Origin of the sequence: Streptomyces sp. ICC4, assembly GCF_003287915.1 — a bacterium.
GTDB lineage: Bacteria > Actinomycetota > Actinomycetes > Streptomycetales > Streptomycetaceae > Streptomyces > Streptomyces tritrimontium.
In genome coordinates this window covers 5,451,916-5,567,258 of the sequence record NZ_CP030286.1, presented here as the reverse complement: position 1 = coordinate 5,567,258, position 115,343 = coordinate 5,451,916, and the positions used below count along the sequence as shown (strand labels likewise).

Here is a 115,343-nt window from a genome sequence, read left to right as displayed (position 1 = left end):
AGTCGGCCTCGTAGTTGCGGCGCGTGTTCTTGTCGTAGCCCTTGCGGGCTTCGATCATCGCGTTGTTGAGCTCGCGCTCGGCCACCGCCTGCACCCGGGAGTCGATCGAGGTGACGATGTTCGCGCCGGGCTGCGCCTTGTCGCTCACGCCCTCGCCGAGGACGCGGCCGAGGTTGTCCACCTCGTAGCGGGTGATGCCCGCCTTGCCGCGCAGCTCCTTGTCGTAGGTGCGCTCCAGGCCGCTGCGGCCCACCTGGTCGGAGCGCAGGTACGGGGAGTCGGAGCTCTTCGCCCTGGTGATCTCCTCGTCGGTCACCGGCGAGAGGTAGCCGAGCACCTGGGAGGTGTTCGCGCCGTCGGGCCCGGCGTAGCGGCGCAGGGCGGTGGGCTCGGCGGTGATGCCGGGGAACCGCTCGGCATGCTCCCGTATCTCCAGGACCTGGTCGGTCGTCGCCTCGTCGGTGATGGGGATCGGCTGGTACGGGGAGCCGTTCCAGCAGGGCTTGGGGGTCTTGGCGTCGCACAGCCGGACGCCGTCGATCACGCTCTGCGGGTCGAGGCCCAGGACCCCGGCGAGCTCGGTCAGGGTCTGCTTGCCGCGGTCCTTCGTCTTGGAGAGCTCGGTGCGGCTGGCGGAGACCACCATGCGCGTCTCGTTGTCGGCGAGCGGGATCCCGCGGGAGTCGAGGATGGCGCCGCGCACGGCGGGCTGGACGACCTGCTGGGTGTGGTTGTTCTTCGCCTCGTCCGTGTATTCCTGGCCGTTGCGTATCTGGAGGTACCACAGGCGCCCGCCGAGGGTCAGCAGCAGCGAGAACACCACGATCTGGATCATGACGAGCCGGTTGAGGACCCGTGGCGTGCGCCCGGTCTCCGGTATGTTGCTCAACTCGGCTCTCCCCCGGACGGTGCTGGCCTGACCCGCCCGAGTCTAGGACGCCCGCGCCGCTAGAACGGGAACCGGGTCCGGCCGTGCTGAACCGAGATCCATTTCTGGGTGGTGAAGGCCTCGATGGTGGCCTCGCCGTTCAGCCGTCCCATGCCGGAGGCCTTCTCCCCGCCGAACGCGGCCAGCGGCTCGTCGCCGATGGTGGAGTCGTTCACGTGGATCATCCCGGTCTCGATGCGCTTCGCGAAGCGGACCCCGCGCTCGACGTCGCGGGTGTGGACGGCGCCGCTGAGCCCGTAGGGGGTCGCGTTGGTGAGGCGGACCGCCTCGTCCTCGCCGTCGAACACGACCAGCAGCGCGACGGGGCCGAAGATCTCCTGGGCCAGCAGCGGCGAGTCCTCGGGAAGGCCGGCCAGCACGGTGGGTTCGACCAGGTTGCCGCGCGTAGAGCCGCGTACGAGGGCGCTCGCCCCGGCCTCAACGGCGCGGTCGACGAGCGCGGTGAGGGCGTCGGCCTGGAAGGAGTTGATCAGGGGGCCGATGTGGGTGTCGGCGTCGTGCGGGTCGCCGGTCTTCAGGGCGCGCACGCGGGCGGTGAACTTCTCGGTGAACTCCTCGGCGACGGAGGCGTCGACCAGGATGCGGTTGGCGGCCATGCAGACCTGGCCCTGGTAGACGAAGCGGCTGAAGACGGCCGCGTCCACCGCGTAGTCGAGGTCGGCGTCGTCGAGGACGACGAGCGCGCTGTTGCCGCTGAGCTCCAGGACGGTGCGCTTGAAGTGGCGGGCGGCGACCGCGCCGACGTGCCGGCCGACCCGGTCCGAGCCGGCGAAGGAGATCACCTTGGGGACGGCATGGGTCAGGAGCGCGTCGCCTATCTCGGCGATGTCGGTGACCAGGATGTTGAGGAGGCCGGCCGGGAGGCCCGCCTCCTCGAATATCTTGGCGATGACCCCGCCGCCGACGACGGGCGCGTTCTGGTTGGGCTTGACGACCACCGCGTTGCCCAGCGCCAGGGCCGGGGCGACCGACTTCATGGTGACCAGGAAGGGGAAGTTGAAGGGGCTGATCACGGCGATGACCCCGACGGGCAGCCGCTGGATCCGGTTCTCCTTGCCCTCGACGGGCGAGGGCAGGATGCGGCCTTCGGGGCGGACGGCGAGCTGCATGGCCTCGCGGAGGAACTCCTTGGCGAGGTGGACCTCGTACTCGGCCTTGGGACGGGTCCCGCCGAGCTCGTCGATCATCGCCTCGACGATCTCCTTCTCGCGCTCCTCGGTGATCCGCAGGGCGCGTTCCAGGACGGCTCGTCTGGTGTAGGGGCTGGTGTCGGCCCATTCCTTCTGGGCGCGCTCGGCCGCCCGGTACGCCTGGTCGACCTGCTCGACGGTGGCCACGGTGATGGCCGCGAGCTTCTCCCCGTTGTACGGGTTGACGTCGATGATGTCCCACGAACCGTTGCCGGCCAGCCATTCGCCGTCGATGTACTGGTGGGCCAGGTCGTCGAATATGGACATGCCATCCCTTACTGCGAGCGCGCGTCCTTGCGCTGCACCGGAGACCCAACGGTCATCGTCATGCACTGATCAGACGTCATACTACGTGCGAATCAAGACAGTTGGAGGAGACCGCGGAGGAGATCCCGGGTCCGGTCGGGGTCGGGGCAGTCCGCCTGGAGGCGCAGCATCGCCCGTTCGTACTGCGCCACTTCCTCGTCTTTGTCCAGGTAGAGGGCACTGGTGAGCTGTTCCAGATAGACGACGTCCTGCAGGTCGGACTCGGGGAAGCGCAGCAGGGTGAAGGCGCCGCTCTCGCCGGAGTGTCCGCCGAAGGAGAACGGCATGACCTGGAGCTGTACGTTCGGCCGCTGTGAGACCTCGATGAGGTGCTCCAGCTGACCGCGCATCACGTCGCGGTCGCCGTACGGGCGGCGCAGCGCGGCCTCGTCGAGCACGGCGTGGAAGACGGGCGCGTTCTCGGAGACGAGGACCTTCTGGCGCTCCAGGCGCAGGGCGACGCGGCGGTCGATCTCGGCGCGGCCGGCGCCGGGCATGCCGCGGCTGACGACGGCCTGGGCGTAGGCCTCGGTCTGCAACAGGCCGTGCACGAACTGGACTTCGTAGATGCGGATGAGGGAGGCGGCGCCTTCCAGTCCGACGTACGTCTGGAACCAGCCCGGCAGGACGTCGCCGTAGCTGTGCCACCAGCCGGCCACATTGGCCTCGCGGACCAGCCCCAGGAGGGACTCCCGCTCCGCGCCGTCCGTGACTCCGTAGAGCGTGAGGAGGTCCTCGACGTCTCTGGACTTGAAGCTCACCCTTCCCAACTCCAAGCGGCTGATCTTCGATTCGGATGCGCGGATCGAGTAGCCGGCCGCCTCACGGGTGATGCCGCGGGATTCTCGGAGTCGCCTGAGTTGCGAACCCAGGAGGATGCGGCGCACCACAGAACCACTGGCTTCTGCGGTCACTAGTCCTGCCCTCCCCACGTCTCGGTTACGGCGCTTGATGACTGCACCGTTTGATGGCTGCGTCGCAGAGGCCCCCGTGCCCCTCAGGGCCCGCAGTCTGCCACCAAAACGCATCGGACCGTACTCGTTCTGTAACGGAATCCGCCCCGCCGTAAAAGAAGTCCGTAAGTACGCGTAGGAAGAAATGAGCAAGAATCGGCACGGGAGTGGACAGGTCCGGCGCGTGCACGTGCATCTGCCCTTGCATCCGGCTTCCGCATTCGGAAGCATGGTCCCGCGCACCTGCGTGCCCCGCAGTTCTTTCGAATCCCGGGAGTGCCTCGCATGGGGACGAATGGATCGACCATGCTCGAGCCGTTACGGCAGGGGCTTCCCCCGGTCGACCCCACGGCTGTCTCCGGGTCCGCTTCATGCGCTCTGCCCGCCCGCTACGAGGCGGTGCGCGGAGCACGCACCTTCACCCGTTCCACCCTCGCGCAGTGGGGCCTCGACGAACGCTTCGACGACGTGGCACTGGTCGTCTCCGAACTCGTCACCAACGCGCTGCGCCATGCCCTGCCCGAGGATTCCGGGTCGGCGGCGGGCGAGGGCGAGCCGCCGGTGCGGCTGCACCTGATGCGGTGGAGCACCCGGCTGGTGTGTGCGGTGCGCGACCCCAGCGAGGACCGGCCCGGCGGGAACTTCCAGCCCGAGGCCGCGCAGCGCAACTGCGACCTGGAGTCGGGGCGCGGGCTCTTCCTCGTCGACTCCTACAGCGACAGCTGGGGCTGGCACCCGCTCGCGGGACGGCTGACCGGCAAGGTCGTCTGGGCGCTGTTCACGCTCCAGGACTGAACCGCCACAAATACGGCAACCGGCCGGGATTGATCATTGCGATCGGTCCCGGCCAGTGCACGTGCATGGCTTGAATCCAGGCGGTCTTCCGGTTCTGTCAGCTGATCAGGTGATCGAACTCGCCGTCCTTGACGCCCAGCAGCAGTGCTTCTATCTCGGCCGGCGTGTACACGAGCGCCGGCCCGTCCGGGAACCGGGAATTGCGCATGGCGACATCGCCGCCCGGCAGTTTGGCGAACTCCACACAGGAACCTTGGGAGTTGCTGTGCCTGCTCTTCTGCCAGGTCACCCCGTCAAGCTCTGCAGCTGCCATCCCGTTGTACGCGTGGTCCACAGGAAGCCCCCGATAGTGCAGATGTCAACTGCACGGGATCATAGCTGTGTTCAAGACGGCATGCATGGGCAGATGCACGTGCATGAGCGGAGGCACAGGCGCCGCTAGGGACACGGCCCCGGACCCGGCCCGGTTCACGGCGCTGACTCGGGCGCTGTTCCCGGCGCTGTTCCCTGTCCGGGCGGGGGTCCGGGCCGGGGTCCGGGCCGGGGTCCGCCGCGCAGCGCGTCGGAGACCTCGTCCAGTGATTCCAGCAGTTGCCCGGCCGCCCCGCGCAGCACGCCCGGCGCCCCGGCGCCCCAGTCGGCCGGCACCGCGCGGACCCCGTCCCACTCGGGCACCCGGCGTTCGCGCACCGCCTTCGCGCCCGCCTCCGTCGCCGTGCTCAGCGCCCTGGCCAGGTCCGCCGCGCCGGGGACCGGAGCCTGCCCGCGGTCCGGGAAGTGGGCCTCCAGCAGCATCGCGTGCCGGCCCATCGCCGCCAGGGCGCGGCCCGCGTCGTCGGCCGCCGCCCGGGAGATCCCGCGGTGGCGCACGGGCTCCCCCTCGGCCCTGGCCACCGCGTCCTGCCAGGCGACCCGGGCGTCGCGGACCGCCAGCAGCGCCTCCCGGACCTCGCCGCGCCGGGCCCCGGCCGGGTCGGCGTACTGCCCGAGCACGGCCGCCGCGTACCGCCCGTTGGCCGCCACCCAGTCCGCCAGCCGGGTCCGCAGCCGCGGGGTCTCCCAGGCCGGGTAGACGGCGTAGGCGACCATCGCGAGGATCCCGCCGAGCAGGGTGAGGGCGACCCGGTCGGGCACGGTCTGCTCCCAGCGGACGCCGCCCATGCCGAGCAGGAAGACGACGTACGCGGAGACGAAGACCATCGAGACGGCGTATCCGGTGCGCATCAGCGTGTACATCAGGCCCGCGCTGATCACGGCCAGGAGCCCGGACAGCCACATCCCCGGATGCGCGAGCTGGACCACGGCGGTCGCGAAGGCCACCCCGACCAGGGTGCCGCCGAAGCGGGCGACGGCCCGGGTGTAGGTCTGCGTGAAATCGGGGCGCATCACCATGACGGAGGTCATCGGAGCCCAGTAGGCGTGGCCGAACGGCAGCGCGTGGCCGATGAGGTAGCCCGCGCAGGCGACGACGGTGACGCGCAGCGCGTGCCGCAGGATCGGCGATCCGGGGCGCAGCTCGGCCCGTACGGCGGCCAGCACCATCGGCACGAGCGCCGGCAGGCTGGGCCGCAGCATCGACTCCCCGGGGTCGGCGGTGCGCCCGGAACCCGGTTCGGCGGTCTCCAGCACGTCGTCCAGCAGGGCCGCGAGCCGGCGCGCGGCCCGCAGCGGCGCGCCCCGCAGCAGGTCCTCGGTGTCGGGCGCCTTCAGCACCGCGAGGGCCGGCGCGGGCAGCCGTACGGGTTCCCCGCGGCGGATCGCCAGCGCGGCGGCGTCCAGCACCGACCCGGCCGCGGCGAGCAGCTCGCGCACCCGGTCCCGCGCGGGGCCCTCGGCGGGGGCGCCGACCGCCGGGTCCGCCAGCGAGGCCAGCACGGGCCGGATCCGCTCCGCGAGCCCGCGCGCGCCGTGCAGCTCGGCGGGGCGCCGGCGGGCCTGGCGGGAGGTGACGGTCGCGGCGTCGCGCGCCCTCATCAGCGGCTGCGGGTCGAAGGAGGCGACGGGGTCGTGGCGCAGGCGGCGCGCGTAGTCGGCCTCGGCGGCGAGCGCGTCGGCCAGGGCCTCGCGCTGGGCGCCCCAGCGGCCGATGGGGAAGAGCACGATCAGCAGGGCCTGGACCACCCCGCCGGCGGCGATCAGCGCGGCGTGCCCGGCGGCCTGCGGCACGGAGGTGGGCAGGGTGACCGTGACCAGCATGATCGCGACGTTGCCGGAGGCGATCATGCCGGCGGTGGGCCCGGCCGCCCACATCAGGCCCGCCGCGAAGCACCACACGGCGAGCAGCAGCATGAAGGCGAAGACGTGCGAGGACCCGACGAGGTAGCCGATGAAGGTGGAGACGGCCAGCGTCAGTCCGGCGGCCAGCGCCAGGACGGGGCGCGGCCGCCAGCTCTTCTGGAAGGTGGCGATGGCCGCCATGTAGGCACCGAAGGCGGAGCTGGCGGCGGATCCGGGCCCGAGGAAGGCCAGGCTCAGGCCGACCACGATCGCGAGGCCGGCGGCGGCGCGGACGGCGACGAGGGGCTGGAGACGGGTCCGCTCGATCCTCAGCCCGGATCGGGCGGTGTCCTTCAGCGCCCGGACCCAGCTCATGGCACGAAGGGTAACGCCCGGGTCGGCTTTCAGGTCTTCTTCAGACATGCCCCGATCCATGGTGTTTTCGCCCGGAAGCGCCGATCATCGGCCCGTCGGCACCGCGCCGGCGGCCTCCGGAAGACGGGAACACACATGCTCAGGAACGCCGTGGAACCCTGGCACCTCGCCATCCTCGTACTCGTCTGCCTGATGCTCTTCGGCTCGAAGAAGCTGCCCGAGATGGCGCGCGGGCTGGGCAGGTCGGCGCGGATCCTGAAGGCGGAGGCGCGGGCGCTCCGGGAGGAGCCGGAGGCGACGGCACCAGCCACGGAACGCTGAGCGCCGAGCGAGCGGGGCGCCGAGCACCGAGTGCCAAGCACCAAGCGCCGAGCGAGGGGGCCCGGGACCCCGGATCCCGGGCCCCCTCGGTCAGTTGCGCAGGGACGGGCGCCCGCCGTCCGCCATGTGCGCGCGGTCGGCGGCCGCCGTGCCGTCCTCCCAGCCCGCGAGGTCGGTGGCCCCGCGCAGCCGGGTCGTGGTGGTCCGGGGGAACATCTCCTCGGCCCGCGAGGTGACGGCCACGTCCCGGGCGACCAGGGCGGGCAGGTTGTCGGGGGCCTCGGCCACCGTGTGCTCGGCGGTCTCGGCGAGGCGCTGGCCCAGCCGGCTCGCGTAGGCGAGGAGGAAGGACTGCCGGAAGGTCTTGGTCCGCTTGCGCCCGCCCGCCCGCTGCCCGGCCTCGGCGCGGGTCATGGCGGCGGTGCCCTGCACGAGCAGCGAGGTGTAGAGGAGTTCGACGGCCTCCAGGTCGCTTTCGAAGCCGACGACGGTGGAGAACTCGTACGCGCTGTTCCAGACGGCCCGGCAGCGGTTCGCGCCGGCCACGGCGTCCAGCAGGACCGCCTTGGCCTCCTCGTACGGGGCCTCGACGCCGATCCGGCAGGCTCCGGGCATCTGCTTGACGCCCGTCCGCACGGCGAGCAGGGCCTCGTCGACGGTGTGCCGGGCCATGAGTTCCTGCGCCTTGGCGCTGAGGGCCTCCGCCTCCTCCGGGAAGTTCGTCGCCTCGGCCTTCGCCAGGAGCGCCCGGATGCGGCCGAGCATGCGGGGCTCGATGTGCGCGTGTTCGAGCAGGCCGGCCGCGTCGCCCGGCAGGGGTCCGACCGGTTCTATGGACGGCAGCCGGATCAGCAGCCGGAAGACCTCCAGCACGGCCCCGGCCAGGGTGAACCGGTCGGTCCGCTCCCGCCCCGCGAGCGCTTCCCCGTACCGCGTGTCGTCCCCCCACCACGGCTCGGCGTCCGTCCACCGCTCGGGCAGCCGCGCGTACCGCCGCGCCTCGGCGGCGACCAGGTCCTCGCAGATCCGCACGTGCACCGGCGCCAGGTCCCGCCGCACCAGGCGCAGCACGTCCTGCGGCCGCCACCCCCGCTCCCAGGCCTGGCGCACGTACTCCTCGCCGCGCGCGAGCAGCGCCTGGCCGACCCCGGCCCACCGCTCGCCCTCGGCCACGAGCACCGAGGCCCCGGCGTCCAGCCCGGCGTCATCCTGCCCGTACAGCGCGGCCTCGCAGGCCCGGTCGACGATGTCTCTCACCCCTCCAGCTTGGCACGCACCGGGGACACCCCGGCTCAGGGGTGCGGGGCCCCGGCGTGCGGGGCGCGAGGCCCCGGGGTACGGGGGCGCGGAGCCCCGGGGTACGGGGGCGCGGAGCCCCGGGGGAGCCGCCCGCGCGGGGCCCCGCGGGGAGCCGCCCGCGCGGCGCGGAGCGGGCCTGTCAGCCCCCGGTGGGACACTCGCACTCATGACCGAGCACACCCCGAGGTGGGTCCTCGCCGAAGACGGCGACGGCCGGTGGCAGGCCATGCCCCTGGACCCCGCGTCGGGCGGAGCCCGCATCACCGCAGCCGACCCCGCCGAGGCGATCCGCGCCGCGCCCGCCGGCACCCGCTGGATCTGGCGGTCCACCGCCGCCGTCTACCCCCGGCTCCTCGCCTCCGGCACCCGCGTCGAGCGCTGCCACGACATCGAGGACGCCGAGCTCCTCCTCCTCGCCCACGAGGGCCGCCTCGGCGAGCCCCGCTCCGCGGCCGCCGCCTGGGCCCGCCTCACGAACGCGCCCGTCCCCGCCGACCCCCCCCCCGTCTCTTCTACCCCTCCCACGCTGCACCTAGCTCTACACAGCGTAGCTCGTCGTCAGCCTAAGTTTTTCATAAGCGACAGTCTGTATCCACTAGACACAGTTTACGGAGGACACAGTGATCGCCACCGCCATCGCCGCTCTCACCGCCGCCGCCCTCGCCACCCCCGCCGCCGGACTCTTCGCCCACCGCGCGCTGCGCCGCGCGCAGGCCGCCAAGGCCCTGCGGATCGATTCCCCGCAGGGCATCGACGAGCGGGGCTTCGTCCGCATCGGCGGCATCGACCAGTGGATCTCGGTGCGCGGCGAGGACCGCGCCAACCCGGTCGTCGTAGAGATCCACGGCGGCCCCGGCGCCGCCAACTCCATCTACACGGCCCGCACCCGCTCCTGGGAGCGCCACTTCACGCTTCTCCGCTGGGACATGCGCGGCGCCGGCAAGACCTTCGGCCGGGGCGGCCCGGAGGGCCAGGGCGAGGCCACTTTCGAGCGGCTCTACGAGGACGTCCTGGAGGTCACGCACCACGCCCGGCGCCTGCTGGGCGCCGAGCGGGTGGTGCTCCTCGCCAACTCCTACGGCAGCGCCTTCGGGCTACGGCTGGCCCGCGCGCACCCCGAGCTCTACTCCGCCTACGTCGGCACCGACCAGAACATCCACACCGGCGGCCGCGACACCTCCGCCTACGACGCCCTGCTGGAGCGGCTGCGCGCCGCCGGGAAGCACAAGCAGGTCGCGCGGGTCGAGGAGATCGGCCCGGACCCGTACGCGTGGACGCCGCGGCAGCAGGCGACGTACGCCAAGCTCTGCGCGCAGAGCGACCCGCTGACGCTCGACACGATCAAGAAGGTGGTGCTGGGCTCGATGTGGCTGTCGCCGCTGCACTCGCTGCGCGACCTGCGGGACTTCTTCAAGGGGCAGTCGTTCTCGGAGCGGATCACCGGGGGAACGGCCGGGTTCGACGACCGGGCCGAGGGGACGCGCTTCGAGATCCCCTTCTTCGTCTTCCAGGGCGAGTACGACGTGCTCACCCCGACGGCCTCCGCCCATGCGTACTTCGAGGAGGTCGAGGCCCCGGTCAAACACTTCGCGGTGATCGAGGGCTGCAGCCACTTCGCGTCGTTCCGCCGCCCGGACCGCTTCCTGGACCTCCTCCTGACCCACGTCCGCCCCCTCCTGACGACCACTCCGGCCCCGTCGGCCGCCCCGGCCACCCCGGCCACGGACCGGCCGGCGTAGCACTGGGGGCGGGCGCCGGAGCACCGTAGGCTGACCGGATGATCCGCACCGTCGTCCTGGACGTAGGCGAGACCCTGACCCGCGATGACCGCTACTGGGGGGCCTGGGCCGACTGGCTCGGCGTGCCACGGCACACGCTGTCCGCGCTCGTCGGCGCGGTCGTCATCGACGGCCGCGACAACTCCGACGCGCTCCGCCTGCTCCGGCCGGACATCGACATCCAGGCCGAGTACGCCGCCCGCGAGGCGGCAGGACGCGGCGAGCAACTCGACGATACGGACCTGTACGACGACGTGCGCCCCTCCCTCTCCGCCCTCCGGGCGGCCGGGGTCCGTGTCGTCGTCGCGGGAAACCAGAGCCCGAAGGCCGGCACACTGCTGCGCGCGCTCGACTTGCCGGCGGACCTGGTCGCGACGTCCGGAGAATGGGGCGTCGCCAAGCCCGAACCCGCCTTCTTCCAGAAGGTGTTGGAGGTGTCCGGCGCGCCCGCGGCGCAGACCCTCTACGTCGGCGACCACCCGGCCAACGACCTGGCCCCGGCGCGAGCGGCCGGCCTGCTGACCGCGCACGTACGGCGCGGCCCGTGGGGGCACTGGTGGGCCGACGAGATCCGCGAGCGGCGGACGGCGGACTACTCGATCGACACGCTGGCAGAACTGGTCAGGCTGGTCGCCATCGCCAAGGCGTAGCGGGCGCCGACCGGTTCGCGGACCAGTACCGTGCCTGCATGGCCGATCACATCGGGCAGCGCATCGCAGCACGGCGCCACGTCCGCCGCATGACCCAAGCCGACCTCGCACGCGAGTCCCATGTCTCCCTCGCCATGGTCAAGTCGATCGAGCGCGGCGCCCGTACCCCGTCCGCGGTCCTTCTCGAAGCCCTCGCGTCAGCGCTCGGCGTGGGCCCCTCACGGCTGGACCGTTCGTACACGGGCACCAGTCGCAGGGTCCACACGGCACTGCCCTCGATCTCGGCTGTGATCGCGGGGTACGACGTCCCGCTCGACCCTCCTACGAGACCTCGCGCCGAGGTGGCATGCGCCGTCGACGAGGCGACCGGATGGCGGCTGGCTGCCCAGTACGGGCGGATCGCCGCCGCGGCACCCGGCCTCCTGACGGACTCGCTGGCGCATCTGCACGCCGCGTCGGGTACGCATCGGGCCGCGGCGGCCCGTCTGGTGGTGGCGGCCGCTCGTGCGGCCGACGCGGTGGCCTACAAGGTCGGCGCGCACGACCTGTCCGCGCGCCTGATCGACGTGATGCGATGGGCGGCCGTGCAGACCGAGGACCCCGACATCGGCGCGGTCGCCGCGTACGTCCACGCGGAGACGTTCTTCGCGGCCCGTGCCCACCGCGCGGGACAGATCACTCTGGAACGGGCACTCGACGCCGGACCCGGCCCGGGAACCACCCAGGCTGCCGCTCTCCGTGGGGCACTGCACATGCGGACGGCCGTGGTGGCCGCTCGCGCCGGCGCGCCGGACGCGGCGCACGCCCACCTACGCGAGGCCGGAAGGTTCGCGGAGCACCTAGAAGAGGGCGTCTACCTCGGTACGGCTTTCGGACCGTCCAGCGTTCGCATCCACGAGGTGGCGGTCGCCGTCAGTCTCGGCGGCGACCACATCGGCCGGGCTCTGGAAATGGCCGGGGGTTGGAAGCCGGGAGATGAGATCCCCGCCGAACGCCGGAGCGGGTTCTACGTCGACATCGGCCGCGCCCAACTCTGGGCCGGTCGGCCGGACGCCGCATTCGAGTCGTTGAAGGTCGCCCGGCGGCTGGCGCCGCAGCACGTCCGCGAACACCCCTGGGCGCGGGAGGACATCGAGACGATCCGTCGGATCAAGCGTGCCGACACCGGGTCGCTGAGCTCGTTCGCGGAGTGGATCGGCGCGGTCTAGGCAACCTCTCCTAGGGATACGACGTGTATCCCTTGCTGCCCTTTCCCCGGCCCATCATCTGTCTGACCGCACTGAACGAGCAGATGGGAGGGGCGATGGCCGATCTGGTCGTAGCCGACATCGCGGACGTGAGCGTAGCGCGCCTGCACGGACACGCCTGCTGGGATTGCGGCGCCGTCGACGACGAACTGATCTCGGCGGGCGAGGCGATCGTCGCGGGTTTCAGCGTGCCCTGGCCGATCGTGAAGTGCTCGCGGCACGCCGAGAGCGGATCGGGCCGGTGACCACCGCCCGGGCGGTGGCCTGCCACCTGATGCCCCTGCCCACCTCGGTCTCCCGCCTCACCCACGCCCAGGCCCTGGGCCGTGCTTGCGTTTCCTGCAGCGCCCTCCTCACTGCGGGCGCCATCGAGCGCGGAACCATCCACGGCGCGCAGGGTGTCCACGTCACCTCCACCGAAGTCTGGTCGTGCCCGGCACCGGAGCGTTCGTGATGCTCATCTGCTGCCGTTGTGACCGCGTGATCCACGGCGAGGCCGAAACGATCCAAGTGGATTCGGCGTCCGGCACCCGCCCGGACCAGCACGCACACCGGCCGGGCGACCCGGAGTGCCGACCTCTCCGGCCGGGTGAACGCTGACCGGGCGCGCGCGGCACGTCCTGCACGGAAGCCGCGTCTGCGACATCCGGCTGCTCTAGGGCCTGTGGGACTGGATCAACGGGCCCCAGGTCCGGCGCCGAGGTTCCGCCGGGCCGTAGCCGAGCCGGACTCCGCGCGCGGGACGGACTGCTGGGGAATCTCCTCGGCGGCCCGCTCCGCCGCCGTACGGCCGCGGGCGGTACGCGCGGCCTGGTCGTCGTCGAGGGGGATCGGTCCATGCCCGAGTGGGCGGCGCGTGGTGCTCACCGCCGAAGTCTCGCAGCACGACTGACAGCCCGTCCGGGGCGGGGCGATCTGTCGCCGGATACCCGAACAGGTTCCGCATGATCGCTGCTCAGGGGTTGTCCAGTTTTTCGAGGTCGGTTCTCCGGACCGGCACAGCATGGATTCATCCGGACCTGGGCGAGACAGTTGTCGAGTGAAGATTCCACGCCACTACATCTTGGGCGCCGCCGTGGTCGGCCTCGTCGCCGCGCTGATCTCGATGGTCCTCTCCCAGGCCGGTCACGAGCCCCTCGTCAGCGCGGTCCGTACGGCCGCAAGCACGTTCGGCGTCACCACGACGCTCGCCCTCCTGATCGCTGGGCTCTGGCCCAGCAGGAGTGCGTCGTGAACCCGTACTGGACAGGAGGTATGTGCGTCGAGCCGTCGCATCACGACGGTGACGAGCCCTGGTACCAGGAGACCCTGGTACCCGTCGCGGGCCGGCTCTTTCCTCCCCGGTTCCGCATCAGTCTGTGGTGCGCGGTCACGGAGGTGGAGATGTGTATCGCGGTGACCATCGATCAGGGGGGTGTCACCGAGCCGGACAACGCCATCTCCGTCACCGGTCTCTCCTCCGGGGTGGAGAAGGATCAGGTCCGAGCCTCCGCCCGCAAGCTCGCGCTTCCCCTCGCGCTGGCGACGATGCCAGACGTCGCCTTCGAAGAGACACCACACGGCTGGAAGTGGGTCGTCGACGGCTGGTCACCAGGCAGCAGCATGCGCACAGGCTTGATGGACAGGGACGAAATCTTGCTGTTGGAGGAGCTACGGCGCCGCTGCGGACCGAAGTGGTGGTCGATCTACCTACCCCGGATCGAGAAGACTGCGGAGATTGTGTGGGAGGCACCCAACGACTGGTCCACGCGAAGCGTGATCACAAAGTTGGTCTGTCCAGCGACACACGTGGGACGGACACAGGCCTACGCCGACATGAAGGCCGCCCGCGAAATTGGACTGCTACCGCCAGCCGAAGACATGAAAGCACAGTGACCAGGGCTGTTACGTCTATACCTATTTCTGTGTGCGGCCGGCCGCATGAGCGCCCCTCAGAATCCGCGCCGCGCCCGGCTCCGGCTCGTCATGGTCGCCGGGTCTCGACCATCGGCCAGGCAATCGACGGCCACGGCCTCAACGCCCAGCAGGCCGACTGTCGCCGCTGGAACGCGGCCGCCGGCCACCGGATCGTCCACACCGTGGTCGACGGCGGCTTCGTAGAGGAGAGCAACTCGCCGACAAAGCCAAGGCCAGCCGCCGCGCGTTCATGGGCCCACAGGCTGGGCTGTTACACCAGAGCGATGCAGGAACTGCCGGACCCCGCGCAGTGTGGTGCGCAGATCGCGCTGGGTCGCCTGGCTGTCGAGGCGTACGTCGAGGGCGCCGGGGAGCGCGCTGTCGACCCGTAGGCCGGTGGGGAGCCGGGAGGCATCGAGCCCGTCCCGCTTGGCGATGAGGGTGCCCAGTTCGTGTCGGCTCACGGCGTCGCGGCCTGCGAGGTGGTGGACGCCGGTCGCGTCGGCGGCCGCCAGCTCCAGGAGGGCGGCGGCCAGGTCGGTGACGTGCACAGGGCAGCGGATGTCGTCGGTGAACAGGACGCCGTCGCGCGTGCCGGCGACGAGTTCGTGCACGGCCTTCTCGTGTACCGACCGCCCGTGGCCGATGATCAGCGATGTCCGGGCGACCGCGGCCTTCGGGTGCACGGCGAGGACGCCGGTCTCTGCCGCGGCCTTGGCCGCGCCGTAGGGGGTGACGGGGTCGGGGAGGCTGGACTCGTCGTAGCGGACTCGCGCGCCGGAGAACACCGCGTCACTGGACACGTGGACCATGCGGGTTCCGTACCTCGCCGCCGCCATCGCGAGGCGGATGGGGCCCTCTGCCGTAGTCGCCCAGTCGGCCGAGCCGCTCGACGCGTTGAGGACGAGCTGCGGGCGCACCTCGGACATGACGGCGTCCAGGGTTCCCGCGTCCCGTAGATCAAGGTGGCGCCACGTGGTTGGGGAGGCGGAGCCGGGCTTGGTCGCGTACGTCGCGACGGTCGTGTGCCCTGCTGTTCTCGCCTGCCGGACCAGCTCGGTCCCGAGGAAGCCGCTGCCGCCGACGATCAGAACTGTCATTGCGACACCGTAGACCGGCCCTACAACGTTGAAGGCGGTCACCCTGGAGTTCGGGTGACCGCCTTCAACGTCAGCGCGGGGGTCGGGGCTGCCAGAGGTATCGGACGTCCGGCTCGCGCTCGTCGTTGCGCAGACCGTCCGTTCGCTCGACGGCGATGAAGCCGTGTCGCTCGTAGAACCGGTGCGCCGATTCGTTGACCTGGAACGTCCACAGCGCCAGCCCGTCCGGCTGCCGCTGCTTCGCCAGGTACATGAACCGGTCACCGAGGCGCCGACCGCGCCACGCGGGGTCGAGGTAGAGCTGCTTCAGCTCTCCGCCGCCCAGCACCATGAGCCCGACCACGCTGTCGCCGGTGACCGCGACCCAGGTCTCGTATTGGGGCACGAGCACGCGTGCGAACCAGTCGCGTACGTCGGCCTCGTCATGGGCGCAGCGCACGGCGGGCAGCGCGGCGGCGAAGGAACGCAGCCAGACGTCGGCCGCGGGACGCGCGTCGCGGTCGTCGGCGCGACGGAGTAGAACGTCGTCACTGGTCATGGCGAGGCACCTCCGGATTTCCAGGGCGAGGGGGAACTGGTGCGGGCCTTCTCGCTGGGGACCGGCTCTACTTCCCGGGGCGTCCGAGCTGGTGGACGGTCCAGCCGGCCGTGCGCCAGGGCTCGGGGTCCAGGGTGGTGCGGCAGTCGACGAGCAGGGGGTTGGCCGTTCGGGCCGCGAGGGCGCGGGGGTCGGTCTGCCGGTACTCCGGCCACTCGGTGGCCAGGACGACGAGGTCGGCTCCGTCGACGGATTCGGCGAGGTCGTCGGTGTAGTCCAGCTCGGGGTTGCGGGTCATGGCGGAGGCCACGGCCTGCGGGTCGTGAACGGTGACGTTGCCGCCGGCCTGCTGGAGGGCATGGGCGAGCGCGAGCGCGGGGCTTTCGCGGACGTCGTTGGTGCCGGGCTTGAAGGCGGCGCCCCACACGGTGATCTTGGCGTTCTTGACCGTGCGGTCACCCAGGGCCTCGCGGATGAGGTCCATGGCGACGTCGGTGCGGCTCTCGTTGATCTTCTCGGCGGCGAGCAGGAGCGTGGCGGCCTGCTCGGCGCCGAGCTGGCGGGCGGAGGCGGTGAAGGCGCGGACGTCCTTGGGGAGGCAGCCGCCGCCGTAGCCGATGCCCGGCCGCATCCCGCCGCTGCCGATCCGTGGGTCGATGCCGAGGATGTCCACAATCTGGGAAACATCGCCCCCGGCGGCCTGACACATGTCGGCGACCGCGTTGATGTAGCTGATCTTCAAACCGAGGAAGCTGTTCGCCGCGCCCTTGGCGAGTTCAGCGGTCTGCGGATCCGTGATGAAGATCGGGACACCGGCGTCGAGGATGGGGGCGTAGACGGCGCGGATCGCCTTCTCGCCCTCGGCAGTGGTGACGCCTGCGATGAGACGGTCCGGTCGGAGCGTGTCCTCCACGGCATGGCCTTCACGGAGGAACTCCGGGTTCCACACGACCTCGACGGCCTCGCCGGCGGGAGCCAGCCGCTGGGCGAGGGTGGTGACCTGAACGGTGGTGCCCACAGTGACCGTGGACTTCCCGACGATCGTGCACGGCCGGTCCAAGTGGGGGGCGAGCTGGCGGATAGCGCCGAAGACCTGTGCGGTGTCGTAGGAGCGGCCGTCCGCGTCGATCGGCGTGCCAACGCCGATGAAGTGCAACTCGCCGAAGGCCGCGGCCTCGCGGATGTCGGTGGTGAACCGCAGGCGCCCGCTCGCGGTGTGGCGGGCGAGCAGCTCGGGAAGTCCGATCTCGTAGATGGGGCACTGGCCGGAGTTCAGGCTGTCGACCTTGGCCTGGTCGACGTCCACGCCGATGACTTCGTGACCCAGTTCGGCCATCGCCGCCGCGTGCGGGATGCCGAGGTGTCCGCAGCCGATTACTGAAATGCGCATTCCTTGACTCTCATCCTGGGAGGGGCCCGTGGCGGGGCCGGGGAACGAGCCCAGAGGCTAGCGCCGTTCCCCGGCCCCACATTTCACGCGCTGGTCGCGTTGGGGTTCAGCAGTTGCTCCAGCTCGCTGATCGCGACGGCGGCCGTCTGCCGTACGACGACGTCACCGGTCTGCGGGGCCTCCAGCGGGTACTCGAACCAGGTTCCGTCCGGACGGGGGAAGCCCTCCGGGTCGACGAGGAACACCTTGAGGCCGGCCGCGCGGGCCCGCTTGGCCACCCACCGGCGGTCGGCGTGCAGCCCGAGAACGACCAGGGCCTTCGCCTCGGGGTGGAAGGTGACCGGCGGAATCCGCTGGTCGTAGCGGCGCATGAACTGCTCCTCGAACCCGGCGCGGGCGCCGAGCGCGTCGAAGTTGTTCGTGATGAACGGGCCGACCATGTGCCCGGCCTCCTCCATCCGCCTCAGGGTGCGCAACGCCGGGGTGACCTCGGCGTCGAAGCAGGCCCGGTACATGTCTGACAGCTCCGCCACCTTGTCCTCGGTGTCGAGGAACATCTCCGCGAGCAGCGGGTCCCTCCCTGGGGCGAGGACGAACGTGAAGCCCTTGCGCAGCTGCTCGTCTTCGATCTCGTTGACGTGGTACATCTCGTGGAGCCGGTGCAGTGGCGGAATCCCGGCCTCGTAGGAGACGCCGCAGCCGACCTCGACCTGGAACGGCAGGAAGTCCGTGAGCTGCGCCAGGTCGTCGGCGTAGACCGGCTGTCCGGGGGTGTCCTTGACCCGGACCCCATGGGTCAGGACCTCCCACGGCCGGCGCCGGATCGCCCTGGGCGGGAACGTGTTGACGGAGGTGAACGTAGTGTCGATGACCTCATAGTCCGCCGGAAGCCAGCGGCCTGCCCGCAGGTCCTCCGGGTGCTCTTCGACGCGGATCATGTGGACGCGCAGATCACCCAGCTCGAACCGGCCCGGCCCGACCTTCTTCCAGCCGCCCTCGGCCAGCATGGCGTGGTTCTCCTCCCACGCCACCTCGATCTCGGCCAGCGGCGCGGCCACCGAGTGGTAGAGGTACATCTGCGTCATGGCGAGGGCCGGCGCGGCCGTGGTGTCCACGAGCCCGTACTGGTGCCAGTAGTGGACGATGCGACGCCGCGCGTCGCCCTCGCCCGACCAGCCGGAGTTCGCGGCCGTCTCCTCCTGCTGGGTGCGCCTCCAGATGCCCTCCTCCTCGAAGCGGGGCCGGTCCGCGGTCACCCCGTAGAAGTCGTGCCACTTGCGGAGCTGGGCCTCATCGAGCTGGTCGATGACCGTGATGGGAAACTGCATGTCGTGTCCTCGGATTCTGATGCGAGACGGTCCGTCCCCAAGGGCGGGACGCGGCGGGTGTGGTCTAGCTGAGGGAGGCCACCGCGTCGGTGAGCGCGGCCGTCAGGAAGTCGATGTCCTCGTCGCTGGAGTTCAGCGGGGGCGCGACGACCAGGCCCTCGCTGCGCGGGTCACCGGCTCCGGTGAACGGGTAGAAGAAGACGCCGCGCCGCTCGCACTCCTCCATCAGGGGCCAGAGCAGGCCAGGGGCGACCTCCACCCCGTACAGGTGGCCGACGCCCCGGACCTCTCGCACCGGCGCCCAGCCGGTCAGGGACCGCAGAGCCGTTCCGAGGCGCTCTCCGCGAGTGGCGAAGGCTCTGAAGTCCATCGCTTCGAGCTCGTCCAGGACTCCGAGGCAGGCCGCGGCCTGGAGGGGATGGGTGGCCATGGTGCCCATCGCGGGCAGCGGGTCCACGTCCTTGTGGCGCAGCAGCGGCGCGATCTCGGGCGACACCAGTACGGCGCCCACGCCGACGTAGCCGGCGCCCAAGCCCTTGGACAGGATGACCAGGTCGGGCTCGCAGCCATCCCAGTGATGACTCGCCAGGGGCGTGCCGGTGCGCCACAAACCGGTCAGGACTTCGTCGTGGATGACCAGGACGCTGCGCTCTCGGCAGACTTCCGACACCCGCCGCAGGTATCCGTCCGGGGGCACGAACGCGCCGCCCGTGGTCCCGTTGATGGGCTCGATCAGGACTGCGGCGACGTTCTCCGCGTCCCTGCTGTCGATCGCCCGCGCCACCTCCTCGACGCACGAGGCGTCACACCCGTGCCCTTCGTGGGCGTGGCTGTGCGTCGGCGGGTAGGGGGCAGGGAAGGCGGGGCCGAGACCGTAGCGGTCTTCGGGACGGGGGTTGCGGATCTGGTTGCCCGCGACCCCGAGGGTGAACATGGAATTGCCGTGGTACGACAGGCTGGAGGTCAGGATGTCCCCGCGCCGCTTCCCGTCGCGGACCCGCACGATGTTCCGGGCCAGGCCCACCGCGACCTCCACGCCGAGAGTCCCGCACGTGGTCAGCGCGACGGAGTCCTCCGGTCGGCCCACCACGCGGCACAGGCGGTCCATCAGCTCCATCTGGATGTGGGGCTGGACGACAGCGGCGCCGCCGAACGAGTAGCGGGAGAACTGCCTCTCGATGCGGGAGAAGACCGCGGGACTGCTCTGCCCGACGTTCGCGCAGAGGAGGCCGCTCGATCCGTCGAGGACCCGGTGGCCGTCGGCGCGGTGCAGCCAGGGCCCGTTCGATCCCACGGCTTCGAAGTCCGGTAGAGGCCTGGACGACGTCAGCAGACGTTCCCGATGCTGCAAGTACCGATCCACGGAGAAGTCCCTTCTTGGGCGTGCTCACTGGGTGGGGGAGTGCGCGGTGCTGGTGGACCGCGGCAAGTCCAAGACCACCGCACCAGGACGCGGTACAACAGTGCGTAGCTATAGGGCTGCAAGGAGTTTGCATCTCGTGCAAGTACGGACGGCCGCGTGCCGAGCCCCTGCTCTGCGGGGCCCACGCAGCCTCGGCTACACCGGGACGGGGTTATGGATGCAGTTCGGAAGCCGCAGGTGACACCCATGGCGACACCCGGCGAGGTGGTCCGCAGGACGCGTAGAACCCAGGGCATGACCCTGGCCGAGCTCGGGTCGCTGACCGGCTACTCGGCCGCCCAGGTATCCCGCCTGGAGCGCGGGAAGTCCGCCATGACGGACGTCTCCGTGCTCCAGAGGTTTGCCCGGGTGCTCGGCATCCCACCGCAGGCTCTCGGCCTCGCACCGGCCACGAGTGCAGATCCGGATCCACTCAGTGAGCGAACCGGGCCGTATCCCAGCCTGCCCGCCCCTACTCTGGGAAGCCCAGGGCGCGAAGACGGAGAGGACCCGGTGCGCACGCGAAGGCAGCTGCTCGCGAACCTGGCGGTCACCGCGGCGGCCGCCATGGGCGCCCCTGTCGCCGGCGCCACCCCGGCCAAGACCGAAGAGGCACGGCTCGGCGAGACGCTCGTCGCCGGTCTGCGCGACGCGATGCTGGGACTGGACCGCACCGCCCCCGACACGCCCCTGGACCGCCTCGCGGCAGAACTGCACCGCGCCTCGGCCGACTTCAACGACTGCCAGTACTCCAGCCTCGCCCTTCGGCTCCCACGCCTGATTTCCGCCGGGCACCGGTCTGCTGGCGACAGTGACAACTTCCCCGTGCTGGCGCAGGCCTACCTCCTGGCGACGCGCATCCTCATCAAGCTCGACGAGCCGCAACTCGGCTGGATGGCAGCCGACCGCGCCCGGCAGTTCGCCGCCGTCGGCGGGGCGCACGTCGCGGTCGCGGAAGCGGCCCGCCAGCAGGCCGTCCTCGCCCGCAAAGCGGGCTGGCACGATCAGGCCCTGGCCCTTGCCCTGAACGCCGCAGACGACCCGGCCCTGCGCGAACTCGGAAACGCCGGGACCGCTCAGCGAGGTCTGCTGGTCCAGTGCGCCGCCTACACCGTCGCCCACCAACGCGATCAAGCCGGAATGCGCGAGCTGACCAGCGAAGCCACCGCCATCGCCAAGAGCCTGGGCGCCGTCACCCACCTCCGGGACACCAACGGCGGGTTCAGCTGGGCCACCGTCCAGCTCCACCTGATCTCGGCGGAGAACACCGCCGGAGATCCCTCAGCCGCCATCGCCGCAGCAGATGCTCTCGCCCCCCAAGCTCTCCCCACCACGGAACGGCGCGCGCTCTACTTCACCGACCGCGCGAAGGCCTTCGCACAATGGGGCCGGCGAGACGAGTGCATCCGCGCTCTCCTCCAGGCCGAGTACTGGGCCCCCCAGGAAACGCACGCCCGCCCAGCTGTGAAATCCCTCGTCTCCGGCCTGCTGCTCTCCGGGCGCACCACACCCGAACTCCGAGGCATCGCCGCCCGCACCGGCGTCCTGCACAACTAGCTGATGAGGCCCGGCCGGCCGACGCGGGACGCCGAAGAGGGTGGGGGCCGGAGCGGCTCGGCGGGGGCTCGGCGCGTGCGTGAAAGCGCCCGCACCAGCGCGGGAGGCCGCGCTGCGCCGCGTGCTGGACGCGCTGAACCGAGGTACCGGCGCGGCGAGAGACGGTCCGGTCGCCGTGGAACGCAGTTGGCCATCGCAGCTGGACCTCCGCCGAAGGCGAAGCGCGGTACTACGGGCCGCCCATGGCCCGGATCCACGAGGTCGTCGAGGAGCACCTCGGCGACGGGTCCACCGTCCACCTCTGCGACATCCGGCTGCTCTAGCACCCCGGCGGTACGCGACAGCCCCGACCGGCCGCCTTGGCCGGTCGGGGCGCTCCTGCGTGCGGTTGGGCCGGGGGCTGCCGGTCGGGGTGCGGCCCAACAGAGCGCGGGCGGCCCGGATGCGGCCGGATCCGGTGCGGGGCGACCCGGGTCACGCGCCCGGCCAGAGGCCCTCCGGGGTCAGGCCCAGCAGGTCGATCGCGTTGCCGCGGACGATGCGGTCCACCACGTCCGGCGCCAGGTGGCCCATCTGTGACTCGCCGACCTCCCTCGACTTGGGCCACGTGGAGTCCGAGTGGGGGTAGTCCGTCTCGTAGAGGACGTTGCCGACCCCGATCGAGTCCAGATTCTTCAGGCCGAAGGCGTCGTCGAAGAAGCAGCCGAAGACGTGCTCGGCGAAGAGCTCGGACGGCGGGCGCAGCACCTTGTCGGCGACGCCGCCCCAGCCGCGGTTCTCCTCCCAGACCACGTTCGCGCGCTCCAGGATGTACGGGATCCAGCCGATCTGACCCTCCGCGTACATGATCTTGAGGTTCGGGAAGCGCTCGAACTTGCCGCTCATCAGCCAGTCCACCATCGAGAAGCAGCAGTTGGCGAAGGTGATCGTGGAGCCGACGGCCGGCGGGGCGTCCGCCGAGGTGGACGGCATGCGCGAGGAGGAGCCGATGTGCATGGCGATGACCGTGCCGGTCTCGTTGCACGCCTCCAGGAAGGGGTCCCAGTCGTCCGTGTGGATGGAGGGGAGCCCGAGGTGGGGCGGGATCTCCGAGAAGGCGACCGCGCGGACCCCGCGCGCCGCGTTGCGGCGGACCTCGGCGGCGGCGAGGCGGGCGTCCCAGAGCGGGACGAGGGTGAGCGGGATGAGGCGGCCGCGCGCGTCGGGGCCGCACCACTCCTCCACCATCCAGTCGTTGTACGCGCGCACGCCGAGCAGGCCGAGCTCGCGGTCCTTGGCCTCGGTGAAGGTCTGGCCGCAGAAGCGCGGGAAGGTCGGGAAGCAGAGGGCGGACTGGACGTGGTTGACGTCCATGTCGGCGAGCCGGTCGGGAACCGAGAAGGAGCCCGGGCGCATCTGCTCGTACGTGATGACTTCGAGCTTGATCTCGTCGCGGTCGTAGCCGACGGCCGTGTCGAGGCGGGTGAGGGGTCGGTGCAGGTCCTCGTACACCCACCAGTCGCCTATCGGTCCGTCGTCGCCCTTGGCCCCCATGACGGGGGCGAACTTGCCTCCGAGGAAGGTCATTTCCTTCAAGGGCGCGCGGACGACGCGGGGGCCGACGTCGTGGTACTTGGACGGGAGCCGGTCCCGCCAGACGTGAGGGGGCTCAACCGTGTGGTCGTCCACCGAGATGATCTTCGGGAAGGTCTCCATGTCCTCACGGTAGCGCCAATCTGACGAACCGTCAGCTAGTTGGGAGGGGCCGGGTTCTGGATCCGGTAGGACTGGGTCCGCCACGGACTGACGTGTACGCGCAACACAGGGCAGACTGACCCTTACACCTACGGAAGGCAGGGGGGACACCAGATGGACGGCACACCGGCCATCCCGCACCAGCGGAACCACCCCGAGACCGGTGACGCCGCCGCGGGAACCGGAGTCGAAACCGAGGCCGAGACCGAGGCCGAGACCGAGGCCGAAACCGGCACCGAGGCCGGAGCCAGTGGCGGCGCCAGTGCCGGAGCCAGTGCCGGCACCGATGCCAGTGCCGCTGCCCGTGCCCACGTCGGCGCCAGTGCCAGTGCCCACGCCGGCGCCGCTGCCAGCGCCCACGCCGGCGCCAGTGCCCGCGCCGCTGCCAGCGCCCACGCCCGCGCCAGTGCCAGAGCCGGTGCCGGAGTGGTCGAGAACGGGACCGCCGGCGGCAACCGCTTCGCCGTCCTCGGCCCCATCCGCGCCTGGCGCGGCGCCGAGTCGCTGCCCTCCGGAACCCCGCAGCAGCGCGCCCTGCTCGCCGTGCTCCTGCTCCGCGACGGCCGCACCGCCACCGCGCCCGAGCTCATCGACTCCATCTGGGGCGAAGACCCGCCGCAGCAGGCCCTCGCGACCATCCGTACGTACGCCTCCCGCCTGCGCAAGATCCTCGCCCCCGGGCTCCTCGTCAGCGAGTCCGGCGGCTACGCGATCCGCCTGCCCCACCCCGAGGCCCTCGACCTCGGCATCGCCCGCACCCTCGCCGCCGACGCCGAGAACGCGCGCACCGAGAAGGGCGACCGCGCCCTCGCCCGTACGCTGCTGGCCCGCGCCCTGAACCTGTGGGACGGCGAGCCGCTGGCCGGCGTACCCGGACCGCACGCCGACACCGAGCGCACCCGGCTCGCCGAGTGGCGCCTCCAACTGCTGGAGACCCGCCTCGACCTCGACCTGGAGCTCGGCCACCACGCCGAGGCCGTCTCCGAGCTCACCGCCCTCACCGCCGCGCACCCCCTGCGCGAGCGGCTGCGCGAGCTGCTGATGCTCGCCCTCTACCGCAGCGGGCGCCAGGCCGAGGCCCTCGCCGTCTACGCCGACACCCGCCGGCTCCTCGCCGACGAACTCGGAGTCGACCCGCGCCCCGAACTCGCCGAGCTCCAGCAGCGGATCCTGCGCGCCGACGCCGAACTCGCCCGCGCCGAAGACCCGGCGCCGGCCGCCGCGCCCGTCCACGTGAGGCCCGCCCAATTGCCAGCCACCGTCTCCGACTTCACGGGCCGCGCCAGCTTCGTCGGTGAACTCGGTGCGATCCTCGCCGGCGCCGAGGGCCAGGTCATGGCCGTCTCCGCGCTCGCCGGCATCGGCGGCGTCGGCAAGACCACCCTCGCCGTGCACGTCGCCCACGCCGCCCGCCCGCACTTCCCCGACGGGCAGCTCTACGTCGACCTCCAGGGCACCGAGGCCCGCCCCGCCGAGCCCGAGGCCGTCCTCGGCTCCTTCCTGCGCGCGCTCGGCACCCCCGACGCCTCGATCCCCGACTCCCCCGCCGAACGGGCCGCGCTCTACCGCTCGACCCTCGACGGCCGCCGCGTCCTCGTCCTCCTCGACAACGCCCGCGACGCCGCCCAGGTCCGCCCGCTGCTCCCGGGCACCGCGGGCTGCGCCGCCCTCGTCACCAGCCGGGTCCGCATGGCGGGCCTCGCCGGGGCGCACCTCGTCGACCTCGACGTGATGAGCCCCGAGGAGGCCCTGCAGCTGTTCACCCGGATCGTCGGCGCCGAGCGGGTCGGCGCGGAGCGCCAGGCCGCGCTCGACGTGGTCGGCGCCTGCGGGTTCCTGCCGCTCGCCATCCGCATCGCCGCCTCGCGGCTCGCCGCCCGCCGCACCTGGACCGTCTCCGTCCTCGCCGCCAAGCTCGCCGACGAGCGCCGCCGCCTGGACGAGCTCCAGGCCGGCGACCTCGCCGTCAAGGCCACCTTCGAGCTCGGCTACGGCCAGCTCGAACCCCAGCAGCAGCGCGCCTTCCGCCTCCTCGGCCTCGCCGACGGGCCGGACATCTCGCTCGCCGCGGCAGCCGCCGTACTGGACCACCCGGAGCACGCCACCGAGGACCTCCTGGAGGCCCTGGTCGACTGCTCCCTCCTCGAATCGGCCGCGCCCGGCCGCTACCGCTTCCACGACCTCGTACGCCTCTACGCGCGTGCCTGCGCCGAGCGCGACGAGCAGCCGCCCAGCGAGCGCGACGCGGCCCTCGACCGGCTGCTCGACTTCTACCTCGCCACCGCCGCCGGGGTCTACGGCCTGGAGCGGCCCGGCGACCGGCTGATCGCCCACCTCTCCGCCACCCGCCACCCCGGGCTGGTCTTCACCGAGCCGCGCTCCGCCCAGGACTGGCTGTACGCGGAGGCCGACCCGCTGCTCGCGTGCGTGCGGCAGGCCGCCGTACGCACGACCGGGCGCCACGACCTGCTGCGCCGGGCCGTGGACCTGCTGTGGGCGGCCAAGGACCTCGCCGAGTCGGGCGCCAACTCCAAGCAGTACGAGTCCGCCGCCATCGCGCTGCGCGACGCCGCGGAGGCCGCGCGGGACCCGTACGCCGAGGGGCGCGCCCGCACCACCCTCACCAACACCCACCTGGTCGCGGGCCGCTTCGCCGAGGCCGATGCCGAGGCCAGCCGGGCCATGGTGCTCGCCCGTACCGCCGGGGACCTGCTGCCCAGCTGCTGGGCGCCCAACGACCGGGGCATCATCGCCATCTACGAGGGCCGCTACGGCGACGGCGAGCGGTACCTGCTGGAGGCCATCTCGAACTTCCGGGCCGACGCCAACTACGTCGGCGAGGCCAGCGCCCTGTGCAACCTCTCCCGCATCCACGTGGAGCAGGGCCGGCTGTCCAGCGCCATAGAGCTGGCGCAGCAGGGCATCGCCATCTACGACCGGATGGGGCTCACCCTGCGCCTGGCCAACGGCCGCTACGCGCTGGGCATCGCCCTCACCAAGGCGGACCGGCTCTCCGAGGCGCACTCGCAGCTCAGCAAGGCGCTCTCGCTGTTCCACGAGAACCGGCAGCCCCTGTGGGAGGGCGTGACGCACTTCCGGCTGGCCAAGGTCCACCTGGCCGCGCGCCGGCCGACGCTGGCCGCCTCGCACGCGGAGCAGGCCATCGCGCTGCGGGGCATCGGCGGCGAGTGGCGCCGGGCCACGGTCCTGACCGTGCTGGGCCGGGCGCTGCGGCAGTTGGGGCAGCGGGACCGGGCCCGGGTGTGCTGGCGGGACGCCGAGGTGGTGTTCACGCAGCTCAAGTCTCCGGAACTGGCCGAGGTGCGGGCGCTGTTGGCGGCGGAGATCGCCGCCTGAGCGGGTCCGTACGGGGCTGCCCGGGGTCCGGTTGGGGCTGCCCGGGGTCCGTTCGGGCCTGCGCGGGGCGCTGAACGAGACGTTCATCGTTCGTTTATCGCGGTCCGACAGGATGGGGTTCATCGACTCGACGTGTCGGGGGGCACCCGGGTCGGCTGAAGGACCACCCGTTCGGCGGTCCTCGGGGGAATCGCCGAGCGGGCCCGACCCACCCATCAGGAGATCCGATGACGACGAACGAGAACATCCTGCCGACCGATGGCGACATCAGACCGCTCGACAACCACGTCTCGGATGTCGACGTCAAGCCGTTGGGCGATCAAGCGTCGGGCGCGGAGGTCAAGCCGCTCGGCAAGCCGTCGGACAAGCCGAACGACAACCACGTATCGGACCAGGACATCGTGGCGATGGACAACCACGTGTCCGGGCCGGGCCTTTAGTCACAGGTCCGGCAGACGCGTACGGCCCGGACCACGGGGGAAACGGGGGGCCGGGCCGTACGGCACGGAAGCTGTGTCTTATACACCTCTGTCGCGTCCGGCGGACTACCCCGGTTGCAGATGTTTTGTAACGGGAGCGGGCACCCCCGGAAATAAGACAGGGGAGAGCGGCGGCAGCGTCAGATGGGGAGAAGGGACAGGAGTTACGCGAGGACCTGGACCGCCGCGTCGCCGTCGCGGCGCAGCGGCTCGCCGACCGGATGCCGACCGAGGAACCCGCCTACGCCGCCCTGCTCGGGCGGGCCGAACTGCGCGACCGGATCCATCACGTCCTGCGCCAGGCCGTCGAGGGCCTGGCCCGCGGCTCCCGCGGGCTCGCGCCCGATCTCGCCGACGCCCGGGCCGACGGCGCGCTCCGCGCCGGGCAGGGGCTGCCGCTCGAATCCCTGCTGCGCGTGTACCGGCTCGGCGGCCGGCTGGTGTGGCAGACCCTGACCGAGGCCGTGGCCGCGCACGACCCGGCGGCGCTGCCCCGGCTGCTGCCGGCGGCGCCCGCGCTGTGGGAGGTGGTGGACCGGCTGGCGGACGCGGCGGCCGGCTCGTACCGCCGGGCCGAGACCGGGCGCGGCGAGCGCGAGCGGGAGCTGCGGGCTTCCCTGCTCGACACCCTCTTCGACGGCACCGCTCCGCCGGAGACGGCCGCGGAGTCGGCGCACCGGCTCGGGCTGGCGGAGCCCGGCCGTTTCGCGGTCGTGGTCCTCGGCCCCGGCGAGAGCGCGGACGCGCACCCCGCCGCCGGCCTTCCGCGGGTGCTGTGGCGGGTCCGCGCCGATGGGGAGACCGGGCTCGTGGACCTGGGCCACCTCCCGCTGGAGTCCGTACGGGAGGCGCTCGCCCCGCTCGGCGTGCGCGCCGGGGTGAGCCCGGTGGTGGCGGCGCCGGGCGAGCTGGCGGCCGCCCGCCGGCTGGCCGTCCTCGCGCTGCGCGCGGCTCCCGCCGGCGAGGGCCCCGGTACCGTCCTGCTGGACGAGCGGCTCCCGGCGGCCCTGGTCGCGGCCGAGTCCGAACTGGCGGACCGGCTGCGCCGGGTGGTGCTGGGTCCGGTCCTGGCGCTGGCGCCGCAGGACCGCCGGGTGCTGCTGAACACCCTGGGGACCTGGCTGGCCTGCCAGGGCTCGACGACGTACGCGGCGCAGCGGCTGTACTGCCACCGCAACACCGTCTCGAACCGGCTGCGCCGCCTGGAGCAGCTCACGGGCCGCTCCCTGTCCGATCCGTCTCACGTGGTGGAACTGGCGCTGGCCCACACGGCGGTCACCCAGCGCCCGGTCAGCCGGCACCCGGTCACCCCCACGCCCGCTCCGCCTCCGGTGCCTCCGGCGCAGCGGACTTCGCGGACTCCAGGAGATACGGCACGTCGATGACCGCGACCCCGGGGGTGAACAGCAGCCGGGCCTTGAGCCGCAGCGCGTTCTGGTTGTGCAGGGGCTGCTCCCACCAGTGCCCGACCACGTACTCCGGGATCACCACCGACAGCATGTCCGTCCCCTCGTCGGCCGCCTGCTCCTGCACGTAGGCGAGCACCGGCCCGACGACTTCCCGGTACGGGGAGTGCAGCACCTTGAGCGGGATCCCCGGGTCGTGCTCCGCCCAGGCCTGCCGCAGCCGGTCCGCGTCCTCCTCGTCGGCGGCGACGGAGACGGCCGTCAGGGTGTCGGGCCGCAGCCCCATCGCGAAGCCGAGGGCCTTGAGCGTCGGCGCGTGGACCGCGGCGACGAGGACGACGACGTGGTGGCGTGCTGGCTTGCGCGGTTTGACCCCGGGGGCGACGGCGACCTCCCGCGCCACGGTGTCGTAGTGGCGGCGCACGCCCTTCATGCCGAGGAAGAGCAGCGGCATGGCGATGACCACGAGCCAGGCGCCGTGGGTGAACTTGGTGAGCAGGACGATGATCAGGACCACGGAGGTCATCACGGCGCCGACGGCGTTGATGGCGCGCCGGCGGTGGATGTGGATCCGCTCCTCCTGCCGGGTGTCGGGCGAGGCCAGTTCCTGCTTCCAGTGCCGGACCATGCCTGCCTGGGAGAGGGTGAAGGAGACGAAGACGCCGATGATGTAGAGCTGGATGAGGCGGGTCAGCTGGGCGTCGAAGGCGATGATGAGGGCGATGGCGGCGAAGGCCAGCAGGACGACGCCGTTGGAGTAGACGAGCCGGTCGCCCCGGTTGTAGAGCTGGCGGGGCACGTACCGGTCCTTGGCCAGGATCGAGGCGAGCATCGGGAAGCCGTTGAAGGCGGTGTTCGCGGCGAGGACGAGCACGCCCGCCGTGACGGCCTGGAGCAGGTAGAACATGACGTGCCAGTCGCCGAAGGTGGCGCGGCCGATCTGCGCGAGCGCGGTGGACATCGGGGTTCCCGGAGCCAGTCCCAGCTCGGTCGGGTCCGCCGCCACGTGCACCTTGTAGGCCATGGCGAGGACGGTGATCCCGGCGAACATGGTGACGGCGAGCGCGCCCATCGCGGCGAGCGTGGTCGCCGCGTTCTTGCTCTTGGGCTTCTGGAAGGCGGGGACGCCGTTGCTGATCGCCTCGACGCCCGTCAGCGCGGTACAGCCGGAGGCGAAGGCCCGCAGGGCGAGCAGTACCACGGCGAGGCCGACGTAGTTGCCCTCCGCGTGGATCGGCAGTTCGGCGGACTCGGCGCGGATGGTGTCGCCGGTCGCGAGGCGGTAGGCGGCCACGCCGAACATGACGTAGATGACGAGCACGAAGCCGTAGGTGGGGATGGCGAAGACCCGTCCCGACTCCCGGACGCCGCGCAGGTTCATCAGGGTCAGCAGGACCACGAATCCCACTGACAGGACGACTTCGTGGTCGGTGAGGGAGGGGATGGCGGAGGTGATGGCGGAGACGCCGGAGACCACGGAGACGGCGACCGTCATGACGTAGTCGACGAGCAGGGCGCTCGCGGCGGTGAGGGCGGCGGTCTCGCCGAGGTTCTTGGAGCTGACGATGTACGCGCCGCCGCCGCCCGGGTAGGCGTGGCAGGTCTGCCGGTAGGAGGCGACGACGACGACCAGCAGGAAGCAGATGGCGGCGGCCGCGTACCAGGTGAGGTGGAGCAGCGCGACGCCGCCGAGGGCGAGGATCAGCAGGATCTCCTCCGTGGCGTAGGCCACGGAGGAGAGCGGGTCGCTGCAGAAGATCGGGAGCGCCAGCCGTTTGGGCAGCAGGGTCTCGCCCAGGCGTGCGGTGTCGAGCGGTTCGCCGACCAGCACGCGTTTCGCATTGATACGCCTCATTCAGGCATGATCAGCCAAAACTGTATTGTTTTGTCCTTTATCGGGCCTGTGTCACGGGGTGAACCGGCTACATCTTCGCGGCCGCGCTGCGGATCGCCTCCCGGATGCGGAAGTAGGTGCCGCAGCGGCAGATGTTGGCGATCGCGTCGATGTCCTCGTCCGTGGGCGTGGCCGTCCGCTTCAGCAGGGCCACGGCCGCCATGATCTGGCCGGGCTGGCAGAAACCGCACTGGGCGACGTCCTGTTCGAGCCAGGCCTCCTGCACGGGGTGCAGCTCGTCGCCGTCCGCCAGTCCCTCGATCGTGGTGACCGACTTCCCCGCGCAGGCGGAGACCGGCACCACGCAGGGGCGGACGTCCGCACCGTCGAGGTGGCTGGTGCAGGCCTTGCAGACGTCCACGCCGCAGCCGTATTTGGGGCCGCGCACGCCGAGCATGTCGCGCAGCACCCACAGCAGGGGCAGATCGTCGGGCGCGTCCACGGTGACGCTCTGCCCGTTGACGGTGAAGGTGTGCGAGGGCACGGCTCGGCTCCTGGACTAGCGGGGGTAGGGGGTGAAGTCGACGTCGAAGTCGAGGGGGAAGCTGCGCGGCTTGGTCCCGGTGGCCCGGGCGTAGGCGTTGGCGATCGCGCCGACGGCGGCGGGCAGGCCCAGCTCGCCGGCGCCGCCCGGCTCGGTGCCGGTCGCCGGCAGCACGAAGACCCGTACGTCCTGCGGGGTGTCGCGCTGCTGCGCCCAGTGGAACTGGCTGTAACTGCCCTCCAGCGGGAGGCCCTTGTCGAGGTGCAGGCCGGCCCTCAGCGTGGTCGAGATGGCGTCCGTCAGGCCGCCGATCATCTGGGCCTCCAGACCGCGCGGATTGACGGGCAGGCCCACGTCGACGGCGATGACCGCCTTGGTGACGCGGATGTGCTCCGGATCCCGGGTGTCGATCTCCACCAGGCAGGCGGTACGGGACTTGTACTCCTCGTGGAAGGCGATGCCCTGGGCGCACCCGGCCGGCATCGCGCGGCCCCAGCCCCCTTCGGAGGCGGCCTTGTCGAGCACGGCGCGCTGGGCGGCCGTCTTCAGGAAGGTCCGGCGGAACTGGTACGGGTCCCGGCCGGTCGCGCGGGCCAGCTCGTCGACCACGATCTCCTCGGCGCCCCGGGTGTTCGCCGAGTACACCGAGCGCCAGGAACCGGTGGGCACCCCGGTCGGGACCTCGGTGAGCGCCTGGGTGGTGAGCCCGAAGTGGTACGGGGACTTGATCGTGGTGAGGAACAGCGTCTGGGCGAGGGTGGCGTTGCCGATGCCGAGCGGGAGGCTCGCGGCGGTGGCGGTGATGATCTCGCCGAGGCCGTGCCGGAAGTCGGTCTCGGCGGCGGCGACCCGGTGTTCGAAGCTGAGCACCTCGCCGAGCAGGTGGGTGGCGCGGATCCTGTGGTGGGTGGCGGGGCGCATCCGGCCGTGCCGGGTGTCGTCGACGCGGGTCCACATCAGGCGGACCGGGCGGCGGCAGGCCTTGGAGATCCGGGCCGCCTCCAGGGCGGCGTCGAAGAACAGCCTGCGGCCGAAGGAGCCGCCGGCCTGGACCACGTGGACGGTGACCTTGTCGAGCGGCAGCCCGAGATCGGCGGCGATCGTCTCGCGGGCCACGATCGGGGACTTGAGCCCGGACCAGATCTCCGCGCGGTCGTCGCGCACGTCCGCGACGGCGGAGTTGGTCTCCATCGGGGCGTGGCTGACGAAGGCGAAGTCGAACTCGGCGTCCACGTACGGGGTCAGCAGCGGCGGCACCAGCAGCGGCGGCGTGGCGGCGCGCAGCTTCGTACGGACCTGCGCGTCGGAGAGCTGGTCCGCGGGCCCCGGGCCCCAGGTGACCTGGAGGGCGGCCTTGGCGTCGAGGGCCTGGCCGAAGGTCTCGGCGACGACCGCCACGCCGGTGGCGACGGTGACCACGTGCAGCACGCCCGGCATGGCCTTGACCGCGGTGAGGTTGGCGACGCCGCGGACGCTGCCGCCGAGGGTCGGCGGACGGCGCACCACACAGGGCTTGGCGCCGGGCACGTCGAGGTCGACGGTGTAGCGCAGGGCGCCGGTGACCATGGCGCGGGCGTCGATCCGGCTGGTGGGCTTGCCCACGAGCGCGTGCTTCGCCGGCGGCTTGGGGGCGGCGCCGAGGACGATCAGGGCGGGGTCCGCGGCGGCCACGGCGAGCGAGCCGTAGCCGGCGGTGCGGCCGTCGGGGGCGCGGACGGCGCCGTTCGCGGTGGTGAGGGAGGACACCGGCAGGCTCCAGCGCCGGGCGGCGGCCGCGACGAGGCGGGCCCGGGCGGTGGCGGCGCACTGGCGGACCGGTCCGTAGAGGGAGCGGATGGAGTTGGAGGAGCCGGTGAGCTGGTTGAAGAGCAGCTCGGGACGGGCGTCGTCGAGTTCGATCCGTACGCCGGCCAGGGGCGCGTCGAGTTCCTCGGCGACGAGCATCGCCACCGCGGTGGTCAGGCCCTGGCCGACCTCCTCGCGCGGCAGCCGGAAGCGGATGGTCCCGTCGGCGTCGACGGCGAGCGCGAGCAGCGCGGAGGTGGGGGCGCCCGCCAGGATGAACAGGTCGCCGAGGTCCAGCAGGTCGGCGATGGCGGGCAGCGTCGGGATCACGGCGTGGGCGGGCTGCGGGGCCAGCACGTCGGCCCCGGCGCGGGTGACGAGGGCGAGCGTCGGCGCCGCGACGAGGTACGTGAGGAAGGACCGCCGACTGTGGCCTTCCGGCCCGTCGGCGCGGCTGTGGCCCTCGGTCGGCACGTGGCTCTGCCCGGTCATGTCGTCGTGTCCCCACCCTGCGCGCGGCCCGCCGGAGCGGACCTCCCCGGCTCGTTACCGACACGTAGGGTAGCGATCAAGGGGTGAGGTGGGAAGCCCTGGTCAGACCCCGGACGCGGAAGGCGCGAAGCCGCCGGGGCGCGGGGGTCCTCCGTTCGGGGGTTGCCCGCCCGTTCGTGTTGATCCGGGTCCGTACGGCTTTCCGCGGGGCCGGCGGGCAACCCCCCTCGCACAGATCGGCCGTACGATCGACCGCCCCTGTCCGATGGGCCGGTTTCCGGCCGCGGGCGGACGATGGAGGGAGCAGGCCGAGGAGCCTGCCCGTGCACCCCCGCACACCCGACGGACAGAGGAGGTGTCGGCAGTGGCGAAGTTCATGGACGTCCACTACGGCATGGACGGCATCACCGAGGAGCAGTTGCTGGCCGCCCACAAGGCCGACCTGGACATCGAATCGCAGGAGAGCGTGCACTTCGAGCGGGCCTGGGCGGACCCGGCTTCCGGCACGGTCTACTGCCTCTCCGAGGCCCCCTCGGCGGAGGCGGTCCAGCGGATCCACGAGCGCACCGGACACCCGGCCAGCGAGATCCACCCGGTGCCGATCTCCGTGTAACGGCCCAGACGCCGCAAGGGGCCCGAGGCCTCCCGTTCCGGTCCACCGGCAGGACTGACCGGATTCGTTCGCACACCCGGGGACGGTCGAGAGGCCTCAGGCATATGCCTTAAGCAAGCCCGCCACAGATGTTGCCAAACGCCTTACAGGCCGTCGCCGCCTGTGCAAGAGTCGTTACAGGCCCTTCCACAGAACCGGTCCCTCCTCAGACTTGGCCGTGCCGCGCCTGTATCGGAGTTCTCATGCCGTCCCACCTGTTCGCGGACCGTCCCGCGCAGCCCCCCGAGCCAGGGTCGGTGGACGCGCTGATCTCCCAGACCCGAAGGCTCCGCGGGGAAGTCGACGCCGTCCGCCGCGACACCGTCGTCGACGACGACGACGCACAGGGCCGCTGGCAGCGCGCACTGTGCGATCTCGCGGTGCACCACCTCGACGACCTCCGCGCCCACCTCGGCCAGCTCAAGGAGGGCCTGCCGCCCGCGGCCGAGTTCGCCGCGGTCCCGCAGGCCGCCCCCGAGACCGGGCCGGAGGCCCAGCAGACCCGGGTCGGCAGCGCCGAGTGGAACCTGCTGACCGACGAGGTCAGCTGGTCCGACGAGCTCTTCCAGATCTTCGGCCGCTCCCCGGAAGCCGGCGCACTGCCGCTCGACGAGCTGGGCTCCACCCTGTTCTCCGATGACCAGCCGCTGCTCACCGCGATGGTGACGGCCTGTCTGGTGGACGGCAAGCCGATAGACGGCGAGTTCCGCATCGTCCGGACCGACGGCCGCGTCCGGACGCTGCACATGAGGGGCGAGCCGGTACTCGACTCCGACGGCTGCACGGCCTCCATGTGGGCCGTGCTGCGCGATGTGAGTGAACTGCGCCGGAGCCAGCGGGCGGTGCGCGAGTCACGTGACTCGCTGCAGCGCCGGCAGGAGATCGCGCAGACCGAGCGCCGGCTGGCGGTCGAGCTGCAGGAAGCCGTGCTCCCCCCGTGGCGCGGCTCCCTGCGGTTCCCGCACGACAGCACCCGGGCACTGGACGTGGCCGCGCACTACCTGCCCTCCGCGACCAGCGCGCTGATCGGCGGCGACTGGTACGACGCGCTCGAACTGCCCGACGGTCACTCCATGCTGACGGTCGGAGATCTGACCGGCCACGGGGTGACCGCCACGTCCGGCATGGCGATGATGCTCGGCGCCCTGCGCGGGATGGCCATGGCGGGCATCGAGCCGGGCCCCCTGATGGGCTGGCTCAACCAGCTCCTGGAGACCTCCGTACAGCCCGCGCTGGGGTCGGCGGTGTGCTGCCGCTACGACCCGGCGCGCCGGGTGCTGTCCTGGGCGCAGGCCGGTCACCCCGCCCCGCTGCTGTTCCGGCGCGGCCAGGGGCGCTCGCTGCTGCCGCCCGAGGGCGTGCTGCTGGGAGCGACCTCCGGAGCCTCGTACGGGCAGGCGGAGGAGCGGCTCGAGCCCGGCGACGTGCTCGTCCTGCACACCGACGGACTGACCCCGCGCAGCATCGAGTTCAGCAAGGCCGACGGGACCGAGCGGCTGCTGGCGCTGGCCCCGCACTTCTCGGCCGCGCGGTCGGCGCAGGAGTGCGTGCGCATGGTGATCGGGGAGTTCGGCGAGGGCGAGCGCGAGGACGACGCCTGCGTGCTGGTGGCCCGGATCGGCCCGTAGCCGGCGGACCGCCCGCGTCAGCGGATGTGCGGGGTTTCAGGGCCGCGCCGGAAGGCGCGGCCTTTCGGCGCGCTCGGGCTGCCACCGGCCCTCAGACCGTACGGGCCACTGGGCTGTTCGGGAGGGCCAGTTTGATCTCCGCGCGGAGCTCCTCGATGCCGGCGAAGCCCGAGTACTGGCCGGTCAGCCGGTACATCTCGCGCAGCCGGTCCCACGTGCGGTGCGAGGAGGTCTCGTTCATCGACACGAGCGCGAGGCGGGCGTAGCGGTCGGCCTGCTCCGGGTCGTCGGCGATGAAGCAGGCCGAGGCCATCGAGATGTAGTCGAAGATCTTCGACCGCTGGTGGCCGTCGGCCCGCAGGCGCAGGGCCTCCTTGGCGTGCTTCTGCGCGATCGGCGCCGCCGAGGGGTCGTGGTCGGCGAGGGTCCGGAAGGCCAGCGCCTGCATGCCGTGCAGGTCGGCCTCGTCGAAGTGCTGCATCCAGGACGGCGGCGGCACGTCGCCGGGGGTGGACACGAACAGGTCCTCGGCTTCGCCCAGGGTCCGGCGCATGGCCTGCCCCTTGCCCAGCGCGGCCTGCGCCCAGGCCTCGATCGTGTGCAGCATGGCCCGGGTGCGGGGCAGGGTCTGCTCGCCGGAGCCGGACTGCGCCAGCTTCATCAGGTCGAGGGCCTCGTTCGGCTTGCCCAGGTGGACCATCTGGCGGGCGGCCCGGGAGAGCGCCTCCCCCGCGCGCGGCCGGTCGCCGCCCTCGCGGGCGGCGTGGGCCGCGATGACGAAGTACTTCTGCGCGGTCGGCTCCAGGCCGACGTCGTGGGACATCCAGCCCGCCAGCACCGCCAGGTTGGCGGCCACCCCCCACAACCGTCGCTGGAGGTGGTCGGGGTGGTGGTAGGCGAGCATGCCGCCCACCTCGTTGAGCTGCCCGACCACGGCCTTGCGCTGGAGGCCGCCGCCTCTGGAGGCGTCCCAGGCGCGGAAGACCTCCACGGAGCGCTCCAGCGCCTCGATCTCCTGGGAGCCGATGGGCGCGGCCTCGTAGCGGTCGTAACCCGCCGAGTCGGCCTGGAAGGGGTCGTCGTGGCGCTGCGCGCCCTTCGCGCGGGCGGGGTCGGTGTGGAGCCAGTCGTACATGGCGTTGCTGAGGGCTGAGCCGGCGGTGAGCGCGGCACCCGCGCTCATCAGACCGCGACGGTTGAGCATGAGGTCCATTCCCGTGAATTCGGTGAGGACCGCGGCTGTGCGTTCGGGCGCCCAGGGCATTCCGTCGGGGTTCTCCTTCTCCCCTTCGGGCTGCCGCTTTCCGGTGCGCCGTTGCCGTACGAACCCGAGGTCCTCGATGGTCACGACACGACCGAGCCGCTCGGTGAACAGGGCTGCCAGTACCGTGGGCACCGGTTCGCGCGGGGTCTCCCCCATGTCGATCCAGCGCCGCACCCGCGAGGTGTCGGTCGCCAGCTGGTGGTGGCCCATGGAAGCCGCCTGCCGGTTGACCATCCTCGCCAGTTCACCCTTCGACCAGCCGGCCAGGCCGAACAAGTCGTTCAGACGGGTGTTTGGTCCTTTGCTCACGTCAAGCCCCCAGGTTCTCGGCTGAGTTGACAGTAACCCCGTGTCAGGTGCCGAGCGACTATTCGCCAGGGTTCGCCAGGGCACGCAAGGTGGTCCGCCACCCACGGGCGGGTGTCAGGTAGGAATGCGCCTCCCCGACCCGGTCACCGGCGGAACTCCCCAGGGTGATGCACGGGATCCGGCGGGGCGGCGTACGCAACTCGTCGGCGCACGAAGGGATCCGTAACGCCATGTACGCAGCAACGACCTCCGTGTCCGCCCCTCTCCGGCCGCACCGCACGCTCCCCGCGGGCGGCGGCCCCTACCTCGAACCCGGCCGCACCACCGCACAGGCGCAGGGCGCCGTACGGACGCGGCGGATGCCGGGGACCGGATCGCAGCCGCTCAGCGGGAGAATCGACCTCTCGGGCCCGCAGGGAGCCCAGTTGCGCACGGCGCTCGCCTCGGTCCAGCGGATCTGTCCGGAGTTCGCTCCGGTCCAGGTGCTGCGGCGCAGCGGCCGCTCGGTCCTGCTGGTGGGGACCACCGGAAGGATGACGGCCGTCGCGAAGGTCTTACTGGATCACTCGCCAGAGTGGCGCGAGCGGTACCGGCACGAAATAGCGACGTACCGGACCTTCGTCCGCCACCGCCCGCAGGTCCGGGTGCCGCGGCTGATCGCCGCCGATCCGGAGAACTGCGTACTGATCGTCGAGCGGATGGCGGGCCGGGTCGCGGCGCTGCAGCGGCATCCGGTGGAGGCCCCGCCCAGGGCCGACCTGCGGGCGGCACTGGGAGCGGTGCGCCAGGTGAACGGCTGGCGGCCCGCCGAGGAGCTGTTCGGGCGGCCGCTGAACTACGGCCGGCGCATCGCCAGGGACTACGAGCTGGGCCTGCTGACCGACCGGGACCTCGGTGACCTGCAGAAGCTGCTGCACGGGGTGAAACTGTCCGGCACCCCCTGGCAGTTCAACCACGGCGACGCGCTCCTGTCGAACCTGCTGCTGTCCCCGGCGGGTCCCGTGCTCCTCGACTGGGAGCACGCGGGCTGGTACCTCCCGGGCTACGACATGGCCACCCTGTGGACGGTACTGGGCGACGCCCCGGCCGCACGGGCCCAGATCAGCCGCATGGCCCAGGCGGCGGGACCGGCGGCGCGGGACGCGTTCCTGGTCAACCTGATGCTCGTGCTGACCCGGGAGATCCGGATGTCGGAGACGGCGGTGCAGCGCTCGATGCTGGCGGCCGCCCCGGCCCAGCCCCTGCCGGCGGGCGCCCTGTCCTCCGGCGAGGAGCAGCGGCTGCTGCTGCGCCGCCTGCACGACGACGCGGGCATGGCCCGCAGGGCGGTCCGCGCGGCGGTGGGCACGCGCTGAGACCGAACGGGAGAAGCCCGGCCCTTCCGGAATCCGGAAGGGCCGGGCTTCGTCACACCCGCGCATCGCGTGGCGCGGGCCTCACCAAGGGCTGCGGACCTTGATGCCCAGGCCGCGGACCCGGTCCTGGGCCCGCGGGTCGAGCTTCAGCAGCAGGTCCTCGCCGACGACCCCGTCCCGCCGCCACATGGTGCAGAGGGTTTCCAGGGCCGCTTCGGCCACCTCCGGCTCCTTGTCGGCCGCGACGCCCACCAGGGCTTCCACGGCCGGCCGGGAGCGGAACCCCGCCACCGACCGTGCCGTCCCGGCCCGGTCCGCGGCGGGAACCGCCGGGTCGGCGAGCGAGCGCAGCCTCTCCGCCGTGTCGCGGGCGTCCGTGCAGGGCAGCACCCAGAGCAGGTAGACGATCTGGGCTCCCAGCACGATCAGGTACTGCAGCGGCACGGTCAGCGCCGCCACCGGCAGCGGCAGGAGCAGCGGGAGCACGATCAGCCAGCCCCCCCGGATCCGCTGGGCCCCGCCGGTCGGCGGTTCGAACCGCCGACCGGCCAGCAGGGCGAGCACGGCCAGGGTCACGACCGTCAGGAGGGGCACCATCAGCAGCCCCACCTTCATGCCCAGGCCGAACGAGTCCCAGAAGGGGTCAGTGCCCATGGCCGGCTGCACCACCGCCGCGGCCGTCCACCCGAGGAGGGCGGTCAGGACGTACCGCTGCAGGGAGATGCGCAGCCACCTCTTCGTGCTCATCACGGTCTCCTCACTTGCAGCTCTTCGTGCAGTCGCCGTTGACCCACGTGCGCTGGTCGATGTCCTTGAGGAAGATCCCGCCGAACGCGTCCAGTGCGTCGTAGCCGCTTTCGTGCGCCATCCTGTCCTGCCCGATCCAGCGCGCGTCCTGCCCCTGCCGGTACTGCACGGCTTCCATGTCCGGGTACGCGTTGCCCGAGCGGGTCACCGACACCGAGTCCTTGTCGGCCTTGACCTTCAGATAGTTGTCGACCGCCCCGATCGTGATGAGCGGCTGGACCCCGTGCACTCCCAGGAAGAGCCCGTCCGAGTTGGAGCCGAGGTCGTCGTCGATGATGTTATAGCCGTCGACCGTCCTGTTCTTGGGCAGGTCGGTCCTGATGGGAAGGGCCGGGAGGAGCTTGGAGCCCACGTCGACGACCTGCGGCTCGCCGCCCGTCGCGTACGAGGCCACGGTCCGCTTGCCCGGCATGGTGTGGGACGGTGCCACGTTGAAGACGACTTCACCGGTGGCCGTGTCCCAGAAGAGCACCATCCGGTAGGCCGCGGTCGGGTCGAGGGTGTCTTCCCGGTTGTCGCCCAGCAGGAGGGGCTTGCCCGGAATGATGGACATCGCACCGTAGGTGTGGATGTAGTACCGCACCATGATGATCCCGCGGTTCAGCCCACCGCCGACGTTCATGCGCAGACTCTTGCCGCCCTTCTCCGGAGGGCTGTGCATCTCGTCGTCGACCTTGTCGTAACTGCCGTCCCCGTCGTCGGGGGGCTCGTGGCCCGGCGTCGTGTTGTTGCACGAAGGGCAAGGCCGTGTCGGGCAGTCGATTTCCGCGCACATGCCGGTCGGGTCGGCGCTGGTGACGGGGTTGTTGCTCGCGTACGAGTAGCCGTTGAGGGACTGTGCGGCGTCCGGTGCGAGGACGGGGTCGACGCTGAGGAACTGGCCGAGGGCCGCGTCGTATTCACGTGCGCCGATGTGGGTCAGGCCCGTGCCGGTGTCCTCCGGCTTGTCCAGGAACCGCTTGTCCTCGGGCCAGTTGGCCGCCGCCGGTCCGCGTGCGGAGCCGAACGGGGTGGTGTAGCGCTTGGACACCGCCTGGGCGTCGTCCGCGGAAACCATGAGCGAGGACGTGCCGTGGGCGTCGCCGGCCACGAACGACAGCTTGGCGCTGCCGGATTCGCTGGTCAGGACCGCGACCTTGGTGCTGGCGACGGTGTAGGTGCGCGTGGCCCACTTCTTGGCGCCCTTGAGGTGGACCTCGTTGGAGCCCGCGTAGAGGACCGTCTCGCCCGCCGGGTCGCGGCGGATCAGAAGTTCACCTTCCGCGTCGTAGACGTAGTCGGTGGCGGTGGCGCCTTCGGTCGTCTTGGCGAGCTTGCCTTCCGGCCCCCAGTTCAGAGTTTGAGAGGTCGCGCTGCCGGGGGTTTCGGCGCGCTTGGTGGTGTTTCCGATGGAGTCGTAGGCGTACTGCGGGGTGAGGCCGGTGCAGGTGGCGCCGGTGGTGGTGGCCGCCAGGGCGTGCGGGCGGGCCGGGTCGTAGCAGTAGGTACGGGTCTGCGGGGTCCCGGTGTTGGTCTTCTCCGTGGCCCGCTGGCCGCCCGCCGTGTACGTGTAGCTGTTCCAGTACGGAGCCGCGCCGTCGAGGTTGGCGGCGGTGCGCCCGGTCGGGTTGCAGTCGGCGGTCTTCGGGGTCCAGGCCTCCGTCATCCGGCGCTGCGCGTCGTAGGAGAAGCACTGGTTGTCGGCCTTGGTGAACCCGCTCAGCGGAGCCGAGTCGAAGATCGACAGGACATTGCCCGCCTGGTCGTATTGGTAGGTCAGCTCCTGCAGCATGCCGTTGTGCGTCTGGTCGTTGACCGTGGACCGCAGCAGGCGGCGGGTGCCTTCCTCGTAGGTGTTGCCGATGAACGTCTTGCGCACACCAGCGGCGGCCGAACGGGCCAGGGTGAGCTGGTCGATGTCGCCCAGCGGGGAGTACGACACGTTCTGCACGTAGTCGGTGGTTCCGGAGAGCCCCTTCGCCAGACCGAAGTCGTCGTAGCTCACCTGGAGGATCTCGGCGGGGAGACCAGCGGCCGCGGGCGCGGACGTGGAGTTGAGCGCGCCGTCGAGCCGGTAGTTGACCGTGGTGTCGGTGGTGGCGGCGATGGCGCCCGAGGTGACGAGCGGGTCGTCGGCGGGCAGGGTCAGGCGGGTCGTCGAGGGACGGCCCAGGACGTCGTACGCGGTCACGGACTTGGTGTACGCCTTGCCGGTCAGGCCGCCTTCGTAGCGCGTCGCGGCGGAAGGGGAACCCTTGCGGACCGTGTCGTACGTCCACGCCGCGAGCTTGTTGGCGTCGGACTTCGGCGACTTCCACAGGCCGGTCTTGCGGCCGGCCTCGTCGTACGCGTACTCCAGGACCGTGTTGCGGGCGTCCTTGGACGTCGCGATCTGGTCCAGGACCGTGAAGGTCGTGGTGGAAAGCCCCTTGTCCGGGTCGGTGGTGCTGCTGCTCCGGCCGAAGAGGTCGTAGCCGTACGTCCACTTCGAGCTGTCGGGCCCGGTGATCGTCGACGCCTTGCCGTCGACGGTGTAGGTGTTGCTCACGCTGGTGTAGGGCGTGCCGGGTGCGGTTCCTCCGTAGGCGGGGTCGTTCGGCGTGGTCCCGCCGTAGGTGCGGGTCTCGGTGGTCCGGCCCAGCGCGTCGGTGATCGTGCGGGTCGCGTTGCCGCCCTGGACGGCCGTCGTCGCGGTCGAGTCACCGGTGTAGCTGGTGGTCGTGGACTGCTTCTGCACGCCGTAGACGAGCAGGGTGCTGGTCGTGGGGCGGCCCAGGCCGTCGAAGACGGTCTGCGACTGGGCGGGGGTGCTGCCGTACTCGGCGCGGGCGTAGACGCCTTCCGGCGCCTTGTCCTTGTCCCAGATGTCCGTGTAGGACTCGTAGGCCAGGCCACGGGAGTCGTAGCGGGTGTCGGTCAGGACCCGGCCGCCGTTCGGCGACGCGGCCTGCGTCTGGAGCGGGCGGAGCAGTGCGTCGGCGATCGTGTAGACCGTCTTGTAGCTGCCGTCGGCTGCGAGGCTGGCGACCGAGGTCCAGGGCTGCTTGCCGCGCTCCAGCAGGTAGTCGTACTTGACGTTCGGAGTCAGGGACTGGCCCCGGTTGGGCAGCCAGGTGGCGGTCACACGGCCGAGGCCGTCGTAGGTGTTGAAGGTCGAGGCCATGTTCGCCTCGATGGACCGCACGACGGAGCCGCGCAGGTCCATGTAGGTGTACGTCTTGTGCTGCTGGCCGGTGGCGGCCAGCTTCGGCGCGGTGACCACGGTGACTTCCAGCGGGCCGGCGGCGGCGGGCGTGTAGCTGGTCGTGGTCGTGTTCCCGGCCGCGTCGGTGCTGGTCAGCGGGCGGCCGAGCTTGGCCGTCGCCGTGTCGTAGGTGGTCTTCGCGGTGGTCTGCCAGCCGGCGGCGCCGACCGGGTTGCGGTCCGCGGTACCGCTCGCCACCGGGTAGGACTGAGGGCGCCCGGCCCAGGTCGCCAGGCCCAGGGTCGGGGTCTGGTTCGCGGTCCAGCCGGTGGCGGCCGTGTCGTCGTAGACCATGGCCGTGTCGGTCAGGACGTCGCCGCGGGTCGCGGAGTTGGCGGGGAGGGTCAGCTTGTCGTCCGTGACGGAGCACAGGGCTCCGACGGTGCGGGTGCGTGACGTGAGGTTGGTGATGCCCTTGGCGTCGTTGCGTGCGTACCAGGTGCGGGTGCAGGTCTCGTCGCCCGGCTTGGCCGTGTCACCGGAGGAAGAGGACAGCGTCTTCATTCCGTAGACGTCGTCGTACGTGGTGTCGCTCCGGGTGGTGCGCCAGGTGTTGGACGCCGTGAGGAAGGTGTGGGCGTATTCGGTCTGCGGTCGGACGTAGTGGGCCTTGGCGTTGCCGTAGGACGCCTGCCGGCTCGCGGTCTCCTTGCTCCACGGGTCGGTCACCGACACGGAGACCGGGGTGGTTCCGTCGTAGGTGATCTCCTGGCGCTTGAAACCGGAGTACTGCTCGTCGTCGTTGATCGCGGGGATCGTCAGGCCGGACACCGGGACGGCCGCGACCGTGGTGGTGCGGGTGGCGGTGCTGTCCTTGCGCTTGTCGCCGTGCATGCCCTGCATGAAGACCTTCACGGCCTTGGAGCGGGTCTTGCCGAGGGCGCCGGTGTGGGTGGTGACCTTGCCGTAGCCGCGCCAGTCGGACCAGGTCCGCTCCTTCTCCGGCGTCAGCGGGTCGTCGTTGTGGTGCCAGCCCGGGTTCGCGTACTCGTAGGAGTTCTCGACGAGGTCGTTCTGGCCGGCCGGGTCGGCGATGGTGACGGCCGCGACGTTGTACTTGTGGAACCAGTCGAGCTTCGGGTCACCGCCGTTGATCGGCCAGTACACCGGATAGCAGGACAGCGCGTTGTCGTCCTCGGCCACCGGCATCTTCGAACCGCGCACGCACTCCGGGTTCGAGAGGGTGACCGTGGTGATCGCGCCCGTCTCCGAGGTGATCGTGTTGATGCGCGGACGGTTCAGCGGGACCACGTCATCGCCGTCCACGTCCACCCGGTTCGGGCGCATGTGGTAGGTGAAGTCCACGGGTGGGACGTTCACCGTCCCGCCGTTCTTGCCGGTGCGCTTGATGGACTTCAGGACCAGGGTCTGGTCACTGGTGTCGCCCAGGTCGCCCGGGTCCAGGTACTCCTGGGCGAGGTCGAAGGTGTCCACGTTCGCGTAGTTGTCCGGCTCGAGAGCCGTGGACCACGCGTGGGTGTTGACGGCCGTCATGCGCTTGCGGGTGAAGAAATCCGGTGCGAGAGCACGGCAGTCGGTCTCGCTCGCCGAGCACACCGCCTCGAAGGGGACGTCGGGCCAGTTGTCCGAGGTGTCCTTGGTCAGGTCGTCGCACTTCGTCGCGAAGCAGCGCTCCGCATAGCCGAAGGTGACCTTGTGGGAGGCGGTCCCGGTGAAGAGCGTGTCGGCGCGCTGGCCGTAGCGGATCTCGTTCAGGTAGCCGCCCCGGTTGTAGGCCGCGAGCTTGGTCTTGTCGCCGTTCTTGGCGTAGTTGTTGGACTCGGCCGTGTACCAGTAGGTGGCCGCGTTGCCGTGGACGTCCTGGACCAGATCCACGTTCCAGCGCCAGGCCTGCGTCTCGGAGCGGCCCGCGAAGGTGGAGCCCTTGGCGTAGCCGGGCTCGCCCGAGTCGTCGCCGAACACCGGTGCGGACCAAGTCGAGTTGGTGCGCTCGGCGCCTGCGCCCGGGAGCTTGTTCAGGCCGAAGGTGTAGGTCGTGCCGTCACCGGTGACCACCTTCCAGTACTCGCCGTCGTTGTCGCCGTTGTCGGCGCCGGTGGACCAGGTGACCTGGGAGGCGTCGTCGTCCTTCAGTCGCCACTTGCCCGTCGTGTCGTCCTTGACGAGCTCGCTGGACTTGCCGTTCAGGACGAGCGAGGCGTTCTCGTACTTCCAGCAGAGGTCGTGCTTGTCCTCCTGGCCGTCGTCGTCACAGGAGCCGTACTTGCGCTCGATGTAGGAGGAGGTCAGGTCGAAGCCCTCGCCGACCTGGGAGCCCTGGTTGTTGGAGTTCGCGGTCCGGCCGTCGATGCTACCCGAGCTGTACGAGAACGACAGCGACGGCGTGGGGCCGGAGACCGCGGCCGGGACCGCCACCGGATAGGACCAGGTGAAGGCGCCCGAGGAGGACCCGGACTCCCAGCTGGACGACGCGGAGAGCGGGGTCGCCGCGAAGTCGCCGCCGCCCTTCGGCGAGGCCGTCTCCGACGCCATGACGGCGAAGACCGCCGGAGCCTGCGCCGGGGCCTTGGACTTGGCCGCGGTCGGGGTTCCGGCGGAGAGCGAGGTGACGTCGGCCGTCACCGTGCGGTTCTTCAGGCTGTTCGCCGAGGGCAGCGGGGTCGTCTTGCGGCACTCCGCCTTGTCGGGGGTGGTCAGCGCACACGCGGGCAGGCTGACCAGACCCAGGCGCGTGGCCCAGCCACCACCCACCGCCGAGGCGAAGGAGCCGTAGTCCACGGTCAACTGCGCCGGACCGTCAGCCGTGTTGGTCGCGGTGAACAGGACACCGGTGATCCCGGCCTTCTCCGCCGCCTTCTGGTCCGTCGGGGGAGGCGGGGGCGCGGACCGTCTTCCTGCTCGCGCACACCGGGCGGCCGGCGGCCATCCGCAGCGCCGAGCTGGTCGTACAGGGGCTGCTGCGCAGCGGTCTGGGCGTACGGGTGCTGCGGCACGAGGCGGTGGACCTGCCGCTGCCGCCCGAGGTGGAGCTGGTGGCCGAGTGCACGCCGGAGGTGCTCGACGGGTGCGAGCTGCTGATCGTGCTGGGCGGTGACGGGACCCTGCTGCGCGGCGCGGAGTTCGCGCGGGGCTCGGGCGTGCCGATGCTCGGCGTCAACCTGGGCCGGGTGGGGTTCCTCGCGGAGGCCGAGCGGGACGATCTGGACAAGGTCGTGGACCGGGTCGTGACGCGGGAGTACGAGGTCGAGGAGCGGATGACCCTCGATGTGGTCGTGCGGACCAACGGTGACGTCCTGCACCGGGACTGGGCGCTGAACGAGGCGGCCGTCCAGAAGGTGTCCCCGGAGCGGATGCTCGAGGTGGTCCTGGAGATCGACGGGCGCCCGGTGTCCGGCTTCGGGTGTGACGGGATCGTCTGCGCGACGCCGACGGGCTCGACGGCGTACGCCTTCTCGGCCGGCGGGCCGGTGGTCTGGCCGGAGGTCGAGGCGCTGCTGATGGTGCCGATCAGCGCGCACGCGCTGTTCGCGAAGCCGCTGGTGACCTCGCCGGACTCGGTGCTGGCGGTGGAGGTGCAGACCGGGACCCCGCACGGGGTGCTGTGGTGCGACGGGCGCCGGACGGTGGAACTGCCCGCCGGGGCCCGGGTGGAGGTCCGGCGGGGGACGGTGCCGGTCCGGCTCGCGCGGCTGCACCACGCCTCGTTCACGGACCGGCTCGTCGCGAAGTTCGCGCTGCCGGTGTCCGGGTGGCGCGGGGCGCCGCACTAGGGCCGTGGAGCGGGAGGGCGCCGGGCGTCGCACCGGCTCCGTACCTCGGGTGTACGTAAATAGCATGATTGTTCGACCGGGTCTGGGCGGGTGACGTCACATGGCACCCGTGAAACCTCGGTATCGTCGTCCCGTGCTTGAGGAGATGCGGATACGGTCGCTCGGGGTCATCGACGACGCGGTGGTCGAGCTGTCGCCCGGTTTCACCGCGGTGACCGGCGAGACCGGCGCGGGCAAGACCATGGTCGTCACCAGCCTCGGGCTGCTGCTCGGCGGGCGGGCCGACCCCGCGCTGGTGCGGATCGGGGCCAAGGCGGCGGTCGTCGAAGGACGCATCGTCATGCGCCCGGACGCCCCCGCCGCGCTGCGCGCCGAGGAAGCCGGCGCCGAGCTCGACGACGGCGCCCTGCTGATCAGCCGGACCGTCTCCGCCGAGGGCCGCTCGCGCGCCCACGTCGGCGGCCGCTCCGTACCCGTCGGCCTGCTCGCCGAACTCGCCGAAGACCTCGTCGCCGTCCACGGCCAGACCGACCAGCAGGGCCTGCTCCGGCCGGCCCGGCAGCGCCAGGCCCTCGACCGGTACGCGGGCGACGCGGTCGCCGTCCCGCTGGAGAAGTACGCCGCCGCCCACCGGCGGCTGCGCGCGGTCGCCGGAGAGCTGGAGGAGATCACCACCCGGGCCAGGGAACGCGCCCAGGAGGCCGATCTGCTGCGCTTCGGGCTCGACGAGATCAACGCCGTCGAGCCGGTCGCCGGCGAGGACGTCGAGCTGGCCGCGGAGGCGGAACGCCTCGGCCACGCCGAATCCCTGTCCTCGGCGGCCCAGGTCGCGCACGCGGCCCTCGCCGGCAACGTGGAGGACCCCGAGGGCGTCGACGCGGGCGCGCTCGTCGCCGGGGCGCACCGCGCACTGGAATCCGTACGCTCCCACGACCCGGCGCTCGGCGCGCTCGCCGAGCGGATCGGGGAGCTGGGCATCCTGCTCGGGGACGTGGCCGGGGAACTGGCCGGCTACGCGGACGACCTGGACGCCGACCCGCTGCGGCTGGCGGCCGTGGAGGAGCGGCGCGCGGCGCTGACCCAGCTGACCCGCAAGTACGGCTCCGCGCGGAACGGCTCCGCGCAGCACACGGTGGACTCCGTACTGGAGTGGGCCGAGCGGGGATCCGTACGGCTGCTGGAGCTGGACGGCGACGACGGGCGGATCGGCGAACTGACCGCGGAACGCGACGGGCTGCGGATGGAACTCTCCTCCCTGGCCCAGGCGTTGACCGATGCCCGGAGCGAGGCGGCGACCCGCTTCGCGTCGGCGGTCACCGAGGAGCTGGCCTCGCTGGCGATGCCGCACGCACGGGTCACCATCGACATCCGGCAGACCGAGGACCCCGACGGGGTCGAGGTCGGCGGGCGGCTCGTCGCCTACGGGCCCTCGGGCACCGACGAGGTCGAACTGCTGCTGGCCCCGCACCCCGGGGCCCAGCCGCGGCCGATCGCCAAGGGCGCGTCGGGCGGTGAGCTGTCGCGGGTGATGCTGGCCGTCGAGGTCGTCTTCGCGGGCTCCGACCCGGTGCCGACCTACCTCTTCGACGAGGTCGACGCGGGCGTCGGCGGCAAGGCGGCCATCGAGGTCGGGCGGCGGCTCGCGAAACTGGCCAAGTCGGCGCAGGTCGTGGTCGTCACCCACCTGCCGCAGGTGGCGGCCTTCGCGGACCGCCAACTGCTGGTCGAGAAGACCAGCGACGGCTCCGTGACGAGGAGCGGCGTCACCGTCCTGGAGGGCGAGGACCGCATCCGCGAGCTGTCGCGGATGCTGGCCGGCCACGAGGACTCGGCGTCGGCGCGGGCGCACGCGGAGGAACTGCTCGCGGCCGCGCAGGGCTCGGCGTAGCGCCCGCCCGGGCGTCCGGCTGACGCCCCGCTAGCCCGTGTGGGTGAGGATCAGGGGTGCCGAGCGGTATCTCCTACGGGATCCGCACCCGAATGGTCCCGGAACGCGCGTGCGGACTGGCATTCTGGGCGACGTCTCTGCCTCCCTCACCCTGGAGCTTCGGCCCGTGAGCAGCTCCCCGGTATCGGTATCGGTCCCCGTCCTTCGCACCGTCCAGGTGCTCGGCGGCGCGAGCGGCGGTGCGCACGTGCGGTCGCTGGCCACCGGGCTCGCCGCGCGGGGCGTACGGGTCACCGTGTGCGCACCCGTCGAAGCCGAGGGGGAGTACGACTTCACCAGCGCCGGGGCGCGGTTCACCCCGGACGCGGTGAGCGCGCTGCGGGCCGCGTGCGTCGAGGCCGACGTCGTGCACGCGCACGGCGTACGGGCCGGCATGCGGGCGGCGCTGGCCCTGCGCGGGCGCCGGGTCCCGCTGGTCGTCAGCTGGCACGGCGGCGGCCCCGGAGCCGGCCGGCTGAGCCTGCTCCTGGAACGGCACGTGGCCCGCGCCGCGGCGGTCGTCCTCGGCGCCTCCCCGGCGCAGGTCGACCTGGCCCGGCTGCGCGGGGCGCGGGACGCACGGCTGGCGGCGGTGGCGGTGCCGACCGGGCCGCCGGCCGTGGATCCGGGCAAGGTGCGGGCGGAACTCGGCGTCGTGGAGCGGCCGTTGCTGATCGCGGTCGGGAGCCTGGTGCCGAGGCGCGGCTACTCCCTGCTGCTGGACGCGGCGAGGGCGTGGCGGACGCTGGACCCGGTGCCGCTGCTGGTGATCGCGGGGGAGGGCCCGATGCGGGCGGAACTCGCGCGGCGCATCCACGAGGAGGGCCTGCCGGTACGGCTCCTCGGGCGCCGGAGCGATGCCGTGCGGCTGCTCGCGGCGGCGGACGTCGCGGTGCTCCCGAGCCGGTGGGAGGCGCGGTCGCCGCTGGCGCAGGAGGCTCTGCGGGTGGGCGTGCCGTTGGTGGCGACGGCGGTGGGCGGTGTCCCCGAGCTGGTGGGCGAGGCGGGCGTGCTGGTGCCGTACGGCGACGCGGGGGCGCTGGCCGGCGCGGTCTCGGCGCTGCTGGCGGATCCCGCGCGGCGGGCGGAGCTGGCGGCGGCGGGGCGGGCGCAGGCGGCGACGTGGCCGTCGGAGGACGACACGGTGGCGCAGGTCCTGTCGGTGTACGACGAACTGACGGCCCGCCCCCGCTAGCCCGTATCCGGGCCTGCCCTGCCCGGGCCCTGCCCGGGTCTTGTCCGGGTCTTGCCGCAGCCGTTTGGCGTCGGCCGTGCCGTTTCCCGGGGCCGGGCCGCGGGGTGTGCCGCGCGCGGGGCGAAGTCCCCTACCCGCCCTTCCACCGTTCCCCGGAGCTCCGCCCCGGACCCGTTGCCGCGTGCGGCGCCGCTGCCGGGGTCCGGGCGGAGCCCGGGGAACGGTGGAAGGGCGGGTGGGGGACAGCCCCGCAGGGCCAACCGCCGCCCACCGGCCAGGCGACCGGCGGCGGTGGCAGGGGCCCCGCCCCGCCCTCGCCGGACGGAGTCCGGCGCAGCGGCGCGAAGCCGATGAGGCCCGCCAGGGGCGAGGCGTGCGAGGGGTGCGTCAAGGAGGAGTGGCCCGCCAGGGGCGAGGCGTGCGAGCGGCGCGTCAAGAAGCAGCGGGGGCCACGTGGCGGCGTGCGCGGAGGGCCAGGCTCAGGGAGAGGACCGTCTCCGGGTCGTCCAGGTCCGCACCCAGGAGCTCCGAGATGCGGGCCAGCCGGTTGTACAGCGTCTGCCGGTTCAGGTGCAGCTCGCGCGCCGTCTCCGCCTTGCGGCCCGCGTGGGCCAGGTACGTCTCCAGGGTGGGGAGCAGCGGGGGGCGCGAGACCGTGTCGTGGACCCGTAGGGCCCCGATCGCACGGTCCACGAAGGCCGCCAGGTCGGGGTGTTCGCGCAGCCGCCACAGGAGGAGGTCGATGTCCAGGCGGCGGGCGTCGTACCAGGGCCGGGCGGGCAGCCCGTGCGCGGCCGTGGCCGTCTCCGCGGCGTGCCGCAGGCCCGCCGAGGCCGCCGCCCAGCTGCCGCAGACGCCGACGACGACCGCCGCCGGAGCCCCCGCCCGCTCCAGGCCCGCCCGCTCGACGCCGGCCCGCAGGGCCGCCGCGACCCGATCGGCCACCGTCGTGCGTTCGGCGTCGGAGCGCAGGGACACCAGCAGCGGGACGCGGCCCTCCACCGGGCGGACCCCGAGGAGGACCGGGACGCCGACCGAGGAGAGCTCCTCGAGGACCGCCCGGGCCAGGACCGCCCAGTTCCCCGACGGGCCCAGCTCCGAGGACAGCCGCATGACGACGGGCAGGAGCGGGCCGGTGCCGGGTTTGAAGCCGAGGACGCGGGCTTGCGCGGGGGCGTCCTCGGCCGAGATCCGGCCCTCGGCGAGGTCGGTCAGGAAGTCACCGCGGCCGCGCGCCGCCAGCTCGTCCTCCTGGCGGGCCTGCATCAGGACGACGGCCAGTACGCCCGCCGTCCGCTCCGCCGCCATCCGGTGCACGGGCAGCAGCGGGGAGGACACGCCCAGCAGGACCAGCCGGGCCCGGACCGATCCCGTGCCGTGGCCGCCCCCGGGGACGTCGACCACCACGGAGTTGCCGGAGGGCTCGGCCGGGCGCTGGCCCCGCATGCCCTCCCACACCTGGAGCGGATCCGCGGCTGCCTCCCCGGAGCCGGGTCCGGCGGCGTAGAGCAGCTGTCCGTCGGGGGTCTCCAGGAAGACCGGGTTCGAGGTGAAGTCGGCAAGGATGTGCAGGACCTGGGGGATCCCGCCGCCGCCGAGCAGGGCCTCCGTGCAGCGCCGGTGGACTTCCTCGGCCCGCTGGAGCAGGGCGTAGTGGTGGTTGACGATCTCGGTGTGCACCTCCTCCGTGACGGTCACGAAGGGGACTTCCCGGTGCAGTTGGACGAGGGGGAGCCCGGCGGCCCGCGCGGTCTCCACGAGCGTCGCCGGGAGCCGGGTGAAGCGCGGGCCCAGCTCGACGACCAGCGCCGCGATGCCGCGGTCCGCGAGGCGGCGCACGAAGGCGCGCTGCTCGGCGGGCCGGGTGCCGAGGCCGAGGCCGGTGGTCAGCAGCAGCTCGCCGCCCTTGAGCAGGGACGCGATGTTGGGGACCTCGCCGGCGTGTACCCAGCGCACGGTCCGGCCCAGCCGGTCGGCGCAGGCCATGACCTCCGGAAGCCCGCTGCGCAGCCCCGGCAGCTCCAGCGCCCGCTGAACCGTGATCCCGCCCTGGTTGTCCATATCGCGGACCGTACCGGCCGTCCGGTTCCCGGGGCTACCCGGGCCTGATGTTGTGGTTGAAGCGGAAGACGTTGTCCGGGTCGTACTCCCGCTTCACCGCGCCCAGCCGGGCCAGGTTCGCCTCGCCGAGCCCGGCCACCACCCGTTCCGGGCCCTCGTCGCCGGTGAAGTTGAGGTAGACCGCGCCGGTGCTCCAGGGCAGCACGTCGGCGCGCACGTCCTTGACCCACCGGCGGCACCGGTCGTCCTCGGCCGGGTCCTCCCAGATGCCGAAGGGGTGCACGGCCCACGGGGCGTCGCGGTACGGGACCGGGAACTCCGGGGGGCCGGTGGCGATGGCGCCGCCCAGCGGGAACATGACGTGCTGGGTGCCGGTCGGCACCGGCATCGAGGAGGCGCGGCCGCAGAACACGTCCACCAGCTCGTCGGGCAGGCCGGTCAGGTACTCGGCCGACCAGTAGTTCCGCAGGCCGGGCGGATCGTCCATCATGCACTGGAGGTCCGCGTACGGGAGGGCGGTCAGCACCTCGGCGACGTGCGGAAGCGCGAGCAGCGGCGCGACGAGCGCCCGCAGGGCCTCCTCACCGCCCGCGTAGGTCACCAGCGCCCCCGCCAGCAGTGTCCCGACCAGGTGCTCCGGTACGAAGGGCTCCGGCGGGCCGGTCATGTAGATCATGCCGCCGCCGACCTCGGGTCCGGCGGCCTCGAGGAGGTCCCGGTACGCGCGCAGCACCTCGGGGCCCGACTCCGGGGGGTACAGGAGCAGGCACATCGCGAACTCCGGCAGGTCGTGCAGGCGCAGCGTCAGTGAGGTCGCCACGCCGAAGTTCCCGCCGCCGCCGTGCAGGGCCCAGAACAGCTCGGGGTGGTCCTCGGCGGTCACGGTGAGCGTCCTCCCGTCCGCGGTGACCAGGTCCGCGCCGAGCAGGTTGTCCACGGCCAGGCCGAAGTTGCGGTCCAGCCAGCCGGAGCCGCCGCCCAGGACGAAGCCGGCGACGCCGGTGGTGGAGACGCGGCCGCCCGTGGTGGCGAGCGCGTACGGCTGGCAGGCACGGTCCAGGTGGCTCATGACGGCGCCGCCGCCGACCCGTACGGCCTTCGCGCCGGGGTGCACGGTGACCTCGTTCATCCGGCGCATGTCGATGACGACCCCGCCGTCGTTGAGGGACATCCCGGCCACGCTGTGGCCGCCGCCGCGGACCGCCACGGGCAGGTCCAGCTCGCGGGCGAAGCGGACGGCGGTGACCACGTCCGCCTCGCTCTCGCACCGGGCGATGACGGCCGGGCGGCGGTCGATCATCGCGTTGAAGATCGTGCGGGCCTCGTCGTACCCCGGGTCCTCGGGGGCGAACACCTCGCCGGCGAGGTCTTCGCGGAGCGCGGCCAGCGCCGCGCCCGCCTTCGAAGTGGGAGCCATGGCTGCCCCTTCCGCGCAGGGGAGGGCATAGGACCCTTCCAGCCTAGGCGGGGACGGGGGAGCGGGCGCGGCGGGACGGCCGCGGGAGGCCCCCGGGACGGCCGCCGAGGGCCGGCGCCGAGGGGAGCGGCCCCCGGGCACCGGCCGGGCCCGTCAGCCCCCGTACGCCCCGCTCGCCGTCAGCCGCAGGGCCGTGTCGATCAGGGGGACGTGGCTGAAGGCCTGCGGGAAGTTGCCGACCTGCCGCTGGAGCTTCGGATCCCATTCCTCCGCCAGGAGGCCCAGGTCGTTGCGGAGCGACAGCAGCTTCTCGAAGAGGCGGCGGGCCTCGTCGACCCGGCCGATCATCGCGAGGTCGTCCGCCATCCAGAACGAGCAGGCGAGGAAGGCCCCCTCGTCGCCCTCCAGGCCGTCCACGCCCGCCTCCTCGCCGGCCGTCGGGTAGCGCAGGATGAAGCCGTCCGGGGTCGACAGCTCGCGCTGGATCGCCTCGATCGTGCCGATCACCCGCTTGTCGTCCGGCGGCAGGAAGCCCATCTGCGGGATCAGCAGCAGGGAGGCGTCCAGCTCCTTCGACCCGTAGGACTGCGTGAAGGTGTTGCGCTCCTTGTCGTACCCCTTCTCGCACACGTCCTGGTGGATCTCGTCGCGCAGCTCCCGCCACCGCTCCAGCGGGCCGTCCGCGTCACCGCTCTCGATCAGCTTGATCGTGCGGTCCACCGCCACCCACGCCATCACCTTCGAGTGCACGAAGTGCCGGCGCGGGCCGCGCACCTCCCAGATGCCCTCGTCGGGCTGGTCCCAGTGGGTCTCCAGGTAGCGGATCAGCTTGAGCTGGAGCAGCGAGGCGTAGTCGTTGCGGGCCAGGCCCGTCATGTGGCCCAGGTGCAGGGCCTCGGTGACCTCGCCGTACACGTCGAGCTGCAGCTGCCCGGCGGCGCCGTTGCCGACCCGGACCGGGCGCGAGTTCTCGTACCCGGGGAGCCAGTCCAGCTCGGTCTCGCCGAGCTCCCGCTCGCCCGCGATCCCGTACATGATCTGCAGGTTCTCCGGGTCGCCGGCCACCGCGCGCAGCAGCCAGTCCCGCCAGGCGGAGGCCTCGTCGCGGTAGCCGGTGCGCAGCAGCGAGGACAGGGTGATGGCGGCGTCGCGCAGCCACGTGTAGCGGTAGTCCCAGTTGCGGACGCCGCCGATCTCCTCCGGGAGGGAGGTGGTCGGCGCGGCGACGATCCCGCCCGTGGGGGCGTACGTGAGCGCCTTGAGGGTGATCAGCGAGCGGATCACCGCCTCCCGGTAGGGGCCGTGGTACGTGCACTGCTCGACCCAGTCGTGCCAGAACTCCGTGGTGGAGGCCAGCGCCGCCTCGGCGTCGGGGGTCTCCGGGGCGCCCCGGTGCGAGGGCTGCCAGCTGATGCTGAAGGTCATCCTGTCGCCCGGTCCGACGGTGAAGTCGGAGTAGGTCGTCAGGTCCTTGCCGTACGTCTGGGCCTCACTGTCCAGCCAGACCGAGTCGGGGCCGGCCACGGCCACCGTCCGCCCGTCGACCTTGTGGACCCAGGGCACGACCCGCCCGTAGCTGAAGCGCATGCGCAGGGCCGAGCGCATCGGGACGCGACCGCTGACCCCTTCCACGATGCGGATCAGCTGCGGTGCGTGGTCCTCGCGGGGAGGCATGAAGTCGATGACGCGGACGGTGCCGCGCGTGGTGTCCCATTCCGATTCCAGCACCAGCGAGTCGCCCCGGTAGCGGCGCCGGGTGGCGCGGGGGGCTTCCGTGCCCGCCGCGAACGACGGGCCGATCCGCCAGAAACCGTGATCTTCGGTGCCGAGGATGCTCGCGAACACGGCATGGGAGTCGAAACGGGGCAGACAGAGCCAGTCCACCGCCCCGTCCCGGCAGACCAACGCCGCCGTCTGCATGTCCCCGATCAGTGCGTAATCCTCGATGCGCCCTGACACGTTGCATCTCCAGTCGAACGGCCACGTCCGCCCCGTGGGGCGCTTGCATTGCGCGGTTGAGCGATCACCCGTGGGTGGGGATCTCGCGTCGAGCCCATGATTCCGCATACGACTCGGGTAGGCCGGATGACGGACTGCCCGGGAGCGCGGAATTCGCAATATCCGAGCAGGATATGTCGGCACCCTAGTGAGCTCCCCAAGTCTGCGAAGAATGTGGCTCGACCAATCGGGTGAGCAGCCGATACGTCGTCGTCACGCTCCGCCCCGCGACGTCGCGGGGCGTGGCCGGAGGCGGACCGGCCCGGGCGCTGATAGGCTGGTACCCCGTGGACCGGTGGTCTGCCTGTGCGAATCAGGAGCCCCGAAACCGCAGCTTCGGCGCCCCCTGAGACCCTTCCGGATCGACGGAGGCCGGCGCCGGACGCACCTCACTTCGCGACCACGGGAGCCCCCTCTTGGCGACGCCGCCCGCTGCTTTTCGAAACAGCACAGCCATGACGACCAAGCACATCTTCGTCACCGGGGGTGTCGCTTCCTCGCTCGGCAAGGGCCTGACGGCCTCGAGCCTGGGTGCGCTGCTGAAGGCCCGGGGCCTGCGCGTCACGATGCAGAAGCTCGACCCGTACCTGAACGTCGACCCCGGCACGATGAACCCGTTCCAGCACGGTGAGGTGTTCGTCACCAACGACGGCGCCGAGACCGACCTGGACATCGGCCACTACGAGCGCTTCCTCGACGTCGACCTCGACGGCTCGGCCAACGTCACCACCGGCCAGGTCTACTCGCAGGTCATCGCCAAGGAGCGGCGAGGCGAGTACCTCGGTGACACCGTGCAGGTCATCCCGCACATCACCAACGAGATCAAGCACCGCATCCGCCGCATGGCCACCGCGGACGTGGACGTGGTCATCACCGAGGTCGGCGGCACCGTCGGCGACATCGAGTCGCTGCCGTTCCTGGAGACGGTCCGCCAGGTCCGCCACGAGGTCGGCCGCGACAACGTCTTCGTCGTGCACATCTCGCTGCTGCCCTACATCGGCCCCTCCGGCGAGCTGAAGACCAAGCCGACCCAGCACTCGGTCGCGGCCCTGCGAGCCATCGGCATCCAGCCCGACGCGATCGTGCTGCGCGCCGACCGCGAGGTCCCGACCTCGATCAAGCGCAAGATCTCGCTGATGTGCGACGTCGACGAGGCCGCCGTGGTGGCCGCGATCGACGCCAAGTCGATCTACGACATCCCCAAGGTCCTGCACACCGAGGGCCTGGACGCGTACGTCGTGCGCAAGCTCGACCTGCCGTTCCGCGACGTCAACTGGACGGTGTGGGAGGACCTGCTGGACCGGGTCCACAACCCCGACCACGAGGTCAAGGTCGCGCTCGTCGGCAAGTACATCGACCTGCCCGACGCCTACCTGTCGGTGACCGAGGCGCTGCGCGCCGGCGGGTTCGCCAACAAGGCCCGCGTCGAGATCAAGTGGGTCACCTCCGACGACTGCAAGACCCCGGCCGGCGCCGCCGCGCAGCTGGCCGACGTGGACGCGATCTGCGTTCCCGGCGGCTTCGGCGACCGCGGTGTCAACGGCAAGGTCGGCGCGATCACCTACGCCCGCGAGAACAAGATCCCGCTGCTCGGCCTGTGCCTGGGCCTGCAGTGCGTGGTCATCGAGGCCGCGCGCAACCTGGCGGGCATCGAGGACGCGAACTCCACCGAGTTCGACGCCTCCACCCCCAACCCGGTGATCTCCACGATGGAGGAGCAGCTGGCCTTCGTCGAGGGCGCGGGCGACCTGGGCGGCACCATGCGCCTGGGCATGTACCCGGCGAAGCTCGCCGAGGGCTCCATCGTGCGCGAGGTCTACGGCGACCAGGCGTACGTGGACGAGCGCCACCGCCACCGCTACGAGGTCAACAACGCCTACCGCGGTGAGCTGGAGAAGAAGGCCGGTCTGGTCTTCTCCGGCACCTCCCCGGACAACAAGCTGGTCGAGTACGTCGAGTACCCGCGCGAGGTGCACCCCTACCTGGTGGCCACCCAGGCCCACCCGGAGCTGCGCTCGCGCCCGACGCGCCCGCACCCGCTGTTCGCCGGTCTGGTCAAGGCCGCGGTCGCGCGCCAGCAGGCCGCCAAGGCCGCGCAACAGTAGTCGTACGCGGTCGGTGACGCCGACCGCCTAACGTAGGCAGCCGGGGCGCGCATCGTGCCCCGGCTGTCGCGTTTCTGGGGAAGGTACCGGCCATGGCCATGGGCAACGACATCGAGGACACTCCGGAATCGTGGGAGATCGTCGCCTCGCGGACCCCGTTCGAGGGCGCGAAGACTTCGGTCAAGTCGGACCAGGTCCGGATGCCCGACCGGGCGGTGGTGCGCCGCGACTACCAGGCGCACCCGGGCTCGGTGTGCGTCCTCGCCCTCGACGAGGAGCAGCGCGTGCTGGTCCTGAAGCAGTTCCGGCACCCGGTGCGCCACCGCCTGTGGGAACTGCCGGCCGGGCTGCTGGACGTGGCGGGGGAGAACCCGCTGCGCGCGGCCCAGCGCGAGCTGTACGAGGAGGCGCACGTCAAGGCCGGGGACTGGCGGGTGCTGGCCGACTTCTTCAGCTCGCCCGGCGGCTCGGACGAGGCGGTACGGATCTTCCTGGCGCGCGACCTGTCGGAGGCCGAGGGCGAGCGGTACGAGGTCTCCGAGGAGGAGTCGGACATGGAGATCGACCGGATCCCCCTCGCCGACCTGGTACGCGGCGTCCTGGCCGGCCGGCTGGGCAACCCGGGGCTGGTCACGGGGGTACTGGCGCTCTCCGCGGCCCTCGCCTCCGACGGCGTGGAGTCGCTGCGCCCGGCGCTGGCCCCCTGGCCGGCCCGCCCCTACACCGCCTAGTACCGCCCCTACACCGCCTAGTACCGCCCCTACACCGCCTAGTACCGCCCCTACACCGCTGCGGCCCGGTCCGGTCCCTGGCAGGGCCGGATGGAGCTGTGGTGTGACCATCCGCTGATCCGATCGGGCGATTTGTCCGCCGCGCTCCACCCTGCCCGTCGCTCTGCGTGAACTACGCTCGCAAATCCGAAGGCAGCGAGAGGAGCGGATCCGTGGCGGATTTCGTCGGGCGGCGGCGTGAGCTCAAGGAGCTGCGCGAGGACATCGCGCGGACCGGGCTCGACACCCTCTCCGGCCGCAAGGCCAAGGCGCCGCGAGCCAGGGTGCTGCTCGTCGCCGGGCGGCCGGGCTCGGGCCGGACCGCCCTCGCCGAGGCGCTGGTGCGCGAGATCGAGAGCGACTACCCGGACGGCGTGCTGAAGGTCCGGCTCACCTCCCCCACCGGGGAGGCCGTCCCGACCGAGCGGGCCGTGCGCACCCTCCTGGAGGCGCTCGGCCGGCCCACCCCGCCCGGCGCCGCCGAGGACGAGCTCAGTTCCGCGCTGCGCGAGGCCCTCGCCGGGCGGCGGGCCGTCCTGCTCGTCGACGACGCGCAGGATCCCCACCAGGTCGACGCCCTCCTGCCCGACACCCCCGAGTGCCTGGTCGTCGTCACCGCCGAGGGTCCGCTGACCGGGATTCCGGATGTCCGGCCCTGCACCCTCGGCGGGCTCGACACCCCCTCGGCCGTCCGCATGCTCGTCCACCGGATCGGCGACATCCGCGTCGCCAACGACCCCCGCGCCGCCGAAGCCCTCGCCGAGGAGTGCGGCGGCCAGCCCGCCGCGCTGAGCCTGGCGGGCGGCTGGCTCGCGGCCCGGCCCAAGGCCTCCGTCTCCGATGTGGCCAAACAGCTCCACGACATGCCCGCCGGCACCAGCGGCCCCCTCGCGCGCACCTTCCGGCTCGTCTACGAGTCCCTCCCGCAGACCGCCCAGCGCACCCTGCGGCTGCTTCCGCTTGCCCCGGCCGGGCTCGTCGACTCGCACACCGCCTCCGCGCTCGCCGGCTGCTCCGTGGCCGCCGCCCAGTCGATCCTGGAGGACTTCGCCGCGCTGGGCCTGCTGCGGACCGCCCCCGACGGGCTCTTCCTGCTCCCCGGCTGCCTCACGCCCCTGCTCCAGGCCCTGCTCCAGGCCAAGGAGCGCCCCGCCGAGGTCCAGCTGGCACGGGCCCGGATGCTGGAGCGCAACGTACGGCTGCTGCTCTCCTGCCGGGCCATGGCGGAGGAGTCCGCCGACTGGGCCGTCGGCCCCGTCGGCGGACCGGAGAAGCTGGACGGCCTGCCGCGCGCCCTGCGCTTCGCCGACCGAAGGTCCGCGGCCACCTGGCTGGACACCCGGCTGCCCGCGCTGTCCGCCGCGGCCACCCTGGCCGTCGCGGACGGGGAGCTGGACACCCTGGCCCGCCGCTTCGTCGCGGCCCTCGCCGGGGCCCTCTCCGACCACCGGGGCACCGCCGGGGCCGCCCCCGAGCTGTACGGGCTGCACCGGCTCGTCCTGGACGTGGCCGAGAGGCGCGATCTGCACCGGGAACAGGCGGCCGCGCTGCTGAACCTCGCCGATCTGGACGCCGAGACCGGCCGCACCCAGGAGGCGCTGGGGCGCTACCGGGCCGCGCTGGACGCCGGAAGGGCGGCGAACGACCCGTACGCGGCGGGCCGCGCGATGGAATCCGTAGGCGGCGCGTACCAGGAGCTCGCGGACTGGCACCGGGCCTCCGACTGGTTCGGCAGGGCCCTGTCCCACGCCCTCGCGCGCGGCGAGCGGACGGACGAGGCGCGGCTGTACGGGCGGCTCGGGAACGTGCACACCTATGCCGGCCGGTACGGGGACGCGCTGCGCAGCTGGCGGGCGGCCTCGGCCGGCTACCGGAGGCTGGCCGATGTCCCCGGCCAGGCAAAGGCGTTGAGCGAGATGGCACGGATCCAGGAGTACGCGGGCCGGCCCGAGGAATCGCTGCACACCTGCCGGGAGGCGGTGGAGATCGCCCGCAGGGCCGGAGACCTGCGGCTCCAGGCCGCGCTGCAGGTGCGCCTGGCGGACACGCTCGACCGGCTCGGCGACCCCGCGGCCGCGCGGCTGCACAGGTCCGCGGCAGACAGATTGCTGGGAGATGACCCCGCAGCCTGCGAAATCCGTAGTGGTTCCGACTGAGATTGTTTGTTTGCAAGGCTAGACAGCGGCTCGTCCTTCATTAGACTGGGTTCACCAGGGCATCCCCTGGGGCATCCCGTTGTGTGTTCTTGTAAACGGGTTTGTATGGAAGTACCCCGAAACATTCCCTGAGCCAAGGACCGTGAGTGACGATGAAGGTCGGCATCCCCCGCGAGGTCAAGAACAACGAGTTCCGGGTCGCCATCACGCCTGCCGGCGTGCATGAGCTGGTCCGCAACGGCCACCAGGTCTTCATCGAGCAGAACGCCGGTGTGGGCTCCTCGATCACGGACGCGGAGTACGTCTCCGCCGGCGCCGAGATCCTGGGCACCGCCGACGAGGTCTGGGCGACCGCCGACCTGCTGCTGAAGGTCAAGGAGCCCATCGCGGAGGAGTACCACCGCCTCCGCAAGGACCAGACGCTCTTCACCTACCTGCACCTCGCGGCCTCCCGCGAGTGCACGGACGCGCTGCTGGAGTCCGGCACCACCGCCATCGCGTACGAGACGGTCGAGCTGGCCAACCGCGCCCTCCCGCTGCTCGCCCCGATGTCCGAGGTCGCGGGCCGCCTGGCCCCGCAGGTCGGCGCCTACCACCTGATGCGCTCGGTCGGCGGCCGCGGCGTGCTCCCGGGCGGCGTCCCCGGCACCCACGCCGGCGAGTGCGTCGTCATCGGTGGCGGTGTCTCCGGCTGGAACGCCGTGCAGATCGCCGTCGGCATGGGCTTCCACGTGACCCTGCTGGACCGCGACATCAACAAGCTCCGCGAGGCCGACAAGATCTTCGGCACGAAGATCAAGACGATCGTCTCCAACGCCTACGAGCTGGAGAAGGCCGTCATCGAGGCCGACCTCGTCGTCGGCGCGGTGCTGATCCCGGGTGCGAAGGCCCCGAAGCTGGTCACCAACGAGCTCGTCGCCAAGATGAAGCCCGGAAGTGTCCTTGTCGACATTGCGATCGACCAGGGCGGCTGCTTCGAGGACTCCCGTCCGACCACTCACGCCGAGCCGACCTTCCAGGTCCACAACTCGGTCTTCTACTGCGTCGCCAACATGCCGGGCGCGGTGCCGAACACCTCCACCTACGCGCTGACCAACGCCACGCTGCCCTACATCGTGCAGCTCGCGAACCTCGGCTGGGTCGAGGCGCTGCGTCGTGACCCGGCGCTCGGTCTGGGCCTCAACACCCATGACGGGCAGGTCGTTTACGGTCCCGTCGCCGAGGCTCACGGCCTCGAGACCCTCGAGCTGAGCACGCTGCTCGGCTGATTCGTCAACGACTGACGTCAATCTCACGTATCCGGCCGGACCTTGCCCGCAAGGTCCGGCCGGACGCGTTTGCGGGGTGCCCGGCGGGGCCGCTCAACCCGCCTCGAACGTAACCCTTTAACCCTTTCGCACACCCGCGAAACTTCCCGGCGACAGCTCGGACGCCCTTGACAGAGAGGTGTTCGGTTGCCGACACATCGTGCCGGGTCCGACGGATTGTGTTGCCGCTGGGCGGTGACACGCCATAGAGTCGCCAACCGTCGGCATGGTCCACGCTGACCTATCGATAAGTGTCCTGGTCACGTCCGAGGAGGTAAGACGACTTGTGAATGAGTCGACATTTGCTCCTGGGGGTGGTCGAGCAGGAGTGCCTGCGCGGGGTCAAAGCCCTGCCGGAATCGAAGCGGTCGGCTCCGTCGCAGTCCGCACCTTCGCAAACCACCAGCACAGGACGACGCCCCGAAAGAGCATGGACGGCCTAGACGTGAACTCCAGGGCCGGCGACCCGAGCGGCGACAAGCCCGTGGGTCTCGCCGACTACGACCAGGTGCCCGAGGGGCACTTCTACGACCCCGACGCGGAGTACGAGCCCGACCCCGAGTACGCGGCCACTCTCGCCCCCGACGCTGCCCGCCAGCGCCGTGAGCGGATCGGTCCGACCGGACGGCCGCTGCCGTACTTCCCGATCCCGGGTCCGCTGACCGACCACGGTCCGGCGAAGATCATCGCGATGTGCAACCAGAAGGGCGGCGTGGGCAAGACCACGTCGACCATCAACCTGGGTGCCGCGCTCGCCGAGTACGGACGCCGCGTGCTGCTCGTCGACTTCGACCCGCAGGGCGCACTGTCCGTGGGTCTCGGCGTGAACCCGATGGAACTCGACCTGACGGTCTACAACCTGCTCATGGAGCGGGGCATGTCGGCGGACGAGGTGCTGCTCAAGACGGCGGTCCCCAACATGGACCTGCTGCCGAGCAACATCGACCTGTCCGCCGCCGAAGTGCAGTTGGTCAGCGAGGTGGCCCGCGAGTCGACCCTGCAGAGGGCCCTGAAGCCCCTGATGGCCGACTACGACTACATCGTGATCGACTGTCAGCCCTCGCTCGGCCTGCTGACCGTGAACGCCCTGACGGCGGCTCACAAGGTCATCGTGCCGCTGGAGTGCGAGTTCTTCGCGCTGCGCGGTGTGGCGCTGCTGACCGAGACCATCGAGAAGGTGCAGGAGCGGCTCAACCCGGAGCTGGAGCTCGACGGCATCCTCGCCACGATGTACGACTCCCGCACGGTGCACAGCCGCGAGGTCCTGGCGCGCGTCGTCGAGGCGTTCGACGACCACGTCTACCACACGGTCATCGGCCGCACGGTGCGGTTCCCGGAGACCACGGTCGCCGGCGAGCCGATCACCACGTACGCCTCCAACTCCGTCGGTGCCGCCGCCTATCGCCAGCTGGCCAGGGAGGTGCTCGCCCGGTGTCCCGCCGAGTGAGTCTGCCCGGAGCCGACGAACTGTTCCGTACGACCGGGGGGATGGCGCTGACGTCGGCGTCCAAGGTCTCCCCGTCGCGGGGCGTGGAGCACGCGACAGCGGCATCGGAGGGTACGGCGGGAGAGGGCCGCAGCCGGGAGGCTGAGGCCGGCACGGAACCGGGCGTGGGCGCGCAGCGGCGGTCGCAGGAAGGTTCCGGTGGCGCCGTCCCGGCCCCGGCCCCCGGTCGGGGCAAGGGGCAGGGCCGCGGTGCGAACCGGCGGCCCAGCGGGCGCGAGCGGCACGACGAGAAGATCACGGTCTACGTCTCCGCCGAGGAGCTCATGGACCTGGAACACGCGCGGCTGGTGCTGCGCGGGGAGCACGGCCTGGCGGTCGACCGCGGCCGGATCGTCCGCGAGGCGGTCGCCGTGGTCCTGGCGGACCTGGAGTCCCGCGGCGACGCGAGCATCCTGGTACGCCGCCTGCGGGGCCGCTGACCCACCCCGCGCGGGGTCGCGGGGCCGGAGCTCCGGCCCGCGGACCGGCGGCCCGCCGCCGGACCCGTGACGGGCCCGGACGCACTCGGGTCCCGACCGGGGCGGGTCCCGGCGCCGCCGGAGCGGCGGCACGTGGGAGCCTTGGCCGTGGCCCGACCGGCCGCTCCCTCCGTACCACCCTGGACCGCGATGCCCCCTCCAGCCGAACCCGGCCTCCCCCCGACTCCGACCGGGGGCGCCCCCGGGTCCCGTCGCCGGCTGGGCCGGGGCCCGGGCCGCCTGTGGGGACTGTTAGGGGGGGCAGGTCGAAACGGCCCGGCCCGCGGCCCACGCGCGTGGCCGCGACGGACTGTGCATCCCGGGCGCCGAGGCCAGTTATGCGGCCCGCGTCGATCGGTTCCCCCCGCTCGGCATGTACAAGCTCAACGGAAGGACTTGGAAAATGACCATGGACTCGGGCAGGCACGGCACCCCGGGCGGCCCGCGGCTCCCGCCGGGGGTGCCGTGCCTGCCAGAGTCCATGGTCATCTTCAAAGTCCTTCCGTTGAGCTTGTAGATGCCGAGCGGGGGGAACAGATCGACGCGGGCCGCATAGCCGGCCTCGGCGCACGGGATGCACAGTAGGTCGCGGCCATGGGCGTGGGCGGCGGTACGGGCCGTTTCGACCGGCTCCCGCCAACAGGCCTCACAGGTGGTGACGTCCGTTGCGGACGTGGGGAACTTCGCCGTGATCACGCCCACATGTCTTTCTCCTCGGCGAAGCCGGCCCGACGGATCGCGTCGACCGTCCGCTGCAACCAGCCGGGCGCGATCGGCGCGGAGCCGGAGACAGCCGGATAATGGTGCACGAAGACACCGAGGCGTGCGCCCACGGCGTGGTGGATCTCGGTTTTCTCGAGGAGCGCGTGGAATCCCTTGTCGATGATCGCGGAGGGTGCGAGGCGCTCGTCGCTCTCGCCGGCCGCGACAACGAACTTGAGGGTCTCGACGATGACCTGCTGGGCGTACACCCGGTCGAAGTTCAGCTCGTTGCGCGCGAGCGTCGCGGTGACGGTCATGAACTCGTCGGCGTCGAGGAGGCTGCGGGCGTTGCGTTCGCCGGGCGCAGCGGTGAGCACGTTGCCGGTGACGGCGGGCGGCGGTGTCTCGCTCTTGCCGACGCTGCACGGAGGCGGCGGGGTCGGGGTCGGACTGGACATGCGTCTCCCTTGGTCGTGTGCAGGAAGGTACGGTGTGGTCTAGCGTGTGCCGACGACGATCACGGCGAGGAACCCGAGTGAGACCGCCACGAACAGAAGTTGGCCGCGCCAGTCGCTCATGACGTGGCCTCGATGTTCGATACGGCCGCGGTGTGCTCGCGGCCGGACGGCATGCGGATGTAGGCGATCGGCGCGTACTGGGGATCTCCGCAAACGCGGCGGACCTCCTCACGGACGACGGCCATCAGCTCGCCCTCAGTTCCCGAGGCCACATCGCGGACCCGTTGCCGGAGCAGGGGATGCGGCAGGTACTCGGGCTCATGCATCGGACTCGCCCTCGCTCATCGAGGCGGTGAACTGCTCCCAGCCAACCGCCGCGCGATCGAGCAGATCGGCACTGGGTAGATGCACCGTCGCGGTGCCGGCCGCCGGGTAGTCCGGGGTGTCGATGCACAGGGGATGGTGCGGGTGCGGGCTGGACACGGGGTCACTCCCTCCGTCGTCAGCGGGTAGTAGGGCGAGCCTAGGTATCCCGCCATCGGGCATGAAGTGACCCGGAGTACGGGTAGTTTGGGGCAGCATGCTGGCAGAGGAGGCGCGATGAGCGGCGACGGTCAGGCCACCCTGACTCGCAGTCAGGGAACCCCTCAGCGTGGCCGCAGCGGCATAGTGTCCGGCTATCTGTTCCGCGTCATCCGAGAGCAGGTCGGCCACACGCAGGAGACTCTGGCTGAGGCGTTCCTCGTGTCCACCGACACAGTCGCCGGATGGGAATCCGGACGCCGGCCGTTGACGTCTCTGGCTGTTGGCCAGATGCTCGTCCACCGGCACCGACTCATGCGGATGGGCGTCAGCCCTGCGCTACTCCTTGCCCTTGACAAGGCCCTGGAGGCTGACGTCCTCCTGGCGAGCGCGCTCCACGACGACGGGCCCACGAGCGATGGCCCGCTGGGCGCGTGGGTCATGCAGCGCGACCTGATCGAGGTGGTTGTGTGGCCCCTCAACGGCGTGACGCCCGAGCCGATGCGTGCTCTCCGGACTCCGGCCCGACCTCGCCGAGGCCCAGCACCCTCCGGGCCGGAACTCGCCGCAGACGACCGGCGCCGGTTCTTCCGCCGTATGCGGCGCACGGCCGAGGAAGCGCGCGGAGGTCCGTTCCTCCTCCGGCGCCAAGCCCTCTACCTCGCCGGGTACGACGATGCGGCAGACACCACTGACTGGCTCGCTCAGCAGCAGCGGGCCGAGCGCCCCGACGACTGGCTCACCCAGTGGCTCAACGCCCGTTCCGTGGCCGCCGTCGCCGCGCGGCAGGGAGACCGCGACCGCATGACGCACTTCATCACGTCCACCCTGGAGGGCAACGACGCAGGCGAGGCCGCGAACCTGAGCTACTGGGCCTACTGGATCGGCGAATCAGCGCACTTACAGCTGTCCGACGACTTCATCGCCGACCCCATCGCCCCGGCCTGGCACGGCCACAAGCTCCTCCGGCACCTCGTGGCCGGCCTCTCGCCCGAGCAGGGCTTCTTTGACCTGAACATCCACACCCTCTGGGCGCTTCTCGCGGCCCGGCCCAACCTCCTCCGTGCACCGTCCGTGCCAGGACGTGCGCTCCGCGACCGGCTCCCGGTGCTGTTGGATGTCACCGAGCCCTCGACGCGCGCGCGGCGGGAGCTGGAGGGAATCCAGTACGCGATCCGCCTCGCCGAGGCGTGAGAAGGAGAACAGACGTGGTTGACGACCTGTCCGCGGTGGCACGCTTCCTCTACGAGGCGGGCACCCTGAAGAACACGGCCCGCACGGGCTGGTGGATGGCCGGCGTCAAACTGCCCGAGAGCGTCGCCGAGCACTCGTGGCGCACCTCACTGATCGCTTCGATCATCGCGAAGCTGGAGGGTGCCGATCCGGCGCGAGCTGCGTTCCTCGCCGTCTGGCACGATACCCAGGAGACCCGTACTGGGGACGTCAACCACCTCGGGAAGAGGTATTCGACCGCGGCTGACCCCGTGGCGGTAACCGCGGACCAGACGGCGGGGATGCCAGAGCTGCTGGCCACGGTCATTCGGGATCTGGTCACCGAGTACGAGGAGAAGGACTCGGCGGAGGCCATCTGCGCGCGCGATGCCGACAAGCTGGAGTGCATGCTCCAGGGAATCGAGTACAAGGCCCAGGGGTACGAGGCTGCCCAGCGGTGGATCGACAACAGCCGGGCCCGGCTGACGACGGAGACGGGCCAGCGGCTTGCCGAGGAGCTGCTCGGGCAGGGCACGCTCGACTGGCTCCGGGCGGCAATCGGCGAGAAGGCCTGACCCCGGACGCACGAAGGCGCCCCTTCCCGCCCGTAGGCGGAAGAGGGCGTCGTGTTGGATCCGGGGGTGGAGGTGCAGCCGGTCGCGTACCGTGTGCAGCCTCGGCAAGGGAGGCCGGAATGGCTGATCAGCAAGGGCCGGAGTGGACGCGAGGTCTCCTGGCAGTGGGGCTGCTCCTCCTCATCGTTGGGGCATTCACCATGTGGCCGCTGTGCATTGTCGGCTTCCTGATGATCCTTTTCGTGGGGGCGTCCACCGCGAGCCAGCGCCGGGCCAGCGGAAAGCCCCCAGAGACGCTCCTCAGACCCGGAGACCGGCCCTGGCATCGGGAAGCAGACTAGTTCGGCTGCGACCGACACAGTGTCGCCGTCAACCTCGCGCGCACCGAGGCCGTCGGCGGCGACCTAGTATCCGCTTCGTTGCACACCGCACGGACGTCGCGTGCAGCGGCCGCGGTCGCTGCCAGAAGCCACCGCGAGCGCACGGTCGGCTGACCCTCTCCGCCCCCGGGTCGGGTGCCCGCCGGGTCGCGGCGGGCGTCCGTCAGGTCGGGGCTCAGCGGCCGATCACGGGGTAGTGGTCGCTGAGGTTGTCGTAGGTGTAGGACGTGCCCCAGCTGGAGACCGTCCAGGGGGCCGACTGCTCCTTCACCACGTTGTTCTCCCAGTTCGCCGGGCGGGCGTTGCCCTTGCGGTAGAGGACGTAGTCCAGGTCCTCGCGCGGGTCCGTCGGGTAGCGGTACTTCGCGATCGAGTTCAGCGCCGTGTCGAAGGAGTACGCGTGGCCCGTGCGGGTGTCGGACGGCGCCAGGTCGGCGTTGGCCAGCATGGTGGCGAGCTCGGGGGTGCGCGAGTCGACGTTCATGTCGCCCGCCACGATGACCTGCTCGCCCGCCGGGATGTTCTTGCCGTCCAGGAACGCGTCGATGCTGCGGAACTGGCGGGCGCGCATCTCCGCCGCCTCGCCCGCGCCGCAGCCCGGGTCGGTGGACTGGGCGTGGGTGCCGACCACGTGGACCCTGGCGCCGTTCACGTTCAGCACGACGTAGGCGAAGCCCTTGTTGGACCACCAGTCCGCGCCGCAGGCGTCCTTGTAGACGACCTGCTCCTTGCGCAGGATCGGCCACTTGCTGAGGACCGCGACGCCGCCGTCCTCCGGGGTGGTGGAGGAGTAGGCGCCGCCCGTCGCGTCCCAGCCGCTCTTGCTGCGGCCCACGACGGGGGTCTGGTACGGGTACTGCGCGGAGGCGTTGGACTTCAGTGCGTCGGAGGCGCCGTTGTCGAAGGCCTCCTGGAGCACGACCACGTCGTGCCCCTGGAAGAAGGAGGCCTTGGGGATCTCCGCCGCCCGGTGGTCCTGGCCCCAGTTCGGGTACAGGTTCTTGCTCATCAGGAACGCGTTGTACGACAGAACGCTGAGCCGCGGCGCGGCGGCGCTCTCCGCGGCGGTGGCGGCCGGAGCCGTGGTGGCGGCGAGCGCCCCGGCGGCGATCGCCGCGACGACGGCGGCGGCGGCACGGGGGGCCTTGCGGGGCGGGACGTGCGACATGGAGGTCTCCCTCGTTCCTGTGGGGGAAGATCGGCTCCGCCATCCAAGCAGCCACGGTTACTTCGGGGTAACACCCGTGACACGACTTTCTGTCCGGGGCGAGGACATCAGTCGCCGCCGGTCCGCGCGCCCTCGCGAAGCGGCTGGTCACGGCCCCGCCGGACCGGGCCCGTTTCCCGACCGCGGTCATACTGGATGAACGGAGACCGACATCTGGGGGCGTACGCATGACCACGACGACGCGGCCGGCGGCCGAAGGCCGCACCGACCCCGAGCCCCCGCCGCCCGGCGGAGTGCTCTGGACCATCGCCGGAGACGTCCGGGCGCTGCTCATGCTGCCCGCCGCCTTCACCATGCAGGTCGCCCACCCCGCCATCGGGGCCGGCGTCGACGAGCACTCCGTCTTCCGCACCGACCCCTGGGGCCGCGGCGAGCGCTCCCTGCGCTCCGTCCAGCTGTGGGTGTACGGCGGAGCGGACGCCGCGGCCGAGGGGCGCCGGGTGCGCCGGCTGCACAAGGAGATCCAGGGCACCGACACCCGGGGGCGCCGCTACCACTCCCTCGACCCCGCCTGCTACGCCTGGGTGCACGCCACCGGCTTCCCCGTCTACCTCCACGCCGGGCGCTACCTGCTGCGCCGCTTCACCCCCGCCCAGGAGCGGCAGCTCTACCGGGAGTGGCTCCAGGTCGGCCGGATCCTCGGCCTCCACGACCGGGACATGCCGCAGAGCATCGAGGAGTACTGGCCGTACTACCAGCGGATGCTGGCCGAGGAGATCGAGTCCACCAAGGTCGCCCGCGAGCTCCTCGACACCGATGCGCCGCTGCCCCGCCCCGAGGTCGGCCCGAGGGCCGTCCGGATCCTGCTGCGCCTGGCCTGGCCCGTGCTCCGGGCGGCGTTCCTGCACTTCCGGGCCTTCGTCACCGTCGGCTACATGCCGCCCGACGCCCGCGCGGCCATCGGCCTGAATTGGACCCGGTCCCAGGAGCGCCGGCTGCGGCTGTTCAGCGCGGCCGTCCGCGTGCTCGTACCGCTGCTGCCGGAGCGCCTGCGCTACCTCCCGATCGCCCGCGCCGCCCGCGCGCGCCGACGCGCCGGCACCCCCTGAGGGGTACCGGCGCGGCCGCAGGTCAGTGGCCGCAGGTCAGTGGCCCTCGTGGACCGTGTCCGTCGCCGCGATCTTCTTCCAGGACTTCGGCTCGGCCGCGGGCTTGGCGGCCGGGGCCTCCTGGGTGCGTGCGCCCGGGGCCTTGGTCGTCGGCATCGACGGCTTCGGGGCCGCGGTCGGGTTCAGCGCCGCGGCGTCCGGCTTGCCCGGGGTGTAGAGCCAGGTCTCGAAGAGCTGCGCGAGCGGCTTGCCCGAGACCTTCTCGGCGTAGCGGACGAAGTCGCCGACCTTGGCGTTGCCGTAGGCGCGCTCGGTCGGCCAGCCCTTGAGGATTTGGAAGAACTTCTCGTCGCCGATCTGGTTGCGCAGCGCCTGGACGGCGATCGCGCCGCGGTCGTAGACGGCCCCGTGGAACTGGTTCTCCGGACCCGGGTCACCCGGCTTGACCTGCCAGAACGGGTCCTCCGCCGTACGCAGCCCGTACGCCCAGTCGGCGAGCTCCTGCGCGGTGCCCTCGCCCTCCTTCTCCGACCACAGCCACTGGCTGTAGCGGGCGAAGCCCTCGTTGATCCAGATGTCCTTCCAGCCCTCGACGGACACGCTGTCGCCGTACCACTGGTGCGCCAGCTCGTGCACGACCACCGAGACGTTCGAACCGTTGGCGAACTGCCGGGGGCTGTAGAAGGGCCGGGTCTGCGTCTCCAGGGCGAAACCACTGGGCACGTTCGGCACGTAGCCGCCCAGCGCGTTGAAGGGGTACGGGCCGAAGACCCCCTCCAGCCACTCCGCGACCTCGCCGGTCCGCTCCACGCTGGCCCGCGCCGCGCCCGCGTTGTCGCCGAGGTCCCGGCTGTAGGCGTTCAGGATCGGCAGGCCGCTCGACGTCTTGTCGGTGGTGATGTCGAACTTGCCGATCGCCAGGGTGGCGAGGTACGTGGCCTGCGGCTTGTTCGAACGCCAGTTGTACCGGGTCCAGCCCAGGCGCGAACTCTGCGACTGCAGGACGCCGTTGCTGATGGCCTGGGTGCCGTCCGGCACGTTGACGGAGACGTCGAAGGTGGCCTTGTCGAGCGGGTGGTCGTTGCTCGGGAACCACCAGACCGCCGAGTCGGGCTCCTGCGCGGCGATGCCGCCGTCCGGGGTGCGCTGCCAGGCCGACCAGCCGTCGACCTTGAACTCCGAGGGCTTGCCCGCGTACTTGACGACCACGGAGGACTGCTTGCCCCGCTGGAGCGGGGAGGCCGGGGTGACCTCGAGCTCCTGGGTCCCGGACTTGGCGAACTTCGCCTTGACGCCGTTGACCCGGATCTCGCTGACCTCAAGGCCGAAGTCGAGGTTGAAGCGGGACAGGTCCTGCTTGGCGGTGGTCAGCAGGGTGGCGGTGCCCTCCAGCAGGTCCGTCTTGGGCTGGTACTGCAGACGCAGGTCGTAGTGGGAGACCTCGTAGCCCCCGTTGCCGCTGGCCGGGTAATAGGGATCGCCGATACCCGGGGCGCCCGGACCCGAACTCGCCGCCGACGCCGGGATCACCAGCAGGAGGGAAGCGGCGAGCACGCTCGGGGCGATGACTTTGCGGTGCACCTTTGACTCCAATGGGTAGGGGAGTGGCTTCCGTTCGACCGTATTCACCCCTGCCGCCCCACGTCATGTCCATGGCCCCTGCTGTCACACGATCGCCATTCGGCCGTCACAGGGCGTATGCGCACCGCGCGCGCAACGGGGCGCGGCCGGAAGGCGCCTCCCCACTACCGGATCCGCTCTTCTGTGCATACCAAGCAGTCGGTAGCCTGCCCGGCATGACCATTCCCGCGCACGCCGCCCGCCGTTGTTGGCACGGAGCGATCAACCCGCTGCACGCCACCGTCTACTTCTCGCCCGACCTCGGCAAGGAGTTCGCCACCCTGGGGATCACCGATCCCCACGCCGTCAACCTCTCCTCCCGGTCCGCCGCCATGGGCGCGGTCGGCGCCGGCACGGTGACCTCCACCTTCTACAACTACCGCCACGACCTGGTCGCCCGGCACCTGCCCGCAGTCTGGGACACCGCCACCCCCGAGCAGGTCCTCGCGGCCCGGCTGCGGGCCGCCGACGCCACGCTGCGCCGGCTGCTCGGCGCCGAGACCATCGGGTCCCCCGAGATCGCCGAGGCCGCCGAGCTCGCGATGCGCGCGACCGAGGGCTGCACCCGGCACGCCCGCACCCTTTACTCCGCCCACGCGGACCTCCCCGTACCCGAGGAGCCGCACCTCAAGCTCTGGCACGCCACCACCCTCCTGCGCGAGCACCGCGGCGACGGCCACCTCGTCGCCCTGCTCACCGTCGGCCTGGACCCCGTCGAGGCCCTGGTCAGCCACACGGCCACCGGCCACGGCATGACCCCGAAGTACCTCAAGATCATCCGAGGCTGGGACCAGTCGGACCTGGACGCGGCCACCGGCCGGCTGCGCGAGCGCGGCGTCCTCGACGCCGAGGGCGCGCTCACCCCCGCCGGAACGGAGCTGCGCGAGGCGCTGGAGACGGAGACCGACCGCCTGGACGAGGCTCCGTACGAGCACCTCGGCGCGGCCGGACTCGCCCGGCTCGCGGAGATCGGCGGCGGCTTCGCGATCCAGGCCTACGTCGGCGGAGCCTTCCCCGGGGACCTCCTCGGCAAGGCCTGAGACCCCGGACGGACAAGGCTCCCGACGTCCGGCGCCGCCACCTGCCACAATTGGCAGCCTTCCGACGCAGCACGCAGCAGCACCACGTACACGTACGAAGGCAGGCGGGACCGCACAGTGACGATGTCCATCGAAGGCAGGATCGCCGAGGAGCTCGGCGTACGGGAGCGGCAGGTCAAGTCCGCCGTCGAGCTGCTCGACGGCGGCTCGACCGTGCCGTTCATCGCTCGCTACCGCAAGGAAGCGACCGAGATGCTCGACGACGCCCAGCTGCGCACCCTCGAGGAACGGCTGCGCTACCTGCGCGAGCTGGAGGACCGGCGCGCGGCGGTCCTCTCCTCCGTGCGCGAGCAGGGCAAGCTCGACGCCGAACTGGAGGCCCGCATCAACGCGGCCGACACCAAGGCCCGGCTGGAGGACATCTACCTCCCCTTCAAGACCAAGCGCCGCACCAAGGCCCAGATCGCCCGCGAGGCCGGCCTGGCACCGCTCGCCGAAGCCCTGCTGGCCGACCCCTCGGCGGAACCGGCGGCCCGGGCCGCGGCGTTCGTGGACGCCGACAAGGGCGTCGCCGACCCGGCCGCCGCCCTGGAGGGCGCCCGCGCCATCCTCACCGAGAAGTTCGGCGAGGACGCCGACCTCATCGGCGAACTGCGCGAGCGCATGTGGGGCCGCGGCCGGCTCGCCGCGAAGGTCCGCGAGGGCAAGGAGGAGGCGGGCGCCAAGTTCTCCGACTACTTCGACTTCACCGAGCCGTTCACCGCGCTCCCCTCCCACCGCGTGCTCGCCCTGCTCCGCGGCGAGAAGGAGGACGTGCTCGACCTCACCCTGGAACCGGAGGAGCCGAGCGAGGTCCCGGGGCCCTCCACGTACGAGGGCATGGTCGCCCGCCGCTTCGGCATCAACGAGCGCGGCCGCCCCGGCGACAAGTGGCTCGCCGACACCGTCCGCTGGGCCTGGCGCACGAAGATCCAGGTCCACCTCGGCATCGACCTCCGTACGCGGCTGCGCGCCGCGGCCGAGGACGAGGCGGTACGGGTCTTCGCGTCCAACCTGCGCGACCTGCTGCTCGCCGCCCCGGCCGGCACCCGTGCGACGCTCGGCCTGGACCCGGGCTTCCGCACCGGTGTGAAGGTCGCCGTCGTGGACGCCACCGGCAAGGTGGTGGCCACCGAGGTGGTCTACCCGCACGTGCCCGCCAACAAGTGGGACGATTCCCTCGCCAAGCTGGCCCGCCTCGCCGAGGAGCACGCGGTCGAGCTCGTCGCCATCGGCAACGGCACCGCCTCCCGCGAGACCGACAAGCTCGCCGCGGACCTCATCACCCGCCACCCCGAGCTGAAGCTCACCAAGGTGATGGTCTCGGAGGCCGGCGCCTCCGTGTACTCGGCGTCCGCCTTCGCCTCGCAGGAACTGCCGGACATGGACGTGTCGCTGCGCGGCGCGGTCTCCATCGCGCGGCGCCTGCAGGACCCGCTCGCCGAGCTCGTCAAGATCGACCCCAAGTCCATCGGGGTGGGCCAGTACCAGCACGACCTGTCCGAGATGAAGCTCTCGCGCTCGCTCGACGCGGTCGTCGAGGACTGCGTGAACGGCGTCGGGGTCGACGTCAACACCGCCTCCGCACCGCTGCTTTCGCGCGTTTCGGGCATCAGCGGCGGTCTCGCCGAGAACATCGTCGCGCACCGCGACGCCAACGGCCCCTTCCGCAACCGCAAGGGGCTCAAGGACGTGGCCCGGCTCGGCCCGAAGGCGTACGAGCAGTGCGCGGGCTTCCTGCGGATCCGCGACGGGGACGACCCGCTGGACTCCTCCAGCGTGCACCCCGAGGCGTATCCCGTGGTCCGCTCCATGGGCAAGACGGCGGGCAGCGAGGTCGCGGCGCTGATCGGCAACACCGGCGTGCTGCGCTCGCTGCGCCCGGAGCAGTTCGTCACCGACTCCTTCGGCCTGCCGACGGTCACGGACATCCTGCGCGAGCTGGAGAAGCCGGGCCGCGACCCGCGTCCGGCCTTCAAGACGGCGACCTTCAAGGAGGGCGTCGAGAAGATCGGCGACCTGGCGCCCGGGATGATCCTGGAGGGCGTGGTCACCAATGTGGCCGCCTTCGGCGCCTTCATCGACATCGGCGTCCACCAGGACGGCCTGGCCCACGTCTCGGCCCTGTCGAAGACCTTCGTCAAGGACCCCAGGGACGTGGTCAAGCCCGGTGACATCGTCCGGGTGAAGGTCATGGACGTGGACATCCCGCGCAAGCGGATCTCGCTGACGCTGCGGCTGGAGGACGAGTCGGAGCGCGGCGAACGGGGCGAGCGCGGCGGGGGCGGCGCGCCGAAGCAGCGCGAGGAGCGCACCGAGCGGGGCGAGCGGCGCGGCGGCCGGCCGCCGCAGCAGCGCGGCGCGGCGGGCGGCCAGGGCGGCCAGGGAGGTCAAGGCGGCCAGGGCGGTTCCCGCGACGGCGGCCGGGGTCAGCGACAGGGCGGCCAGGGCGGTGGCCAGCGACAGGGCGGCCAGGGCGGCCAGGGCGGCGCGGCCCCCGCCAACAGCGCGATGGCCGACGCCCTGCGCCGCGCCGGTCTCACCAACCCCGAGGAGCGGGGCGGGCGCAAGCGCTGACGGTTCGTGGCAGCGTGTGACGGATTGGCCGAATAGGTTCCCTACATGGGGACATACCTTGCCAACTCCCTTACAAGATCTGTAGGCATGGTGGAACGCCCGTTCGTCTTTCGGCGAACGGGCGTCCGTGTTTCCCGCTCAGGGCCGCACTTCCGAGTTCGCCTTGAAGGCACTTGAAGGCAAAGGACGTCATGCCCCTGCCCACGCACGCCTATCGACGTTGCCCGAGAAAGGGTCCGAAGAGGGAACACATGCGCCACCCTCAACCCAGTCTGCGCAAACGGTGCGAGGCGATTCTCGGTCGTCTTGAACTGACGCACCCGTTCTCCCTCGACGTGCTGTGCGAGCGGATAGCCGAGCAGCGGGGCCGCCCCATCCGGCTGCACCCGCTGCCCAGGGAAGCGGCGGAATCCGGGGTGTGCGGGCTGTGGGTCGGCACCGCCAGCATCGACTACGTCTTCTACGAGGCCCAGACCACCCCGCTGCACCGGGAGCACATCGTGCTCCACGAGATCGGCCACATCCTCTTCGGGCACCATTCGCTGGACGCCGGGGGCGCCGATGGCGCCCGGGAGACGGCAGACCCCTCCGGGGGCGGCGAGGACGGCGGGCAGGTGCCCACGGTGCTGGGGCGCACCAACTACACCACCCGTCAGGAGCAGGAGGCGGAGATGCTCGCCAGCATGATCCGCACCCGCACGACGGCACCCGGCCCGCACCACGCCCACGGCGCCGGCGACCGGGACACGCTCGCCCGGCTGGAGTCCGCGATGGGCTACGAGCGGCGCGGACGGGGGCCGGGCCGCCATGGCTTCTGACCTCCTGGCCCTGGGCGACGCGCTCGCCGTCCCCAGCGTCGTCTGCCTCTGGGCGGCCGTCCTGCTCCGCGCCCCCGGCGCCTTGCGCGCCCCGCACCAGCGGGGCCTGTGGCTCGCGGTCGCCACCGCCGCCGCCGCGATGACCCTGAACCTGCCCGACGTCGTCGCGTACGCCATGGCCCGCGACCCGGGTTACGCGCACACCATCGGGCTGGTCCGCAACCTCATCGGCGTCCTGTCGGCGGGCGCCGTGCTCTACTTCGTGGCCTCCGCCACCCGGGGCCGCAGGCTCCAGATCGCCTCCGGCGCCGGCACGGTGCTCTGGCTGGCCGCACTCGTCGCGCTGGACGCGGCCGCGCCGGCCCACGGCACGCACACCATCCCGCCGGCGGGCGACCCGGTGCCCTCCCTCTCCTACTGGCTGGTGCTGATCTCCGCGCACCTGCTCGCCAACACCGTCTGCGTGTCCGTCTGCTGGCGCTACAGCCGGCGCACCGAGAGCCGCGGCCTCGCCGTCGGACTGCGGCTGTTCGGCCTCGGCACCGCGCTCGCCGGGGTGTTCTGGCTCGTCTACCTGCTCAAAGCGCTCTTCGGTGCCACCTGGGCGATGCCCGCCAACCCGCTGCTGATGAACGCACACGGACTGGTGCGCGCCGCCGCGATCCTCGTCCCGACGCTGTTCACCTTCCGCGGCACGGCCGCCGACATCGCCACCGCCTGGCGGCTGTGGCCGCTGTGGCGCGACCTGGTCCACGCCGTCCCGCACGTCGCCCTCAACAAGCCGCGTGCCGCCCGGCTGCTGGAACTGCTGTGGCCGCCGGTCCCGCGCAACCTGCTCGTCTACCGCAAGGTCATCGAGACCCGCGACGCCATCTTGATCCTGGGTGAGTACGTCGCCCCGGGCGTGCCGGAGCTCGCCCGCGGCCACGTCGCGGGGAGCGGCGTCCCCGAAGCGGGGCGCACCGCCGCCGCGCTGGCCTGCGTACTGAAGGAGGCGCGGCGGGCGAAGTTGGCCGGGATCCCGCAACAGCGGGGCGAGGGCGACGCGCTGGAGCTCCCCGCGGCCATCCAGACCTCGGCCGAGAGCGGAGACCTGGAGGGCGAGGCGCGGTTCCTCGTGGACGTCGCCCGGGCCTACACCTCGTCCGCCGCCACCGCTTTCACCCCAGCAACCGCCAGGAAGTGAACGACTCTTGACCACCGTACTGATCACAGGGGCCAGCGCCGGACTCGGCGCGGCCTTCGCCCGCGGCTTCGCGGCCAAGGGCTGCGACCTCGTCCTCGTCGCCCGCGACAAGTCCCGCCTGGAGGACGTGGCCGAGGAACTGGCCCGGGAATTCGGCTCCGTCTGCGAGGTGCTGCCCGCCGACCTGCTCGATGCCGACAGCCTGGAGGCCGTCGCCGACCGGCTCGCGGACCCGGCCCGGCCCGTCGACATCCTGGTCAACAACGCGGGCTTCGGGCTCCCGGCGCCCTTCCCGTACAGCCCGGTCGAGGACGAGGAACGGATGCTCGACCTGCTGGTCAAGGTCCCGCTCCGGCTCACGCACGCGGTACTGCCGGGCCTGCGCGAGCGCCGCCGCGGCGCCGTGCTCAACGTTTCCTCGGTGGCCGGACTGCTGCCGACCGGCACGTACGGCGCCGCGAAGGCCTGGGTCACGGCCTTCAGCGAGTCGCTGCGCGTGGACATGGAGCCGTACGGGGTCCGCGTGCTGGCGGTGGTGCCCGGATTCACCCGCACCGAGTTCCAGGAGCGCGCCGGGATGGACGTCAGCGCCCTGCGCGACGCGGTGTGGCTGGAACCGCGCGACGTGGTGGCCCGGGCCCTGAAGGACCTGGCCCGGCGCCGCCCGGTGAGCATCACCGGCCGCCGCTACCAGGCGTACGCCCTGGCCGCCCGCCACCTCCCGCGCACCTTCGTGGCCCGCAAGATGGCCCGCAAGCGCCGGCCCCCGGCTGACGTCGGCTAGTGCTGTGACCGGGCGGCGGGCGGCGGTCGGCGGGCGGCTCGGGGGCCTTCGATCTCCTCCAGTGCCTCCCGCGCGGCCCGGCACAGCTCCTCGTCCCAGAGGATGTCCGCGCAGGAGCGGCGCCCCGAGGCGAGAACCGCGCGGAGCACGGGCAGGGCGGCCGCGGCGGGCGGGCCGACCGCGCCCAGGGCCCGCACGGCCCGCAGGACCAGCGGGGAGAGGGCGTGCCCGTCCAGTGGCCGCAGCTCCGGAAGCAGGGCCGCCACGGCCGGGGCCGGGTCGCCGGTGATCCGCCAGTGCGCCCAGGCGGCGGTCTGCGCCCCCTGCCACGGCTTCGGCGAGCGTTCGGTGCCCGGGCCGAAGCGCCACGGGCTCGTATCGCCCCGGGCGAGCGCGGCGAGCGCGTCGGCGGCGGCCGACGCGGCCGGTCCGATCCGCCCGAGGGCCTCGGCCGCGGGCCGGGCGTGCCCGGTGTCCAGCAGGCCGGCCAGTTCGGGCGCCGCCGGGGCCGCGGCCGGGCCCCACTCGGCGAGGAGCGGCAGGAGCTTGTCGGCGCCCCGCGCCTCGGGGCCTTCGGCGAGCCGCTCGCGGAAGGCCGGGAACAGGTCCGCCGCCCAGTGCGCGGGCAGCGGCAGGACTTCGAGGAGGGAATGGTCGAAGTGCTCGAGGTAGTGGCGGGAAGCCCGCGGGTCCTCGATACGGACCAGCGCCCGCACCGCGGCGTGGGAGCGCGTCCAGTCCGAGGAGCCGGTGCGTGCGACGGCGCGGACGATCCGGTCCGCGAACGGGGCCGCCGCCCCGCCGCTCCTGGCGAGCACCTTGAGCGCGGCGTCGGAGACCTCGACCTCGTCCTCCAGCCCGGCGGCGACCGTCTCCCACAGGTGCGGCGACGGGCTCCGCCAGTGGTGCAGCTGCTTCCCGGCCGCCCGCACGGCCTCCGCCCGCAGGCTCGGGTCCGGATGCCGGACCAGACCGTCGACCAGGGCCCGCGCCTCCCGCGGATGGGCCGCGAGCTGTTCCTGGTACCGCTCCATCGGCGTGTAGCCGTAGGGCCACCAAGGCGTTTGCGGCAGGGCGCCGGTACCGATCTCCGCGAACGCCCCGGCGATACGCCGGCCCGTGCCCTGCGCCCCGCCGGGGGCGGCCAGCAGCACGGCCCGCGCGGCCGCCAGCCGTACCTGGGGATGTCCGTGGTCCAGCCGGGGGCTCGTGCCAGGCCGTCACGGCCCCCCGTTCGTCCATGATCGGGAGCTTGGGGGCCGCGGACCCGCGGTCGGCGGGCGGGCGGCCGGAGCCGTCCCGCCCGCCCCGTCCGGCGTCAGAGCTCGGTGACCTTGCCGTCCTCGACCCGCAGCCGGCGGGTCACCTGGACCGCGTCGAGCATCCGGCGGTCGTGCGTGACGAGCAGCAGGGTGCCCTCGTAGGCCTCCAGGGCGGACTCCAACTGCTCGATGGCCGGAAGGTCCAGGTGGTTCGTCGGCTCGTCCAGCACCAGCAGGTTCACGCCGCGGCCCTGGAGCAGCGCCAGCGCCGCCCGGGTGCGCTCGCCCGGGGAGAGGGTGGCCGCCGGACGGGTCACGTGCGCCGCCTTTAGGCCGAACTTGGCCAGCAGGGTACGCACTTCGGCCGGCTCGGTGTCGGGCACGGCCGCGCAGAAGGCGTCGATGAGCGGCTCCTCGCCGAGGAACAGCCCGCGGGCCTGGTCGACTTCGCCGACCAGCACGCCCGAGCCGAGGGTGGCGGCGCCGGAGTCCGGGGCGAGGCGGCCGAGGAGCACCGCCAACAGGGTCGACTTTCCGGCCCCGTTGGCACCGGTGATCGCGACCCGGTCCGCCCAGTCGATCTGCAGGCTGGCCGGGCCGAAACCGAAGTCCCCGCGCTGGACGGCCGCTTCGCGCAGGGTGGCGACCACGGAGCCGGAGCGCGGGGCGCTCGCGATCTCCATGCGCAGCTCCCACTCCTTGCGCGGTTCGTCCACGACGTCGAGGCGCTCGATCGCGCGCTGCGTCTGGCGGGCCTTGGCGGCCTGCTTCTCGCTCGACTCGCCGCGCAGGTTCTTGCCGATCTTGTCGTTGTCGGTCGACTTGCGGCGGGCGTTGCGCACGCCCTTGTCCATCCAGTTGCGCTGCATCTGGGCCCGCCCCTCAAGGGCCGACTTCTTGCCCGCGTACTCCTCGAAGTCCTCGCGGGCGTGGTTGCGGGCCCGCTCGCGCTCCTCCAGGTACGCGTCGTAGCCGCCGCCGTAGAGGTTGATCTGCTGCTGGGCCAGGTCCAGTTCGAGGACCTTGGTGACCGTGCGCGTGAGGAACTCGCGGTCGTGGCTGATGACGACCGTGCCGGCGCGCAGCCCCTTCACGAACTGCTCCAGGCGCTCCAGACCGTCGAGGTCGAGGTCGTTGGTGGGCTCGTCCAGCAGGAAGACGTCGTAGCGGGACAGCAGCAGCGAGGCGAGGCCTGCGCGGGCGGCCTGCCCGCCGGACAGCGCGGTCATCGGCAGGTCGAGGCCGACGGAGAGTCCGAGGTCGTCGGCGACTTCCTGGGCCCGCTCGTCGAGGTCGGCGCCGCCGAGGTTCAGCCACCGGTCGAGGGTGTCCGCGTACGCGTCGTCGGCGCCCGGGGTGCCGTCCACGAGGCCCTGCGTCGCCGCGTCGAGCTCCGCCTGCGCCGCGGCCACGCCGGTACGCCGGGCCAGGAACTCGCGGATCGACTCGCCGGGGCGCCGCTCGGGCTCCTGGGGGAGGTGCCCCACGGCGGCGCCGGGCGGGGAGAGCCGCACCTCACCGGTCTCGGGGGCGTCCAGCCCGACGAGCATCCGCAGCAGGGTGGACTTCCCGGCGCCGTTGACGCCGACGAGGCCGATGACGTCGCCGGGTGCGACGACGAGGTCGAGATCGGCGAAGAGCGTGCGCTCGCCGTGCGCGGCGGTGAGCTTCTTGGCGACGAGGGTTGCAGTCATGATGTCCCGATCCTATCCGCGCCCCGCCCCCGCGAGGTCACGCGCCGATGAGACGCAGGGCCGCCCACAGGGCCGTCACCGCCGCGCCGAGGGCCGGGACCGTGGTCAGCAGGCCGAGCCGGGTGAAGTCCCCGAGCGTGACGCCCCCGTACCCGTCCGCGTGCAGGATCCGCCGCCACAGCAGCGTGGCCAGGGACCCGGCGTACGTCAGGTTCGGCCCGATGTTCACGCCGATCAGCACCGCCAGCACCGGCCCCGCGCCGCCCGCCGCGGCCACGGGGAGCAGCGCGAGCACCGCGGGCAGGTTGTTGATCAGGTTGGCGAGCACGGCGGCCACGGCAGCCACCGCGAGCAGCGCCGGCAGCGAGTCCCCGGCCGGCATCACCCGCTCCAGACCGGCCCCGAGCCCGTGGTCCACGACCGCCCGGACCACCACCCCCAGCGCCAGCACGAACAGGCAGAAGGCCGGAGCCGCCGAGGTCAGGATCCGGACGGGCGTGGTCTCCCGACGCCGCAGTGCCCGTACGGCCAGGACGAGCGTGCCCGCGAGCGCGGCCCAGGCCGGGCTCGCTCCCGCGAAGGAGGCGAGCGCGAAGCCGGCCAGGGTCAGCGCGAGCACGCCCGCGGCGAACCGGGGCAGCGGCGCCGGCTCCCCGGCCTCCGGCACGTGCTCGGGCGCCGCGGCCAGGTCCGCCCGGAAGTAGCGGCGGAAGACCGCGTACTCCACCCCGATCGCGACCAGCCACGGCAGGGCCATCAGCCCCGCGAACCGGGTGAAGGACAGCCCGCTCGCGGCGAACGCCAGCAGATTGGTGAGGTTGGAGACCGGCAGGAGCAGCGAGGCCGAGTTCGCGAGGTGCGCGGTGGCGTACACGTGCGGCCGGGGCCGGGCCCCCAGCCGGGCGGCCGTCGCCAGCACCACCGGGGTCAGCAGGACCACCGTGGCGTCCAGGCTCAGCGTGGCCGTGACCAGCGAGGCCACGGCGAACACCCCGCCGAGCAGCGCCACCGGCCCGCGTCCCGCCGCGCGCCGGGCCACCATCGCCCCCGCGGCCCGGAACAGCCCCTCGTCCGCGCAGAGCCGCGCCAACGCCAGGATCACCGCGAGGAACCCGACCACCGGCAGCAGTTCGCGCAGCTGCGCCCACGCGTCGGCGGCCGGTACGACGCCCAGGGCGACGAGCAGCCCGGCCGCGGGCACGGCGGCCGCGGCCTCCGGCAGCCCGCGGGGGCGCAGTACGGCGAAGGCCAGGACCGCGAGGAGGAGCACGGCGGACAGGGACTCGGCGGCGAGGGGGTTCAGGACGTGCTCCTCCTCGCGGTCCTGGCCTTCGCGGCCAGGCGGGTGCGCCCCAGCGGGCCGGGCGTCCGCCGGCTCCGGCGAGGGCCGCTTCCAGGGCCCGCGAGAGGGTGCTCTTGCCGATGCCGCCGACTCCGTGGAACGCCAACACGTTGGTCCGCGGCGCCTCCAAGTCCTCGACGGAGAAGGACGCGGCCGCGATGTGGGCCAGATGCTCAGTGATCGCGTTCAGGACGATCCCCCACTGCCCCTGCCGGTTCGTGAAGGCCTCCGCGGCCTCCACCCTGCGGTCGTTCGAACTGAACAGCGCCCGCAGATCCCGCCCGTTGCCCGCCATCGCATCCCCCCGGTGATCGCCTGTAGGACCAACCTAGGCCCAGGTAGGACGCGGTGGCGGTGCGTCACCGACAATGGCCGACCATGTACGTCCGCACGGCCTTGAGGTGCACCACCATGACCGTCCCGCTCCCTCCCGAAGACCCTGACCAGGCGCCGTTTCACCGGCCCGGCATGGACAGCGAGCAGGCCCACGAACTGGTGAGTCGGGCGATCGAGGAGTACAACGCCCGCCTCGTCGCCGCCCGCCGCTTCCCCGGCCGGGACACGGCGGACACGGTCGCCGGCTGGCGTACGGCCCGGGACCGCGCGGCGGACGACGCAGGCCGGCTGTCCACTGCGGACGCGGCGGAGACCGCGCGGCTCACGGTGGAGTACGCCGCCCGCCTCAGAGAACTGCAGCAGGAGAGCTGAGCCGCAAGGCCGCGGGCACCGGCAGGTACGCGGGCCTGGGCCGGCTCTCCACCTGGCGGACCCGCCACGCGGGAGGCATCAGGGGCTGTGCCTGGGCGGCCAGGCCGTCCAGCTCGTCCCTGAGATGGGGGAGCCGCCGGTGCAGTGCCCGCTGCGCGGCGTGGAAGACGGCAGCTTCCGGCGAGGTGTAGGGGCGCCGGCGGGCGGCGGCCAAGGCCCAGGAGGCCCAGTGTCCGTGGCCCAGCGTGCGGTGGTCGCCGTCGATCACCCGGACCGCCGAGACGGCCGGGTCGGCGGCCGCGGCCGCCACGATGTCGGCGGCGACTGCGCAGGCCTGCGCGTGGGCGGCGGGTGTGGGGAACTCGATGTGCACGTCGAGCTCCATGGCCCGGACGTATCTGATGAGGGTGCGCTGGCGGCTGTCGGTGGCCCGGGCCGCGATGGCGGCGATCTCGATCCGGTACCCGGCCCGGGCGAACCGGGCCGCGCTCGCGGCGAACTGGGCCACGTCCGCGAAGGCCGATTTGATGATCAGGTCGCCGCGCCGCTCGCGTATGTACGTCTCGGCCTCGTTCTGCCACGCCTCGGCGTCGGGGCGGACCGCCTCCGATGCAATCCGGGGCTGGTCGAGGACCAGCTGGCAGTAGTCCGGGTGGGAGCCGCTGAGCATTCTGGGGTCCAGCACGACCGTTCCCGGCCGCATGGCCCGGCGCAGCATCCACTCGGCCTCCAGGGAGCGCGCGCCGGGTTCGGCGACGAGGTAGACCACCAGCGGATCCGGGCGGAAGACGGTCTTGCGCAGGAAAGTGGAGGCGATCAGTTCGTCGAAGATCCAGGTGTGCTCGTCGGTGCTCAGCCGGTGGTAGCCGGTGCCGGGCGGGCCGGGAAGAGGCTGGGCGACGCGGCGGAGCGGCTCGGCCGCCGCGGCGGCCCGCTCGGCGTCCCTCGACACGGCCAGTCTCCGGTCCTCCGGGAGCCGCTCGTCGTGGACGAGGACTTCCGCGCGCACCAGCTCGCGGCGGAAGATCCGGGTCCCCGGGCCGTCCCAGGGGCGGAGCCGCTCGGCCTCCAGCACGCTGTCGGCGGCCTCCGGGCGGAGCCACCGGCTTCCGACCAGTTCGTTGTCGTAGAGCGGCTCGAGCCCGCGGCGGACCACCATCACCCGGTCCACCAGGCGCTCCGCCTCGACCAGCGCGACGGTCTTCGGTAAGCCGGTTGCGCAGCCGTCCTGGTTGTCCCAGGCGATGTAGCGGCCGCCACCGTCGGCGTCAGGGGTGAAGAACCTCTTCAGGACGGCCAGCTGGCTGACCGCTTCCGCGACGGCCAGGACGACCAGTTCGATCCGGTAGCCGGCCGCCCGGTAGAGGGCGGACACCGCGCGGATCTCGGCCGGGTCGGCCAGCGCCAGCTCCAGGACCACGTCCAGCCGGGCCGAGCGCGCGTACTCCTCGACCTCGGCCTGCCAGAGCCTGGTGTCCGCACGCACCCCCGCCCCGGCCGTCCGTATGTCCCGCTCCCGCAGCCGGGCGTATTTCCGGTGTGCCGCCTTGTAGAGGTCGCTGCTGATCCGGACGGCGCCTCCGCGGGCGGACAGCGCGGCGTGCAGCAGTTCGGCGATCGTGGTCTTGCCGCTGCCGGGCTGCCCCGCGACGATCACGAGCACGGGGCGGTCCTGCGAAACCGCGCCCGCCGTCCACTGGGGTAAGCACGCCGCCAGGATCTGCAGGTGCTCTGTCTCCCCCAGGGGCATGGCGGACGCGGTGCCGGCGATCACTTCCTTCCTTTCTGATCTGGGTGTGCGGAACGTCGGCGGGTCTCGGGCGGGGCTGGTCGAGGGCGCGAGTGGTCAGCGCTCGACAACGTCCTTGTCGAGGTCGCGGTGGACCAGGCGCACGTCCATGCCCCGGGCCTCGCAGCGCTGGGCGAGGGTGGCGGCCGCCGTAGCGGCACGGTGCCGGCCGCCCGCACAGCCGAACGCGACGGTCACCGGCTCGTCCTGCCGGGGCCCGGCGGCGAACGCCTCGACCATGGCGGTGGTCGCCTGGAGCATCTCCTCGATGCCGTTGGTGGCCAGGACCGCCTCGCGCACGGCCTCGTCGTGGGCGGTCAGGTACCGCAGCTCGGGGCGCACGTGCGGATCGCGGAAGTGGTGGCGGAGATCGATCGTGACGCGGGCCTCGGGTGCGGCGCCGTGCAGGTAGCCGAACGAGGTGATCTCGATGCGGGCCATGCGGTCCTCCAAGTTAGGGGCGTTGGGTCTAACGGGTCTGATGACTGGCGGCCTGGAGCTTCGGCCGCTGCCCGGGTGGGACTACAGCCAGTGGAAGGCGCGGCGGACGTCGGAGGCGGCGCCGCTGAGGTTGTCGGCGACCAGACGGTCGTCGAAGTCGTACGGGTCCTCGGCGGCATCCATCACGGCGTGGGCGGCCGCGGTGAGGACGGCAGCGAAGGCCTCGTCGACCTTGGCGGCCTTGAGGGCCTCGACGACCGCGTCCTGGTCCGCCGTGCCGCGCTTGATGGCGTCGGCGAGCAGGTTCAGCGCGGCGGCTGCGGCCGGCGCGAGGTCGGCCAGCTCGCCGATGCCGACGGCCCCGGTGCGTTCGGCGACGGTTTCGACGCGGGTGATCGTCGCGATTTCCTTGGACGTCTTCTCGTCGCTCACTTCGTCTCCTCGGGTAGGTCGTCAGGGCGTCGCGGTCAGGCTGCGCGGGCGAACTGCGGTGTCCTGACCCCTTGAGGATGCCAACTCCAAGTTGGCTATGTCAACACGAAGTTGGCCAGCTATTAGTTGGCTTGGACGGGTTGAGGGACAGAAATGCCCCCGACCTGCGACGACGGTCGGGGGCGTTGGGTCCAATAGGCCTAAAGCGGTGTGAAATGCAGTGCCCGGTCCAGGGAGCGCAGGAGCTCCGGCTCCCATCCGGCGCGGGAGAGGTCCACGGCGAGCAGGCCGCCGGCGCTGAGCGCGGCGAGTTGGACCTCGTGGTCGATGCCGAGCCGCCAGGCCTCACGCAGGACGTGGCGGGCTTCGTCGCGGGCCTTGCGGCCGGTGGTCGCGGCGGCCCGGGCGTCGGGCAGGGCGGCGAGGCTGCGGCCGGCCCGCTGGAGCCGGTCCATCAGCTCGGCCGCCCGCTCGGCATCGGGGGCGGGCGGGACCAAGTGAAGCTCGGGGAGGGCGACGCCGCGGCGCAGCTGTTCCATCCGTACCGGCAGCGGCGACCAGCCCGGCGTTCCGCCGAGGTCGATGTTCACCCGGGTCACCGTGGCGCTGTAGGCGCGGCCGGTGCCGCGCGCCTGCAGGGTGGTGCCGGCGGGTCGGTACTCGGGCTCGACTCCCTCGGCGACGACGCCTCCGTGGTTGCCTCTTACCGACACCCACAGCCAGTCGGCGCCGCCGGTGACGTCGTTCATCAGCATGCGGCGCACCAGGAGGTAGCGCTGCAGTGCGGCCCGGGTGGCCCGGCGCAGCGGGTAGACCTCGGCTGAGACGGGGCTGTCGGGGCGGGCGTTCTGGGGGTGGCGCCGGATGCGGACCTCACCCAGGGCTGGGGAGAGGTCCTCCAGGCGTAGCGCGCAGAGCTCGCCGACGCGGGCGCCGGTGTCCAGGACGACCGAGGCCATGGCGAGCATCCGCACCCAGCGGGGGTAGCCGTGCTCCATCAGGCCGCCCTCGACGCTCCAGTGGGTACGGCGGCCGACGTAGTCGGACAGGGTCACCAGGCTCTCGCGCAGCTGCTCACGACGGGCCACGTCGACCGGCTCCTTGCGGGGGAGCTCCTTGAGCTGGCGCAGGTAGTGGACCTCGAGGCCGAGCTCGCGCTGGAGCAGGGCCATCACCCCCGAGCGCACCATCGCCGTCGCCTCGGACGTCGGCCTCTTCGCCCCGCGGTCGCGGAGCTCACCTTCGAGGGCAAGCTTCTCGTACGCCCTGAGTGACTCCAGGTCGAAGATGTCGGCCAGGTCGTCGCCGACGCTGCGCGGGTGGCTGGGGTGCTGGAGGGCGCGGACCAGTTCGCGGGCGTGGGCCCGGATCTGCCGACGGCGGGCGTCGGAAGGGGCCTCCTCGCACACGGCGTTCACGGCTTCCTGGAGCTCGGGCACCTCGTCCAAGAGGTCGGGCTTCGTCGTCACGTCCCGCACGGTAGTCACGTCCGGGCAGGCCCACCGACCAAACGAATAATTAGACCCATTAGACCTAACAGACCCAACCGACCCTGACGTGCACGTCCGGAGACGGCTCGGGACACCGATGGGGATCGACGGAACCGGGCAAGGCCTCGGCGAAATCTGGGTGCCCGACAGATGGGAGACCTGACACCCTCGGGTCTGTGGAACACATTCCGGCTCATGTCCTGCGGGCGCTCTGGTACGTCGACACCATGTCCGGCCAAGGCGTGCCCATCTCCCTCCAGGCCCTCGACCTGTTCGCAGCCCAGGCGCCTCCCCGCGACGCTGTCTACGGCATGCCGCTCTTTGCCGACCTCGTCGGTCTGGAATCGCGGCTGAGGCATCCGGAGCCCGTCGCGGAGTACCTGCGAAAGGTGGGCTGGATCCGCCAGACAGACGGTGCCGGTGTGGAGCTCACCGTCCTGGGGCGCGCCATCAGGCAGGCTGGGCAAGCTCAGGAAAACGCCACCTCGGCGGTAGAGGACGTCGTACTCAGCCCGACCGACCCGCTGGTCTACACCGTGCTCACGCGGCGTCTGGCCGCCGCAGGCGCCGGCCTGCTGGTGGACCCCTACTTCAAGGCGGAGCAGCTCGCCTGGGTCCTGGAGTGCACATCGATCCGGCGCATCCTGATCTCCAAGAAGGCCAGCGCCAAGGAACGCCCGATGATCGCTGTCGCACTGGGCACCCTGCCCCGCGGTGAAGATGTCGAGGTGCGCGCCACCGCTGGTTCCGACCTCCACGACCGGCGCATCGTGGCCGAAGGCGGAGGTGTCCAGCTCATCGGAAGTTCCCTCAACGGCGTCGGCCGGCACCAGACCTCCGTCATCACCCCTGAACCGGAGATCGCGAAGGCATATCGAGAAAGCTCCGAGCGGCTCTGGGCTGGGGCCGAGAAGGTCGAGCCGCAGCAGATCAGCAACCCCGTGTCCCCGCCCGCAACCGGACAGACGCCGGCGCCCTGATTTTCCCGTCGAAGACCTGTTAGGCCTAACAGGCCTAAAGCGTACGAGGTGCTGCGGCGCCTGCCTGGCACCAACGCATGCGAGGGCCCCACCGGAAGCGGTGGGGCCCTCGTCGTCTGCGGCCGACTACTTCGTGAGTGGCGGGCCGCTCTTGAGGTTTTTGTTGCGGCGCTGCGGGAACGGCGCCCCGTTGTTGTACTCGCGCTCGTCACGGCGCAGCTGCGCGAGGACGGCGGCCTCCACGTACGCGGACAGCGACACCGGGACGTCGGCGTCCTCGTCGTCGATCCGCTGGAGTGCGACCACGGCGTTACGCAGCCGGTTCATGGTGTCCGGGCTGACGTAGGCCGGAATCTTCTCCTTCGTGCCCGGGCTGGCCGGCGCCTGGCCGCCCAGCTCCTTGCCGAGGAGGGTTCCCTGTCCGAAGGGCATTCCGTTGCTCATGCTGTGGCTCCCCGCGGCGCCACCAGCATGTGACCGAGCTGGTCGAAGTCACGCGTGGTGGTGGCCCGCCTGTTGTACTCGCGGATCGACATCTTCTCGTCGGGGGCGGTGGTCGCGTCCACCGACCGCCGAATCGGGCACACCAGCGCGCCCGGGTAGTGCTCTGCCATCTCGTTGCCGACGTGCTGGGCGATCTTCGTCTTGCCCCACGCGGTGAGTACGGCCGCCCGAACCTGGACGTCGTACTCTTCCTGCGCGTCGGCGATCGTCCGGCGCAGCGAGTCGTTCGACATCGCGTCCAGGCCGCTCACCTGGTTGGGCACCAGGACCTCGCCGCCGATGGCCAGGGTGAAGGTGGACAGCTTCCCGACCTTGGGCGGGCAGTCGACGATGGTGATGTCCACCGGCGCCTCACTGCGCTTGATCGCCCGGCGCAGGACGCGCTCGCCGCTGACGGCCGGGTCGTACTCGACGACCGCGCAGTCCTCGTAGCTGGGGACGATGTAGATGTTCTTGTAGCGGGTGTAGTAGGTCGCGTCGTCCAGGCCGGCCTCGCCGTACATGACGTGCTTGAGCGTCAGCCGGTTCGATGCGGACAGGCCTTCGGGGTAGACCGGCTGCAGCCAGCCGGTCAGGCCGGCGTCCTGCGGGTCGGCGTCGATGATGCGCACGGTGTAGCCCATCGCCGCCCAGGCGCACGCGAGCTCGAGCGTGGTCGTGGTCTTCCCGGCGCCGCCCTTGCGGTTGAAGACGATGAAGACACGGTGCTCGCCCGGGGCAATCATGGACGGCGCGGTGAAGGAGGCCGGGAGCAGGATGCGCGGCTGCAGCTTGTTGGCCGGCTCCGTCCACTTCCGCTCGAACACGGTCGGCATGCGCAGCCGATCCGGGATCTTCAACGGCTCCAGCGTTACCTGGACCATGGCTCTCTCCTCATCCGGGCCTCTCCCCGTGGACTCCTCACCGCCAGACCGTACCGCCTCCGCGCGGCCCGCACGCGAACCACACCACGCTCCACCCGATCCGGGAAACCCGCAGGCCAGCGCCCTACCCCTAACGGGGTTGACCCTATTAGGCCCAACAGGACTGACCTCTTGGCGGGTTGACCAGCGTGAACACCCCGGGGTCTCCGGTTGGGCCTCGCGCGCGCACGCGAAGGAGTGTCACCTAATCCACGAAAGAGCCCGCGACGGTAGCGCCCACGATCCGTACGGTCCGCCGTCATGAGCCCCCGACGTATCCCTCACCGCCCGTCCGCAGCCATCAGCACACGACGCACCCCTCGCCGCAGCGGCCGGCCAAGCATGCTGACCCCCGACCGGATCGACACCATCGCCCGGGTGTTGGGCGTCGGCGTCTCCATCGGCGACGCGGCGTCCGCCGTTGGGATCGCCCGGGGCACCCTCTCCCGCTGGATGTCCCGCGGCCGTGACGCCGCTGAGGCCCGGGAGGAGGGGGAGCCTGCCGTGCCCGCCGACGACCCGTACGTGGACCTGTACATGCGGGCGACCCAGGCCCGGGCCCGGATGGCTTTGCAGGCGGTGAAGGGAATCATGGACGCGGGCATGGGCCGGATCGTGGTCGAGGAACAGGTACGAACGTATTTCGACCCCGAGCTCGGGCAGGAGGTCACCCAGCGGTACACCCGCTACGTGCGCGCCCAGTGGCGGGCGCTGGCCTGGTGGCTCGCCCGGACGTACCCGGAGCACTACGGCCCCAACTCCAAGTCCTTCGAGCAGCAGCTTGACGAGTACCAGGCCCAGCACGCCGTCGGAGTCCCCACCCGTTCCTCCGCCTCGGACATGGCCTCGCTCGCCGAGCGCCTGGCCGCCACCCTGGCCCTGCACGACGGCCCGGCGCCCGTTCCCGTCCTCGGGGCCGGCGAATCGGTGTCCTAGGCGTGGATGGAGACCTCGAAGGGATCGGCCTCCAGCCCTCGCAGGAGACTGACCGCCAACATCACCGCGACGATCGTGTTGAGCGGGGTGTACTGCGTCCGCCCGGTGGCGTGGGTGGTGGCGTGACGGCTGAACGAGGCCGGGACCGGAGTGTTCTCGTCGAAACGCTGGCAGGCCCTCTCGAACGGAGCGAAGAGAGAGGCCACCCTGATCTTGCGGACCATCTCCTGTTCTTCTGCCTTCGGCAGCCCCTCAAGCAGCTCCCTGTATGCGAAGCGGCCCCTGCTGGTCTGCAACGAGGGCGTGGCCCGCACGAACCCGCGGACGGTCGTGTCCCACACCGCTGCAGCCAGGGCCTGCGCGCCGCTGGTGTGTCCGGCCTCGGCCATGTCCACGCAGTCACGCAGCAACGTCGCCTGCTCGGTGAGCTCAGGGCGTTCGACCTCGTCCAGGGCATCCCGGCACGCGGCCCACACCGTCGCCTGGTGCTTCTCCAGAACAGTCCGCCGTGCCGGTGCGTCCGGAGCGTCGAGGAGTTCCCGGACGACCGGGGCGGGCGGGACCCACGCCAGGGGTATGCCCTCGTCTCTCATGACGGGGACCATCTCCTCATAGCGGCCGGCCAGTCCCGACCAGTTGCTGGGGAGCGCCCTTTCCATCTCCCGGGCCATCCGGTCGAGGGATTCACCCAGGCCGGACCAGGGCGGCAGCTCCTTCAAGATGCCCGCCATGCGGTTCTCAAGGGGAACGGCCTCCCTCAGGGCCGCCCTCACTTGGTCCATCAGGCTGTCCAGGGCAGGAAGGCGGACGCCTGACAGCCCGACGAGCTCTCCGATCGTCAGGCGTCCGCTGGTGTCCTCCCCTGCGGGCGTGGCCTGATCCTTCGTGCTCGTCTCGTCGTTCTCGTCGTTCATCGCGCAATCATCGGCCACGCCTTGTCGCCGGCACCCGACCCCTCCCCTTTGCGGCTCCGTCTCGCTGTCCCTCGTCCGAGCGGCCCTTCGTGCGTTCTGGCCTCGGCGTCGGCCGGGGCCGATATCGTGCTGTGCACGGCCCCTCGCACGGGCCCAAGCCAAGCCTCAGCCCATGACTGGGAGCTATCTGAGGCGGAGGTGCCAGAACCCTCACGGGTTCCAGAGCATCAGTGCGGAGAGCACCACCACGTTCGTCACGAACAACTTCCGTGTGCCCGCAGTCGAGTCCATCTCGCGCGTGCATCGGGTCATGGGTAACCGCTGCACGCCATCGAGGAGAACTCCCGTGGTCAAGTCGCACGGCAAGAAGCAGCGCGCGAAGAACCGATCGCGCCGTAGCGGAGCCGCCCACGCGTCGGCGGCCGCCAACACCCTCCATCAGCACGAGCCGCTGCCGGACATGGCGATCCTCGAAGGCCTCCCGCACCACGCCGGGCGGGAACTCGACACCGAACTCGCCGCCCGTCTCGTCGCCGCCTGCCGGGGCCGCTGCCTGCCCTGTCAGCGGACGCTGGCCCGGAAGCTCCGCACCGAGCAGCGGCCGACCCTCGTCGCGCTCGCCGCGGCGGTCTACGGCACGCTGCCCTCCCCGGGGTTCGTCGCCTCCGCCACCACCCAGGCGTGGGCGCCGCTCGCCCGGGCCGGGAAGACGGACCCGGCCGCGGCCGCCGAAGCGCTGGCCGCCGTGGAGGCGATGGACGACGCGTCCGCCTCCGACCTCCTGGAGGACACCCTCGACCACTGGGCGGCGGGCGGGGCCAACCCGGACGAGATCGCCGACATGATCAAGGTGGTCCGCGACGCGCCGCCGCGCCAGCGGCCGGCCGACCCCATGGACGCCTTCCGCAACGCCGGGGTGCAGGTCATCACCCTGGACGAGCTCACTGCCCCCGACGGCATCGACCTCTACCACCTGTCCCCGAACTACGGCGTGACACTGGTGAAGACGAACACGCCGGACGGGCAGCCGATGCCGATGCTCGTGCTGTACCCGGAGACCGAGGACGCCGGGATCGAGGACCTGGAGGCCCGCACCGACTGGGAGCACTGGGGCCTGCACGGGATGCCGGACATGGACCCGAACTGGCGGGTGCGCGCCCGGATCTCCGACCGGTCCCTGCGCGGCCTCGTCCACGTCGGCCCGGACGGCGAGAACGACCACGAGCTGTGGCGAGCCGCCGAGACCGTCAGCCTGCCGGCGAACTGGTGGGACCTCCTCGACCGCGCCCAGCACGTCCTGGTCGCCGGCCCCGTGCAGAAGCCCGAGGATCCCGGCGCCTTGAAGGACGCGGGCGACGCGGGCGAGCTCCTGGCCGTCGTCGCACGCGTGGAGTTCCACTGATGCCCGGGCGCGCCCGCCGCCAACGGCCCGAGCGCCTTCACCTGCCCGGGATTGCGGACATCCGGATCATGGCCGACGAGGCCACCACCCGCGCCGTGCTGGACGTCCTGGAGACCAGCTTCCGGTGCACCACCGGCCGCCCGTACGACGGCGGCCGGACCTACCTGCAGCTGGACACCGGCTGCACCGACCCGGACGTCTGAACGTGCCTCGGTCGAGGGCCCAAATCTGAAACCCGCCCTCAGCCGGGGCGTACAGGCCCCGGTGCTCCCCGGCGCGTACGGACCTCCGCCACGACGATGCCGCTTCGCGCCGGGGAGTGCCGGGGGAGCGGGGGTCTGGGGGCCGGCGAAGGCCACCAGCACCCACCGGTCCCTGCCCACGACGCCCTGTCCGAGCAGAAAGCCGAACTCCATGAGCAGCAGTACCGATCCCCTCATCCACGTCGCCGACGTCCTGCGGGCCTGGGCGGCGACCGACCTCACCGACGGCAGCAAGGCCATGGTCGTTGAGGTCGTCTTGGCCGACGGCAGCAGCGCCAACCTCGCCATGTCGCACGTCGTCGCCGCCCGTCTCTGGGGCGCCCTCAACGGCCGCGACGTCACCCTGCTCGACCCGCCTCCGACCACATGGAGCTGACCATGCGTACCGACAACCACGAGTCCGCCGCCGAGACGGACACCGCCGACCTGATGGCGGGCAAGCAGATCACCCTGGACGAGCTGGCCACGGAGCTGTCGGCGATCGACCTCAGGCTCCGGCAGCTGGCCCGGGCCGCTGAGGTTCCGGACACCCCGGTGGAGCTCGCGGACGTCATCGAGTCCCTGCGCTCCAGTGCCTCGACCGTGCGGGAGACCGGGGAGCGGATGGGCTTCCTCTCCCGGATCGTCGCCGGTGACGTACCGCTCGCGCTCGCCTTCCCCGGTGGTGACCCGTGGGGAGTGGCAGCGCGCGGGACGGACCGCCAGGACTACGGCGGCCCCGCGATCATCCCGACCGTGTGGCAGCTGGTCCGGCTCGCGCAGGACGGCAGGCTCGCCTCCGCCGGCGGCCGGGAGACGACCACGTACCCGGAGGCGATGACCGGGATCGGCATCGGCTGGGAGAGCAAGGCGGCCGCCGCCCGGCGCCGTCGCGAGCGGGACGCCGCGGTGGCCGTCGAGGTGCTCCGGCTGCCGTGCGAGAAGTGCGGGGCTGCCGACGGCCAGCAGTGCAAGACGGCCAAGGGATGGCCCGCCGACAAGGCCCACGTAAGCCGCCAGCGGGAGGCCGAGGCGGCCGTCGACGAGCGCCTGGGCTACCTCGGCGACAACCCCGTCGCCGTACCCGAAGCCCGATAGTCCACCAGCAGCCCAGGTCACGAAACCACAGACGGGCCCTTGTAAGACCTGTTGCCCCCAACAGGTCTAATGAGGGCCCGTCATCGTGCCGCGCCAGGCCGGAGCTGAGGGGGGAGGCGCTACCGGCCGGCTTCGGGATTGGTGCCGGGCTCGAACTCGACCGCCTCGCCCTGACGGTGCTGGCGGAAGCCCATGAGGATCATCCGGGTGGCCTGAGTGAGCTGCTTGGGACCGATCCACTCACGCAGCCCCTTCCAGTCGTCGGCGTCGACGAGCGCGCGGCACTGCGGACAGGCGTAGAAGCGGTCACCGGAGAGCCAGGTACCGCCCGCGCCGCCGAGGCCGAACTCGGTGACCTCGTAGTAGACGACGGGACCGACCCCCGCGCAGAAGTCACAGATGAGGGCGCCGTCCGGGGCGGCGCTGACGGAGAGCGGTTCCATTGTCTTGCCGCGGCGGTGCGCCGTGTCCCGCTGCTCAACGGCGTCGAGCATCTGGTCGGTGAGCCGAGTCAGCGTTTCGCCGCCCTCCGCTCGCCCGTACGCCAGGAGCCGCGCTGCCTCATCCTCGTCGCCGGCCCCACGGGCGGCATGGATCCGCTGGACCAGGGTGTAGAGCCACGGGCCGTCGGACGGGTCGAGATCAAGGCGTTCAGTCACGGTCCCCACTATCTCCGACTCTCTGCCGCCCCCACCGCCCTCTCTTGGGCAGAGATGCGGCCGTCCGAGTGACCTGACCGGCCAGGGCCCCCGCGGTCGTTGGTCTGCCCGGTGTATCGAAGGACCCGTACAGCTGCTACTTGGACGACGTCCTCGCCGACTCGGAGGCCAGACAGCACCATGCGGATCTACGAGGAGGCTGCCTTCCAGGCGTGGAAGGCAGCCGAGGTGGAAGCCGACCGCCAGCGCGGCGTCGTCGTGCCGCTGAACGAGTTGCCGGGGTACGTGCGAGGACGCGCGCTCCTGGAAGAGGCAGCACAGCTGATCGGTGACCCAACGGCTCCTGACGGGCTCGCCCGAGTCAAGACGACCATGCGGCAGGCACTCGCCGTTCTGCCTCAGTCACGTCCCGACAACGACTGCTACACCGGCCGCTACCGGGCCGGCCTCAACCGTTTGTCCGCAAACACGCCGCCCGGCGTCTGCCGGGTTCTGACCTGCGGGCGGTGTGCCCCGCTCCGGGAAGCTGAGCGGTGCGAGAAGGCCAACTCCTCCTCCGTCGCCGCGCCGCGACCTCCGTGGTGGGGGCCCTTTCCCAATCTGCGGGTGACCGGCCAGTAGCGACTTGGCGATGAGCGCCAGCCAGTGGGCGAGTACCGGTGATCTTGCCCGCTGTCGAACTCCCGGTGCGAGCATGGCCACACCGTTCCGGGAGTACCCGGCCGGCAACTGATGTGCGCCCAAGGGCGCTTCGACTCCCAGGAGGCCCTCATGGGCATCGCCGGTACCTACGAGATGACCAGCAGCGACAACTATGAGGACTACCTCAAGGCCACCGGGGTGGGCATGGCTACCCGCAAGCTCGCTGCCTCCTCAAAGCCCACCGTGACCATCACCGAGGACGGCGACAACTACCGCATGAAGACCGTCACCACCTTCAAGACCATCGACCTCGCCTTCAAGATTGGCGAGGAGTTCGTCGAGGAGACCGACGACGGCCGGAAGGCGAACACCACCATCACCCGTGACGGCGACAAGCTCGTCCAGGTGCAGAAGCTCGACACCCTCAGCACCCGCATCACGCGCACCTTCATCGACAACGGCCTGATCGCCGTCTTCGCGGTCGGCGACGTCGTCTCCAACCGGAGCTACAAGCGCATCTGAACCCTTCGACGGGCGTCGCGGTCCTGCTATACGCAGCGGTACCCGGGAGAGACCGCCTCCGAGAGCAGGAGTACGAGGCGCCTCACGGTTGCGCCTCCGGCTCAGCGCTGGCGGCCACCTGCTCGTCGTGGTCCCGGAGCATTCGCAGGACGGTGGCCGGGCTGGGGTGCTGCCCCTTCTTCTTGCCCGTGGTGATGACGAGCCGGGGGGCCATTTCGCGCAGGCTCAGCGTCTCGGTGTCTCGCAGGTGCAGGGCCATGGCGAGCATCGTGGGGTCGGACACCCGTGCGCCGCCGATCGTCTTGCCACGCCGGCGGGCAGACTCCTGGCCGTCCAGCGTCTTCTCCCGGATGTATTCGCGCTCCATACCGGACAGGGCGGCCAGTACCGCGAACACCGGGCCGTGTGGGTCGTGGGAGCCCTGCAGCTCACCGGTCAGGAACTCCAGCTCCACGTCGTGCTCTCGCAGCCGCACGGCCAGGGTCACCAGGTCGTGCCCGCGGCCGAGCCGCTTGTGCTCGTGGATGACGAGGGTGACGCGGACGCCGACGGCACGCAGCTCGCACGCGAGGGCGATGGCCTTCTCCAGCTCCGGGCGGTCCTTCACGCGCGTGCTGATCTTCTCGGAGAACACCCGGGTGATCCCGGCATCGGCGAACGCGTCGAGCTGGGTGTCCAGCGACTGGCGGGCGGTCGAGGCGCGGGCGTACGCGATGCGGACGTGCCCGTTCGCATCGCTCGCGGCCGCAGCGGCGGGGCGCGGGAGCTCCTGCCACTTCGCCCCCGGCTTGCGCACGGCGGGCGTCGGGATGTTCAGCTGAGCCTTGAGGCTCGGCACGAGCCGGAAGCGGGCCGTGTGGTACTGCACGGCCACCTTTCCGACCGTGGTGCGGCAGGGCGAACCCGCCGGAGCTCCGCAGCTGGACATCGGGCAGTCGTGCGCTTCCACCAGCTTGTGAGGGTCGATGCTCATGACCCCATCGTTTCATGTGTGTGTTTCAGAACGCAAGACAAAAGAAACGACACATGAAACAGAGTTCTCCCTGATCACTGCCCGCCGGGATGGATGTTGCATGAGGGACCACCTATGAAACGGCAGGAGATGATGCTGCGGCAGGTGCCGCCCTCGGCCCGGAAGCGCGGACCAGGCGGGCAACGCGGCGCTCCCTCGCCCGCGCTACCCTCGCGTCGCCGGCTGCCCACATCAGGCGGTCACCGACTCGCTGGGCGTCCATTTCTTCGGGAAGAAAGTCAGCGAGGCGGAAGGCCAGGTCGTAGCAGAACGCATCCTTAGGAATCGTCTGGCCCGACAGGTACCTCGCCACAGCCCGAGACCTTGGTCCGAAGAGAAGCCACATCTCGTCTTCCAGCCCAGTCATCTCGATCAAGTGCTTCAGCTGAGCAATGAAGCTTCGCTGCTCAGCGGGGAGACTAATGACCACGGGGGTCGCCTTGGACGTCCGGCTCCTCTTCACCCAGACCTCGCTGGCCACGCGGTAATGCCTCACCCGCCACTCCTTTGCCAGTCGATGCCCGTCGTGCTCCGCTGGGAGCCGGTACAGCCACCCCCAGCCAGGATCGGCGTAGCGGTTATGCGCCCCCGATTCCTCTGAAGGATCGCCAGCCCACCAACGGAGCAGGGTGGCAAGCGTCGACTCGGTCGGCAGCCGGGTGCCTGCAAGTGCTGCGTAGAGAGCGGCTCTGGAGGCAACCGTCTCCTCGTGCCCCGCGATCCAGCCGATCGACACCTTCCCCACACCGAGCTCGCGAAGGTCATACGCGAACGCCTGAAGAGGGCCGTCTTGGGGGTTCGGAATCCGCGGACGCGCTGGCATATGCCAATCCCCTCACTCCGTACTGTCAGCGATGTCTCGCGACATCCTTCTATAGATACCGCCCACTGAGAGTCGTCAGTAAGGTTCGTCGAAGCGAAGAGAGCAGCCGCTAGGTAGAACGGAGTTGACACGTTCCCGTAGCGGCACCGCGCCAACGGGCTCTCGGCGCGCAGCAGTCCAAGATCGGTCTCGCGTAAGGAGGCAAAAAACTGCGGCCCCCCGCGCCAACGGGAGGCCGCACAGCAGTCCGATGGGTCTGCACTGCAGTCAAGAAGCACGCCAGCACTTCTCACAGTTTGGAGAGAACCATCAGTTCCAACCCCGAGACTACGGGGCGGCTTGCCCTGCCGTCGAGCCGAGAATGGCGATGGAAGTCGTCATGGTCGGCCCTCCGTGCCTTCTTTTCCAGGCATCGAGCCTTGAGCGCACTGCTCGGCACCGTCGTACTGGGTCTGATCGGTGGGGCCTGCCGCGTCCTCGGCGAGGACTTCGCTGAGCGGATCCTGATATGGATCAGCAGCTAGATCGAATGGCCTGATCACGGGGCAATCAGGCGGCCAGCCTCACATCGCGCCGCCCTTCCAGTCGAACTGGCAGGGCGGCGCGATCGTGTTGGGTGCTGCCCTGCCAGTCCGACTGGGGCGGCGCTCGCTCCGTACGCATCCTCAGGCGCTACGGGGCTTTCGGGCCGAAGCCTTCTTGACTGGGCCCTTCGACTTGGCCGCGGGCTTCTTCGCGGGAAGGTCGTGGACGGTGGCGCCCGAGCCACCGGCGCCCACGGCCTTCACCTCGCTGACGGAACGTTCCAGCATGGCCATGAGGTCGACGACCTGTGCGGAGGCCGGCTGGGGGGCTTCCACTACCTCGGGGCGGGAGCCAGCGGCTTTGGTCGCGATCACCTTTTCCAGTGCCGCTTGGTACTCGTCCCGCAGCTCGCTCACGTCCACACCCGTCAACGTTTCGGCGAGCGCGACCGCAGCATCGACCTCCGCCTCGGACACCGCTGCGTCTGGGACGTCGACCTGGGAGGCGGACCCGATCTCGTCTGGCCACCGCAGGCCGTGCAACACGATCACCTTGTCCAGGACTCGAAGGAGGCCGAGTCGCTCGCGGTCCCGCATCGCGAACTTGGCGACCGCGACCTTGCTGCTGCGCCCGAGTGCCTGACGCAGGAGCTCGTACGCGACCTGCCGAGGCCTGTCGGTGAACTTGGCCGGAAACGGCTGCACGAATAGCGTTTCCGAGCATGTATAAGGGATACAGGTTCAGTGATGCACGAAGCGTGCAGCACTCGCAGTGAAACGAGGAGTCAGCCTTGAGTCACGTTCTTCCGCTCGCCAACGGACTGCGCACCGACCACCCGGTGCCGGGCCTGCCCTTCATCGACGACTCCCACATCCCGCTCGACGACGGACCGGAGGCCATCGAGGCCGTCGGCCGCAACAAGGGCGAGGGCATGTGGGGCCGCTTCGACAAGAACCGCTCCGACGGTGGCTGGCGTGCCTTCACCACCGACCCGCTCGACCACACGCTCGGCTGGGCGGTGCGCTACCACCCCGAACACGGCCGGACCGTGCTCCTGCTCCACGACGGTGACACCTCCGGCCTGCACACCCAGTGGGACGGCGAGCCGCTGCTGTTCCGCGCCGGCGGCTACTGGTGGAACGGCACCACGTGGTACCGGCCCGGCCAGGTCTGGGACCCGGTCGCGCAGGACTACGAGCAGCGCAAGGCCCGCATGGCCGTCACCGTCACCGCGACCGACATGCTCGACGGCCGCGCCAACCCGACGCGGGCGTACGTCGGCAAGGTGGCCACCTTCGAGCCGGACGCCACGCGCCCGGACAACTGGCTCGACCACCTCGCCCTGTGGGCCGCCCGCCGCCAGGAGCAGGGCGGCGCCCTGCCGCTGGACCAGTGCGTGGTCGACATCTCCAGCCCCGAACTGACCGGAGCGCAGCTGATTGGCGCCCCGGAGATGGCCGAGCTGGGCGGCATCACCGCCTCGACGCTGCGGGCCTACATCTCGCGCGGCAACAGCGAGGTCCCGCGTCCGCAGGCGATCGTAGGCGGCCGCGACCAGTGGGCCCGCGCGGTGGCCGACGACTGGGTGGAGTCCCGCCAGCGGTCCTACGAGGGGGTCGGGGCCGCGATGTCCGCCGGCGACCGCGACGCCCTCTCGCCCGGCGCGGCCGAGGTCCGTGACCGGTTCACCGCCGACTTCCAGCACGCCCTGTTCGACCGGCCCGACATGCGCAAGCGGTGGGTGCTGCGGCACCGCAACAAGGAGTCCGTCGCCCAGATCGCAAGCGAGCTCGCCTGGTCGGTGGGCGCCGGCCTTGATCAGATCGTCCCCACCGAGCACCTCGGACGCACCGTGCGGGCCGCGGTACTGCACGACTTCGCGGAGACCGTCGAGATGTTCGCCGACACCGAAGGAGACAAGGACAGCGAGGCGCCCCCGGAGTGGTGGCACCTCAACCTGACGCCGTCGGTGGCCAAGATGCTCGACTGGTACATCCGGTGCTTCCCCGGCGAGGCGTACAGCACAATCGGCGAGATCCAGCGCCAGGCCCACACGACGTGGAACATGCCGGCGGCGGACACCCTCCACGGCCTGCGGTCGGCGCTCTCCCTGGACGGAGAACTGACAGAGCAGCAGCGCACGACGTACTTCGCCCTGCTCGAACCGCACGGCGACGTCGACTAACTGGGCCTCGCCCACGATGCAGAGCGGCCGGAGCCAATGTCAGTGGCTCCGGCCGCTCTTCGCGTGACTGTAACCCGGACAGCGTCCCGGGCCCGCCTGCCCTCGGGAGCGGCCGCTGTCTGGACAGCGCACCTCCAGAGCCCCCGGACAGCCGTCGCCCTGGGAGACACGCCGCCGCCCGACTTCTCCTCGCCCACCCCGTTCCTGTCTCCTGGGCTCAGAAATGTGTATACGAGCCAGCCGTCAGCCCGCCCGAGTCCAAGCCCGCCGCCCAGACCAAGGCCCCCGCCCCGGCCGGGTACACCACCCAGCAGGACGCCGAGCACTTCGAGATCAACGTCCCGAACGGCTGGAACCGGCGCGGGATCAACGAGTCCGGCCAGGTGCGCTACACGGAGGGGGAGTTCGCCCTGACCGTCGTGCCCGGCCGGGACAAGGTCGAGGGCAACCCCGACCCGGCCACCTACCAGAAGGACAAGGAGCCCGAGCTGGCTCCGTACCGGTCCTCCACCTGGTCCAGCGTCGGCGACATCAAGTCCACCAAGGTCGGCAACCAGCTCCGCGTCACCGGCCGGTACACGTGGATCGACGGCAACGGGCGCTCGGTCGTGGCGCGCAACTTCGTGGTCGCGCTGGGCGGCTCGTACCACGTCGTCCTGGTCACCGGCCCGCTCGACCAGGAAAGCAAGGTCACCGAGGCTTTCGAGCAGGCAACGGCCAGTTACAAGACGGGCGGCTGACGGACCCTTAGTACGGCAATTGCGTCACAGTGCTGCCCAACGGCCTCCGGGAGGTTCCGGCAGTGCCCGCGGAATCCGTAGTCTGGCCGGAAGTGCACAGAGCGGCGGCGGGGATTCGTGGAACAGCAGACAGGCGCGGGTGCGGTGCTCGCGGGCCGGTACCGGCTGGTGGAGTCCATCGGCAGAGGCGGCATGGGCAAGGTGTGGCGCGCGCACGACGAGCTGCTGCACAGGACCGTCGCCGTCAAGGAGCTGACGGCCGGCCTGTACGTCGCCCAGGCCGACCGCGACGTCATGCACGCGCGGACGCAGAAGGAAGCCCGGGCTGCGGCCCGGATCCAGCATCCGGCGGTCGTCACCGTCCACGACGTCCTGGAGCACGACGACCGGCCGTGGATCGTCATGGAGTACATCGACGGCCCCTCCCTCGCGGACGCGGCGAAGACGGCCGGCCGGATCGAGCCCCGCGAGGCGGCCCGGATCGGGCTGCACGTGCTCGGCGCGCTGCGCGCCGCGCACGCGGTCGGCGTACTGCACCGGGACGTGAAGCCGGGCAACGTGATGCTCGCCAAGGACGGGCGCGTGATGCTCGCGGACTTCGGCATCGCCGCGATCGAGGGCGACTCCTCCATCACGCGCACGGGCGAACTCGTGGGCTCCATCGACTATCTCGCCCCCGAGCGGGTCACGGGCGGTCCCCCCGACCCGTCCTCCGACCTGTGGTCGCTCGGCGCGACGCTCTACACGGCGGTCGAGGCCCGTTCGCCGTTCCGCCGCACGTCGCCCATCTCCAGCCTCCAGGCCGTGGTGAACGACGAGCCGCCCCCGCCGACCCACGCGGGCGCGCTGGCCCCGGTGATCACGGCGCTGCTGCGCAAGGACCCGGCGCAGCGGCCGTCGGCCGTCGAGGCCGAGCAGATGCTGCTGGAGGCGATGGAGGGCCGGGAGCCGAAGGCGGCGCACGCGTACGTACCGACGCGCGCGCTGGGCTTCGGTGATCTGTCCTCCGCCCGCAACGAGCCGTCGGACACGGCCGCGCTGCCCTCGGAGCCGGAGCCGGAGCCGGGACACGGGCACGGGCCGGGACACGGGCACGGGCCGGGACACGGGCACGGGCCGGGACACGGGCAGGGGAACGGCACGGCCGGCGGGCCGGACGCGGGCCGGACCCTGGCGGCCGGGCCGGCGGCCTCCGCCGATCCCGCCCGCGGCCGCGTCAGGCGCGCGGCGGTCGTCGCCCTGGTGGCGGCGCTGATCGGCGGCGGCGGGGTGTTCGGGGTCCTGAAGTACACCGATGACGCGAGCGCCGAGGGCGCGAAGGGCTCGGACAAGACGACCGGTGCGCCCGACGCCTCGGCCGGGACCGGGGACGCCAAGGGGCAGAAGGAAGCGGTCGCGCCGGCCGGCTGGCGCAAGGTCGTCGATCCGGAGGGCTTCACCCTCTTCGTGCCGAACGGCTGGACGCGCCGGGTGAACGGGACGCAGATCGACTACACGCCGGACGACGGCAGGCACTTCCTGCGGCTCGCGGTGAACAAGAAGCCGGAGTTCGAGAACCCGTACGCGCACATGCTGGACCTGGAGAAGCAGGTGGCCAAGCGCTCCGACTACGTGCGCCTGACGCTGCAGCCGAACACCTTCCGGGGGCAGGTCAAGGCCGCCCTGTGGGAGTTCAGCCTGACGGAGAAGGCGGGGGTGATCGCCGGGCCCCGGCGGGCCGTCGAGCAGATGTACTACGAGCGGGACGGCACCGAGTACGCGGTGTACATGTCGGGTCCGGCGGCGGATTGGGAGACGACCCGGTCGCAGTTCGACACCGTGCTCAGCGGCTGGCAGCCGGCGGCCGGCTGAGCCGTATCCCGCCATCCTGCCAGCGATCACTGGCGGAAATGGCAAAATCCGGTTACCGGCGGGTACCCAAAGCTCTCCGGGCGGAATACGCTCACGGCCATGACGGACACGCAGGCCCCGGCCCCCCTCCGCAGCGCCCCGCAGCCCACCAACCCGGTCGCCCCGGCCCCGGCAGGCGCCCGGAGCGCCGCCGACGTGGTGACCCCCGAACTGGTCGCCCGGCTGACCCGCGGCGTGTCCGGCTCCGGCCGCACCGCCAACCACAGCCCCTTCACCGGGGACAAGCTCGCGGACCTCCCCGAGGCCACCCCGCAGGACGTGGCCGAGGCCTTCGCCGCGGCCCGCGCCGCGCAGCCCGCCTGGGCCGCCGTGCCCGTCCGCGCGCGGGCGGCCGTACTGCTGCGCTTCCACGACCTGGTCCTCTCCCGGCAGGCCGAGGTGCTCGACCTGATCCAGCTGGAGACCGGCAAGGCCCGCCTGCACGCCCACGAAGAGGTCCAGGCCGTCTCGATCGCCGCCCGCCACTACGGCCGCAAGGCGCCCTCGTACCTGCGGGCCAAGGGGCACACGGGCGCCATGCCCACGCTCACCAAGGTCACCGAGCTGCGCCAGCCGCGCGGGGTCGTCGGCCAGATCGCCCCCTGGAACTACCCCCTCGAACTGTCCATCGGCGACGCCCTGCCCGCCTTCGTCGCCGGCAACGCCGTCGTGATGAAGCCCGACACCGAGACCGCGCTCACCGCCCTGTGGGCCCGCGACCTGATGATCGAGGCGGGTCTGCCGGCCGAGGTCTTCCAGATCGTCCTCGGCGAGGGCCCGGTCGTCGGCCCCGAGGTGGTCCGGCACGCCGACTACGTCTCCTTCACCGGCTCCACCCGCACCGGCCGCGAGGTCGCCCAGGGCGCGGCCGCCCGCCTGATCGGGGCCTCCCTCGAACTCGGCGGCAAGAACGCCATGCTCGTGCTGCGCGACGCCGACGTGGAGAAGGCCGCCGCCGGCGCCGTCCGCGCCTGCTTCTCCTCCGCGGGCCAGCTGTGCATCTCCATAGAGCGGCTGTACGTGCACGCCTCGATCGCGGACGAGTTCGTCTCCCGGTTCGTCGCCCGCACCAAGGCCATGCGCCTGGGCTCCTCCCTCGCCTACGGCGCCGACATGGGCTCCCTGGCCGGCGAGCGCCAGCTGGAGGCCGTGCAGCGGCACGTCGACGACGCCGTCGCCAAGGGCGCCACCCTCGTCACCGGCGGCGTGACCCGCCCCGACATCGGCCCGCTCTTCTACGAGCCGACCATCCTCGACGGGGTCGAGGCCGCGATGGCGGTGTGCGGGGAGGAGACCTTCGGACCGGTCGTCTCCATCTACCGCTTCACCGACGAGGACGAGGTCATCGAGGAGGCCAACGGGACCTCCTACGGCCTGAACTCCAGCGTGTGGACCAAGGACGCCCGCCGCGGCCACGCCGTCTCGGCCCGCCTGCGCACCGGCACCGTCAACATCAACGAGGGCTACGCGCCCGCCTACGGCAGCGCCCAGGCGCCCATGGGCGGCATGAAGGAGTCCGGGCTGGGCCGCCGGCACGGGTCCGAGGGCATCCTCAAGTACACCGAGGCCCAGACCGTCGCCCAGCAGCGGCTGCTGCCGATGGCGCCGTCGCTCGGCATGGACGACGAGAAGTACGCGGCGTTCATGACCCGCAGCCTCAAGGTCATGAAGGCCTTCCGACTCCGCTAATCCGCTAATCCGCCAGTCCGCTGGTTCGTCGGTCCGCCGGCTCGTTCCGTCTGGGAGGCACCGCAGTGTCGTACGACCACGCATACGACTACGACGTCATCGTCATCGGATCGGGCTTCGGGGGGTCGGTCTCGGCGCTGCGGCTCACCGAGAAGGGGTACCGGGTCGGCGTCCTGGAGGCGGGGCGCCGGTTCACCCGCGAGGCCCTGCCGAAGAACAGCTGGGACCTGCGCAACTACCTGTGGGCCCCGGCCGTCGGGCTGTACGGGATCCAGCGCATCCACCTGCTCGGCAATGTGATGGTCCTCGCCGGCGCGGGGGTGGGCGGCGGCTCGCTCAACTACGCCAACACCCTCTACGTGCCGCCCGCCGCCTTCTTCGAGGACCGGCAGTGGGCCTCCATCACGGACTGGCGGGACGAGCTCGCCCCGTACTACGACCAGGCCAAGCGGATGCTGGGGGTGCGCCTGAACCCGACGATGACCCCCTCCGACGTCCACCTGAAGGCCGCCGCCGCGCGGATGGGCGTCGAGGACTCCTTCCACATGGCCCCGGTCGGGGTCTTCTTCGGCGACGGCGACGACGCCGAGGGCCAGCCGAAGGTCCGGCCCGGGGACGAGGTCGCCGACCCGTACTTCGGCGGCGCCGGCCCCGCCCGCAAGGCCTGCACCGAGTGCGGGGAGTGCATGACCGGCTGCCGGCACGGCGCGAAGAACACCCTGAACGAGAACTACCTGCACCTCGCCGAGCGGGCCGGCGCCGTCATCCACCCCATGACCACGGTCACCGGCCTCTCCGAGCACCCCGAGGGCGGCCACCGCGTCCGCACGGTCCCCACCGACGGCCGCCGCCGCGGCAAGGCCAAGGTGCTGCGCGCCCGCCACGTGGTCGTCGCGGCCGGCACGTACGGCACCCAGACCCTGCTGCACACGATGAAGGACCTCGGCGAGCTGCCCCGCCTGTCGGACCGGCTCGGCGATCTGACCCGGACCAACTCCGAAGGCCTCGTAGGCGCTCAGACCGATGACCGCCGCTACCGCAAGCGGCACGGAAGCGACCGGCGGGCCGACTTCACCCGGGGCGTGGCCATCACCTCCTCCGTGCACCCCGACGCCGACACGCACATCGAGCCGGTGCGCTACGGCAAGGGGTCGAACGCGATGGGGTTCATGACGATCCTCCAGGTGCCGTACGCGAAGCACCGGGTCCGGGCCTGGTTCGGGCGGACCGCCCGGCACCCGGTGCAGCTGCTGCGCTCGCTGTCCAACCACCGCTGGTCGGAGCGCACCATCATCGGCCTGGTCATGCAGTCCCTCGACAACTCCCTGACCACCTACCGCAAGCCGGGCGGGGTGGGGAAGGGCCTGCTCACGGCCCGCCAGGGCCACGGCGCGCCCAACCCGGTGCAGATCGCCGAGGCCACGCGGGCGGCGACCCTGCTGGCGGAGGAGATCAACGGCTTCCCGGGCAGCAACATCGGCGAGCTGATGGGGACCCCGCTGACGGCCCACTTCCTCGGCGGCTGCCCGATCGGGGCCTCCCCCGAGGAGGGCGTGGTCGACCCGTACCACCGGCTCTACGGGCACCCGGGCATCTCGGTGGTGGACGGCTCGGCCGTCTCCGCGAACCTCGGGGTCAACCCGTCGCTGACGATCACGGCGCAGGCCGAGCGGGCGATGTCGTACTGGCCGAACAACGGCGAGAGCGACCCGCGCCCGGAGCAGGGAGAGGCCTACACCCGCCTGGCCGCGGTGGAGCCGGCCCGGCCGGCCGTCCCCAAGGAGGCCTTCGGGGCGCTGCGGCTGCCGTTCCTCGCGGTACCGGAGATTCCGCCGCGCGCGGCGCAGTCCGCCGAATGAGCGCGGCGGGTTCGGCGCTCCCCCTCCGAGCGCCGAACCCGCCGCGGTACCTAAGTGACAGGTGTTCGGCCCTGAAGGTTGTACCGGAATCCGATCCGCCGGTCTGTGGCATCCGTCACGTGCCGAAGCGCGCGGGACCGGAACCGAGGGGGCGCCGGGGCGAGGCGGCGCGGACACAAGAACGGCCGGCCCGGGGCGTCCCCTGGGCCGGCCGTCTTTATTGGGTGACCGGGCTGCTGTCCCCTGCCGTCCGGTCACGCGAAGGAGCGAGGTCCCACGGCGTGCGCTCCACGGGGCGCACACCTCATCGCTCCGGCGGAGCCACGCGTGGTGTCGCGGTCCCGCGCCTGGCTGGCACGGACATCCGCATCAACGAAGGGTCCCGGGGGCGGTCACGGCCCGGACGGGTGACGAACACGCGTCACGGCCTCACACCCGGCCCCGGCACAGCTCCAGCAGGGTCATGGCGAGCGAGGTGCCGGGCTTGCCGAGGGCGTCGCTCCAGTGACCCAGGACCTCCATCTCCCGGGACAGGTGCACGCGGCGCCCGCCCGAGCCGATGCGGGCCTCCTGGATGACGGCCGAGACGGCCATCCGTTCCTGGATCAGGCCGATGATCCGGTCGTCGAGGGCGTCGATCCGCTCGCGGGAGTCGGCGATCAGCAGCTCGGGGGCGGTGGCGGGGGCGCTGGCAGTGGCGGTGGCAGCGGCGGTGGTCATGGCGGTCATGGCGGGTCTCCTGTCGGGTGTGGCCCGGCAGGTCCGCGGAACGCCAGAGCGCCCCGGTCCTGTCGGACCGGGGCGCTCTGGGAAGTCAGCGGCTCAAGCGAGCATCACGAGGACCCATGGCGACCGGACCGGCCGGTGCCATAGGTAAAGAGGAAGCTCAGCTGCTTGCGCATGGAACGGATTATTACCCTCTGTCCCCCTCCGGGCCAACTGCATTCGGATGGTGAGACGAAGAGGGGTGTAGGTGCCCCGTTAGAATCGACAAAACAGCCACCTCTTCCGCCGGAAGGCCGCCCCGTGCCAGAAGCACCCTCCGCCGCCCACGACAGCGCCCCGGACACGGTTCTCGTCGTCGACTTCGGCGCCCAGTACGCCCAGCTCATCGCCCGCCGCGTCCGCGAGGCACGGGTCTACTCCGAGATCGTGTCCAGCTCGATGCCCGTGGCGGAGATGCTCGCCAAGAACCCCAAGGCGATCATCCTCTCCGGCGGCCCGTCCTCCGTCTACGACGAGGGCGCCCCCCAGCTCGACGGCGCGATCTTCGAGGCCGGCGTTCCCGTCTTCGGCATGTGCTACGGCTTCCAGCTGATGGCGGTCACCCTCGGCGGCACGGTCGACAACACCGGCGCCCGCGAGTACGGCCGCACCCCGCTGGCCGTCTCCAAGGCCGGCTCCACCCTCTTCGAGGGCACCCCCGAGAACCAGTCGGTGTGGATGTCCCACGGAGACGCCTGCTCCGCCGCGCCCGAGGGCTTCACCGTCACCGCGTCGACCGACGTCGTCCCGGTCGCCGCCTTCGAGAACGACGAGAAGAAGCTGTACGGCGTGCAGTACCACCCCGAGGTGATGCACTCCACGCACGGCCAGCAGATCCTGGAGCACTTCCTCTACCGCGGCGCGGGCCTCGCCCCCACCTGGACCACCGGCAACATCGTCGAGGAGCAGATCGCGGCCATCCGCGAGCAGGTCGGCGACAAGCGCGCCATCTGCGGCCTCTCCGGCGGCGTGGACTCGGCGGTCGCCGCGGCCCTCGTGCAGAAGGCCATCGGCTCGCAGCTGACCTGCGTCTACGTCGACCACGGCCTGATGCGCAAGGGCGAGACCGAGCAGGTCGAGAAGGACTTCGTCGCGGCCACCGGCGTCCAGCTGAAGGTCGTCGACGCGCAGGAGCGCTTCCTGAACGCGCTGGCCGGCGTCTCCGACCCGGAGACCAAGCGCAAGATCATCGGCCGCGAGTTCATCCGCGTCTTCGAGCAGGCGCAGCTCGAGATCCTCCAGGAGGACGGCCCGGCGGTCGCCTTCCTCGTCCAGGGCACCCTGTACCCGGACGTCGTCGAGTCCGGCGGCGGCACCGGCACCGCGAACATCAAGTCCCACCACAACGTGGGCGGGCTCCCCGACGACATCGAGTTCGAGCTCGTCGAGCCGCTGCGCCAGCTGTTCAAGGACGAGGTCCGGATGGTCGGCCAGGAGCTCGGCCTGCCCGCCGAGATCGTCCAGCGCCAGCCCTTCCCGGGCCCCGGCCTCGGCATCCGCATCGTCGGCGAGGTCACCAAGGAGCGTCTGGACCTGCTCCGCGAGGCCGACGCCATCGCCCGCCACGAGCTGACCGCGGCCGGCCTGGACCGCGAGATCTGGCAGTGCCCGGTCGTCCTGCTCGCGGACGTCCGCAGCGTCGGCGTCCAGGGCGACGGCCGCACCTACGGCCACCCGATCGTGCTGCGCCCCGTCTCCTCCGAGGACGCGATGACCGCGGACTGGACGCGCATGCCGTACGAGGTGCTCGCGCGGATCTCCACCCGCATCACCAACGAGGTCCCGGACGTCAACCGCGTGGTCCTGGACTGCACGAGCAAACCCCCGGGCACCATCGAGTGGGAGTAGTCCCACCCGACCGCCGGTAGCGGTTCCAGAAAGACGTGACGAGGCCGCCGCTCCCGCCCGGGAGCGGCGGCCTCGCCGCGTGTATGGCCTCTTCGCCCGGTCGCCGGTACCTTGCGCCGCGACCTTGAAGGAGGCGCCATGGCCGAGCAGCCCGTTCCCGCACCCGTGCCCGTCGAGCGGCTGGGCTTCGAGATGCCGCCCGTGTTCGCCACCGCCGCGGAGGAGCGCGCGCACCGCAAGCAGCGGCTCGCCGGGGCGTTGCGGCTGCTGGGGCGGCTCGGCTACGAGGACGGGGTGGGCGGCCACGTCAGCGCCCGGGACCCGGAGTTCGAGGACTGCTACTGGGTCAACCCCTTCGGCCGGGCCTTCGCCGCGCTCGGCCCCGAGGACCTGCTGCTGGTCGACGGGCAGGGGCGGGTCCGGCAGGGGGAGCGACGGGTCAACCAGCTGGCCTTCGCCGTGCACGCCGCCGTCCACCGGGCCCGGCCGCAGGTGGTGGCCGTCGTCCGCACGCAGGCCCCGTACGGCCGGGCGCTCGCCGCCCTCGGCGAGCTGATCGCCCCCGTCACCCAAGAGGCCTGCGCCTTCTACGAGGACCACGCGCTGCTCGACGAGTACGCGGGCGGCGAGGACGCCGAGCGGATCGCGGGCGCGCTGGGCCCCTACAAGGCGCTGGTCCTGCGCAACCAGGGGCTGCTGACCGTCGGGGACTCCGTGGACGCCGCGGCCTGGTGGTTCATCGCGGCGGAACGGGCCGCGCAGGTGCAGCTGATCGCCCGGGCGGCGGGCAAGGCGGTGCTCATCAGCCACCACAGCGCGGTCGCCACGCGCGAGCGGTTCGGGTCCGATCTGGCGGCCTGGGCGAACTGCCAGCCCCTGCTGGAAGCGGTGGCGTCAACATCATGAACGGTTAATCACCTGCTCTGACATCGTGCGCAATCCGGAGCACTGCCGCAGTGGTGCACAATTCGCTGGCATTGCACCGAAGTTCAGAGAGGCGGCACGCTCGTGGCTGTCCAAGAGATGTCCAGAAGTACCCATACCGCGGCCTGTGCCTGCGATGACTGCACACGGGAGGGGCACCGCCGGGCCGTCGCCGCGTTCCTGGAGAAGCGCGACGAGTTCGCCGCCGGGCAGGGGCTGCCCGCCGCCGTCGCCCGCTCCGCCGGGGCGTCCCGGCAGTGGGTGTCCGACGAACTGACCCTGTCCGCGCGCACGGTCGCCGACCGGGGCAGGGAGGCCGGGCACTCCTGGCTGTACCTGCTCTCGCGGCGGGCCGTGCTCGCCGTGTGGATCGCCGCCGGGGTGCTGCTGCTGGTCCAGGTCGGCACCGCGCTCGGCACCGGCTGGTCCACGGCCCGCACCGCCGGGCTGCTGGCCGCCCTCACGCTGGCCGCCCTGCTGACCGTGGCGGCCCGGGCGCAGACCGTCCGGGGCGGGCTGCTGGCCCCGCTGGTCGGCGAGGACAACCGGCTGTCCACCTCGAAGGTGGTGCCGAGCGCCTGGCTCGTGCTCACCGCGTTCGCCACGCTGCTGCCCGCGCTGCGGCTCGCGGCCTCCTCGCCGGGCCCCGAGCGGCAGGCCCTGTACGCGGGGCTCGCGCTCGACCGGGCGCTGCCGCTGCTGGCGGTGCTCGCGCTGACCTCGGCGGTCGCGGTGGTGGTGCGCCGGGTGGTCTCCGTACGGATCATGGGGCAGCGGCTGCAGAAGCTGCCGGCGGACCGCCCGACCGGGGCCGACCTGCTGACGGACGACGCGGGCCGGGGCTCCTTCCCGGACGCCCAGTACGTCCTGGTCTCCACGGTGGTACTGGGCTTCGCGGCGGTGTCGCTGGCCCGCTTCCCGGACCGGCTGCCGCAGCTCCCGTGGGCGCTCGCGCTGCTGGTGGCCCTTTCGGCGGCCGTGTACCTGGCGGCGAAGTACGCCGAGGGCAGCCGCCCGCTGGTGCTGTCGGTGGTGCGCAGACGGGAGCCCGGGGACCTGGACGCGGCCATCCGCCCCGGGGACGACATCGAGATCCGGGGCGTGGGCTTCGTGCCGCCGGGCGCGCAGACACCGGAGATGCTGGCGCGGCTGGTGGTCCGGGTCGGGGCGGTGCACGTGCACGTGCCGCTGGTCCCGGTGGCGGGCGGCTTCACCAACCCATCCGACGCGGTGCTGACCGTGCCGGTGCCCGCCGAAGTGGAACCCGGGCGGATCGAGGTCCAAGTGGTCACCGCCGCCGGAGTGGAATCCAACCGCTGCACCATCGACGTGGCCGAATGAATTGGGTACACATGTCGCGTGACCCGAACTGACGTCCTCTCCGGCGCCCGCGCCGACGCACCTGTGGGCCTGCGCGCACTCGCGGCCCGCCACGCGCTCCTGCCCTTGCGGATCTTCCTCGGCGTGACCTTCGTCTACGCCGGCCTGGACAAGCTGACAGACTCCGCGTTCCTCTCCGCCACCGGCGACGGCTCCATCGGCGAGCTGATGCGCGGGGTGCGCGACACCTCGGCGGTACCGGCCATGGTGGACCTGGCGCTCAAGGCGCCCGTGGGCTTCGCCGTCGCCCTGGCGATCGGGGAACTCCTCGTCGGCTTGGGCGTCCTGGCGGGTCTCCTGACCCGGATCGCGGCCGTCGGCGGGGCGCTGATCTCGCTCAGCCTGTGGCTCACCGTCTCCTGGGCGGTGACCCCGTACTACTACGGCAACGATCTGGTGTACCTGGTGGCCTGGACCCCGCTGGTCCTCGCAGGGGCGCCCTACCTCTCGCTGGACTCGGTGATCCGGTCGCGCCTGTCGCGGCGCACGGCATAGGTCACCAGGCCGACGACGGCGGCGAACGCGAGCCCGCCCGCCGTCATCATCAGGACGAAGAACCACGGCGGGTCGGCCTGACCGGCCGCGCCGAGGAGGTAGAGGACACCGGCGGCCATCAGGACCAGGCCCGCGATCAGCCGCCCCGGCTGGAACTCATGACGCCGCACGGGAAACCTCCACCTGTCCCACACCCGCGTTCAGATGCAGATCGATCGTCCCGCCCGCCTCGGTGCCCGGGGTGGGCGGCAGGGTCTCGCGGCGGGTCTCGCCGCCGCGCCGCACGCGTATCGCCTCCTGGGCGTCGCCGGGCATCTGGATGTCGCCCAGCTTCACGGTGGCCTCCGTTCGCGCGGTGACCTCCCTCGGCAGGATCACCCGGAGCCGGCCCGCCTCGATGGAGGCGTGGACGGGCACGGTGGCGCCCTTGGGCACGTCCAGATGGCTCAGGTCCAAGGTGGCGAGCCCGGTCCCCGCCTCGTAGCGCGGCGCCACGGCGTCCACCGAGGCCGGCCGCCAGTTCACATCGCGCCAGTCGGTGCCGATCTCCTTGGGCAGGACCGCCGAACCGGCCAGGAGCCCGGCCGTGACCACCGCGAGCAGCACGGTGCCGAAGCCGGTGCGGCCCTTGACCGAGCTGACCGCCAGCCCGAGGCCGAAGACCGCGAGGGCGCACGCGAAGCCGACCTGCAGCGCGTGGCTGAGGGTGCTGCCCTCCCAGACCGAGGCGGCGCCGGCCGCCCCGGACAGCAGTGCCAGCACGAACACCCGCCCGCCGATGCCGCCGCGCCGCACCGTCTCCGCCCGGCCCCCGGCGGGGGCCGCCGCCGGATCGTCGAGGTCGTCCCCCGCCGGATCGGCCGGACCCCACAAGTACCCGGTCGAGCCCGAGGGCCCGGTCGTGCCGTCCTTGACCAGCGGGTCCCGCCACCATGACGGGCCGCCGGGCGCGGGCGGCGCCTGGGTCTCGGGCGGGGCCGGGCTGTGTGCCGTCCGGTGCCCGGTGCGCGTGGCCTCCGGCCACACGAACTCCGCGCCCGCCGGGGCCCCGGCCGCCTTGTCCTGCGGGGGCGGCGCGAGGGTGCCGCGGTGATGCTGCGACCAGTAGGCCCCGCCGCCCAGTGCCAGGACGGCCAGGACGGAGAAGGCCGCCAGCCCGCCGTTGTCCAGCATCGACAGGAACAGGGCGCAGCCCACCAGCGCGGCGAACACCGCCGCCAGCGTCGCGCCTTCGACCCGCCCCGTGAGCAGCTTCTTCGCCTCGCTGTCCTCGTCGCCCTCCTGGGGCAGCAGCAGCCACGCGAATCCGTAGAAGATCAGACCGACCCCGCCCGTCACCGCGAGGACGCCGAGCACGATCCGGAAGATCACCGGGTCGAGGCCGAAGTACCGGCCCAGGCCGCCGCACACGCCGGCGAGCACCTTGTCCCGCTTGGCGCGGCGCAGGCGCGGGGGAGGAGGCTCGGCGGGCGGCGGGCCGCCCGCGGCGCCCACACCGCCCCCCGCGCCCGGCGGCGGAGGGGAATCGTCTACTTCGGTCATGGGTACATGGTGACGGTCCGCCGAAGCCGCGGGCATCCGGATCCACCCTGGGACAACCCTGATATCCCCCGGAGAGAACTGGGGGGCTGCCCTGATGCCCCGGGCGCCGCGCACGTGTGACCATCGATGACATGCCCGTAGCAACCGCCCCCCGTCCGCCGTACGCACCGGAATCCGACGAGACGCCGCAGCGCAAGCTCTACCGCAGCGCCGACGGCCGGATGCTCGGCGGTGTCGCGCGCGGCCTCGCCGGACACCTCGGGGTGCCCGTCGTCTGGGTCCGGCTCGTCTTCCTCGGCCTGTTCATGTGGGGCGACGGCCTCGGCATACTGCTCTACGCCGCGTTCTGGGTCTTCGTACCGCTCGGTGTCGGCGGCCGCAGCGGCCACCGCTCCTACTTCGACACCCTCCCCGACGGCACGCGCCGGCTGCGCAAGCCCGAGCGGGGCCAGATCACCGCGCTGATCGCCCTGTGCGTCGGCGCCGGCATCTTCATCTCCAAGGTCCAGGTGGGCGGCACCTCCGGGCGCTACGTGTGGCCGACGCTGCTCGTCGGGGCCGGTGTGGTCCTCGTCTGGCGCCAGGCCGACAACGCGCGGCGCGCCCACTGGAACGCCGCCGCCGGCCGGCACGCGCGGCTGCTGCAGATCGCCCGCGCCCTCGCGGGCGTCGCCCTGGTCGGGGTCGGCCTGACCGTCTTCCTCGTCGTCCGCGGCTCCGCCGCCCAGCTGGGCAACGTGCTGACCGCCACCCTCGCCGTCCTCGTCGGCGTCGCCCTCCTCGCCGGACCCTGGCTGATCCGGATGACCCAGGACCTCTCCGAGGAGCGCCTGATGCGCATCCGCGCCCAGGAGCGCGCCGAGGTGGCCGCCCACGTCCACGACTCCGTGCTGCACACCCTCACCCTGATCCAGCGCAACGCCGCGGATGCAGGAGAGGTGCGCCGCCTCGCGCGGGCCCAGGAGCGGGAGCTGCGCAACTGGCTGTACAAGCCCGAGGGCACCGGCAAGGACGAGGCCGAGGAGCCGAGCACGCTGGCCGAGGCGGTGAAGCGGACCGCCGCCGAGGTCGAGGACCACCACGGGGTCCAGATCGAGGTGGTCGTCGTCGGCGACTGCCCCCTCGACGAGAAGCTGAGCGCACAGATGCAGGCAGCGCGCGAGGCGATGGTCAACGCCGCCAAGTACGGTGGCGACGGCGGCCCCGTCCAGGTCTATGCGGAGGTGGAGGGCCAGACGGTGTTCGTGTCCGTGCGGGACCGCGGACCGGGCTTCGACATGGACGCGGTGCCGGACGACCGGATGGGCGTACGAGAATCGATCATCGGCCGGATGCAGCGCAACGGCGGGACCGCGCGGCTGCGGTCCGCGCCCGACGGCGGCACGGAAGTCGAGCTGGAGATGGAGAGGGCGGCGAAGGCAGCATGACCGAGGACAACGCGAGCACCGGCGGCAACGCGGGCACCGGCGGCAACGCGGGCACCGGCCCGGTGACCAGGAGGGTCCGGGTGGTGCTCGTCGACGACCACCGGATGTTCCGCACGGGAGTCCAGGCCGAGATCGGCGAGACCGACCGGACGGGCGTCGAGGTCGTCGGCGAAGCCGCCGACGTGGACCAGGCCGTCACCGTCATCACCGCCACCCGGCCCGAGGTGGTGCTCCTCGACGTGCACCTGCCCGGCGGCGGCGGTGTCGAGGTGCTGCGCCGCTGCGCCCCGCTGATGGGGGCCGTCGAGGACCCGGTGCGCTTCCTGGCCCTGTCGGTGTCGGACGCCGCCGAGGACGTCATCGGGGTCATCCGCGGTGGCGCCCGCGGCTACGTCACCAAGACGATCACCGGCACCGACCTGGTCGACTCGGTCTTCCGGGTCCAGGACGGGGACGCGGTGTTCTCGCCGCGGCTGGCGGGCTTCGTGCTCGACGCCTTCGCCTCCACGGACGCCCCGCCGGTCGACGAGGACCTGGACCGCCTCACCCAGCGCGAGCGCGAGGTGCTGCGGCTCATCGCGCGCGGGTACGCGTACAAGGAGATCGCCAAGCAGCTCTTCATCTCGGTGAAGACCGTGGAGTCGCACGTCTCGGCCGTCCTGAGGAAGCTGCAGCTCTCGAACCGACACGAGCTCACCCGCTGGGCGACGGCCCGCCGGCTGGTCTGATCGGGAAGTGGATCACGGGCCGGAAGGCCTGTGATCCACACCGCAGCCCGTCCCGGGAACCCCGGGACGCCGCGGACCCCTCTACCGTCCGTGATGAGTTTGACGGGGACCCCCCTCTTCGCGACGGCGATCGCCCTGACGGCGTGCGCCGTCCTCCTGCCGCTGGCCGTGTGGAGCAAGGTGCGCGGCCCCGCCGCCGTACGCGTCGCCACCCGTACCGCGATGATGCTCTTCGCCCAGGTCATGGCCGTCGCGCTGGTGTTCATCGCGATCAACCGGGACATGAACTTCTACGCCACCTGGGGCGATCTGCTCGGCACCGGCAAGTACGTCACCGCCGCCCCCGACCTCGGCCCCGACGGGCTCGGCGGGAAGAAGGCCGCGGAGGTCAAGGCCGAGCCGAAGGTGCTCCAGGAGTTCCAGCCGGTCGACGGGCTCGGCGGCCGGGTCAAGAAGACCGAGCTCGACGGCAAGATCTCCGGCGTCAAGGGCGACGTCCTGGTCTGGCTGCCGCCGCAGTACGACGACCCGGCCTTCAAGGACAAGAAGTTCCCCGTCGTCGAGCTGATA

At 71.9% G+C, this 115,343-nt stretch carries 98 protein-coding genes and 2 pseudogenes (2 of these 100 only partly in view); 55 read left to right on the top strand and 45 right to left on the bottom strand.

The features are described from left to right. The 3 genes from mrdA to DRB89_RS25930 form a co-directional block, all read right to left on the bottom strand. A protein-coding gene (gene mrdA / locus DRB89_RS25940; protein ID WP_112450440.1) for a penicillin-binding protein 2 crosses the window boundary here: on the bottom strand, positions 1-889 show its start. 1,187 nt of this gene lie to the left of the window's left edge; 889 of the gene's 2,076 nt are visible here — the first part of the coding sequence; it begins with the start codon at positions 887-889; its stop codon lies off the left edge, out of view. A 59-nt stretch (positions 890-948) separates the two neighbouring features. Then, positions 949-2,406, bottom strand: coding sequence for an aldehyde dehydrogenase family protein (locus DRB89_RS25935; protein ID WP_112450439.1), 1,458 nt, complete (start codon positions 2,404-2,406; stop codon positions 949-951). Between the two features lie 92 nt (positions 2,407-2,498). Beyond that, entirely contained in the window at positions 2,499-3,335 is an 837-nt protein-coding gene (locus DRB89_RS25930) for a helix-turn-helix transcriptional regulator (protein ID WP_204358067.1), read from the bottom strand. A gap of 369 nt (positions 3,336-3,704) precedes the next feature. On the opposite strand from DRB89_RS25930, the gene DRB89_RS25925 reads away from it, so the two are divergent. Beyond that, positions 3,705-4,193: an ATP-binding protein gene (locus DRB89_RS25925; protein WP_112450437.1), complete on the top strand. Its 489-nt coding sequence runs from the start codon at positions 3,705-3,707 to the stop codon at positions 4,191-4,193. Positions 4,194-4,290: 97 nt separating this feature from the next. On the opposite strand, the gene DRB89_RS25920 is transcribed toward DRB89_RS25925, so the two are convergent. Together DRB89_RS25920 and DRB89_RS25915 are read right to left on the bottom strand one after the other, a co-directional pair. Then, positions 4,291-4,527, bottom strand: coding sequence for a DUF397 domain-containing protein (locus tag DRB89_RS25920; protein WP_112450436.1), 237 nt, complete (start codon positions 4,525-4,527; stop codon positions 4,291-4,293). Between the two features lie 134 nt (positions 4,528-4,661). Then, on the bottom strand, positions 4,662-6,785 hold the full coding sequence (locus tag DRB89_RS25915; protein WP_112450435.1) for an FUSC family protein: 2,124 nt from the start codon (positions 6,783-6,785) through the stop codon (positions 4,662-4,664). 135 nt (positions 6,786-6,920) lie between these two features. Between DRB89_RS25915 and tatA the strand changes: the two genes are divergently transcribed. Next, positions 6,921-7,106 carry a Sec-independent protein translocase subunit TatA gene (tatA, locus tag DRB89_RS25910; RefSeq protein WP_112450434.1) on the top strand — a complete coding sequence of 62 codons (186 nt, stop codon included), beginning with the start codon at positions 6,921-6,923 and terminating at the stop codon, positions 7,104-7,106. Between the two features lie 90 nt (positions 7,107-7,196). Here tatA and DRB89_RS25905 read toward each other — a convergent pair whose 3' ends face one another. Next, positions 7,197-8,363, bottom strand: a complete 1,167-nt coding sequence (locus DRB89_RS25905; RefSeq protein ID WP_112450433.1) for a DUF2786 domain-containing protein — start codon at positions 8,361-8,363, stop codon at positions 7,197-7,199. A 268-nt stretch (positions 8,364-8,631) separates the two neighbouring features. On the opposite strand from DRB89_RS25905, the pseudogene DRB89_RS44940 reads away from it, so the two are divergent. The 6 genes and pseudogenes from DRB89_RS44940 to DRB89_RS25875 form a co-directional block, all read left to right on the top strand. Further along, a pseudogene (locus tag DRB89_RS44940) lies at positions 8,632-8,925 on the top strand (bifunctional 3'-5' exonuclease/DNA polymerase); the annotation flags it as partial. A 100-nt stretch (positions 8,926-9,025) separates the two neighbouring features. Beyond that, positions 9,026-10,144: an alpha/beta hydrolase gene (locus tag DRB89_RS25895; protein ID WP_112450722.1), complete on the top strand. Its 1,119-nt coding sequence runs from the start codon at positions 9,026-9,028 to the stop codon at positions 10,142-10,144. 38 nt (positions 10,145-10,182) lie between these two features. Continuing rightward, positions 10,183-10,833: an HAD family hydrolase gene (locus tag DRB89_RS25890; RefSeq protein ID WP_204357822.1), complete on the top strand. Its 651-nt coding sequence runs from the start codon at positions 10,183-10,185 to the stop codon at positions 10,831-10,833. Positions 10,834-10,871: 38 nt separating this feature from the next. Next, positions 10,872-12,041, top strand: coding sequence for a helix-turn-helix transcriptional regulator (locus DRB89_RS25885; RefSeq protein WP_112450721.1), 1,170 nt, complete (start codon positions 10,872-10,874; stop codon positions 12,039-12,041). A 23-nt stretch (positions 12,042-12,064) separates the two neighbouring features. Then, the gene (locus tag DRB89_RS25880) at positions 12,065-12,325 is read left to right on the top strand and encodes a hypothetical protein (RefSeq protein ID WP_162688727.1); all 261 of its coding nucleotides are present in this window, start codon (positions 12,065-12,067) and stop codon (positions 12,323-12,325) included. Beyond that, positions 12,322-12,534: a hypothetical protein gene (locus DRB89_RS25875; protein WP_112450719.1), complete on the top strand. Its 213-nt coding sequence runs from the start codon at positions 12,322-12,324 to the stop codon at positions 12,532-12,534. Before DRB89_RS25880 ends, DRB89_RS25875 begins: the two co-directional genes overlap by 4 nt. A gap of 221 nt (positions 12,535-12,755) precedes the next feature. Here DRB89_RS25875 and DRB89_RS43150 read toward each other — a convergent pair whose 3' ends face one another. Then, complete coding sequence (locus DRB89_RS43150) at positions 12,756-12,947, bottom strand: YdaU family protein (RefSeq protein ID WP_162688726.1); 192 nt, start codon at positions 12,945-12,947, stop codon at positions 12,756-12,758. Positions 12,948-13,119: 172 nt separating this feature from the next. Here DRB89_RS43150 and DRB89_RS25870 point away from each other — a divergent pair, with 172 nt between their 5' ends. Together DRB89_RS25870 and DRB89_RS25865 are read left to right on the top strand one after the other, a co-directional pair. Continuing rightward, a complete protein-coding gene (locus DRB89_RS25870; RefSeq protein ID WP_112450718.1) occupies positions 13,120-13,314 on the top strand; it encodes a hypothetical protein in 195 nt (64 codons plus the stop codon). After that, positions 13,311-13,955, top strand: a complete 645-nt coding sequence (locus tag DRB89_RS25865; protein ID WP_162688725.1) for a hypothetical protein — start codon at positions 13,311-13,313, stop codon at positions 13,953-13,955. Before DRB89_RS25870 ends, DRB89_RS25865 begins: the two co-directional genes overlap by 4 nt. 269 nt (positions 13,956-14,224) lie before the next feature. Here DRB89_RS25865 and DRB89_RS25860 read toward each other — a convergent pair whose 3' ends face one another. The 5 genes from DRB89_RS25860 to DRB89_RS25840 all read right to left on the bottom strand — a co-directional run bounded on the left by DRB89_RS25860 (position 14,225) and on the right by DRB89_RS25840 (position 19,626). Next, entirely contained in the window at positions 14,225-15,076 is an 852-nt protein-coding gene (locus DRB89_RS25860) for a sugar nucleotide-binding protein (RefSeq protein ID WP_112450716.1), read from the bottom strand. A 70-nt stretch (positions 15,077-15,146) separates the two neighbouring features. Next, a complete protein-coding gene (locus tag DRB89_RS25855; RefSeq protein ID WP_112450715.1) occupies positions 15,147-15,614 on the bottom strand; it encodes a GNAT family N-acetyltransferase in 468 nt (155 codons plus the stop codon). A 67-nt stretch (positions 15,615-15,681) separates the two neighbouring features. Then, positions 15,682-17,004 carry a UDP-glucose/GDP-mannose dehydrogenase family protein gene (locus DRB89_RS25850; RefSeq protein ID WP_112450714.1) on the bottom strand — a complete coding sequence of 441 codons (1,323 nt, stop codon included), beginning with the start codon at positions 17,002-17,004 and terminating at the stop codon, positions 15,682-15,684. Positions 17,005-17,087: 83 nt separating this feature from the next. Further along, on the bottom strand, positions 17,088-18,332 hold the full coding sequence (locus tag DRB89_RS25845) for a hypothetical protein (protein WP_112450713.1): 1,245 nt from the start codon (positions 18,330-18,332) through the stop codon (positions 17,088-17,090). Between the two features lie 64 nt (positions 18,333-18,396). Continuing rightward, a complete protein-coding gene (locus DRB89_RS25840) occupies positions 18,397-19,626 on the bottom strand; it encodes an aminotransferase class III-fold pyridoxal phosphate-dependent enzyme (RefSeq protein ID WP_162688724.1) in 1,230 nt (409 codons plus the stop codon). 315 nt (positions 19,627-19,941) lie between these two features. Between DRB89_RS25840 and DRB89_RS25835 the strand changes: the two genes are divergently transcribed. Continuing rightward, complete coding sequence (locus DRB89_RS25835; RefSeq protein ID WP_112450711.1) at positions 19,942-21,291, top strand: helix-turn-helix transcriptional regulator; 1,350 nt, start codon at positions 19,942-19,944, stop codon at positions 21,289-21,291. Positions 21,292-21,765: 474 nt separating this feature from the next. Here DRB89_RS25835 and DRB89_RS25830 read toward each other — a convergent pair whose 3' ends face one another. Continuing rightward, complete coding sequence (locus tag DRB89_RS25830) at positions 21,766-22,986, bottom strand: amidohydrolase family protein (protein WP_112450710.1); 1,221 nt, start codon at positions 22,984-22,986, stop codon at positions 21,766-21,768. 153 nt (positions 22,987-23,139) lie between these two features. Between DRB89_RS25830 and DRB89_RS25825 the strand changes: the two genes are divergently transcribed. The 3 genes from DRB89_RS25825 to DRB89_RS25815 all read left to right on the top strand — a co-directional run bounded on the left by DRB89_RS25825 (position 23,140) and on the right by DRB89_RS25815 (position 28,246). After that, complete coding sequence (locus DRB89_RS25825; RefSeq protein WP_239516340.1) at positions 23,140-26,382, top strand: BTAD domain-containing putative transcriptional regulator; 3,243 nt, start codon at positions 23,140-23,142, stop codon at positions 26,380-26,382. A 227-nt stretch (positions 26,383-26,609) separates the two neighbouring features. Beyond that, complete coding sequence (locus DRB89_RS25820) at positions 26,610-26,822, top strand: hypothetical protein (protein WP_112463434.1); 213 nt, start codon at positions 26,610-26,612, stop codon at positions 26,820-26,822. 260 nt (positions 26,823-27,082) lie between these two features. Then, complete coding sequence (locus tag DRB89_RS25815; protein WP_112463433.1) at positions 27,083-28,246, top strand: helix-turn-helix domain-containing protein; 1,164 nt, start codon at positions 27,083-27,085, stop codon at positions 28,244-28,246. On the opposite strand, the gene DRB89_RS25810 is transcribed toward DRB89_RS25815, so the two are convergent. The 3 genes from DRB89_RS25810 to DRB89_RS25800 all read right to left on the bottom strand — a co-directional run bounded on the left by DRB89_RS25810 (position 28,167) and on the right by DRB89_RS25800 (position 32,922). Continuing rightward, a complete protein-coding gene (locus DRB89_RS25810; protein WP_112450708.1) occupies positions 28,167-30,122 on the bottom strand; it encodes an APC family permease in 1,956 nt (651 codons plus the stop codon). The two genes, DRB89_RS25815 and DRB89_RS25810, sit on opposite strands and share 80 nt — an antisense overlap. A 67-nt stretch (positions 30,123-30,189) precedes the next feature. Further along, positions 30,190-30,645, bottom strand: a complete 456-nt coding sequence (locus DRB89_RS25805; protein WP_112450707.1) for a (2Fe-2S)-binding protein — start codon at positions 30,643-30,645, stop codon at positions 30,190-30,192. 15 nt (positions 30,646-30,660) lie between these two features. Beyond that, entirely contained in the window at positions 30,661-32,922 is a 2,262-nt protein-coding gene (locus DRB89_RS25800) for a molybdopterin cofactor-binding domain-containing protein (RefSeq protein WP_239516339.1), read from the bottom strand. Positions 32,923-33,286: 364 nt separating this feature from the next. Here DRB89_RS25800 and DRB89_RS25795 point away from each other — a divergent pair, with 364 nt between their 5' ends. Both DRB89_RS25795 and DRB89_RS25790 read left to right on the top strand, forming a co-directional pair. Continuing rightward, positions 33,287-33,535, top strand: a complete 249-nt coding sequence (locus DRB89_RS25795; RefSeq protein ID WP_112450706.1) for an SCO4226 family nickel-binding protein — start codon at positions 33,287-33,289, stop codon at positions 33,533-33,535. A 242-nt stretch (positions 33,536-33,777) separates the two neighbouring features. After that, positions 33,778-35,202 carry a SpoIIE family protein phosphatase gene (locus DRB89_RS25790; protein WP_112450705.1) on the top strand — a complete coding sequence of 475 codons (1,425 nt, stop codon included), beginning with the start codon at positions 33,778-33,780 and terminating at the stop codon, positions 35,200-35,202. A gap of 91 nt (positions 35,203-35,293) precedes the next feature. Here DRB89_RS25790 and DRB89_RS25785 read toward each other — a convergent pair whose 3' ends face one another. After that, complete coding sequence (locus DRB89_RS25785) at positions 35,294-36,775, bottom strand: hypothetical protein (protein WP_112450704.1); 1,482 nt, start codon at positions 36,773-36,775, stop codon at positions 35,294-35,296. A gap of 230 nt (positions 36,776-37,005) precedes the next feature. Between DRB89_RS25785 and DRB89_RS25780 the strand changes: the two genes are divergently transcribed. Further along, the gene (locus tag DRB89_RS25780; protein WP_112453724.1) at positions 37,006-38,130 is read left to right on the top strand and encodes an aminoglycoside phosphotransferase family protein; all 1,125 of its coding nucleotides are present in this window, start codon (positions 37,006-37,008) and stop codon (positions 38,128-38,130) included. Positions 38,131-38,211: 81 nt separating this feature from the next. Here the strand turns inward: DRB89_RS25780 and DRB89_RS25775 are convergent, their stop codons facing one another. Both DRB89_RS25775 and DRB89_RS46050 read right to left on the bottom strand, forming a co-directional pair. After that, positions 38,212-38,877 carry a hypothetical protein gene (locus DRB89_RS25775; protein WP_112450703.1) on the bottom strand — a complete coding sequence of 222 codons (666 nt, stop codon included), beginning with the start codon at positions 38,875-38,877 and terminating at the stop codon, positions 38,212-38,214. 10 nt (positions 38,878-38,887) lie between these two features. Further along, positions 38,888-44,899 carry an RHS repeat-associated core domain-containing protein gene (locus DRB89_RS46050; RefSeq protein ID WP_275435595.1) on the bottom strand — a complete coding sequence of 2,004 codons (6,012 nt, stop codon included), beginning with the start codon at positions 44,897-44,899 and terminating at the stop codon, positions 38,888-38,890. Between the two features lie 104 nt (positions 44,900-45,003). Between DRB89_RS46050 and DRB89_RS25765 the strand changes: the two are divergent. From DRB89_RS25765 to DRB89_RS25755, 3 genes and pseudogenes are all read left to right on the top strand, one after another. Beyond that, a pseudogene (locus DRB89_RS25765) lies at positions 45,004-45,891 on the top strand (NAD kinase); the annotation flags it as partial. Between the two features lie 145 nt (positions 45,892-46,036). Next, positions 46,037-47,779, top strand: coding sequence for a DNA repair protein RecN (gene recN / locus DRB89_RS25760; RefSeq protein ID WP_204358035.1), 1,743 nt, complete (start codon positions 46,037-46,039; stop codon positions 47,777-47,779). Between the two features lie 166 nt (positions 47,780-47,945). Further along, entirely contained in the window at positions 47,946-49,013 is a 1,068-nt protein-coding gene (locus DRB89_RS25755; RefSeq protein ID WP_112463430.1) for a glycosyltransferase family 4 protein, read from the top strand. A 432-nt stretch (positions 49,014-49,445) separates the two neighbouring features. On the opposite strand, the gene DRB89_RS25750 is transcribed toward DRB89_RS25755, so the two are convergent. The 3 genes from DRB89_RS25750 to DRB89_RS25740 form a co-directional block, all read right to left on the bottom strand. Further along, positions 49,446-51,074, bottom strand: coding sequence for a PucR family transcriptional regulator (locus DRB89_RS25750; RefSeq protein ID WP_112449015.1), 1,629 nt, complete (start codon positions 51,072-51,074; stop codon positions 49,446-49,448). A gap of 34 nt (positions 51,075-51,108) precedes the next feature. Next, the gene (locus DRB89_RS25745; protein WP_112449016.1) at positions 51,109-52,491 is read right to left on the bottom strand and encodes an FAD-binding oxidoreductase; all 1,383 of its coding nucleotides are present in this window, start codon (positions 52,489-52,491) and stop codon (positions 51,109-51,111) included. A 153-nt stretch (positions 52,492-52,644) separates the two neighbouring features. Then, positions 52,645-54,450 carry a glycoside hydrolase family 15 protein gene (locus DRB89_RS25740; protein WP_112449017.1) on the bottom strand — a complete coding sequence of 602 codons (1,806 nt, stop codon included), beginning with the start codon at positions 54,448-54,450 and terminating at the stop codon, positions 52,645-52,647. A 494-nt stretch (positions 54,451-54,944) separates the two neighbouring features. On the opposite strand from DRB89_RS25740, the gene DRB89_RS25735 reads away from it, so the two are divergent. The 6 genes from DRB89_RS25735 (at position 54,945) to DRB89_RS25710 (ending at position 62,753) form a co-directional block, all read left to right on the top strand. Beyond that, positions 54,945-56,594 carry a CTP synthase gene (locus tag DRB89_RS25735; RefSeq protein WP_112449018.1) on the top strand — a complete coding sequence of 550 codons (1,650 nt, stop codon included), beginning with the start codon at positions 54,945-54,947 and terminating at the stop codon, positions 56,592-56,594. A gap of 98 nt (positions 56,595-56,692) precedes the next feature. After that, positions 56,693-57,325 (top strand): NUDIX hydrolase, encoded by a 633-nt coding sequence (locus tag DRB89_RS25730; protein ID WP_112453452.1) that lies wholly within the window; start codon positions 56,693-56,695, stop codon positions 57,323-57,325. 212 nt (positions 57,326-57,537) lie between these two features. After that, the gene (locus DRB89_RS25725; protein WP_239516338.1) at positions 57,538-59,520 is read left to right on the top strand and encodes a tetratricopeptide repeat protein; all 1,983 of its coding nucleotides are present in this window, start codon (positions 57,538-57,540) and stop codon (positions 59,518-59,520) included. Positions 59,521-59,672: 152 nt separating this feature from the next. Continuing rightward, positions 59,673-60,788 (top strand): alanine dehydrogenase, encoded by a 1,116-nt coding sequence (ald, locus tag DRB89_RS25720; RefSeq protein WP_112449020.1) that lies wholly within the window; start codon positions 59,673-59,675, stop codon positions 60,786-60,788. A gap of 367 nt (positions 60,789-61,155) precedes the next feature. Continuing rightward, positions 61,156-62,274 (top strand): ParA family protein, encoded by a 1,119-nt coding sequence (locus DRB89_RS25715; RefSeq protein ID WP_112449021.1) that lies wholly within the window; start codon positions 61,156-61,158, stop codon positions 62,272-62,274. Continuing rightward, a complete protein-coding gene (locus tag DRB89_RS25710; RefSeq protein WP_204357739.1) occupies positions 62,259-62,753 on the top strand; it encodes a hypothetical protein in 495 nt (164 codons plus the stop codon). The genes DRB89_RS25715 and DRB89_RS25710 overlap by 16 nt, the downstream gene beginning before the upstream one ends. 375 nt (positions 62,754-63,128) lie before the next feature. Here DRB89_RS25710 and DRB89_RS44925 read toward each other — a convergent pair whose 3' ends face one another. The 4 genes from DRB89_RS44925 to DRB89_RS43145 all read right to left on the bottom strand — a co-directional run bounded on the left by DRB89_RS44925 (position 63,129) and on the right by DRB89_RS43145 (position 64,435). Continuing rightward, the gene (locus tag DRB89_RS44925; RefSeq protein WP_239516858.1) at positions 63,129-63,488 is read right to left on the bottom strand and encodes a hypothetical protein; all 360 of its coding nucleotides are present in this window, start codon (positions 63,486-63,488) and stop codon (positions 63,129-63,131) included. Beyond that, positions 63,485-63,952 (bottom strand): hypothetical protein, encoded by a 468-nt coding sequence (locus tag DRB89_RS25700; RefSeq protein WP_112450691.1) that lies wholly within the window; start codon positions 63,950-63,952, stop codon positions 63,485-63,487. The genes DRB89_RS44925 and DRB89_RS25700 overlap by 4 nt, the downstream gene beginning before the upstream one ends. Positions 63,953-64,068: 116 nt before the next feature. Beyond that, positions 64,069-64,278 (bottom strand): hypothetical protein, encoded by a 210-nt coding sequence (locus DRB89_RS25695; RefSeq protein ID WP_112450690.1) that lies wholly within the window; start codon positions 64,276-64,278, stop codon positions 64,069-64,071. Further along, entirely contained in the window at positions 64,271-64,435 is a 165-nt protein-coding gene (locus DRB89_RS43145) for a hypothetical protein (RefSeq protein WP_162688723.1), read from the bottom strand. The genes DRB89_RS25695 and DRB89_RS43145 overlap by 8 nt, the downstream gene beginning before the upstream one ends. A 117-nt stretch (positions 64,436-64,552) precedes the next feature. Between DRB89_RS43145 and DRB89_RS25690 the strand changes: the two genes are divergently transcribed. Both DRB89_RS25690 and DRB89_RS25685 read left to right on the top strand, forming a co-directional pair. Then, positions 64,553-65,668: a helix-turn-helix domain-containing protein gene (locus tag DRB89_RS25690; RefSeq protein WP_112450689.1), complete on the top strand. Its 1,116-nt coding sequence runs from the start codon at positions 64,553-64,555 to the stop codon at positions 65,666-65,668. 14 nt (positions 65,669-65,682) lie between these two features. Further along, positions 65,683-66,261: an HD domain-containing protein gene (locus DRB89_RS25685; RefSeq protein ID WP_112450688.1), complete on the top strand. Its 579-nt coding sequence runs from the start codon at positions 65,683-65,685 to the stop codon at positions 66,259-66,261. A 555-nt stretch (positions 66,262-66,816) separates the two neighbouring features. On the opposite strand, the gene sph is transcribed toward DRB89_RS25685, so the two are convergent. Continuing rightward, on the bottom strand, positions 66,817-67,809 hold the full coding sequence (gene sph, locus DRB89_RS25675) for a sphingomyelin phosphodiesterase (RefSeq protein WP_112450686.1): 993 nt from the start codon (positions 67,807-67,809) through the stop codon (positions 66,817-66,819). 227 nt (positions 67,810-68,036) lie between these two features. Between sph and DRB89_RS25670 the strand changes: the two genes are divergently transcribed. Beyond that, positions 68,037-68,918, top strand: coding sequence for an oxygenase MpaB family protein (locus tag DRB89_RS25670; protein WP_112450685.1), 882 nt, complete (start codon positions 68,037-68,039; stop codon positions 68,916-68,918). A 36-nt stretch (positions 68,919-68,954) separates the two neighbouring features. Here DRB89_RS25670 and DRB89_RS25665 read toward each other — a convergent pair whose 3' ends face one another. After that, positions 68,955-70,499: a M1 family metallopeptidase gene (locus DRB89_RS25665; RefSeq protein WP_112450684.1), complete on the bottom strand. Its 1,545-nt coding sequence runs from the start codon at positions 70,497-70,499 to the stop codon at positions 68,955-68,957. 215 nt (positions 70,500-70,714) lie between these two features. Between DRB89_RS25665 and DRB89_RS25660 the strand changes: the two genes are divergently transcribed. The 5 genes from DRB89_RS25660 to DRB89_RS25640 all read left to right on the top strand — a co-directional run bounded on the left by DRB89_RS25660 (position 70,715) and on the right by DRB89_RS25640 (position 76,982). Beyond that, a complete protein-coding gene (locus tag DRB89_RS25660) occupies positions 70,715-71,578 on the top strand; it encodes a hypothetical protein (protein ID WP_112450683.1) in 864 nt (287 codons plus the stop codon). 117 nt (positions 71,579-71,695) lie between these two features. After that, entirely contained in the window at positions 71,696-74,194 is a 2,499-nt protein-coding gene (locus DRB89_RS25655; RefSeq protein WP_112450682.1) for a Tex family protein, read from the top strand. Between the two features lie 251 nt (positions 74,195-74,445). Continuing rightward, entirely contained in the window at positions 74,446-75,012 is a 567-nt protein-coding gene (locus DRB89_RS25650) for a hypothetical protein (protein ID WP_204357820.1), read from the top strand. Then, entirely contained in the window at positions 75,002-76,198 is a 1,197-nt protein-coding gene (locus tag DRB89_RS25645) for an MAB_1171c family putative transporter (protein WP_112450681.1), read from the top strand. Before DRB89_RS25650 ends, DRB89_RS25645 begins: the two co-directional genes overlap by 11 nt. Before the next feature lie 7 nt (positions 76,199-76,205). Beyond that, on the top strand, positions 76,206-76,982 hold the full coding sequence (locus DRB89_RS25640; RefSeq protein WP_112450680.1) for an SDR family oxidoreductase: 777 nt from the start codon (positions 76,206-76,208) through the stop codon (positions 76,980-76,982). Here DRB89_RS25640 and DRB89_RS25635 read toward each other — a convergent pair. The 3 genes from DRB89_RS25635 to DRB89_RS25625 form a co-directional block, all read right to left on the bottom strand. Beyond that, a complete protein-coding gene (locus DRB89_RS25635) occupies positions 76,979-78,136 on the bottom strand; it encodes a hypothetical protein (RefSeq protein ID WP_112463428.1) in 1,158 nt (385 codons plus the stop codon). The genes DRB89_RS25640 and DRB89_RS25635 overlap by 4 nt on opposite strands. A gap of 164 nt (positions 78,137-78,300) precedes the next feature. Continuing rightward, positions 78,301-79,938, bottom strand: a complete 1,638-nt coding sequence (locus DRB89_RS25630) for an ABC-F family ATP-binding cassette domain-containing protein (protein WP_112450678.1) — start codon at positions 79,936-79,938, stop codon at positions 78,301-78,303. 37 nt (positions 79,939-79,975) lie between these two features. After that, positions 79,976-81,217, bottom strand: a complete 1,242-nt coding sequence (locus DRB89_RS25625; RefSeq protein WP_239516857.1) for an SLC13 family permease — start codon at positions 81,215-81,217, stop codon at positions 79,976-79,978. A 474-nt stretch (positions 81,218-81,691) separates the two neighbouring features. Here DRB89_RS25625 and DRB89_RS25615 point away from each other — a divergent pair, with 474 nt between their 5' ends. Next, a complete protein-coding gene (locus DRB89_RS25615; RefSeq protein ID WP_162688722.1) occupies positions 81,692-81,988 on the top strand; it encodes a hypothetical protein in 297 nt (98 codons plus the stop codon). Here DRB89_RS25615 and DRB89_RS25610 read toward each other — a convergent pair. The 4 genes from DRB89_RS25610 to DRB89_RS25595 all read right to left on the bottom strand — a co-directional run bounded on the left by DRB89_RS25610 (position 81,963) and on the right by DRB89_RS25595 (position 86,119). Beyond that, positions 81,963-83,762, bottom strand: a complete 1,800-nt coding sequence (locus tag DRB89_RS25610; RefSeq protein ID WP_112448163.1) for a zeta toxin family protein — start codon at positions 83,760-83,762, stop codon at positions 81,963-81,965. The two genes, DRB89_RS25615 and DRB89_RS25610, sit on opposite strands and share 26 nt — an antisense overlap. Positions 83,763-83,834: 72 nt before the next feature. After that, positions 83,835-84,218, bottom strand: coding sequence for an RNase adapter RapZ (locus DRB89_RS25605; protein WP_112448164.1), 384 nt, complete (start codon positions 84,216-84,218; stop codon positions 83,835-83,837). A gap of 81 nt (positions 84,219-84,299) precedes the next feature. Further along, positions 84,300-84,650 (bottom strand): hypothetical protein, encoded by a 351-nt coding sequence (locus DRB89_RS25600; RefSeq protein ID WP_112448165.1) that lies wholly within the window; start codon positions 84,648-84,650, stop codon positions 84,300-84,302. A 200-nt stretch (positions 84,651-84,850) separates the two neighbouring features. Further along, positions 84,851-86,119, bottom strand: coding sequence for a site-specific integrase (locus DRB89_RS25595; RefSeq protein ID WP_112453323.1), 1,269 nt, complete (start codon positions 86,117-86,119; stop codon positions 84,851-84,853). A gap of 197 nt (positions 86,120-86,316) precedes the next feature. On the opposite strand from DRB89_RS25595, the gene DRB89_RS25590 reads away from it, so the two are divergent. Next, entirely contained in the window at positions 86,317-87,120 is an 804-nt protein-coding gene (locus DRB89_RS25590; RefSeq protein WP_112448166.1) for a hypothetical protein, read from the top strand. Positions 87,121-87,246: 126 nt separating this feature from the next. On the opposite strand, the gene DRB89_RS25585 is transcribed toward DRB89_RS25590, so the two are convergent. Continuing rightward, positions 87,247-87,564: a hypothetical protein gene (locus DRB89_RS25585; RefSeq protein WP_162688721.1), complete on the bottom strand. Its 318-nt coding sequence runs from the start codon at positions 87,562-87,564 to the stop codon at positions 87,247-87,249. After that, positions 87,561-88,487, bottom strand: a complete 927-nt coding sequence (locus DRB89_RS25580) for a ParA family protein (RefSeq protein WP_112448168.1) — start codon at positions 88,485-88,487, stop codon at positions 87,561-87,563. Before DRB89_RS25580 ends, DRB89_RS25585 begins: the two co-directional genes overlap by 4 nt. Positions 88,488-88,868: 381 nt before the next feature. Here DRB89_RS25580 and DRB89_RS25575 point away from each other — a divergent pair, with 381 nt between their 5' ends. Continuing rightward, positions 88,869-89,462, top strand: a complete 594-nt coding sequence (locus tag DRB89_RS25575; RefSeq protein WP_112448169.1) for a hypothetical protein — start codon at positions 88,869-88,871, stop codon at positions 89,460-89,462. Here the strand turns inward: DRB89_RS25575 and DRB89_RS25570 are convergent. Further along, positions 89,459-90,376: a hypothetical protein gene (locus tag DRB89_RS25570; RefSeq protein ID WP_112448170.1), complete on the bottom strand. Its 918-nt coding sequence runs from the start codon at positions 90,374-90,376 to the stop codon at positions 89,459-89,461. The two genes, DRB89_RS25575 and DRB89_RS25570, sit on opposite strands and share 4 nt — an antisense overlap. Positions 90,377-90,722: 346 nt before the next feature. Here DRB89_RS25570 and DRB89_RS25565 point away from each other — a divergent pair, with 346 nt between their 5' ends. From DRB89_RS25565 to DRB89_RS25550, 4 genes are all read left to right on the top strand, one after another. Then, positions 90,723-91,778 carry a hypothetical protein gene (locus tag DRB89_RS25565; protein ID WP_239516337.1) on the top strand — a complete coding sequence of 352 codons (1,056 nt, stop codon included), beginning with the start codon at positions 90,723-90,725 and terminating at the stop codon, positions 91,776-91,778. Beyond that, entirely contained in the window at positions 91,778-91,981 is a 204-nt protein-coding gene (locus DRB89_RS25560) for a hypothetical protein (RefSeq protein ID WP_112448171.1), read from the top strand. Before DRB89_RS25565 ends, DRB89_RS25560 begins: the two co-directional genes overlap by 1 nt. 211 nt (positions 91,982-92,192) lie before the next feature. Then, entirely contained in the window at positions 92,193-92,417 is a 225-nt protein-coding gene (locus tag DRB89_RS25555) for a hypothetical protein (RefSeq protein ID WP_112448172.1), read from the top strand. 2 nt (positions 92,418-92,419) lie between these two features. Next, positions 92,420-93,118, top strand: a complete 699-nt coding sequence (locus tag DRB89_RS25550) for a hypothetical protein (protein WP_239516336.1) — start codon at positions 92,420-92,422, stop codon at positions 93,116-93,118. A 119-nt stretch (positions 93,119-93,237) separates the two neighbouring features. Here DRB89_RS25550 and DRB89_RS25545 read toward each other — a convergent pair whose 3' ends face one another. After that, on the bottom strand, positions 93,238-93,777 hold the full coding sequence (locus DRB89_RS25545) for a hypothetical protein (RefSeq protein WP_162688720.1): 540 nt from the start codon (positions 93,775-93,777) through the stop codon (positions 93,238-93,240). A gap of 180 nt (positions 93,778-93,957) precedes the next feature. On the opposite strand from DRB89_RS25545, the gene DRB89_RS43140 reads away from it, so the two are divergent. Next, positions 93,958-94,398 (top strand): hypothetical protein, encoded by a 441-nt coding sequence (locus tag DRB89_RS43140; RefSeq protein ID WP_162688719.1) that lies wholly within the window; start codon positions 93,958-93,960, stop codon positions 94,396-94,398. A 150-nt stretch (positions 94,399-94,548) separates the two neighbouring features. Next, complete coding sequence (locus tag DRB89_RS25540; protein ID WP_162688718.1) at positions 94,549-94,941, top strand: lipocalin/fatty-acid binding family protein; 393 nt, start codon at positions 94,549-94,551, stop codon at positions 94,939-94,941. A gap of 82 nt (positions 94,942-95,023) precedes the next feature. On the opposite strand, the gene DRB89_RS25535 is transcribed toward DRB89_RS25540, so the two are convergent. The 3 genes from DRB89_RS25535 to DRB89_RS25525 all read right to left on the bottom strand — a co-directional run bounded on the left by DRB89_RS25535 (position 95,024) and on the right by DRB89_RS25525 (position 98,005). Continuing rightward, a complete protein-coding gene (locus DRB89_RS25535) occupies positions 95,024-95,914 on the bottom strand; it encodes a recombinase family protein (RefSeq protein ID WP_204357685.1) in 891 nt (296 codons plus the stop codon). 112 nt (positions 95,915-96,026) lie between these two features. Continuing rightward, positions 96,027-96,776 carry a hypothetical protein gene (locus DRB89_RS43135; protein ID WP_162688717.1) on the bottom strand — a complete coding sequence of 250 codons (750 nt, stop codon included), beginning with the start codon at positions 96,774-96,776 and terminating at the stop codon, positions 96,027-96,029. A gap of 665 nt (positions 96,777-97,441) precedes the next feature. Next, the gene (locus DRB89_RS25525; RefSeq protein WP_239516335.1) at positions 97,442-98,005 is read right to left on the bottom strand and encodes a Ku protein; all 564 of its coding nucleotides are present in this window, start codon (positions 98,003-98,005) and stop codon (positions 97,442-97,444) included. An 86-nt stretch (positions 98,006-98,091) separates the two neighbouring features. Between DRB89_RS25525 and DRB89_RS46045 the strand changes: the two genes are divergently transcribed. The 5 genes from DRB89_RS46045 to DRB89_RS25500 all read left to right on the top strand — a co-directional run bounded on the left by DRB89_RS46045 (position 98,092) and on the right by DRB89_RS25500 (position 105,664). Continuing rightward, positions 98,092-99,486, top strand: coding sequence for a hypothetical protein (locus DRB89_RS46045; protein ID WP_112448178.1), 1,395 nt, complete (start codon positions 98,092-98,094; stop codon positions 99,484-99,486). A 383-nt stretch (positions 99,487-99,869) separates the two neighbouring features. Next, complete coding sequence (locus DRB89_RS25515) at positions 99,870-100,226, top strand: hypothetical protein (protein WP_112463425.1); 357 nt, start codon at positions 99,870-99,872, stop codon at positions 100,224-100,226. A gap of 117 nt (positions 100,227-100,343) precedes the next feature. Further along, positions 100,344-102,077 carry a serine/threonine-protein kinase gene (locus DRB89_RS25510; protein WP_112450345.1) on the top strand — a complete coding sequence of 578 codons (1,734 nt, stop codon included), beginning with the start codon at positions 100,344-100,346 and terminating at the stop codon, positions 102,075-102,077. A gap of 99 nt (positions 102,078-102,176) precedes the next feature. Beyond that, the gene (locus DRB89_RS25505) at positions 102,177-103,805 is read left to right on the top strand and encodes a succinic semialdehyde dehydrogenase (RefSeq protein WP_112463424.1); all 1,629 of its coding nucleotides are present in this window, start codon (positions 102,177-102,179) and stop codon (positions 103,803-103,805) included. A gap of 65 nt (positions 103,806-103,870) precedes the next feature. Next, the gene (locus DRB89_RS25500; protein ID WP_204357808.1) at positions 103,871-105,664 is read left to right on the top strand and encodes a GMC family oxidoreductase; all 1,794 of its coding nucleotides are present in this window, start codon (positions 103,871-103,873) and stop codon (positions 105,662-105,664) included. Positions 105,665-106,093: 429 nt separating this feature from the next. Here DRB89_RS25500 and DRB89_RS25495 read toward each other — a convergent pair whose 3' ends face one another. Next, positions 106,094-106,384, bottom strand: a complete 291-nt coding sequence (locus DRB89_RS25495) for a chorismate mutase (protein ID WP_112453673.1) — start codon at positions 106,382-106,384, stop codon at positions 106,094-106,096. A gap of 306 nt (positions 106,385-106,690) precedes the next feature. Here DRB89_RS25495 and guaA point away from each other — a divergent pair, with 306 nt between their 5' ends. From guaA to DRB89_RS25475, 4 genes are all read left to right on the top strand, one after another. After that, positions 106,691-108,277 carry a glutamine-hydrolyzing GMP synthase gene (gene guaA / locus DRB89_RS25490; protein ID WP_112450342.1) on the top strand — a complete coding sequence of 529 codons (1,587 nt, stop codon included), beginning with the start codon at positions 106,691-106,693 and terminating at the stop codon, positions 108,275-108,277. 138 nt (positions 108,278-108,415) lie between these two features. Then, entirely contained in the window at positions 108,416-109,183 is a 768-nt protein-coding gene (locus DRB89_RS25485) for a class II aldolase/adducin family protein (RefSeq protein WP_112450341.1), read from the top strand. A 102-nt stretch (positions 109,184-109,285) separates the two neighbouring features. Continuing rightward, on the top strand, positions 109,286-110,542 hold the full coding sequence (locus tag DRB89_RS25480; RefSeq protein WP_204357806.1) for a hypothetical protein: 1,257 nt from the start codon (positions 109,286-109,288) through the stop codon (positions 110,540-110,542). Between the two features lie 63 nt (positions 110,543-110,605). Then, positions 110,606-111,076 carry a DoxX family protein gene (locus DRB89_RS25475; protein ID WP_112453671.1) on the top strand — a complete coding sequence of 157 codons (471 nt, stop codon included), beginning with the start codon at positions 110,606-110,608 and terminating at the stop codon, positions 111,074-111,076. Here DRB89_RS25475 and DRB89_RS25470 read toward each other — a convergent pair. Beyond that, the gene (locus DRB89_RS25470; RefSeq protein ID WP_112450339.1) at positions 111,022-111,246 is read right to left on the bottom strand and encodes a hypothetical protein; all 225 of its coding nucleotides are present in this window, start codon (positions 111,244-111,246) and stop codon (positions 111,022-111,024) included. The genes DRB89_RS25475 and DRB89_RS25470 overlap by 55 nt on opposite strands. Then, positions 111,233-112,618 carry a PspC domain-containing protein gene (locus DRB89_RS25465; protein WP_239516334.1) on the bottom strand — a complete coding sequence of 462 codons (1,386 nt, stop codon included), beginning with the start codon at positions 112,616-112,618 and terminating at the stop codon, positions 111,233-111,235. Before DRB89_RS25465 ends, DRB89_RS25470 begins: the two co-directional genes overlap by 14 nt. A gap of 131 nt (positions 112,619-112,749) precedes the next feature. Here DRB89_RS25465 and DRB89_RS25460 point away from each other — a divergent pair, with 131 nt between their 5' ends. From DRB89_RS25460 to DRB89_RS25450, 3 genes are all read left to right on the top strand, one after another. Further along, the gene (locus DRB89_RS25460) at positions 112,750-114,045 is read left to right on the top strand and encodes an ATP-binding protein (protein ID WP_112453672.1); all 1,296 of its coding nucleotides are present in this window, start codon (positions 112,750-112,752) and stop codon (positions 114,043-114,045) included. Further along, the gene (locus DRB89_RS25455) at positions 114,042-114,773 is read left to right on the top strand and encodes a response regulator transcription factor (protein WP_275432022.1); all 732 of its coding nucleotides are present in this window, start codon (positions 114,042-114,044) and stop codon (positions 114,771-114,773) included. Before DRB89_RS25460 ends, DRB89_RS25455 begins: the two co-directional genes overlap by 4 nt. Positions 114,774-114,866: 93 nt before the next feature. Then, on the top strand, positions 114,867-115,343 hold the beginning of the coding sequence (locus DRB89_RS25450; RefSeq protein WP_112450337.1) for an alpha/beta hydrolase-fold protein. 636 nt of this gene lie beyond the right edge of the window; only the first 477 of its 1,113 coding nucleotides appear in the window; its start codon is at positions 114,867-114,869; its stop codon lies off the right edge, out of view.

Bases quoted from the DNA above. Each gene is read 5' to 3' on its own strand.
- DRB89_RS25575 (WP_112448169.1), top strand. From the start codon at position 88,869: ATGCTGACCCCCGACCGGATCGACACCATCGCCCGGGTGTTGGGCGTC.
- DRB89_RS25650 (WP_204357820.1), top strand. From the start codon at position 74,446: ATGCGCCACCCTCAACCCAGTCTGCGCAAACGGTGCGAGGCGATTCTC.
- recN (WP_204358035.1), top strand. From the start codon at position 46,037: ATGCGGATACGGTCGCTCGGGGTCATCGACGACGCGGTGGTCGAGCTG.
- DRB89_RS25670 (WP_112450685.1), top strand. From the start codon at position 68,037: ATGACCACGACGACGCGGCCGGCGGCCGAAGGCCGCACCGACCCCGAG.
- DRB89_RS25835 (WP_112450711.1), top strand. From the start codon at position 19,942: ATGGCGACACCCGGCGAGGTGGTCCGCAGGACGCGTAGAACCCAGGGC.
- DRB89_RS25855 (WP_112450715.1), bottom strand. From the start codon at position 15,614: ATGACCAGTGACGACGTTCTACTCCGTCGCGCCGACGACCGCGACGCG.
- DRB89_RS25745 (WP_112449016.1), bottom strand. From the start codon at position 52,491: ATGGCTCCCACTTCGAAGGCGGGCGCGGCGCTGGCCGCGCTCCGCGAA.
- DRB89_RS25925 (WP_112450437.1), top strand. From the start codon at position 3,705: ATGCTCGAGCCGTTACGGCAGGGGCTTCCCCCGGTCGACCCCACGGCT.
- DRB89_RS25735 (WP_112449018.1), top strand. From the start codon at position 54,945: ATGACGACCAAGCACATCTTCGTCACCGGGGGTGTCGCTTCCTCGCTC.
- DRB89_RS25630 (WP_112450678.1), bottom strand. From the start codon at position 79,938: ATGACTGCAACCCTCGTCGCCAAGAAGCTCACCGCCGCGCACGGCGAG.
- DRB89_RS25750 (WP_112449015.1), bottom strand. From the start codon at position 51,074: ATGGACAACCAGGGCGGGATCACGGTTCAGCGGGCGCTGGAGCTGCCG.
- DRB89_RS25800 (WP_239516339.1), bottom strand. From the start codon at position 32,922: ATGACCGGGCAGAGCCACGTGCCGACCGAGGGCCACAGCCGCGCCGAC.
- DRB89_RS25820 (WP_112463434.1), top strand. From the start codon at position 26,610: ATGACGACGAACGAGAACATCCTGCCGACCGATGGCGACATCAGACCG.
- DRB89_RS25585 (WP_162688721.1), bottom strand. From the start codon at position 87,564: ATGAGCAACGGAATGCCCTTCGGACAGGGAACCCTCCTCGGCAAGGAG.
- DRB89_RS25850 (WP_112450714.1), bottom strand. From the start codon at position 17,004: ATGCGCATTTCAGTAATCGGCTGCGGACACCTCGGCATCCCGCACGCG.
- DRB89_RS25885 (WP_112450721.1), top strand. From the start codon at position 10,872: ATGGCCGATCACATCGGGCAGCGCATCGCAGCACGGCGCCACGTCCGC.
- DRB89_RS25555 (WP_112448172.1), top strand. From the start codon at position 92,193: ATGAGCAGCAGTACCGATCCCCTCATCCACGTCGCCGACGTCCTGCGG.
- DRB89_RS25540 (WP_162688718.1), top strand. From the start codon at position 94,549: ATGGGCATCGCCGGTACCTACGAGATGACCAGCAGCGACAACTATGAG.
- DRB89_RS25860 (WP_112450716.1), bottom strand. From the start codon at position 15,076: ATGACAGTTCTGATCGTCGGCGGCAGCGGCTTCCTCGGGACCGAGCTG.
- DRB89_RS25690 (WP_112450689.1), top strand. From the start codon at position 64,553: ATGAGCGGCGACGGTCAGGCCACCCTGACTCGCAGTCAGGGAACCCCT.
- DRB89_RS25505 (WP_112463424.1), top strand. From the start codon at position 102,177: ATGACGGACACGCAGGCCCCGGCCCCCCTCCGCAGCGCCCCGCAGCCC.
- DRB89_RS25935 (WP_112450439.1), bottom strand. From the start codon at position 2,406: ATGTCCATATTCGACGACCTGGCCCACCAGTACATCGACGGCGAATGG.
- DRB89_RS25810 (WP_112450708.1), bottom strand. From the start codon at position 30,122: ATGAGGCGTATCAATGCGAAACGCGTGCTGGTCGGCGAACCGCTCGAC.
- DRB89_RS25645 (WP_112450681.1), top strand. From the start codon at position 75,002: ATGGCTTCTGACCTCCTGGCCCTGGGCGACGCGCTCGCCGTCCCCAGC.
- ald (WP_112449020.1), top strand. From the start codon at position 59,673: ATGAAGGTCGGCATCCCCCGCGAGGTCAAGAACAACGAGTTCCGGGTC.
- DRB89_RS25890 (WP_204357822.1), top strand. From the start codon at position 10,183: ATGATCCGCACCGTCGTCCTGGACGTAGGCGAGACCCTGACCCGCGAT.
- DRB89_RS25550 (WP_239516336.1), top strand. From the start codon at position 92,420: ATGCGTACCGACAACCACGAGTCCGCCGCCGAGACGGACACCGCCGAC.
- DRB89_RS43135 (WP_162688717.1), bottom strand. From the start codon at position 96,776: ATGCCAGCGCGTCCGCGGATTCCGAACCCCCAAGACGGCCCTCTTCAG.
- DRB89_RS25570 (WP_112448170.1), bottom strand. From the start codon at position 90,376: ATGAACGACGAGAACGACGAGACGAGCACGAAGGATCAGGCCACGCCC.
- DRB89_RS25455 (WP_275432022.1), top strand. From the start codon at position 114,042: ATGACCGAGGACAACGCGAGCACCGGCGGCAACGCGGGCACCGGCGGC.
- DRB89_RS25660 (WP_112450683.1), top strand. From the start codon at position 70,715: ATGACCATTCCCGCGCACGCCGCCCGCCGTTGTTGGCACGGAGCGATC.
- DRB89_RS25560 (WP_112448171.1), top strand. From the start codon at position 91,778: ATGCCCGGGCGCGCCCGCCGCCAACGGCCCGAGCGCCTTCACCTGCCC.
- DRB89_RS25495 (WP_112453673.1), bottom strand. From the start codon at position 106,384: ATGACCACCGCCGCTGCCACCGCCACTGCCAGCGCCCCCGCCACCGCC.
- DRB89_RS25615 (WP_162688722.1), top strand. From the start codon at position 81,692: ATGACCGTCCCGCTCCCTCCCGAAGACCCTGACCAGGCGCCGTTTCAC.
- DRB89_RS25730 (WP_112453452.1), top strand. From the start codon at position 56,693: ATGGGCAACGACATCGAGGACACTCCGGAATCGTGGGAGATCGTCGCC.
- DRB89_RS25775 (WP_112450703.1), bottom strand. From the start codon at position 38,877: ATGAGCACGAAGAGGTGGCTGCGCATCTCCCTGCAGCGGTACGTCCTG.
- DRB89_RS25535 (WP_204357685.1), bottom strand. From the start codon at position 95,914: ATGAGCATCGACCCTCACAAGCTGGTGGAAGCGCACGACTGCCCGATG.
- DRB89_RS25845 (WP_112450713.1), bottom strand. From the start codon at position 18,332: ATGCAGTTTCCCATCACGGTCATCGACCAGCTCGATGAGGCCCAGCTC.
- DRB89_RS25460 (WP_112453672.1), top strand. From the start codon at position 112,750: ATGCCCGTAGCAACCGCCCCCCGTCCGCCGTACGCACCGGAATCCGAC.
- DRB89_RS25915 (WP_112450435.1), bottom strand. From the start codon at position 6,785: ATGAGCTGGGTCCGGGCGCTGAAGGACACCGCCCGATCCGGGCTGAGG.
- DRB89_RS43140 (WP_162688719.1), top strand. From the start codon at position 93,958: ATGCGGATCTACGAGGAGGCTGCCTTCCAGGCGTGGAAGGCAGCCGAG.
- sph (WP_112450686.1), bottom strand. From the start codon at position 67,809: ATGTCGCACGTCCCGCCCCGCAAGGCCCCCCGTGCCGCCGCCGCCGTC.
- DRB89_RS25830 (WP_112450710.1), bottom strand. From the start codon at position 22,986: ATGGAGACCTTCCCGAAGATCATCTCGGTGGACGACCACACGGTTGAG.
- DRB89_RS25695 (WP_112450690.1), bottom strand. From the start codon at position 64,278: ATGCATGAGCCCGAGTACCTGCCGCATCCCCTGCTCCGGCAACGGGTC.
- DRB89_RS25580 (WP_112448168.1), bottom strand. From the start codon at position 88,487: ATGGTCCAGGTAACGCTGGAGCCGTTGAAGATCCCGGATCGGCTGCGC.
- DRB89_RS25465 (WP_239516334.1), bottom strand. From the start codon at position 112,618: ATGACCGAAGTAGACGATTCCCCTCCGCCGCCGGGCGCGGGGGGCGGT.
- tatA (WP_112450434.1), top strand. From the start codon at position 6,921: ATGCTCAGGAACGCCGTGGAACCCTGGCACCTCGCCATCCTCGTACTC.
- DRB89_RS25825 (WP_239516340.1), top strand. From the start codon at position 23,140: ATGGACGGCACACCGGCCATCCCGCACCAGCGGAACCACCCCGAGACC.
- DRB89_RS25790 (WP_112450705.1), top strand. From the start codon at position 33,778: ATGCCGTCCCACCTGTTCGCGGACCGTCCCGCGCAGCCCCCCGAGCCA.
- DRB89_RS25780 (WP_112453724.1), top strand. From the start codon at position 37,006: ATGTACGCAGCAACGACCTCCGTGTCCGCCCCTCTCCGGCCGCACCGC.
- DRB89_RS25700 (WP_112450691.1), bottom strand. From the start codon at position 63,952: ATGTCCAGTCCGACCCCGACCCCGCCGCCTCCGTGCAGCGTCGGCAAG.
- DRB89_RS25605 (WP_112448164.1), bottom strand. From the start codon at position 84,218: ATGGCCCGCATCGAGATCACCTCGTTCGGCTACCTGCACGGCGCCGCA.
- DRB89_RS25815 (WP_112463433.1), top strand. From the start codon at position 27,083: ATGCCGACCGAGGAACCCGCCTACGCCGCCCTGCTCGGGCGGGCCGAA.
- DRB89_RS25485 (WP_112450341.1), top strand. From the start codon at position 108,416: ATGGCCGAGCAGCCCGTTCCCGCACCCGTGCCCGTCGAGCGGCTGGGC.